Origin of the sequence: Winogradskyella pulchriflava (genome assembly GCF_042434315.1) — a bacterium.
GTDB classification, from domain to species: Bacteria; Bacteroidota; Bacteroidia; order Flavobacteriales; family Flavobacteriaceae; genus Winogradskyella; species Winogradskyella pulchriflava.
This window is the reverse complement of sequence record NZ_JBHLTQ010000001.1, coordinates 115,343-230,685: the sequence shown is the minus strand read 5'-3', so window position 1 is coordinate 230,685 and position 115,343 is coordinate 115,343. Positions and strand designations below refer to the sequence as shown.

Here is a 115,343-nt window from a genome sequence, read left to right as displayed (position 1 = left end):
ATTAGAATCTGGAGATTATAATTTTAATTCTGTTAAGAATAAGCTTGGCAAATCATATGATTTAACCAAAAAACTTGGTGATGATATTTTAAGAATGAATGTAGCATTACATACTTCTAAATTATATTTTAAGGCCAATCAAATAGACTCAGTATCTAAATATGCCAATGAAGCTTTAGATATTTCTTCTAGTGTTTTTGCAAATGAAGTGAAACTAGAAGCTCTTATGATTTTGTCTCAAATTACAGAAGGTGAAAAAGGAAAAAAATATTTAAGAGAGCATATAAGAATTACCGATAGTTTGATAACTGAAGAGAGAGGTATTAGAAACAAGTATGCCAGGATTGAATTTGAAACAGATCAGTTAGAGGCAGAAAACGAAAAAATTGAAGCAGAAAACAAACAAATCTCCAAAGAAAATCTATATCTCGTCATTTTGTCTATTGGATTACTGTTAACAGCTATTCTTATATATGTTTTGATATCGCAACGTGCAAAAAACAGAAAGCTTAAACTAATTCAGGTACAACAAAAAGCCAATGAGGATATTTATAACCTTATGCTTAGCCAACAAGACAAAGTAGAAGAAGCAAGAGCTAAGGAGAAAATAAGAGTATCAAAGGAATTGCACGATGGTGTACTTGGGAGGCTTTTTGGCACACGCCTAAGTTTGGATAGCATAAATTTTAAAGAAGGCAAGGAGGCTATGATGAATAGAGCAAATTATATAGCTCAGCTAAAAACTATTGAAGAAGACATTCGTAAAATTTCTCATGAACTAAATACTGATTTTGTTTCTGGAGCTGGTTTTATGAACATTGTGTCAGAACTTATTGAAAACCAAACACAAGCTTATGGCTTAAAATATAATTTCGATTATACAGATGATATAAACTGGGACACTTTATCCAATAAAACCAAGATTAATATCTACAGAATCATTCAAGAGTCTATGCAAAATATTTATAAACATGCTAATGCTAATGCTATAAAAATTAGTATTTCATTAGAAAAAAATGTAATTTGCTTGGATATCATTGATGATGGAGAGGGATTTGATACCTCTAAAAGTAAAAAGGGTATTGGGTTAAAAAACATGATGTCTCGTGTAGATGAGATTAATGGAAAAATCACCTTTACCTCTCAATCTGGAAATGGTACAGTAGTTAATGTTAAGATTCCCTATACAAACCAATCGACATGAAATGAGCCATAATAAATCTTTATATCAAATGAGATAATTTTTGGCGAATTCCATCTGATCAAAAAAAATAAAAGAGACAGATGAAACATATTAACATACTCATGGTAGATGATCATCCAATAATCATTGAAGGCTACCAAAATGTGTTAATGGCAACAAAAGATGATGATCAAACCTTGCTAATTGATACAGCCAATAATTGCGACACTGCTCAATTAATGATTAACAGAGCTTCTAAAGGAACTCCCTATGATGTTTGTTTTTTTGATATAAGTTTACCTCCTTCTGAAGATGGTAGGTATGCTTCCGGTGAAGACCTTGCACTTTTGGCTAAAAAAGTGCTTCCAGATGCTAAGATTATTATTCTAACGATGTTTAATGAGTCGTTTAGGATTCATAATATTATAAAAGAAATTAATCCTGATGGATTTCTTATAAAAAGTGATTTAACATCCATGGAATTGGCAGACGCTTTTCAGCAAATTCTTAAGTACCCACCATATTACAGTAGTACGGTTAATAATTATGTAAAAAAGACCATTACTAGTGAAATTTATGTGGATGATGTTAACCGAAAAATACTTCACTTATTATCCCAAGGCATAAAAACTAAAAGCCTCAGTGAATACATACCACTTTCTACAAGTGCAATAGAAAAGCGTAAAAAACAGCTTAAATTATTGTTTTCTGTAACCGACGGAAAAGATGAAACGTTATTACAAGAAGCTAGAGAAAAGGGCTATTTGTAAAAAAAGTACATTTTTATTCGATGAAATGCATGTGAAAAAATGCGCTTAGGGCTTGTTAATGCTACAAACTACGGTTTTCACGTAAAAAGTTTGTGGTTTTACCTCAGCAAAAAGTTATAATAGCAACATATATTTGCTAGAGTCAACAAGAATTAATTAATCCCTTTAAGTAATTGTTGAGTTAATAGCAAGAAAACTAAACCTAGTTACATTTCTTTGTAACTAGGTTTTTTTCTTGCTTAAATTTTAATACCAAGGGGCATTATGTTCTGAGAGTTTTAGGATAAAGAATCCTAAAAATATAATAGCTACGATAAACTTTAAGAATGTTGAAGCTATAAAGCCTAAAAACGATCCAAAAGCAGCTTTTAAAGCTTTTTCTATATCGTTTCTATGAATCATTTCTCCTATAAGAGCACCAACAAAGGGCCCAATAATAATTCCAAACGGAATAGGAGATAGTATACCAATAATTAATCCTAGTGTAGTGCCAATCATCCCAGCTTTACTACCACCAAAACGTTTAGTTCCTATAGCAGGAATAATATAATCGAGCACATAAATAAAAATTGCTATTAGTAAGGTGCTGATTAAAAAAGTTTGACTCAATTGTACACCTTCAGTAAAATGCAATACCAAAAGTCCTGCCCAACTGGTAAGTGGTCCAGGTAACACAGGTAAGAAGCTTCCTATAATACCTAGTATCATTAAAAGTAGTGCTATTAGCACCAAAAAAATTTCCATATAAATAATTTAAATTCATTTATATGACGCAATAAGCAAGCCAAAGTTACAAGTTTTTAACTAAAAACTTAGTTGAAACTAATTTTTTAGTTATATTAGCAAAGTGATTTAGAAAAAATCACATTGCGTATCCTGAATTTATTTCAAGATCTCGTTATAATTTAAGTATAGAATCTCATTAAAATCTATGAGATTCCGAATCAAGTTTAGAACAAATGAAACAGTTAACAAAAGCAGAAGAGGAGATAATGCAAACCTTATGGCAACTAAAAAAAGCCAATGTAAAATCGGTTATAAAAGTACTGCCAGAACCCAAACCAGCATATAATACGGTTTCTACAATCATTAGAATTTTAGAGTCCAAAGGCTTTGTGGATTATGAAAAGCAAGGCAAAGGACATGTTTATTTTCCTATTGTTGCGAAAGAAGCCTATAGCAATCAATCTATAAATAAATTGGTGGATAATTATTTTCAAGGCTCATTTAAAAGTATGGTGTCTTTTTTTGTTCAGAAGAATGATGTCGATGTAAAAGATATAGAAACACTATTGAATGAAATTAACAAAAACAAGAAATAATGCTTTACACTATAGTTCAAATTATTGCTTTTCAAGCTTTGTTTTTATTGGTTTACGATTTGTTTTTAAAAAGAGAAACCTTTTTCAATTACAATAGAGCTTATTTGCTGCTAACCTCAGTATTGTCATTAGCATTGCCATTTATCAAGTTTCCTGAACTGAAAAAAATAGCGGCAAAAGAATTCGTTATTCAATTGCCAGAAGTATTTATAGGCACAAAACCTCCTACAGAATATGAAATATTAGTGGCAGAACAAGCAGGTATTGTTATACAGCAACCACAAACACCACTATGGTTGGTAATTTTATATTGTGGTATTGTAGTTGCGACTATAATTTTTCTTATCAAAATGTCTAAACTGTTTTGGTTAAAGTACAATAATCCAAAGCGTTGGTATGGCAATGTTCTTATTGTAGCACTGGTTAAAAGTAGTGCAGCATTCTCTTTTTTTAATACGATTTTTTTAGGAGAACGTATTCCAGAATCCGAGAAGACAACAGTATATAAACACGAATTGATTCATGTAAAAGAAAAGCACAGTATTGACTTATTGTTTTTTGAAATTTTAAAAATCCTATTCTGGTTCAATCCATTAGCATATATGTACCAAAACAGAATAAAGGAACTACATGAGTTTATAGCAGACGCAAAAGCCGTTAAGCAAAATGGAAAGGCAGACTACTATCAAAGTTTACTTAATCAGGTTTTTGATGTCTACAATGTGTCCTTTACCAATACATTTTTTAAAAAATCATTAATCAAAAAACGAATCGCTATGTTACAAAAATCTAAATCAAAACAACAGCATTTAATGAAATATGCTTTATTGATTCCATTAGTTTTTGGGATGTTAATCTATACGTCAACCGAAATTAAGGCACAAGAAAAAACTGAAACTCAGCAAGAAGTTAGTCAAGAATTAACCGATGAAGAATTGATAGAAAAGTATTATCAAGAACTTATGAAACTGAAAAAGGATGGAGTGCCTTTTCTTGAAATAGCTAAATATTCTGGGATTACTGAGAGACCATATGATAAGTATATTGTATCTAGAGAAGAGTATTTAAAGACTAAAGCCTATTTAAAATATCTGGCCAACGATATGATTGCAAGAAAATCAGACAACGGAACACTGACACAAAAAGACATGGAAACGGCAGAACTCATGAGATTAGAGCCACATAGGAGTTATGAAGAATATCGTGAATGGGCAAAAACAAAAGAAGCCAAAGAATTATGGGAATCAAATATTAGAGATGGTGAATTAAAACTTTTTGTTGAAGATATACTTAATAAAACAGCTGACGAAGAAAGGAGATATAACGCCATGTTAGATCAATTAGAGAATGATAAAACCGTTGAGAAAGTAATTATTACAGATGGCAAAAGCACATTGATTTTAGATGATTATAAGTCTAATAAGACTGATAAAAACCAGATACAGTCCGTAGAAGTCCCATTCTCAGTAATTGAAGAAGTGCCAACATTAGTTGAGTGTAAAGACTTACCAACAAATGAGGATCGCAAATATTGTCTAAGCAATTATATACAAAAACACGTCAGCAAAAATTTTAATAAAGCTATAGCAGATACTCTAAATTTGGAAGGCAGACAACGTATTTTCGTTTCCTTTAAAATAGATAAAATGGGGGATATATCTTCTGTTCAAGCCAGAGCAGCACATCCAGCTCTGGAGGATGAAGCCAAACGTGTTATAAAAAGCCTACCAAGATTTATTCCAGGAAAACAAAAGGGTAAAGCTGTTGTTGTACCGTATTCTTTACCAATTGTGTTTCAGGCTACAAATGGAAGTCCCAAAACACAATCTATAAAAAAGGACTCTATTGAAAACACACCAAAATACAAAGCATTTATTGAGAGACTTAAAGAAACTAATGCATTGCCAGATGATAGAGATGAACAGTTTGAGATGTATAAGATGTATATTATTGATAGTTTAATACAAGTTGAACAAGAATATTTAAAATCAAACCGTCATAAATTGAATAAAAATGATAATGTGCCATACAGTGTCATTGAAGTTGCACCTATTCATCCACAATGCAAAACCATTTCAAGCGAAGAAGAACGTAAAAAGTGTACGTCTGCAGAAGTTCAAAAGTTTGTAAGTAAAAATTTCAACACAAAATTGCCAGACAAATTAGGGCTTTCAAAAGGTCAAAAAAGAATTTTCATACAATTTGTAATCAATGAAATCGGACAAATTGTAAATGTAGGAGCACGAGGACCTCATCCTGATTTAGAAGCTGAAGCAATTCGTGTAATTAACTTGTTGCCACAATTTACTCCGGGAAAACAAAAAGGTGAAAACATAAAAGTAGCCTTCAGTTTACCTATTACATTTCAAGTCAATGATTAATTAAATTAAAGCATGAAGTTAATTTTTGCCCTTATCTGCATTTCTATAAGTCTAAACACTTATGCTCAAAATTCCAAAAACACAGCAGATATGCTCTTTGCCAAAGGAAATTTTACAAAAGCTATTGAAGCTTATAAGTCTATTAAGAATTTAGATGAAGTGTACGACAAAATTGCAAAAGCCTACATAGCCATTGGTAACTATGGTAAAGGATTGGAATATTATAAAAAGGCACTAACAGCGCACCCAGAAGATGCACTTTTAAAGTACGAATACGCACAACTCTTAACCAAAACTAAAAATTATGAAGTTTCAAATCAACTTTTTAGAGATTTGATAAAAACAGACATTCTCAATCCCAATTACCATTATGAGTTAGGCTTAGTTCTAGAAAAACAGAGAGATACAACGTCATTAGATGCGTATAAAACCACTTATAATTTAGATTCAACGCACCAAAAAGCAATTTTTAAAATTGCTAAGCACAGTCTCCAAAAACGAAAGTTTGAAGATGCTCATAAATTAATTGACAAAGGTTTAGAAAGCTATGATCAAAATATTGAACTTATAAGCCTAAAAGCCCAAGCTTATTATCATCAAGAGTATTACACACATTCGGTTGTGTGGTTTAAGAAATTGCTAGAATTAGGCGAAGCTTCAGAGTTTATACATGAAAAATTGAGTTTGAGTTATGCGGAGAATTCAGATTATGAAGATGCTATTTATCATAGAAAGGAAGCTTTAAAGTATAATCCTTACGATGCTAATGCTATCTTTGTTATTGGCACCTACTATGAGCGTTTGAATAATTTTGAAATGGCTGAGGAGTATGTTTCAAACGCATTAAAAATTAAAGATGTATCCTTGTCTCATGAGTATCAACGTTTGGGGACAATTTTGAATCGTCAGAAGAAATATGAAAAAGCCATTAAGGCCTTTCAGAAATCTTTAAAAGAAGATCCAAGTAATATAATGTCCGAGTTCTTTTTAATTAGAACAAAAGACGAATTTTATGCAGATATAGATTCTAAAATAAAGTTGTACGAAGACTATCTTAAAAAGAAAGAAAAAAGCCCTTTTAAAACCTATGCGGAAACGCGACTCAAGGAACTTAAACAAGAAAAATTTATAGAACAAGACTAAAATCGCAAAAAATCGTACATTTCGGTATCAAAATGTGCTAATGAACCGAATAGCTTTTCTTTTATTGATTGTTCTTTTTACCTCTTGCGATTACTTTGAAAAGCAAAAAGTAAATTCTGAAGATTTACTGGAGGAAGAACTACAAACCTTCAATTGGAACGATGTTGACACTTACCCAACCTTTACCAGTTGCGATTCTATTACGGTTAAGGAAAAAAGTAAGGCTTGTTTTCAAAACACACTTTTATCTCATGTAAACAGCTATTTGCAATCACAAAACATAGTAGTTGCAGATGATGTAAATGACACCATAAGATTAAAACTTATTATTGATAATAAAGGATTTTTGGAGGTTAGCACTATAAAAATAAAACCCGAAACACAACTTTTAATTCCAGAGATTGACAGTTTACTTCGTCAGAGTTTAAAAGGAATTCCAAAAATTTATCCAGCAATTAAACGAGGCCAGCAAGTCACCACAGCTTTTGAATTACCGGTAATTGTAAAGATTGATTAGTTTGACACTAAACACTAGTTACTAGGTATTTCTTTGCGTCTTAGCAAGAACACATTTCAAAACCGTATTGCCAATTTTTGCATCAATCTTAGCACTTCTATGTACAACCAAATAAGTGTTGCCAAAAGTCCCCAAGTTGCAACCCATTCTTTATACTTTGGTGCTTTATTTTTGTAGCGTTCTATATAATCAAAGTCTAGTAGTAGCGCAAAAGATGCCACGATAGCTGCCAAAACATTAAAGCCAATTGCAAACCAAGAGGTTCCCCAGATATACGTTTTTATATCAAAAAAACTTAATATCCAAGAGATGAGATAGACTACCATTATACTAACTGTAGTAGTTATAATAACGCTGCGTAATTTTTTGGTAACCACAATAATACGTAGTTGGTATAGTATAAGCATTACAAAAAATGTAACTATGGTTACACCAATAGCTTGGTAAGGTAGCTCTGGAAAATTACGATGTGCATAAGAAGAAAATCCACCTAAAAAGAAGCCTTTTGCAACCATATAAAGCGGAACTAATATATGTGCCCAATTCTGTCTAACAGAAATTAAAACACTTATAACCACAGCTCCCAACATGCCACCTAATGTAAACCATCTCATAGGCATACCTTCTTCATTAAGTTTCCATAAGTAAGCTGTTATTGCTGCAATAATTAAAATTCCGAAAATGGATTTAAAAAAAATGCCTGCTACAGACATGGTTTTAGTGGACGATTTGCCATCATCCCAAAAATAGCCATTAAAAACAGGGTTAGATGTTTTAAAATTTCTTAAGCTCATGACTATAAATTAAATTTATAACCCAAGGCAATATCTGTAGAGAAGTTACCTTGATTATCTAACAATAAGGCAAATAATTCTCCATAAATGATAGTAATATAACTGTTGGCACCAACTTTAATATCAGACCCAATTCCAAAAATAAAAGGAATATCAAAAGAGGTGTTACTTTGGTCAACTTCCATATCGTCTTCATCAATAAATGTGACGCTAGAAAAATTAATAGTCGCCATTTTCATTTGACCATAAATAGAAAAAGTCTCTTTATTTATAAACCTAAAGCGATAACCCAATGAAAACTCTGTAGTGCTATACGGAAAGTCATCACTGTCAAAGGTATGTCTGGCTTGTAAAAAACCAGAATGTCTAGGTAGCGCATTGGCCTCAAAAATTTCCAATTCAGCACCAATCATTGGTACTTTTTTATTGTCTGGATTTCCAACAAAAGGGTTGTTGGTTAGTCCGCCAGAAAAGCCTAATCTAAATTGTACGTTACTTTCAGTTGGGCTAGAGGTGTAGTTAGAATCTACAGTTGCATTGTATGCGTCAATATAGTTTCTTAGGCTATAAAGTGTTAATTTTAATTTATCAGTTGCCTTGCCATTGGTCAACTCACTCAGCGTTGTTTTGTATTCTTCCTGGTACTTGTTATCAGTATTTTTTGTGTTTTTTAGTTCTGTAATTGTACCATTTTCAGTTCTTACAAAATAACGGTATTGTCCATCAATTGTGTTCCAGAGTAAATCTAATTTACCATCGATTTCGGTTTTAAGTTCAAGAGTTTCACCATTTATGGTATAGCTTTCTTGACTATAGTTGAATTGGAAAGTAAAGCAAAGCAAAGCAATTAAAATGAGTTTTTTCATCTCTTGTAAGGATTTGGTTTTAGTAAAGCTACCAAAAATATTCAATATGCTATTATTTTTTAAATGTTCTTCCTTTCCATTGATAGGATTTTATAAAGGATAATAGAACAATATAAACACTAAAAAAAGGATACAATACACCCGAAAATATGTAAGAAAGCAATAATGTTTCCTGTTTAAAAAAGCGTGAAGCTTTAAACAATAGCAGAAAATCAATAGCGAATTTAATCACTAGTAATGCTAATGCGATTCTCATGGGTAATACGTTTAAAAATACCATAGGTATAACAACAACACAAAAGAGATTAGCCACAAAAACGGTTAAGCCAATACATTTTGAAAACACATTAGGATTTTGACTTGTTTTTGATGCCCAACGTAAGCGTTGCTGTATTAACTGTAGAAAATTACCAACAGGATTTGTGGTTACAATCGCTTGGGCAGTTTTTAAGTAAACAACCTTTTTTTTGTCGAGTTTTTTAAACTTTTCCATTAAGAAAATATCATCACCACTTGCAATATTTGTATTGCCTTCAAAACCGTTTAAGGCCTTAAAAACCGATTTCTGATAACCAAAATTAGCACCATTACAAAGAAAGGGTTTGCCAATACCAAAACTGCCTATTGTTGCACCTTGCAAGCTTAAAATATCTAAAGTCTGAAAGCGATTAAAAAAAGCGTTTATACTATTTAATTTAACAGGGCCAACAATACAGTTTGGGTTTTTAGTTTGAATCATTTCGTCAAAAGCATCTAACCAGTATTTTGGTAAAATACAATCAGCGTCAGTAGTAATTATCCAATTGTATTTTGAAACTTGAATAGCTGAGGTAATAGCATCCTTTTTTGGTGCATTTGAAACTCTTTTATTATTTAAAATTGATATGTCGCCTTGAGCAAGGTCGATAGGTTTTGTGGTAATAAAAGAATGAATGATTTTTACTGAATCATCACTTGATTCATCATCGACCAAAATGACTTCAAACAAGTTTTTAGGATAATTTAATTGAGAGATTGACTCTAATAATTTCGGTAGATTTTTAGCTTCATCTCGAAACGGAATGATAACCGTAAATTTTGTTCTGGGTTCTAAATCCTGAAGCTTAAAATCTTCAACCTTATCAAAACCATAGATAAGACTTCCAATTAAAAAAAGGTAGAGAATGATAACTGCTATGCTGACTGATGTTACTATCATTCTTCAATTTTTGGGAGTTTAAAATTTAGGACAAAATAGCTTCCAAATAAGCTAGGAAGTGCAAAATTTAATAACCACATTATAGTTATAATTGATAAAATAGTAAGTTCGTTAACTTCAACAAAACCAAACAAAAAAACCGCAACACTTCCTTTTATAACCACATCAAAAATTGAAATAGATGGCACTATAGAAGCTAAAAAGTACATACTGGTGATTAAAACCATAGCTCTAGAATAATCTACATCAACACCAAAAATTGTAAGCAGATAATAAAACTGAAATGAAAAAATTAAATAGCGAATTAGTGAAAGCGATAGGTTAGTTAAATGGGTTTGAGAAGGCATACGTTTTATATATTCCAAAATACGATTAATAGAATACCCTTTAATACTGAAACGCTTATATTTTATTCCAAAAACTGCAAAAAGGCTTAGCATAATTAATAAAAACCCAAATCTTACAACCTTGTAATAATCAACATCTATTTGGTAACGATTCACAAATATGATAAAGCCAACAACACCAAATAGCGTTGTGATGGTCATTTGTGCCATATTGCCTAAAAGATTTAGTAATACAATACGCTTTCTAAATTGCTTAGCATAATAAGCAGCCTTTGCGCCATAGTCTCCTATGCGGTTCGGAGTAATTAGTGATGCGGTTAGACCTCCTAAACTCTGCTCTAAAGCATCTTTAAAGGAGATATTTTTAATAGTTTTTACTAAATGCTTCCATTTAAGAATTTCAAAAACCCAATTAAAAATGCTTAAAAAGAATAAAAAAAGGATGTTTTTTGTCGAAAAAGTATCATTTTCTTTTAAAAATGCCATAAACTCACCGAATTGTAAATTTTCATTTTCAGCAAGTTTTGAATAAATAAAATAAAATGCACCAACAACAATGCTTATCTTAATAAGTACAAAGAAGAATTGCTTAGTTTTGTATGGCACATCATAATGCATGCTACAAATTAAACTAAAAAGTAACAGATGCAGCAATATTTAAAACAATACATTTTTTTTACGTTTATTGTGTTATTCACGTTAAACAGTAATGCACAATTTAAGGACACAAGCAAGTGGAAAGCATTATTTGCAGTAGGACTAAACTACCCAACAACCGATGGTTTTGTGGATGGTGCCTATGCACAATCGTTAAATTTTCCTACCGTTAACATAGGTGTTCAGCACATGTTTAAGAGTACTTATGGAGTTAAATTGGATTTTGGCTTTAACCGTTTCAAAAACGATGACGATGCGCCCGAATTTAAGGTAAATTATTCCCGTATTAATGCACAATTTGTTTTTGACCCTTCAACACATTTAGGGTTTTTACCACCAAGATTAAGAACCATTTTGCATGCAGGTCCTGGTTTTAGTTTTGTAAAACCACTAGGTAATTTGGGAGATAATAAACAGTCGTATTTAAATTTATTAGGTGGTTTAGAAGTGCATTATGCCATTAGCGAAAAGGTTTCGGTTTATGTAGATACAGCTTATATTTATGGTTTAACCTCTTTAGATGAGTACGATCCTGTTTTGAGTGGATTAGGAGCATTTAATGGCAGTGTATTTAACCTTACCTTTGGTGTAGCAGTTTCATTAAGTGGCTGCCAGTTTTGTGATTAGTGGAATGGGTAAAGAAAAAATAATATTAGGTATAGATCCAGGAACAACTATAATGGGCTTTGGACTCATAAAGATTGTTGGTAAGCAAATGCAGTTTATGCAACTTAATGAACTACAGCTTAAAAAATATGATGACCATTACCTAAAACTTAAACTCATTTTTGAACGCACTATAGAACTAATTGACACCTATCATCCAGATGAAATAGCCATTGAAGCTCCTTTTTTTGGTAAGAACGTACAAAGTATGCTAAAGTTAGGAAGAGCACAAGGTGTGGCTATGGCAGCAGGCTTATCTAGGGAAATACCCATAACGGAGTACTCGCCAAAAAAGATAAAAATGGCAATAACTGGTAATGGAAATGCCAGCAAAGAGCAAGTGGCTAAGATGTTACAAAGCTTATTACAATTAAAGGAATTGCCAAAAAATCTAGATTCTACAGACGGTTTGGCAGCAGCAGTTTGTCATTTTTATAACCAAGGAAAGGTTGAGGTTGGTAAGAGTTATACTGGTTGGGCAGCGTTTGTAAAGCAGAATGAGAGCCGTGTAAAAAAGCCCCTTAATCCCCAGAGGGGAAAGTAAAGTGTGATGTGTAACGAAAATTTTTCAGTTAGGAGTGAGAATTCTTCCCTTCAAGGGAAGCTAGAAGGGGCTGGAGGCATCTACATCCACATACCATTCTGCAAGCAAGCTTGTCATTATTGCGATTTTCATTTTTCAACCTCGTTAAAAAAGAAGGACGACCTTGTTAGTGCATTAACAAGAGAATTGGAACTTAGAAAAAACGAATTCAAAAACACTACAGTTGAGACGATATATTTTGGAGGAGGAACACCAAGCTTATTGTCTAATGATGAATTACAAGTGCTAATTGATTCGGTTTACAAGAATTATAAAGTTGCTGAGCACCCAGAAATTACTTTAGAAGCCAATCCAGATGACTTGTCTTCTCAACGCATAAAAGACTTTGTAAATACACCAATCAACAGACTTAGTATTGGTATTCAATCCTTTTTTGAAGCCGATTTAAATTTGATGAACAGAGCACACAACGCCAACGAAGCAAAAGCCTGTTTAGAAGCGGCTACAAAACATTTCGATAATATTTCACTCGATTTAATTTACGGAATTCCTGGTGCATCAAATGAGCAATGGATGGAAAATATTGAGATAGCGCTTGGCTTTAACGTACCTCACATTTCAAGTTATGCGTTAACGGTTGAGCCAAAAACAGCTTTAGCTGCATTTATAGAAAAAGGAACAATTGAAGACGTTGATGATGAGCAAGCACATGAGCAATTTCATATTCTAAAAGCCAAATTGGAAGCTTCAGGTTTTGTGCATTATGAATTATCAAATTTTGGAAAGGAGAACTATTTTAGTAAAAATAATTCGGCCTATTGGCAAGGAAAATCCTATTTAGGTATTGGGCCTTCCGCTCACTCATTTAATGGCAAACAACGTGGCTGGAACGTGAGAAACAATTCAAAATATATTAAAGCGATTCAACAAAACAATTTGCCTATAGAAATTGAAACATTAACCCTTACGGATCAGTACAACGAGTATATAATGACGGGTTTGCGAACCATTTGGGGAGTTTCATTACCAAAAGTTGAAAAGGATTTTGGTATAACATTTAAGAATTACCTAATTGAGCAGTCAGATGTTTTTATAAATCAACATTTATTGTATATTGATATTGATGATGAGCATTTACGCGTCACCAAAGAAGGACAATTTTTGAGTGATGGCATTGCTTCTGAACTGTTTAAAATAAACTAAACGTGCTTACAACAATACAATACAATTCTAGAAAATTAAAAATAGATTTATCTCAACCTTTAGATATTTCAATACCAATTAAAGGAGGTGCGTCTAATGTTAATGCATGGTATATTGGACCACCAAAGATAGAGCCAGAAGTTTTTGATGGAGACACCATAAGTGTGGCAGAAGGTGCTGCAGTTAATTTTAATACCATAACATTCAATCCACATTCACACGGTACACATACCGAAACGGTTGGCCATATTACAAAGAAGGCTTATTCTATTAATAAATATTTAAAGCAATTTTTCTTTTTGGCCGAAGTCGTTACTGTAGCTCCAGAAAAACAAGGAGAAGATTATGTTATATCTGCAAAACAGCTTCAGTTTGCTCTAGGAAATAAAAAAAGAGATGCATTGGTAGTGCGCACCATTCCTAATACAAGAGATAAAAACTCAAAGCAGTATTCAAATACCAATTGGACTTATTTTCAGGAAGATGCCATTAAACTATTGGTAAAAAAAGGCATAAAACATCTTTTAATCGATTTACCAAGTGTTGACAGAGAAGAGGATGGAGGCGAATTAAAAGGACATAATGCTTTTTGGAACACCAAAGGTAAATTACGACTAGACGCAACAATTACGGAGTTTATTTACGTGTCTAATAAAATTGAAGATGGTTGTTACATGCTCAACCTACAAATTGCACCTTTTGAAAATGATGCTTCGCCAAGCAAACCAATATTGTATAAAGTAATTGAATAGTGCTAGTGACAAAAAGCACTTTTAAAGTGTCTTAACAGTAGATATGGAAACATTTTTTATAATCATAGTTAGTATTTTGGTGACCCTTGGTTTAGTTACCATTTATAAAACATGGAAAACTAAACAAGCCACAAATGCGCAGTCTATTATACTTTTAGACAAAATAAAACGCGTTTGTAAATTTATAACTGTAGAAGGCGACTTTGCTGAGATTTACCATTATGAAGATGTTAAGGAAAAGTTCTTAAAACTTATTTCCAGCAGAAAAAAAGCGTTAGTCGTTATAAATGCCAAAGCACACGTTGGGTTTGATTTGAGTAAAATACAAATGAATTCCAACCCAAAAAGTAAAACCGTTGTACTGTCCCATTTTCCGCAACCAGAAGTATTATCTATTGAAAGTGATATTAACTACTACGATAAACAAGACGGTATGTTTAATAAGTTTGAAGCTTCAGACCTAACGGAATTACATACTAAGGCCAAAGAACATATTTTAGATAAGATTCCGGAAAGTGGTTTGTATAATGTGGCTAAATTAGAAGCTTTAGAAGCTATTCAACTTATCGAAAATTTAGTTGAAACTATTGGTTGGACGTTGGATTATTCGGCTTTACAGATAGAAGGTGGAGACGATAAAAAGTTGTTGAAATAATTATTTAAATAGATTCTGAAACTAGTTCAGAATGACAAAAAAAAGTTTTTGTTTAGTGAAGATTTAGATTGATATATGAATATAGAAGACTACAGAAATTATTGCATGAAAAAAAAGGAGGTTACAGAACATTTTCCTTTTGATAATGATACCCTGGTTTTTAAGGTCTGCAATAAAATGTTTGCCTTAGCCTCTTTAAAACGATGGGAAAATGGTGAAGCTTTTATCAATTTAAAATGCGACCCAGAATATGCGCAAGAACTTAGGGCAGAATATGAAAGCATAAAGCCTGGTTATCACATGCACAAACAACAATGGAATAGTGTTTATGTTCATACAGGAGAGCTTTCTCCACAACTTATTACTGAGTTAATAGACCATTCTTACGATATGGTAGTGAAAGGTTTACCAAAAAAGATAAGGGAAACATTGAAATAATTTTATTTTTGTTGCAAATTATAAACTATGTCTTTAGAAAAAGAACTTCAACAACGTAGTGGCTCTAAATGTGAGCTTTGTGGCAATGACGAAAACTTATCTGTTTACATTGTACCAGACATAAAAGAAAACGCTTTAAACACAGCATTATATGCTTGCAATGTTTGTGTAGAACAGATGAACGATTCTGAAAAAATTGACGCTAACCATTGGAGATGCCTTAACGATAGCATGTGGAGTGAGTATGATGCTGTAAAAATTATGGCTTGGCGAATGCTTAATAGAATTGAAGCTGACTGGACTCAAGATTTACTTGGAATGATGTATATGGAAGAGGATGTTCTGGAATTAGCTAAAGCATCTGGAGACGGAGAAGATGATGAAAACAAGTTAATCCATAGAGATGTTAATGGTGTTATTTTAGAGCATGGAGACTCTGTAGTTTTGATAAAAGATTTGAAAGTAAAAGGTTCTAGTATGGTTGCTAAACAAGGAACAGCAGTTAGAAATATTAGACTAGACCATGAAAATGCTGAATATATTGAGGGCAAAGTAGATGGTCAACAGATTGTTATCATTACGCAATACGTTAAGAAGACATAAACTGGCATTTAAAGTATTGTGATTTTAAAACTAAGATGCTACAAATAAGACCAACCTGCGAAAACTGTAATAAAGCCTTGCCATATAATTCTGATGAAGCAATGATATGTACCTTTGAATGTACGTTTTGTGTAGATTGTGTTTTGCTTTTAAAAGAAGTTTGCCCTAATTGCGGAGGTGGTTTTGAAAAGCGACCAATAAGACCTGAAAGTCTGTTAGAAAAATATCCTATTTCTAAAAATGCTGTGCATAAACCAGTAGATTTAGAAAAACACCTTAAGAGCCTTAAATCCTAGTAAATTTCAGATTAATTTTCCTACATTCTATCTGTTTGTAAACGTGTTGTTTATCGAAAAAATAAACAGCCTCCTCCTTATAATCTAGTCAAAATTACCCTTTATCGATTTTATATATGATGACTCAAAATTAGTCGGATATTTAGGTCATCCCTCTAATTAATAGCACCAAGTTTACTGATTAATAGCCCTAAATTAGTATGAACGCTTTTAACATTATTTATTATGGATTTACAGATTACAAACTACAACAATCGTTTTCAGATTAAAGGAACTTTAAACAAGTTAAATCTAAAAACTTTCAATGCGCACTTTTCAAATATTTTTGACAAGCTTGACGACATTCTATTAGACATAGAAAGTGTAGAAAGTATTGATAGGGCAGGTGTAATGGCATTAGCAAGGTTACACAACGAATCTATTACAAAATCAAAACGACTTTCTATTGTCGGTTTAGGTTGTAAAGACTTATATGACCATTTTAAAACTCAAGAAAATACAATAGTAGCTGCATAATAGCAGATTATATAAGATTTAAAATAAAGTGTTTCTGACCAGTACTCTTCGTGACAGATTAGTACTCTCGGAAACACTTTTCTTTTTTTGAAGTTTCAACTTAACTTCGATTTCAACAAGACATATCAGCAACAATTTTCCATTCTCCATGTATCTTTTTAAAGATAATAATGAAGACTCCATTAGCGTCTCCAACCGCTCTTTTTAAGTGATATTCTCCCATAACCCAATAGTTGTCACCTTCAATTTTTGAAACATCATTAATAACAAATTTTAGCGTACCACTTTCTGCTTTTGTTGGATACCCTTTTTTGTAATTATTGAGTGTATTTTGCCAACCTTTGGTAAGACCATTGCTACCATAAAACTTAAGTGAGTCACTCTTCCAATAGCCCTGCATAAAACCTTCTAAGTCGTGATTGTTCCAAGCTTTCTCTTGGTCGTTCATTATCTTTAGAATGGCAGCTTTGTCGGTTTCAAAAGTATGTTTATTAGATTTTGCTTGTGAACCACAACTTAAAAGAATTACTATAAGTAAGAGATAAAGAGTTTTCATTACAATTAGGTTTTTGTTTTTCTAAAAGTAATGATTTTGTCACTTCGAGTGATTTTGAGGTACGAAAAATTATATCGAGAAGTTCTTAAATATTGTTCTCGATACGATGCTTATAAAATCGCATCACTCGAACAGATGAAAGGGATAGATTAGATTTTACAGCACACCTTTCTGCTTGTTCAAAAACGCATCTGCCTGATGTTGCATAAGTTCTCTTGCTTTTTTACGCTTGTAGTTCATCACCTCTTCTTCATCAGCAATTTCAGTGTACACTTTGTTGTTAATGTCATTGTCGGTTTTAACTAAGAGTTGGCGTTCTGCAACTTGTTGATCTACCCAAGATTTCACAACCGTTTCCTGGTCATCTAACTTAAAATCGTATTCTCCTTTTGGTGACAACAATTTCGCAATAATTGGTGAGGTTTCTATGGCTAAAAACAGTAAGAAAATAAAGAAAGATGGCAACCAAGGTAAAGCACCTAAAGCTGTAACTCTAGCCATTAAACCATCAAAATTATCAATAACAGGTTGTGATTCGGCAACGTTGGTGGTATAATCGGATTGTAAAGTTACTATTTGATTTTCAATAGCTTCAATTTTAGCTTTATTATCCGTTTTTAGTTGTTGAAGTTCTGCTAAAGCAGCATCATGTTTTTCGCGTTTTTCTTTATAAACAGGACCTTTACCCAATTTCATAGTGCCAGATGTGCCTTCAGCTTCTGTAATGTAAGTATCGTATAGTGCATTGACTTCGGTTTCTCTTGTGTCTATTTCGGACTGTAGCCTTGTTATTTGATTTTCTAAATCAGCAATTTTAGGATTGTACTGCTGCGCAATTTGGTTTTGATTGGCTAGGGTTAAATCATTCTTTTGTTCTAATAGGACCTGGTTGATTTCTTTTTCAAAAATCTTAAGTTCTAAAGGTTTTGAAATGACAACAGCAATAATCACAGCTAGGATGATTCTTGGAGTGGCTTGCAGTAATTCGTCTAAAACATTATTGCGTTTTTTTATGGTTGAAACAATGTAACGATCTAGATTAAAAATAAGTAATCCCCAAACGAGTCCAAAAAACAGAGATGCATAGAGGTTGTCAAAAACAGTGTAAAGTGCATAGCTGGCAGCAATTGTAGCCATTAAAGCTGTAAAAAAAACGGTAGCTCCAATACCAGCATATTTGTTTTGTTCGCCATTGGAACAGTTTTCTAAAATATCAGTATCTGCTCCTGAACATAGGATAAAGAATTGTTTTAACATGATTGATTGTTTTTGATTGACAGTATATTAGAACGCTAAAACTTATGTTTTGTTACATTTTTGGACAAAAAAAGCCTCGAAAATCGAGGCTTACATAGATTTGTTTTAGACACTTATTCGATTAATTCAATAATCAGAGGAGCAATATTAGATTCTTTTTCGTCTTTAATATCAAATACTGCAATCATCTTACTATGATTTATTTTATCGAGATTTGATATGGTAGTTTTTGTAATCGTATTACCTTGAACGAATTCAGTTGCAACTCCTGGAATTTTAATTTTAAAGCCAGTGACCTTTGCTACTTCAGTTGAAAGTTCAAGTTTTTTAAACTCACTTATGGTCATCTTTAATTTTCCAATTTTAATGGTTTTACCATTAACTTTAGGTAGGATACTTTGTTGAGGTTTAGAAATAGCTTCACCCACTTTGTCATTTGAGCCAATTTGTATTGGTTCTTTTGTAATATATACTAATGGTTGTTCGGTATCGGTTTTTTGGGCATTGATGTTTAATTTATCATTTTTCTTAATTAAAGCAATGGCTTCATCTGATGAAATTACTTTTCCTTCGTTAAAGAATTTTGCATTGGCTTTCGCCATTCTAATTACAAAATCTAAAGTAGATTCAGGTGCAGGAGGAGGTGGCGGAGGTGGTGGCGGAATGACCTCACTTCCTTTTTTAACCTTCGGTGTTTCTGGCGCTGGTGGTGGTGGAGGAGGTGGAGGCGGAATATTTGGCCATGGCTCGGCATTTTCTCGCTGCTTTTCAGACATTAGAGTTCTATAAATTTTATAGAATTTGTCATATTCATTTTTCTTAATTATCGGATAAGAGCTTTTGTTGTTAGTGGCTTCAGCTTTTTTTATTGCAGCATTCATTTTTTTAGCCCAAGCGTTGTACTCTGCAATCTGTTTTTTTGTGGCTTTTTGTTGGCTAGCTATTACATCAAGCTCTGGAAAAGGAAATTCAACTGCTTTGTTTTTTTGTTGCGACGACATTCTTTTATAAATCTCAGAGTATTTTATTAAGTCCTCTTCGTCAATAGGTGGGTAGAATGTAGTATCACCCGAAAGAGCTTTACTTTCTGTATGTATTTTTTTAGCCCAAGTATTATATTCAGCAATTTCCTTGGCTGTTGGCTTTTGTCCGTCTAAAATATCCTCAATTTTTTGCCATTCATTTTCTTTTGCCGAAATTGGAGTAGGAGGAATTAGTTGATTCTGTTTAATAATTTCTGGTGTAAACTTTTTGAAATTGTAATATAGAAACTCATAGGTTCTTACTAATTCTTTAATATCTATTTTCCTTTTGATATCAGATGATTTTATTTCATTCTCATAGTCTTCTAATGTTTGCCTATAATTATCTATCATTAATCTAACAAATAAATTATAGGCTTCAGGTGTCACAAGGTTTAGAACAGATTGTTCTTTCATTTTTGCTAATTCAGAAATTGGAGTGTAAGAAAATGTGATAAAATCTGAAGCTTTATATTTATTTAATTCCTCATCAGATGTATAATTACCATTAACTTTTATGATATAGTTTTTTGAATTTTTAGCTTCTTCAAAATGTAATTCAGTAACATCGATTCTATGATAAGGTATTTCATTGGTATATACCCATTTGATTTTATTATCATAATCCAATTCAAAAAATTTCTTCTTAACGTTTCGACCTTGCTCATCTTTTACTACAAAAGATTGATTTTTATAATAATTTTCTTCTGCTCTCTTCTGTAAGTCAACACTAATTTGCTCCAGATTAGGAACTGTTTCATTTGTCATGCCTAACTGATTAATAGCCTGATTTTTATTTTTTGGCAATGAAAATGCAAGGTTTACCCAAGCAGTGCCTTTTAAACCATTTAGATTTACTCCATTTTCATTTGGTCGAATTGAAAATGCAAACTTATCAGACTCTAATGTTTTACCCTTAGAAAAACCAAAATCGTTTATAATATAAGTTTCTGAACTTGGTTCTAATATTAAATGAGACCAACGACATCCGCTTTCACATTTAAGTTCTAAAGTGTTTCCGTTTTTCTCTACTGTAACTAAAAATTCACTAGACTCAGTTGCTTCGTCAACATAAATTAAATTGAGGTTATTGGCTTCATTTAATTCATTTTTAATAGCATTAACAATTTCTGAGTTCTCTTTCTCAACATACTCCCTTTCAGCAAAACTGTAAAAAAGAATAGCAATAATTGGTAATAGCAACAAGCTACTTAACCAAATTCTGGTTTTTGATGTTTGTGTTTTCATAACTGTAAATCGTTTTTTGATGGATGAATAATTGATGGCACTCGTTAATTGAAAATCGTGAGTGCTTGATGAAAATTGTAATAAGATATTTTGATAAGCTTTGGTATCTGAGCCTTTTTGTATTACCGCTTCGTCTGCCAAAAATTCGTGATTAAGCTTTATGTGGTGTTTAAGAATATAAACTAACGGATGAAACCAAAAAACTATCTGAAGAAACTCTACCAAGAGTATATCTAAACTATGCAATTGCTTAGCATGTGTTTCTTCGTGCAGTATTACTTCCTGAGGAATACGTTGTTCTTCAAACCGTTGTTGGTTTACAAAAATGTATTTAAAAAATGAATGTGGAATACGACATTCAGTCAACAACACATAAATAAAATTTTGCTTTTTATACTTAGGGTTTTTAGAAATACGTCTCGAGAGACGGTATAAATTTACCGCAAACCGAATAGAAAATAACAGTACACCAATGATATAGACAAACCAAAGCACTGTTTCGGTAGTTAACCAAGGAGTCGTTTCTGCTGGCAGTTCTATTAATTCTGCTTCCATAGGTGTATAGGAAGGCAAAACTTCAAAACCATAAACTACAGGTTCAATATATTTGGTTATTGTTAGTGCCGGAATTGCCAATGATAAAGCAAAAGAGGCTAAAAGATAAAACCGTTTAAAACGATGAATGGACAAACGCTCTAAAACCAAAACATAAACAAGCCAAAAAACGGCTAAACATGCTGTAAATTTTAAGATATAAGTTTCCATAGATTATTTCTTTTCAATTTCCTTATCAATAATTGTTTTTAACGCTTCCAATTCAGACTTAGTTAAATCTGTTTTTCTAGTAAAGAAGGATGCGAACTGCGTGGCGCTATCATTAAAAAATGTTTTAATAATGCCATTAACATGTTTAGAGAAATAGTCCTCTTTCTTTACCAACGGAAAATATTCTCTGGATTTACCAAAGGTTTTATAATCTACAAAACCCTTGCCAATCATGCGCTTTAATAATGTTGCTATGGTTGTTGTTGCAGGTTTTGGTTCTGGGTAAGCCTCAAGCAAATCTTTCATAAATGCTTTTTCGAGTTTCCAGAGGTGTTGCATAAGTTGTTCTTCGGTTTTAGAAAGTTCCATTGCTCTACAAAATTAGAATTAACTCTACAAATGTAGAATTAAAAATTGAAAATCAAAATTTTTCTTGAATAATTTTATCCATAGGGTCTAAATATTAAGCTGTCATTTTGAATAAATTTCAGCACATAAATAGCGTGGAAATATTAATTATCTTTGTCTAAATGAACCTAAACCCTAAAATGATAAAAAAGTTTGTACATATTATAGCCACAGTAATTGTTGTTACCAACTTCTCTTTTTCTCAGTCTATTGAGGATTTAATTAATCAGGTAAGTTCTGCTAACCTTCAAACCAATGTTTCAATTTTATCTGGAGAACAATCGGCAACAATTAATGGCAGTAATCAGACCATAGCATCCCGTTTTCATAGCAATAATGACCTAGCTGCTGATTTTATAAGAGAGCAGTTTGAAGGATTACCAAATCTAACGGTTGAGGTTCAGAATTTTAATACCACTGGAAAAAATATCATAGCTACCCAATTAGGTCAAACCAGTCCTGACGATGTTTATATTGTCTGTGCGCATTACGATTCTGTAAATATTTACTGTGCAGATGATAATGCAACTGGTGTTGCTGCAGTTATTGAAATGGCAAGAATTTTATCTGGTCAGTGTACAGATAACACAATTGTTTATGCACTATGGGACGAAGAAGAAATAGGTTTACGAGGAGCCAACTATTATGCGCAACAAGCTGCTGATGACACCAACGGAAATACTAGAGATAACATACTTGCGGTTGTAAATATGGATATGATTGGTTACGATGGTGATGCTCCGGGAACAGCTGGAGATAATGATTTTGATATTGATGTTCGTAATGTGGCTAATTCATTGGCCATTGTGAGTGATTTACAACAAATTCTGACAGATTATACCTTTAATTTAAACCCAATTATTGTCAATCCAGGTACTGATGCAAGTGATCATGCACGCTTTTGGAATGAAGGATATTCAGCGGTTTTAGTAGGTGAATCTTGGGAAACAAATGATAGAACACCAGATTACCACACAGCTGATGATCGTGTGGATGATTTAGATTTTCAGTATATGACTGAAATAACCAAGCTGGTCTTGACATACATGGCAACAAAGGCTGATTTAGTAGACCTTGATAATTCTGTTACCCAATCTTCAACATCATTAACGGCAAATCAAGCTTCGGCAAGCTATCAGTGGTATAATTGCGATACTAATACGATAATTCCAGGAGCTACAAACCAAACCTTTGTTCCTACTGTAAATGGTAATTATAGAGTTAGTATTTCTAACGGTTCTTGCGAAGAGATAAGTGCGTGTTACAATTTTACAACGCTTTCTGCTGAGGAATTTACTAAGGAAGACATTCAAATTTACCCAAATCCAGTAAACAATATTTTGAATATTTCCAATAATACTAATACCAAACTGCACATTTCAGTTGTTGATATAACCGGTAAGGAAATTAAAAAATTAAAGTCCAAAAAGGAAAGTATCCAAATTAATTTAAAAAATAATGCTTCAGGTGTTTACTTTATAAAGCTCACATCTAAAGCAAAATCTTCAACTTACAGATTTGTAAAAGACTAATTAGCCTTTCAATTCCGTAAAATATTTGTAAAACCAAGGAATGGTCTCAATGCCTTTAAGGTAATTCCAAACTCCAAAATGCTCGTTTGGCGAATGAATTGCATCACTATCTAAGCCAAAGCCCATAAGAATAGTTTTGCTTTTTAATTCTTTTTCAAAAAGTGATACAATAGGTATGCTCCCACCACTACGTTGCGGAATTGGTGTTTTTCCAAAGGTTTGTGCATACGCTTTTGAAGCTGCTTGATAACCTATGCTATCAATTGGTGTTACGTAACCTTGCCCTCCATGATGTGGTTTAACTTTTACCTTTACAGCATCAGGAGCTATACTTTCAAAATGTGTTTTAAAAAGTTGTGTTATTTCTTCCCAATCTTGGTTTGGTACTAAACGCATAGAGATTTTAGCATACGCTTTGCTAGCAATAACGGTTTTAGCTCCTTCACCTATATAACCTCCCCAAATTCCGTTAACATCCAGTGTAGGACGAATAGAATTGCGCTCGTTTGTAGTGTAACCTTCTTCACCATAAACAGCATCTATGTCGAGTGCTTTTTTATAATTTTCAAGAGAAAAAGGTGCCTTTGCCATCTCGGCACGTTCTGCCTTACTAAGTTCTTCCACTTTATCATAGAACCCAGGAATGGTAATATGATTGTTCTCATCATGAAGCGATGCTATCATTTTTGTCAATACATTAATAGGGTTTGCCACAGCTCCACCATACAAACCAGAATGTAAATCTCGGTTTGGTCCAGTAACTTCAACTTCAACATAACTTAGGCCACGAAGACCTGTTGTAATAGAAGGTACGTCTTTGGCAATCATTCCTGTATCTGAAATTAGAATCACGTCGTTTTCTAATTTTTCACGATTTGCAGCCACAAATTTACCGAGGTTAGCACTACCTACTTCTTCTTCTCCTTCAATCATAAACTTTACGTTACAAGGCAACTCGTTGTTAGTTGTCATGTATTCCAAAGCCTTAACATGCATATACATTTGACCTTTGTCATCACAAGCTCCACGAGCAAAAATAGCACCTTCAGGATGTAGTTCTGTATTCTGAATTATAGGTTCAAAAGGTGGTGAATTCCAAAGATCTAAAGGATCTGGTGGTTGCACATCATAGTGTCCGTAAACTAATACTGTTGGTAAGTTTTTATCTATTATTTTTTCGCCATAAACAATAGGATAACCTTCGGTCTGGCAAATTTCAACCTTGTCGCAACCTGCTTTTTCTAAACTTATTTTTATAGCATCTGCAGTATTAAGCACATCTTTTTTATATGCTGAATCCGCACTAATTGAAGGAATTTTTAATAACTCAATGAGTTCGTCTATAAAGCGCTGCTTGTGTTCTTTTATGTATGAATTTATGTTTTGCATAATAATATTTGATTTCTAACAAAAATAAGAAAAAGTAACGCGAATAATTCTTGTTTAATTGCTATTTGAATATTGAAACTATTGTTTATATTTGCAGTCCTTTTGCAGGCGTGGTGGAATTGGTAGACACGCTAGACTTAGGATCTAGTGCCGCGAGGTGTGCGAGTTCGAGTCTCGCCGCCTGTACTAAATAATTAAAAGCTGACTTTAACGAGTTGGCTTTTTTTGTTTTGGATATACTCATTTATCACCTTTATGTTTTATATTAACCCTGTGAGAGTGTATTGTCACAATACGAGTTAATATACCATATATAGTTACCAAGTTAGTTGTGTTTACTCTGATGTTTTCTTAGGAAATTTGTATTACGAAATAATTGATATTTCTAACAGATTAATAAAAAAGAAGACATTGAAAAATAAAATTTTTTACCCAAAGCTATGGCAAACTCTTCCTTATTCTATCTCTCTAATAGATAAAATAGATGAAAGGAATATTACGCCTATTAAAGACTTAGCCTTAAATAGTAATTATGTTTTTGAAAAAGGGATTTCAGAAATGAAATTGAATGTTCAAAGCTTTTTTGCTATTGACAAGGACGGAAATGAACATAAAGTTGAAGACTTTAGAGCTCAAACTTTAAACCTAAAAGGAGATTATACAGGACTTTACATTGAACCAAAGAATGGTTTAAAGTTAAACCCTGGGATGTACACACACTTCAAGTTTTATTTAAACGCTGAAGGCGGAAATAAAGCTATACTGACAGATAGAAGTGAGGTGAACCTTGTAAATGCGGATTATGTAGATTTTGTAATCGAAAATGGTCTTGTTGTCAAAGAGGACAAAGCGATTAAAATAAGAATGAGTTTTAACTTTTCACCTTTTACATACCCTAACTTTAGCAAGCTAAAAAAGGATATATTAAATAACTACAGACTTTTTACCAATAAAAAGGTAAATAGTTTTCAAAGCTAATTAGGTATAATTTTTTTGTGAAAGAAGGTGCTTTTTAGCACCTTCTTTTTTTTTGTAATGATTAATTTTTAGGGTATTACAAAATAGATTTTATCAAGACTTCTCCTTTTTCAAGATGGTCTCCAGTGACGATTAATGTTATATCACCAGCTTCTTCAGTAGACTGAACTAAAACAACCAATTTACCACTGAACAATTGCATTGTAGGCAAATGAAATGGTTCTAGTGATGTTGCATCTCCGTTGCACGCAGCTCTAAATGTACCATTTCCTTCAACTTTAAAGTTAAGTTGATTTGTTGCTGTTGGGCATGGAATTCCATTTTTATCTACAACCGAAACGGTAACAAAGGCTAAATCTTCGCCATTAGCTTTTATGGTTTTTACATCAGATTCTAGTACAAGTTTATAAGGTTTACCTGCGGTTTTAACTTCTTTTTCCGCTACTGGATTTCCTTTCTCATCAAGTGCAACAACTTTTAATGTGCCAGGCTCGTATTCAACATCCATCCACATTAAGCGATAGCGGTTCTGTTTTGTCTTTTTGCTTTTCTTCTGAATGCCTAAACTCTTTCCGTTTAAGAATAATTCGGCACTATTGTAACTTGTATAGACAAAAACAGGAGTGGTTTCACCTTCGCGACCTTCCCAATTCCAATGTGGTAGAATATGAAGTGTTTCGTCTTCGGTATTCCAACGGCTTCGGTATAAATAATAACGGTCTTTAGGCAAACCTGCTAAGTCATTAATTCCAAAATACGAACTACGAGATGGCCAAGCTTCGTCATAGGGTGTTGGTTCTCCCAAATAATCAAAACCTGTCCAAACAAACTCACCAATAACCCAAGGCTTATCATCTTGCAATACAAAATCATCATCAGGAAGATTGGACCAACTGCAGTATTCTAAATCGTACGACGAGGATTGAAAATCTGGATAGGTTTTCATACTAGCAATTTCAACTGGGAATTTATAAATGCCACGAGAACTCACTGTTGAAGCCGTTTCGGAACCTAAAAGAAACCCTTGCGGAAAATGTTGATAAGCTTCCTCGTACAAATGCACTCTGTAATTGAGTCCAGGAACATCCATAACAGCACCAAAGCCAGATTCCATAACCGCTTTAACCTGATCCATACCAACGGTTACAGGTCGTGTTGGGTCTTCTCTATGAAAAATGTCTTGTAGCCATTTGGCGCGTTTTACTCCTTCGCTTCCCCATTGATCTGGTACTTCGTTTCCGGAACTCCACATTACAATAGATGGATGATTTCTCGTTGCCCTTACCAAATTCACAATATCTTTTTCGGCATAAGCATCGAAAAAACGATTGTAACCATTTTCAACTTTTGGTTTTTTCCATTCATCAAAACTTTCAGCTAAGAACATAAAACCCATTTCATCACAGAGTTCTAATTGTTCTAGAGAAGGCATATTGTGTGCACTTCTAATCGCATCGCAACCCATATCTTTTAAGATTTTGAGCTGACGTCTTAAAGCAGATGTGTTTACCGCTGTGCCTATTGGACCTAAATCGTGATGCAAGCAAACGCCTTTAAATTTTCGGGTTTTACCGTTAAGACTAAAGCCAGTATCTGGACTATAATCTATAGATCTTATCCCAAAGCGTTGCGTTATTTCATCTTTTAGAACATTACCATGATATAGTTTTAAGATTGCTGTATATAAGTAAGGTGATTCTGGACTCCAAAGTTGAGGTTTGCTTACTTCAATATGTTGTTCAAATGCATTGTTTGTATGCGCTTTTGTTTCGTTGGAAGTAACTTTATTACCATCAACATCATAAATTTCAGTGACTAACTTTAGATTTTTTTCTGAAGCCTTTGTTTTAATATTGACTTCAGCTTTATCTAAAGTTATTGAAGGTGTTGTAATAAAAGTGGACCATTGCTCAAAACTTTCTTTATTTTTTACAATGACGCTAACATTTCGGTATAAACCAGCACCTGGATACCATCTCGAAGATTTCCCTACGTTGGTGAGTTTAACCGCTAGTGTATTTTTGGCTTTGCCATTTATATATGCTGAAACATCAAAGTAAAAATAACTGTAGCCATATTTCCATTCACCTACTTTTTCACCATTTAAGAATACTTCTGGTTCGCTCATAGCACCTTCAAAAAGAAGCAGTACTTTTTTGTTGTCATCAAAATTCTCAATTGTAAATTCATTTCTATACCAACCTTCACCAATGTATGGCAAAGCACCTGTTCTACCTGTTTTTTCGGTAGCAATGTTTTCACCATTTTGAGTAATGGCAACAATTTGCTTATCAATTTCTTTGTCAAAAGGACCATAAATTGCCCAATCGTGAGGTACGGTTACGTCTTCCCATTTAGAATCGTCAAACGCTATTTTGGTAGCATTAGGATGCTGTCCTTTATTGAATTTCCACCCTTTTTTTAGAGTAATCACCTCTCTGGTGAAATCAGGCTCTGGTGTAGCACATTGTAAGCTTATAAAGGCTAGGAGGACTGTTGTAAGACAACTTTTTAACTTCATTGATAAGAATTAATCATTAAAGGAATTATTATAAAATTGCATACCTAAAGTCACTTTGCCTGTGTGGTCAAAAAGTGTGGCATTATCCCAGTGAGAGCCTTGAGCCCAAAGTGTGGAACAGCCTGTAGAAACCCAAGCAGGCTCCCAATAAATTAATCCTTCACCCCCAGCATTTTCTATAATTTGCTTTAGTTGGTTTAGATAATCCAGTTGCCCTTGTTGACTTACAGGAAACCCACCAGTTAAGGCATCAGCACCTAAAATATTGTTGGCGCTATCTGCATTATCCAATGTGAATGGATAAGCGGTTTCAACAATCATCAGTTTTTTGTTATATGTGTTTTTTAGCGTCGTTAATGGTGTTTGTACTTCATCTAAATCGTAGTCGGACCAAATTGGGTAATACGAAAGTCCAATCCAGTCAAAATCGGTGACACCATTTGCTGTAGCTTGCTCAAACCACCAAAGTCCATTTTCGGGTTGCGCAATATGCAGCATAACTTCTATGTCTTTATTTTTAGCATCAGCGATATCTCTTACGGCTTGAATACCTTTGTTTATTAAAGCAGAATTTCTAGCCCAATCTATCGGCCAAACGAGTTCGCCTTGTTGTAGAATCATACCGTTGATTTCATTGCCAACTTGCACCATTTCTGGTAGTAAATTGAGATTAGATAATTCGTTTAGGGTATTGTAGGTGTAATTGTAAAGTAAATCGCCTAATGCATTAGTATTGTTGATTTCAGAAGCCCAAGCAGCAGGAATTTCTTGTTTAGATGGATCTGCCCAAGTATCGCTATAATGAAAATCTAAAAGTACTTTCAAACCTTTGGATTTTGCACGTTGAATAGTCTCTTTTACATCATTAAAGTTTGAATAATTAGTCCAATCCGGATTATGCCAAAGGCGTACTCTTACTAAATTGGTACCTTCGTCTTTAAATAACTGATAAACATCTGTCGTAGTTCCGTTAGCATCTTTATATATGGCACCACAATCTTCCATTTCATTTACATAAGATAAGTCTGCTCCATAATAAAATGAGATAGGAGTTTCAGAGATATCATCGTCATTATTACTATCAGAATTATTTTCAGAACACGAGTTGGTGCTTAAAAGAAAAGGTAGCACCATTATTAGAGTGATAATATAACGTGTTTTTAATTTTGAATTTGCCATAGTTTTGTATGATTTTCTGCTAATTTAATAAAATATTTTTCAAACACCTACCAGTACCTACCAGTTTTTATTTATATTTGCTTTATGAGTATCATTTATGTCGATCATAAGGCTGGAATTCCCAAGTACCAGCAGATTATTAAATCTGTTGAGGTTGGATTGCAGGAAGGTCATCTTAAAAAAGGAGATAAATTACCTTCGGTAAACAGTATAAAGAATAGATTTTCGTTGTCCAGAGATACGGTTTTTATGGCGTTTGGTGAGTTGAAAAAACGTGGCATTATAGAAGCCATATCTGGTAAAGGGTACTACATAAAGAGTGAGGATGTTAATGTGGTTAAAAAGGTCTTTTTACTTTTTGACGAACTAAATATTTTCAAAGAAGATCTATATAATTCGCTTATTAGTGCTCTAGGTGAAAATGTTCAGGTTGATATATTTTTTCATCATTTTAATCAAGAGGTGTTTGATAAGCATATCAATGATAACGTTGGTAATTATAACTATTATGCGGTTATGCCTGCAAGCTTAGAGAATGCATCACAAACCTTAGAGTGTTTACCTACAGATAAAGTTTTTTTATTAGACCAAACCAATGACAGTTTAAAACACTATGCTGGTGTATTTCAAAATTTTGAAAAGAATGTTTTTGAAGGTCTTATGAGTCTTAAGTCTAAAATCGATCAATATGATAAGCTAGTATTGATCAATCCAAAGTCTAACCAACCTATAGGTATTTCTTTGGGTTATGATAAATTTATCTCCGAAGGAATTATTGAAGGATTAAAATTTGAAGGTGTAGCTTCTGTTACACCCAAAGAAAGAGAGATTTATTTCGTTTTAGACGATAGAAGCTTAATTGAGTTGATAAAGAAAATTAATGAAACTTCATTAAAAATAGGTGTTGACGTAGGCATTATTGCATACAACGATTCTCTATTAAAAGAAATTGTTGAAGGTGGTATTACAACCATATCAACCAATTTTAAAGACATGGGAGAACACATGGCAAGTATGATTCTTAACGAAACGTTTAGTCAAATAGAAAACCCTAATAATATTCTCATTAGAAAGTCGCTTTAGATGTATGCAATCGAAAAAGTAAACCGTAAAGATGCTCAAAGTCTTATAATAAGTAATCGAGATGCTTCAATTAGATTGGTGATTCATCTCAATGAAGGAGGAAGGATTACGCTATACCAGCATCAAGGAAATACAATTATATCTGATTTAAAAAACTCTTCCTATAGCAAAAACTTTGCTGGTGCAATTCTATTTCCTTTTACTAACAGGATAGAAGGTGGAATATATAAATACAATGCTAAGTGTTATAAGCTACCATGTAATGAAACCCTAAATAATAATGCTATTCATGGATTGGTCTATAACAAGACTTTTAAATTGATAAGCGAAGTCGTAGAACAAGATTCAGCCTCTGTAGAATTACAATATGTTGAAGTGCAAGGTTGTGAAGGGTTTCCTTTTAAATATTCGGTTTTGCTACGTTATACTGTAACTAAAGAAGGTCTAAAACTAAAGCTGTCTGCTAAAAATACAGACCAAACCACTTTTCCTTTCACGCTAGGTTGGCATCCATATTTTATAAGTTCAGATTTAAATCAAAGCCAAATATTTTTTAACGCTAAGGAAAAATTTATAATAAATAAAAGAGGAATTGTAACTGGTAGGGAACCATTTAAAGATACTGCACATATAAAATTAGGACAAGTAGAATTGGATGATGCCTTTGCTGTCAATCCTGATATGGTAGAGTTAACGACGCCAGATTATAGGTTTAAAATAAAATCATCCTTACAAGACAACCATTTACAAATCTATACACCTCCAAATTCCAATGGTGTTGCATTAGAGCCAATGATTGGTGTATCCAATAGTTTTAATAATAACATAGGCAAAATGGAATTAGAACCCAATCAAAATTTTGAAGTAGAGTGGGAGCTTATTACCTCTAAATTGTAGGATATATAACTAATGAATAAAAAATTAATACAACAAGTACATCATAGCTTTAAGGATCAATTCAACACAGAACCTATGCTTATTTTTTCACCTGGAAGAATAAATCTTATCGGAGAACATACAGATTATAATAATGGATTTGTATTTCCGGCAGCGATTGACAAAGGTATTGTTATGGCTATTGGAAAAAGTGATGCAAACTACACGAGAGCGGTCTCTTTAGATATGAACGAGGATGTTATAATTAATCTCGATAATCTACAGAGAATAGAAGATAATACTTGGAAAAATTATGTTATTGGAGTTACTGCCGAAATACTTAAAGCAGGAAAAAAAATCACGAATTATAACTGTGTTTTTGCAGGTGATATACCAGTCGGTTCAGGCTTGTCTTCTTCTGCAGCATTAGAAAATAGCTTAGCACTAGGTTGTAATGAACTCTTTGGTTTAGGTTTAAGTAAAAATGAACTCATTCATATTTCTCAAAAAGCAGAACACAATTATGTAGGAGTAAATTGTGGTATTATGGATCAATTTGCCAGTATGTTTGGTGAAGAAAATCATGCCTTGTTTTTGGATTGTAAAACATTAGAATCAGAGTCAATACCAGTTCGTCTCCACGATTATGAAATTGTACTTGTAAACAGTAATGTAAAACATGCGCTCGCAGACAGTGGCTATAACGACAGGTATGCCGTTTGTCAAAACATCATTAAGCTTCTCAATAAACCTTCTCTAAGAGAGGTTTCTTTTGAAGATTTAAATGTTACAAAGTCTAAAATTTCAGAAGCAGATTATAACAAGGGTCTGTATATTCTTCAGGAAAATGAACGCGTAGTGAACTGTAAAAATGCGTTGAAAGAAAACAACCTGGAGAAAGTGGGTGAAATCCTTTTTCAATCACATAATGGACAGAGTAAAATGTATGAAATAAGCTGTGAAGAACTGGATTTTTTGGTAGATGAAGCAAAGAAAGATGCTTCTGTTATAGGTGCAAGAATGATGGGAGGAGGCTTTGGAGGCTGTACAATTAACTTGGTTTTAAAAAGTGATTCAGAAAAATTCAAACATAAAATTTCAGAATCCTATAGAAAGAAATTTAACAGAGCGTGTAGCATTTATAGTGTAAAGCTCAATGATGGAACAAGAGTTATTAAATAAGATGTTATGGAAGATTATTTGCAAAACTTATCACACAAGCGTTTTAATATTTTAACAGAAGAATGGGTTTTGGTTTCTCCACATAGAACCAAAAGACCATGGCAAGGACAGGAAGAAGAAATATCAAGCGAAGAAAGGGTTTCTCATGACCCAAATTGCTATCTCTGTTCTGGTAATACTAGAGCAAATGGAGATGTTAACCCAAATTATGAAGACGTCTTTATTTTTAAAAATGATTTCGCAGCTTTGACTCAAAATAATTCTAGCTTTAGTACTGATGAAGGCTTGTTGAAATCAGAAACCGAAAGTGGTATCTGTAAGGTTATATGTTTTAGTCCTGATCACTCCAAGAGCTTGGCTCAAATGTCTATTAAAGAAATTGAAAAAGTCATTCTTGCTTGGCAGTCGGAATATGCTAGCTTAGGTAGAGAAAAATCGATAAACTATGTACAGATTTTTGAAAATAAGGGCGAGGTAATGGGTTGTAGTAATCCTCATCCACATGGACAGATTTGGAGTCAAAGTTCATTACCCAATGAGGTGGTTAAAAAAGATAAAAGCCAATTAAAGTATTATGAAGCTAATAATAGTTCATTATTAGGTGACTATTTAAAACAAGAATTAAAACATAAAGAGCGCATCATTTTTGAAAATAGAGCTTATGTAGCCTTGGTGCCGTTTTGGGCAGTTTGGCCATACGAAGTTATGATTATACCAAAGTCGCATCAAAACGATATTTATCAAATTCCATCTTCTGAGACCATACTTTTTGCGGAAGTAATTTCTGTGGTAACTAAGGTGTATGATCGATTGTTTAATTGCTCTTTTCCATATTCTAGCGGAATTCATCAGGCACCAACAAACAAAGCCAATAATAAACATTGGCATTGGCACATGAGTTTTTATCCTCCACTTTTAAGGAGTGCTACAGTTAAAAAATTTATGGTAGGCTACGAAATGTTTGCAAGTCCGCAACGCGATATTACTGCCGAAACTGCTGCCGAAACTTTAAGATCTTTGATGTAAAATAAAAAAAGGCTTCTCAAACGAGAAGCCTTTTTTAAGCTCAACTAACACTTAATAATAATTAGAGCTTAATTAACTTGGTTGTCATGGTTTGTTTATTGTTGTTTTCAACTTTAACAATGTATATGCCAGTGTTTAAAGTTGAAATATCGAAAGTGTCTTCTTTTGTAAAATCTCCATAAAAAGCTTTTACTTTTTTCCCTGTTAGGTCGTAAACTTCAATATTTGAAACATTTAAATTGACACTAAATGATGTGTGGGAAGGATTAGGATAAATATTAAATCCTAATAACTCATGATCATCTATGCTTAATGCAGCAGCAGGTTTATTACCTAATATTCTAAACTGACCAGCAGCAATAGATAAAGAAGTTGTAGAATTAGCTACTGTTGTATTACCTGTTGGATCCATTAAATCGTACCATGTGGTAGTAACACCAGCTGGGAAATTAGTATTAACATTTTGTGTGTTAACATCAAAATTGGCTAAAATAATTACATTTCTCAACTCGGTAGAAGGTATATTGGTGTCAAAGATGTCAATTCTAGGTGTATAATCTCCTGAAGTCATTGTGTATTCACCTTCAAAAACTGGCTCATTTATTTTGAGCGCATGTAATCTTGACCAATCGCTATAAATTTGACCTCTAAGTGCATCAGAAATCCAATTATTAGCCCATTGCGGTTGAGGTTTTGTATCTAATTTACAATCTCCATCACTTCCACCTGGTAAATTTACCGTACCGTTGTTACATGTAAAAATTGAATTTTCCATACCCAATTCTCCAAAATGCCAAATCATTTTAGGACCAGGAACCATAACAGAAACTGCGGCTAAAGCTGACATTCTAGATAAAGCCGTGTTTAGGTCTTGTACGTTATGGCTGCCATTAGTTGTGTTTCCATAAGCTAAATTTTTGAACATTAAGCGTTCTTCATCATGACTCTCTGGATAACCAACAACTCTAGGTCCATTGAATGAAGTTCTGGAGTTATGCCCTATACCATTAATGTTTTTGTTCCCATTTTGTCCCATGGTTAACTCATTGTATGGATCAGTCATTTTTCCCCACATCATAACACCCTTGCCTTCGTCATATCTGTAATTTGCCCATTCTTTTTCTTCATTTTCACTTCCTAAATGTTCGAAAATAACATAATGATCAGGGTCTAATGACCATGAATAATCAGCATATTCTTTAAGAACATCCACACGATCTTGTTGGTATTGATTGGTGCAACCTTCGTTGTTTTCACAACTTTGAGTAAACCCTTTAGTTAAGTCCCAACGAAATCCATCAATGTTAAATTCTTCTATCCAGTGCTTTACAACACGTTTTACATAATCTTTGGTTCTTGGATTAGAGTGGTCAAAATCGCTACCAACACTATAACTATGCTGTGCAACTTGATTGAAGTATGGGTTATCGCTACTTGGCTCTCCCCAGCCATCACCATCCGGATCATCCATCCACATTCTAACCATTGGGCTTCTACCAAAAGCATGGTTTAAAGCAACATCTAAGATTACTGCAATACCATTTTGATGGCACACATCCACAAATTCTTTTAATTTATCTTCTGTTCCATAGAACTTATCTAAAGCCATGTGGAAAGAGGTGTTATAGCCCCAACTTTCGTTGCCTTCATACTCCATAACGGGCATTAATTCAATGGCATTAATATTTAAGTTTTTAAAATAATCTATTCGATCAATTAAGTCTTGATAATTTCTGTCTGCATCAAAATCTCTTATAAGCACCTCATAAATGATAAGGTCTTCTTTCTTTGGTTTGTTAAAGTTTGTAACCTGCCAGTTGTAAGGTGTCTGTCCTGTTTGTAAAACTGTAACCTCTCTTTCCTGACCTGTAGGATATGCAGGTAAGTTAGGATATGTAGTTGCAGGAATATAAGGATCATCAAATGGTGACAATACTAAAGTAGAATATGGATCTGCTGTTTTAACCAAAGTAGGTGAGTTAGCAATAGGTGTTTTATCAGCAACCCAATATTGATACGTTTCAATTTGTCCAGGAGTTAACCCTGTTAATTCAATCCAGAACTTATTGTTTCTGGTTGGATCTTTTTTCATAGCATAAGAAGCGTCAGGTTGCCAGTTGTTAAAACTACCTGCCAAATACACAAAATCTTTACCTGTAGCATAAAGCACTAAAACTGCTGTATTGTCGTCTATGTAAGTTATTCCGTCTTGATAAGTAGTTGGCATTATGCCAATATTAGAACCAGGATCTATTAAAACACTAAAAGTTCTAGTAATGGTTGTACCGTCTAATGTTGCAACCAACTCGTAGTTTTTATTTTCTGTTACGTTTGTGTCTGTAAACGAGTAATTACTTGTAAATAATTGAGAGTCTATTACATTTCCATTTGCGCTAAGTGTATAATTAGCACTACCTCCTATGTTAGTAGCGGTTATAGATAAATCACTTCCGGATGTTAAAATGGTAGTTTCATCTGTAGGTGAAGTTAAACTCACTTGAAATGTACCAACATCAAAAAAGAAATCTTGGCAACCACTAGCCTTAAGTTCTTGTGAGCCATCAGCACTTCTAAAAACCATACCCATTCTAACGACATTAGCGGCTTGCGACGCGTTTAGCCCATAATAAGTTTGAGGCACAAAGGTTATAGTCCATATGCCACCTCCTTGGTTTGTCATTTCTCCAACTCCATCATCTTGTCCCCAATTTCCCACTACATGAATCCATGGGTTTGAAGCATCTCCAACACCTGAGTGTATATATACTTTGGAAGGATTATTAAAACCATTACAGTCTGTTGCTGTACTATTGATATTTAAAGTAATAGTAATACTTTCATCTACTTCAAATGGATTTGGGTTAATTGTAACTTGGCAAAAAGCTGTTATTGATAAAAAAAATAAAAGTATAAGTAAGTAGATCTTTTTCATAATTAAATGTGTTTTTAAAAAAAGGGCTGATTGTATCAGCCCTTTTAAGATTTTTAAGGTGATAAACTTTACTATTGAATTTTATTCAATTCGTAAGTGCCATTAGCAACATCCATCTTAACTCTATAAGAGCCTGCCGTTACAGTTATGTCATCTCCACCAGCATCAAGAGTTCCGTCAGCTCCAGTATCTCCAAAATCAGCTGCCCAATCATTATTTGCTCTAAACTTCATAGCACCATCTATAAGGGTAACAATGTCACCAACATATACGTCTGGTTGTACCTGTGTAAGAGCAAAATCAGGACCATCACTGCCCCAATTGTTATAAGCACTACCTACTATACCCCAAACATCACCGGCTTCAATTGTATAAACACCATTATTAAAGTCTAGAGTAATATTGTAATGCCCAGCTGTTACAGCGATATCATCTCCACCAGCATCGAGAGTTCCATCAGCGCCAACATCTCCAAAATCAGTTACCCATTCATTGTTTTGTCTGAATTTAATAAGACCATCAATAAGCCTTACACCAACTTTAAATGTATCTGTTGTGTAATCATAATAGAATTTTGCATCTGGACCTGCATTTCCCCAATCATTATAACCAGAACCAACAACACCCCAAGTAAAATCTTCGATTGTGTATGTATTAGCACCTAAATCTAATGTTATTTTATAGTCACCAGCTGTTACGTTAATGTCAGTACCACCTGCGTCTAAAGTTCCATCAGCACCTGTATCACCAAAGTCATTAACCCACTCATTATTTTCTCTAAACTTAATTGCTCCATCAATTAAAGTAACATAAGCAACGTAAACATCTGCTTGATCTGTTGTGTAGAATTGTCCATCAGCACCAGCATTTCCCCAATCATTATAGCCAGAACCAACAACACCCCAAGTTGAAGGCATAATTCCACTACTACCAGTTCCTGAACCTTCTAATAATTCAACATTTATTACTAAAGTATTTGAAAAAGCATCATTTGCTCCACCTGTATCACCAGCATACGCTCTAACTCTTACAGAGAAAGAACCTGTGTTTGGTGCAGGAGAATCTGGGTCATTGTCTAAACCTGCTTCTGTAGCAACAGCCATCATTTCACCAATTGTCATTGCAATTTCATTACCTGTAGTTGAAGATACCACACTAGCATCAGTGAAATCACCAGATACCGAACTTTGTAATTCATAAGTTGTATTGGTTGGTACACCAAAATCAGCACTTCCCCAAGTAAAACGCTCACCAAGGTTACTAGATGTGCCTTGAGAAAGTATATAATTGTCTATTGTAGAATTTGTGAATACAAATCCTTCAGGGTCTTGAGTTGTGAAAACAACGTCATCTTCAGTTTCACAACTATTAAAACTTATTAAGGCAAAGATGAAAAGGCCTAAAATTGATAATTTTTTCATGTTAATTCTTTAAAATGTTAATTAGTATCCTGTATTTTGATCTAAATTGGTGTTAATACCTAAATCTGTTGCTGGTAATGGCATTACATCTCTGTAAGATTCGCTAGTTGCACCTTGTTGAACTCCACCTTTCCATTGCCATATACCATTGTCTGAGAATTGGTCAAAACGTATTAAGTCTGTTCTTCTATGACATTCCCAGTATAATTCTCTTGAACGTTCATCTAGGATGAAGTCTAAGTCTAAGTCAACTTGAGAAATATTTCCACTAGTATTACCATAAGCACGAACTCTTAATTCATTAATGTAATCAACAGCTGTAGCCATAGATCCACCACCACCTTGTATAACAGCTTCGGCATACATTAAGTAAGCATCTGCTAGTCTAAACATAGGGAAATCTATATCAGTGTGATCACCAGAGGTGTCAGAACCAGCAATTCCATTTACATCTACATTACGATATTTTGTTAAAGCGTATCCATCTGTAAAAGTTGCCAGGTTATTGATGTCTTTAGTCTGCCCATCCGTATAAATTAAAGCACGTCCGTCTGCAGAATTTTCTTCACCAGGAAAACGCTCAACAAAAGAAGGCGTGGTTCTTACACCAAACCATCCACCATTAATTCCAAAGTCTGAAGGATTCATTGATCCACCAACAGGTGCATGAGTCATAAATGTCATACCTCCAAAAGCTTGTGTATTTAATCCATCGAAAGGAATTGTAAATATCACTTCTTCTTGTGCGCCATTTGAATCATTATCTGCTAAAAAAGAATAATAATATGGTGTGTCAGGAATAGTATAGCCAGCTGTAATGATATTGTTAGTGTAAGTAATTACATCGGCATAACGAGGCGTGCCAGTATATACTTCAGCATTAAGGTAAATTTTAGCTAATACCATCCATGCAGCAGCTCTGTCAGCTCTACCGTATTCATTTCCACGTGGAGCTTCTAAATCGTCTATAATGTCTAATAGCTCAGCTTCTATATAATCAAATAAATCTGCTCTCTGTATTTGAGGAGGTAAAAATGCTCCAACAGGATCGTCCTCTGTTATAAAAGGAGGATTAGCAAATAAATCCATAGCATGCCAATAAGTTAAAGCTCTTAAAAAGCGAGCTTCAGCTCTAAAGACTTGAATGTCTGCTCTTAATTCCGAACTTACACCTCTACTGTCTAATTTAGAACTAGTAGTTTGGCGAAGATACTCATTAGTTAATGCTACTTGATACATTAATCTGCTGTACATTGTTCTAATGAACTCATTTCCAGAGGTCCATACTTGACCGTGTAAATCTTGAATTGTACCATCGTTCCATGCAATTACTGCTTCATCAGTAGTAAGCTCTTGCATTTTCCAATACAATCTAAGATAGTTGGAGAATCCTTCATCTAATCCAGCTAAATCAGGTGCGCCAGCTGGACCTTCTTGTCCACTTAAAGAAATACCTGCATATAATTTAGCTAAAAACTGCTTATAAGCAGCTGGGTCTTCAAAAGCAGCATCAGCCGTAAGACGTGCGTCTTCTGGATGTAAGTTAAGTCTATCTTCACACGATTGCATAAATATTGCAAGAGTGAAGACAAGCAAAATACTTTTAATTGTTCTTAACATCATAGCTTTGTTGTTTATATAATTATTTTTCATTTTTTTTAAAAAGAAACGTTAATACCTAATACTATATCCCTTGTTCTTGGATAGAAATTGTTTTCAATACCGTTAGATATTTCTGGATCTAAACCATCATATTCTGTTATAACAAATAGGTTAGTTGCAGTTAATGATGTTCTTAATGTTATTTTTTCGAAAGGAATAGTATATCCTAGGGAGATATTATCTAATCTCACAAAATCAGCACGTTGTATATACAAGTCAGAGAATAATTCTTGATTTGTAAAACCTGTATCCAAATAACTTGCATGCGCATTTGCTTGGTAACCTGGTTGGTTAACTACAGCATTTAAGTTACCTCTATCTGATGCACTATTATTATAAACATAATTACCAAAACTACCTCTAAAAGTAAAGTTTAAGTCTAAGTTTTTATATCTAAGGTTATTAGTAAATCCTATAAAAGCATCAGGAGTAGCTTTTTTGTATGCTTGTCTGTCTGCTTCAGTGATTTGATTGTCTCCATTAACATCTACATAAGCTCCTTCAATAGGATCGCCATTATTATCGTATACTTGGCGGAATACAAAGAAAGTTGATGGGTCATAACCAGGTTTCCATAACTGAATTGTATTACCTACACCTCCAGAGATACCTCCAGTTGGTATAAAGTAATCTGCATCATCCGAAAGGTTTAATTTTGTGATTTCTCTTTCTTGGAAAGTTACATTAAAATTAGTGTCCCAATCAAAATCTTCTTTCTGAATAATAACACCATTTAAACCTATCTCTAGACCACGACTTGTCATTTCACCAACGTTGGTAGTAAGTAAATCTGTAAGGTTTGCACCAGCAGGTACTGGTACTCTAGACAATAAATCTTTTGTATCTCTGTAATATGCATCAATTGTACCTGTAAGTCTATTGTTAAAGAAACCAAAGTCCAAACCTACGTTATACTGAGTCGTTTCTTCCCACTTTAATTCTTCATCAAATCCTTCAGGTCTTAAAGTTTCAATAAAAATTGGGTCACCATTTGGTTGTGTTCCAAATTGAATGCTTGCAGCATTGTTTCTTGAAGGAGTATAAATACCTAAATAACCATAGTTAGGTCCAATTTCTTGTTGCCCTGTTACACCCCAACCAGCTCTTAGTTTTAAATTAGAGAAGAAGGAATTTTCCATAAAACTCTCATTCATTAATTTCCAACCTAGAGAAACACCTGGGAAATAACCAATTCTATTCTTTTCGCTAAATCTAGAAGAACCATCACGTCTAAAACTTGCAGAGATTAAATACTTATCTGAGATATCAAATCTAGCTCTAGCAAAATAAGACTCAAGTGCATTTCTATTGATATCAGTATTACTTATATTGGTATTAGTTGTTCTGTCAAAAAAACTGCGAATAAAAAATTCTTGAAATGCATGTCCAGCAGTAATATCCACATTAGTATTAATAGATTCAATATCTGTAGTATAGTTCAAATAGAAATCTAAAGATGTGTTACGGTTCATACCATTAGAAACCTCATTTGTAGCAAATGCATCTGGATTATTAGGATTAGGACCACTATACAAGTGACCATCATTTTCAGCATAATCCAAACCTGCATTTAAATTGAAGCGTAACCCTTCTAAAAATGGTATTTTATAGTCCACATTAAAGTTTGATATAACTCTTTTAATAGTCTGTCTGCTTTCGTACTCATCTAATAAATATAATGGGTTAGCAGGTGCTAAATTAGCACTAGAACCGTATTGGGTATAGTTTCCGTTTTCATCATACACTGGCTGTGTAGGGTCAAAAGAGATAGCTGCACCAATGGCACCTTCGTTAGCATAAGAAAATTCATCTTGAACCACTTTAGCAACTAAAGTTAATTTAAGATCGTTATCCAATAAGCGTTGAACAAAAGATGTATTAAAACCAGTTCTTTCATATAAATCATCTAAAGGACCTTCTTGTGAAACATGATTAAAGTTAACTCTAAAGTTGAAGTTTTCATAACCTTTAGATACAGTTAAATTGTGAATAGCACCAGTTCCTGTAGTGTAGATTTTGTCTTGCCAATTTGTACTTGCATTTCCTAAAGTAGCTGAGTCAAAATTTGGATCAGAAGCTAAACTTCTATATTCTGAAGCAGATAATACATCAACGGTGTTTGTTACTTTTCTTGTCGTAGCTTGTACTCCATACTCAACTTTAAAAGGTTGGTTAGCAGATCCTTTTTTAGTTGTAATTAAAATTACACCATTAGAAGCTCTAGAACCATAAATAGCTGTGGCAGAAGCATCTTTTAAAACAACAAAGTCTTCAATATCCGCAGGGTTAATAGCATTTAATGCACTACGACTTCCTTGTGCACCACCTCGTTGGTCAATTGGTAATCCGTCTATTACAATTAAAGGATCATTTGTAGCTGATAATGAAGCACCACCTCTAATTCTAATTTCCCCACCTTCACCAGCAGCACCACCTCCAGAGGTAATACGTACACCGGCAGCTTTACCAGCAATAAGTTGCTGAGGAGCAACAATAGCTCCGCGGTTAAAATCTTCGTCGCCAACTTTATCAACTGAGCCTGTGGCATCTTGCTTAGTGGTAGAACCATAACCAATTAAGACAATTTCGTCTAACTGGGCAGCATCTTCCTGAAGCGTTACATTAATTGTAGATTGACCATTATATACTATCTCTTGTGAGGTATAACCCAAATAAGAAATTACTATAGTCTCTCCTTGATTAACTTCTAAGGAAAATTTACCGTCAAAATCAGTAGCAGTTCCTCGAGAAGTTCCTTTAATAATAACATTTACGCCAGGTAATGGCATTGCGTCTGCTTTGTCTGTAACCGTACCAGTCACTGTTGTTTGAGCCAACAATGTTGCGGGTACCATAATTAAACAGATAAGTAAAGCATTTAAGAATGTTTTCATAAAATGTTTTTAAATTATTTCTTAGTTTATTGATTTATATTTTCACTTCTTGGGTTAAATCTAAGTAAAATTTATGTGTTTTAATTGTTAAAACCCTTTACTACAGGTACGAAAACGTTTTCGTGTTAAAAACTTTTTGGAAATTATGGAATAATGAGTTAAAATAATGAAAAAATAAGGTTTTGTCAATTATTAGCTGTTAAAAATTATAATAGTAAAATGCAATCCATTTTATTTGACTTATCTTCGTTTTGTAATGCAATTGTTTTTTATAATTTTTACTATTGCAATAAATGAAAGTAGTTTTCCCTAAGTAATACCCATTTATGAAAAGAAAAATAACCCTTAAACAAATAGCTAAAGAATTAGATGTGTCTATTTCAACGGTTTCAAAAGCCCTACGAAATAGTGTAGAAATTAGTGAGGATACAAAACAGAAGGTTCAGGCCTTTGCTAAACTATATAATTACAGGCCAAATAATATTGCCTTAAGTCTTAAGAACAGAAAAACCAATACTATTGGAATTATCATACCAGAGATTGTACACCATTTTTTTTCCAAGGTAATAAGAGGTGTTGAGTTGGTTGCCAACAAAAGAGGTTATAATGTTATTATTGGTTTGTCAAATGAATCTTTTTCCAAGGAGGTTATAAATATGGAAATGCTTGCTAATGGAAGTATTGATGGGTTTATTCTCTCTATTTCTAAGGAGACACTACGACAGCAAGATTATCATCATTTTAACGAAACTATGAGCCAAGGGATGCCTATTGTAATGTTTGATAGAGTTGTGTCTGATATTAAGTGTGATAAGGTTATTGTTGATGATTTTAATGGTGCAAAAAATGCTGTTGAAAAATTAATTTCCAATAAGTGCAAATCAATTGCTTTAATAACAACTAAGGACTATGTAAGCGTAGGGAAGTTAAGAACTCAAGGATATCTTGAAGCTTTACAAGAAAACAAAATAACACCAGAAGCTGATTTGATTCTAAAAATGGATGATACGTTAGACTATGAAGTTCATTTGGAAGCATTAGAAAGTGAAATAGAGCAACTTTTTAAGTCTAATAAAAAAATTGATGGTGTATTTGCAGTTAATGAATTATATGCTTTATCAGCAATGAAAGTTGCTAGAAAATTAGGCTTGAATGTCCCAGAGGATATACAGGTCATTGGGTTTACGGATGGTGTGCTGTCAAAACACTCAACCCCTAGTTTAACAACGGTTAGCCAGCATGCGCAACAAATGGGAGAAAAAGCAGCACATCTATTAATTGATAAAATTGAAACGGAGTTTGATACCGAAGAAGAACAATTTCAAACAGTGGTTATTGCTACAGAATTAATAGAACGAGAATCCACCAAATAGAAATTTAACTTTGCCAAGTTAAAATAATACTTATCTTTACCTCATAATCAAAACTTATATTTTCACTTCTACAAATAAGTTTTGATAAGCTAGGCTTGTCAGAATAGTATAAATTTAATGGTACTATTTTATGAAAAAGCGTATTCTCGGATTTTGGGAAATTTGGAACATGAGTTTCGGTTTCTTGGGTATTCAATTTGGTTTTGCTTTACAAGGTGGCTTTATGTCACGAATTTTTCAAACACTTGGTGCGGATAAACATGATATCCCACTATTATGGATTGCGGCACCACTAACAGGTTTGTTGGTTCAGCCCATAATAGGTTACATGAGTGACAGAACTTGGCATTCACGTTTTGGTCGAAGACGACCATACTTTCTTATTGGAGCCATTTTAAGTTCCATTGCTTTATTTTTTGTGCCTTATTCACCAACCTTATGGGTAGCTGCAGGTTTTCTGTGGATTTTAGATGCATCAATTAATATTTCTATGGAGCCTTTTAGAGCTCTAGTAGCGGATAAGTTAGATGAATCTCAACGAACTTACGGTTTTGTAATGCAAACTCTAATTATTGGTATTGGTACTTGGGTTGCAAGTAATTTACCATGGTTAGTTTCTAACATGGGTGTGAGTGATTCTGCGGACTTAGGTGTAGTGCCAGATTCTGTGAAAATTGCATTTGCAATTGGAGCGTTCGTTTTCTTAGTCAGTATTTTATATACAGTGTTTACTACTACAGAATATCCTCCAGAAGACATGGAAGAATTTGAAAGAGAAAAAGCTCAAAAAAGTAGTTTTGTTTCAGATATTGTAAATAACATTGGTAACATGCCTTCTACAATGAAGAAATTGGGTGTTATTCAGTTTTTTAGTTGGTTTGCTTTCTTTACTATGTGGAGTATGGCTAATCCAGCGTTGACCGAACATGTTTATAATACACCAGCTCCGATTGAAGCTAATTTTGATATGACTACTATTGAAGGAGAGGAAGCTTACGCTATTGAGAATACAGCGTTTCAAAAAGCATCAAATTCAGTTGGTTCTGCAATGGGAGTTTATGGATTGTCGTCAATGGCATTTGCATTACTATTTGTGTTTTACACTTCAAAACGAAATGTCAATAGAAAATATGTTCACATGCTGTCTTTATTTTTAGGTGGTGCAGGATTTTTATTAATGATGGTGGTTTCACCAGAACAACTCAAATATTGTTTCATATTAATTGGTATTGCTTGGGGAAGTATCCTCTCCATGCCTTATGCTATGTTATCTAGTTCAGTTGATCCTAAAAAAATGGGAATGTTTATGGGTATTTTCAATATGTTTATTGTAATACCTCAAATTATTGCAGCGCTTGGTGGTATCAACTTTATTTCAGGACTTTTAGGCGAAGAGGCTATCCACGCAATGACAATTGCAGGCATAAGTTTATTGATAGCGGGTTTAAGTAATTTATTGATTACAGACAAAGCAGCAATATCATATCAACCTACAGAATAAAAAATAAAAATGAACAAAAAAGGATTCATATTCGATTTAGATGGTGTCATTGTAGATACCGCAAAATATCACTTTTTAGCTTGGAGAAAACTCGCTAATAGTGTTGGAGTAGATTTTACAGAAACTCAAAATGAGCAACTTAAAGGTGTTAGCCGAAAAAGATCATTAGAAAAAATATTGGAATGGGGTAATAAATCCCTTTCAGGTGATGAGTTCAATAGGCTTATGGCTTTAAAAAACGAAGATTACTTAAGTCATGTCAATACTATGGACGAAAGTGAAATTCTTCCAGATGTCCCTAAAATATTGAATTATCTAATTAAAGAAAAGCAACCTATAGCTTTAGGCTCTGCAAGTAAAAATGCACAAACGATTTTAGAGAGGGTAAATCTGCTTTCTAAATTCAATACCATAGTAGATGGTAATGGAGTAACAAAGGGTAAACCAAATCCAGAAGTATTTCTAAATGCAGCAAAAAATTTAGGAGTAGAAGCAGATCAATGTATTGTTTTTGAAGATGCTCAAGCAGGAATTGAAGCTGCAAATGCTGCCAATATGGTTTCAATAGGTATTGGAGAAAAAGATGTGCTGCAAAATGCAGATTACGTTTTTAAGGACTTTACCGAAATCTCAGAAGATTTTATAAATACACTAATCAATAATTAAAAAACAAATGCTTTAAAATTATAGAGCATATACAATAAAAACACACATGAATCTAGATTATATCATACCAAACCCTTGGTCAATCTTAGAAGAAGGATTCGATCCAGATCAAGTAAAAGCATCAGAAAGTTTATTTAGCATAGGTAATGGTGCTATGGGACAACGTGCCAATTTTGAAGAAAAATACTCTGGACCAACGTTTCAAGGAAGTTATATAGCTGGTGTTTACTATCCAGATAAAACCAGAGTAGGTTGGTGGAAAAATGGTTATCCAGAATATTTCGCTAAAGTGTTGAATGCACCAAACTGGATAGGTATCAACGTTTCCGTTAACGGAGAAGCTCTAGATCTTCATACCTGTAAAAAAGTAGACAACTTTAAAAGGGAACTCAATATGAAAGAAGGTTGGCTCTCTAGAAGTTTTACAGCAACACTTCAAAATGATATAGAAATTGAAGTTACCACAAAACGTTTCTTAAGCTTGGATATGGACGAATTAGGTGCGATTAACTATTCGGTTAAGTCATTAAATTCTGATGCTACCATAACCTATCAACCTTATTTAGATAGTGGTATTACCAATGAGGATACTAATTGGGATGATAAATTTTGGGATACGCTAAGTGTTTCACAAGATAATGAGAAGGCATTCATTACTGCTAAAACTATGAAAACAGGTTTTCACACCTGTACATTTATGGCATCTCAATTATTTATCAATGATAATGAAGTTAAGATTCAGCCTAAAGTAGATAAATCGGAAACCTATATTTCGTTTTCTTATGCTCAAAAAGTAAATAAAGGCGACACATGTTCTATTCATAAATTCGGTGGTTATACGGTTGACAGAAATCATCAAAAAGACGAATTGATAGCTGCTGCCAAAACCGTTTTAGACAAAGCAATAAGTGCTGGATTTTCTAACCTTTTGGAAACCCAAAAGCAAGCTTGGACTAAAATTTGGGATATGGCAGATATCACCATTGAAGGTGATATAAAAGCCCAACAAGGAATTAGATTTAATATTTTTCACTTAAACCAAACCTATTTAGGTACAGATGCCACCTTAAATATTGGACCAAAAGGGTTTACAGGCGAAAAATATGGTGGAAGTACCTATTGGGATACGGAAGCTTATTGTATTCCGTTTTATATGGCTACTAAAGACCAAAGTGTAGCTAGAAATCTATTGACTTACAGATATAAGCACTTAGAAAAAGCAATTGAAAATGCTGAAAAATTGGGCTTTTCAAATGGAGCGGCTTTATATCCAATGGTAACCATGAATGGCGAAGAATGCCATAATGAATGGGAAATTACCTTTGAAGAAATCCATAGAAATGGAGCTATAGCTTTCGCAATTTTTAACTACTACAGATACACAGGAGATTTTAGTTATATACCAGAAATGGGACTAGAAGTTTTAATTGGTATAGCGCGTTTTTGGCATCAAAGAGCAACATTTTCAGCGGATAAGAATAAGTATGTGATTTTAGGAGTTACAGGCCCTAACGAATACGAAAACAATGTTAATAACAATTGGTACACAAATTACATTGCGCAATGGTGTATTAATTATGCTCTAGATAATATTGAAAAGGTTAAAGAAGGGTACGAAGATGATTATATGCGTATTGTAGGTAAAACCAGGATTACCCATACAGAATTAGCATCATGGAAAAAAATTGCTGACAATATGTTTTTTCCTTACGATGAAGAGCGCAACATCTACTTACAACAAGATGGCTTCCTAGATAAAGAATTAATTACAGTAGCAGATTTAGACCAATCACAACGCCCAATTAACCAAAAATGGTCTTGGGACCGCATTTTGCGTTCACCTTACATAAAGCAAGCAGATACACTCCAAGGTATGTATTTCTTTGAAGATCAATTTACCACCGAAGAATTAGAGCGTCATTTCGATTTTTACGAACCATTTACAGTACATGAGAGTTCACTATCTCCATGTGTTCATAGTATTCAAGCAGCGAAGTTAGATCGCATGGAACAGGCCTATACCTTCTATTTAAGAACATCGCGTTTAGATTTAGATGACTATAATCACGAAGTACACGAAGGTTTACATATCACTTCAATGGCAGGTACTTGGATGAGTATTGTTGAAGGTTTTGGAGGCATGCGAGTTAAAAATGATACGTTAACTTTTGAACCTAAAATCCCAGAACAATGGGAAGCCTATTCATTTAAAGTTAATTTTAGAAACCAGATTCTAAAAGTAAATGTCAGTCAAAATGAAACACAATTTGAATTGGAAGGAGATGCTGAACTTCAAATTATGGTTAATGGAAAAACAGTGACTATTTCACCAAACAATTTGGTAACGGTATAAAATAATTGATTGCTCTAAATCAAGAACATTAAAAATTAAAAGTATGAAAAACACATTAAAAATGCTTTCAATATGCGTGCTTGTTTTAATGGCATCTTGTAAAGAGAGTACTTCAAAAGAAAGCGAAGTCCATATTGATAATCCGGTTGAAGAAGCTAGTGATATAGACCGAATAGAGCCACCACATTGGTGGACTGGGTTCAAAAATTCTAAGCTTCAACTTTTAGTAAAACATCCTAATATTGGTAGTGCAACTCCAGAAATTTCGCATTCGGGAGTTACGCTTGTTAAATTTCATAAAGCGGATAGTCCTAACTATTTGTTTTTGGATTTAGAAATTTCTGAAACTGCAAATGCAGAGAAGTTCAATATTAGATTTAAACTTGATGACGATTCAGAATTAATTCAAACTTACGAATTAAAATCGCGCGAGATATCAGCAGAAGATTATGTTGGTTTCGACAGTTCTGATGCTATTTATCTTATTACGCCAGACCGTTTCGCCAATGCAAACCCAGAAAATGATGAGGTAGAAGGTTTGTTGCAACAAGGCATCGATAGAACTCATGGCTATGCACGTCATGGTGGAGATTTACAAGGTATTACAGAGCATTTGGACTATATTGATGATTTAGGGTTTACCGCTGTTTGGCCGTGCCCTGTACTCATTAACGATATGCCAAGTGGTTCTTATCATGGTTATGCTATGACAGATTTTTACAAGGTGGATCCAAGATTCGGGACTTTAGATGAGTATAAAAAACTCGCTGATGAACTAAGAAACAGAGACATGAAACTTATCATGGATCAGGTGGCTAATCATTGTGGGTTAGAACATTGGTGGATGAAAGATTTACCATTTAAAGATTGGGTAAATTATCAAGATTATTATCTCGAAAATATTGATAATTGGAACAGGGAAACAACTAAAATGTCTAACCATAGACGAACCACAAATCAAGATCCTTATGCAGCAAAAATGGATAATGATGGTATGTCTCAAGGTTGGTTTGTGCCAGATATGCCAGATTTAAATCAACGTAACCCGTTCATGGCTAATTACATTATTCAAAATAGTATTTGGTGGGTAGAAACCTTAGGCTTAGGTGGCATCCGTCAAGACACCTATCCATATCCAGATAAAGCATTTATGAGCGATTGGGCAGGTGCAATAATGACTGAGTATCCTAATTTTAGTATTGTTGGTGAAGAGTGGAGTTACAATCCGCTTTTAATTGCATATTGGCAAGAAGGTCATGAAAATAAGGATGGCTACGATTCTAATTTAAAATCATCAATGGATTTTGCCATGCAAAAACATATTATTGATGCTTTAAACGAAGAAGAATCTTGGGATAAAGGTCTCGTTAAAATGTACGAAGGATTAGCTAACGATTTTGCTTATACCTCACCAAAAGATATCATGGCATTTTTAGATAATCATGATAAAAGTCGTGTTTATACTGAATTAAAAGGTGATGCAGTTAACACCAAAATAGCATTGAGTTACTTGTTAATGTTGCCAAGAATACCGCAGATTTATTATGGTACAGAAATCTTAATGGACGATTTTGATAATCCAGGAGATCACGGATTGATTAGAACGGATTTCCCTGGAGGTTGGGAAGGAGATAAGGTGAATGCATTTACAGGAGAAGGATTGTCTGCTGAACAAAAAGACATGCAATCTTATCTCAAAAAAATATTGAATTACAGAAAAACAAGTGAAGCCATTCACGAAGGTGAAACTAAACATTTTGCACCTTTTATGGGCACTTATTTTTTATATCGCACTAAAGGAGATGAAACAGTTGTGCATATCATCAATAAGAATAATAAACCTATTGAAATAGATTTAAAATATCACGAGGAAATGGGTTTAAAAGGTAAGACGCTTAAAAATATAATTTCTGGAGAAACGATGACTTGGGGAGACAGCATTAAGTTGAATGAAAAAGGGAGTTTAATATTAACAACAAAATTATAATCCATGAAAAATGTTTGCTATGCACTAATTCTATTGGTTTTGCTATCCTGTAAAAATAAAACGAAGGAGGTTGAAGTTAACGAGGCTGAAACTACAATTAGTTTACCAAAGGTAAGGTTTCAACATCTAAAAGACATCACGCTTTATAAAGGTGAAATACATCGAGTTGCTAATTTTCCATCAAAATATATTCAATCGAGACCAGTTGATGTATGGTTACCAGAAAGTTATGTTGAAAATAAGGATTATGCGGTGTTGTACATGCATGATGGGCAAATGTTATTTGATAGCACGACCACATGGAATAAACAAGAATGGAAAGTAGATGAATGGGCTAGTAAACTAATGGATGATGATAGAGTTAAAGATTTTGTAGTAGTAGCTATTCATAATATCCCAGAAAACCGTTGGCAAGATTTATTCCCTCAAAAAGCCTTTTATCTTTTAGATAAATCAAGCCAAGAAGATCTTTTGAGTCAAGCGACAAATACTAATGCTGATTCTAAGTTTAATAGTGATAATTATTTAAAATTTATAATCGAAGAATTAAAACCAACTATAGATGAAGCTTATTCTGTTCATACTAATAGAGAAAACACATTTGTAATGGGAGCTAGTATGGGTGGCTTAATGTCAATGTATGCAATTTCAGAATATCCAGAAATATTTGGAGGTGCTGCATGTGTTTCGACACATTGGCCAGGTGCTGGATTAGAAGAAAACAATCCTTTACCAGATGCTATTTTTAAATATATGGAAGCTAATTTACCAAAAGCAGGTGTGCATAAATTGTATTTCGATTATGGTAACAAAACGTTAGACGAACATTATCCGCAATACGCACCAAGAGTTAACGAAATTTTAAAATCAAAAGGCTATACAGAAACGGATTCTAAAAATTTATTTTTTGAAGGTGCAGACCATTCAGAAAACTCTTGGAACGCAAGATTAGATCAGCCTTTAATATTTTTGTTGGGAAACTAATTTTATCGTTAACAGACCTGTCAGGTTTTCAAAACCTGACAGGTCTAGAAGAGCCCAATTGAAACAAATCCTGCAAGGTTTTAAAACCTTGTAGGTATAAAAACATAAAATGAAATACTTAATTTTCTTTATAACACTCCTACTTTATACAGTTTCAATAACTGCTCAAAACGTTGAGCGTATTTTTATTGAACCTGAGAATATAAATAATGGAGCACAGGTTGCAATAAGAGTGTATGATGGCTATTATTTAATTAGACCATTTTCTTCTAATATTATAGAGACCACATTTGTGCCAAGAGGCGAAATGCTAAATCCAGAATCTCATACAGTAACCACTGAGCCTAATACTTCTAAATTTGAAATTTTACAAAGAGGTCAAGATATTCTGCTAACTACTAAATCAGGTTTAAAAGTAATAATCACAAAAAGCCCATTCCAAATCTCTTACTACTACAAAGATAAATTAATCACATCCGAAAAGCGAGGCTACTACAAAAGCAAGCACGAACCCATGGATATGGTCAAAGGCAACATCGTTGCTGATTCCACTGAAAAAATAGAATTCAACCTCACAAAAGATGAGGTTCTTTATGGTGGAGGAGCAAGAGCCTTGGGAATGAATCGCAGAGGTTATCGTTTACCATTGTACAATAGAGCGCACTATGGCTACGAAACCGAATCACAATTGATGAATTTTACATTGCCAATAGTCTTGTCTTCAAACAAATACATGATTCATTTCGATAACGCACCCATTGGCTATTTAGATTTAGATAGTAAAAGTGATAACACCTTAACCTACGAAACTATTTCTGGTCGTAAAACCTATCAAATTATAGTAGGTGACACTTGGTACGACATCATGGATAATTATACTTATTTAACAGGAAAACAGCCCATGCTACCACGTTGGGCATTAGGTAATTTTTCAAGCAGATTTGGTTACCATTCTCAGGAAGAAGTAGAAATGACGATTGATAAATTCAAAGAAGAAGAAATTCCGGTAGATGCCATCATTCTAGATTTATATTGGTTCGGAAAAGACATTAAAGGCACTATGGGAAATTTGGAAGTCTTTAGAGATTCATTTCCGGATTTTGAAGGCATGGTAAAACGTCTCAATGATAAAGGCGTAAAAACGATTACTATAACAGAGCCTTTTATTTTAACGACCTCGAAAAGATGGGAAGAAGCTGTTGCGAAAGATGTTTTAGCAAAAGATTCTATCGGTAATCCTGCTAAATACGATTTCTATTTTGGCAACACAGGACTAATAGACATTTACAAACCCGAAGGAGAACAATGGTTTTGGAACATCTACAAAGATTTAGCCAATAAAGGAGTGGCTGGAGTTTGGGGAGACTTGGGAGAACCCGAAGTGCATCCCAATTGGGTGCAACATCATACAGGAAACGCAGATGAAGTGCATAATATTTATGGACACGATTGGGCGAGACTAATTTACGAAGGATACCAACGCGATTTTCCAGATACAAGACCATTCATTTTAATGCGAGCAGGTTATTCTGGTTCACAACGTTACGGAATGATTCCATGGTCGGGAGATGTCAATAGAACTTGGGGAGGATTGCAATCTCAACCCGAAATTGCACTACAAATGGGAATGCAAGGCATGGCTTACATGCATAGTGATTTAGGCGGATTTGCAGGAGCTAATTTGGATGATGAACTCTATGTGCGTTGGTTACAATATGGAGTTTTCAATCCCATATTTAGACCACATGCACAAGAGGATGTACCAAGTGAGCCTGTTTTTAGAAGTGAAAAAGCTAAACGACTAGCGAGTTTTGCCATTGCGATGCGTTATAGATTATTACCATATAACTATAATTTGGTGTACGAAAATCATAAATATGGAAAGCCGTTAATGCGTCCTCTGTTGTTCGAAGAACCAAGCAATCCAGAATTATTCAATTATTCAAAAACCTATTTATGGGGAAATGATATTTTGGTCTCGCCAGTTTTGGAAGCTGGTAAAAAAGAGCAAGAAATTTACTTCCCAAAAGGTTCAAAGTGGTTTGATATTGAAACCGATAAGATTACTGAAGGAGGCACAGCAAAAACCGTTCAGTTAAGAGAAGATTTTATTCCGGTTTATGTGAGAGCAGGTGCTTTTATTCCATTAACTGATTTGGTTCAAACTACCGAAAATTATGATGATAGTACATTTCAATTACAATACTACCACGATGATTCCGTAAAGCAATCTAAACGAGAATTGTATTTTGATGATGGAAAAACTGCTAACCCAATAGGGAACGAAGCCTTTCAGATTTTAAAGTTTGAAGTTGAGCAAAAAGGCAATTGGCTAGAAATTGAGTTTGAAGCTAAAACAGGAAAAAACTATGCAGCCACAACAAAAAAGATTGTTTTAACAATTCATAATATTCTGAACAAGCCGAAGAAAATTAAAGTTGGAAATAAAAAGGTAGAAGGTTCATATAATGCTAAATATAAAACCTTAACAATTGATGTGTTTTGGGATACTTCAATAGAAAAAGAAATCAAAATAAAACTTAAAAAATAAGCCTAATGAACACTAAATTTCTAACTTGTTTAATACTCGTTTTCGCCATGTTCTTAGGATGCAAAAACGAAGTAAAAGAAACGGTCACTGAGCGTAGTCGAAGTGAAGAAATAAAAACGAATATGAAGAAAAAGGAAGTCGTTTATCAAGTATTTACAAGATTATTCGGTAACACAAATACTACCAACAAACCTTGGGGAACTTTAGAAGATAACGGAGTTGGGAAATTCAATGATTTTACGGATAAAGCACTTTCAGAAATCAAAGATTTAGGAGTGACGCATATTTGGTACACAGGAGTTCCGCATCATGATGTGATTACAGATTATTCCAAATTCGGCATTTCTAACGATGATCCAGATATCGTAAAAGGTCGTGCTGGTTCTCCTTATGCAGTTAAGGATTATTATAATGTAAATCCAGATTTAGCTGTAAATGTTGAAAACAGACTACAAGAATTTGAAGCTTTGATTGAGCGTTCGCACAAAGCAGGCTTAAAAGTCATCATTGATATTGTACCAAATCACGTTGCACGTAACTACCAGAGTTTATCAAATCCAGAAGGAGCATCAGATTTTGGCGCAGAAGACGATAAAACAAAAACATACGACGTTAATAATAATTTTTATTACAATCCAGGTGAATCATTTAAAGTGCCAGAATGGAAACACGGTTACCAACCTTTAGGTGGTGAAAAACATCCCTTGGCAGATAGTAAGTTTGAAGAAGTGCCAGCAAAATGGACAGGAAATGGCTCTCGTGCATCACAACCAGATATGAATGATTGGTACGAAACCGTAAAAGTAAATTACGGAGTGTCGCCAGATGGTAGAAAGGATTTTGATGAATTACCAGAAGGTTTTGATAATGAAGATTACAAAAAACACTTTAACTTTTGGAAAGATAAGACTGTACCTAGTTCGTGGAAGAAATTTAAAGATATTGCATTGTATTGGACAGCAAAAGGCGTTGATGGTTTCCGTTACGATATGGCAGAAATGGTGCCAGTAGAATTTTGGAGCTATATGAATTCGCATATAAAAATGAAAAACCCAGATGCGTTTTTATTAGCTGAAGTTTACAACCCAAGTCTTTACAGAGATTACATTCGTAAAGGAAAAATGGATTATTTGTATGATAAAGTGCAATTGTATGATACGCTAAAACATGTGATGCAAGGCCATGGAAGTACAGATAACATTCCACCAATTTTAAATGAGTTGAGTGATATTGAGCACCACATGCTTCATTTTCTAGAAAACCATGATGAGCAACGAATTGCAAGTCCAGATTTTGCTGGTAGCGCCGAAAAAGGAAAACCAGCAATGGTCGTTTCTGCAACATCCTCTACTGCTCCAACCATGATTTATTTCGGACAAGAATTTGGTGAACCAGGAGCGGAAGATTTAGGATTTGGTGATCCGACAAGAACTTCGATTTTCGATTATGGTTCTGTGCCAAGTATGGTGCGTTGGGTAAACAATAAAAAGTTTGATGGTGGCCAATCCACAGAAGCAGAAAAAGAGCTTCGAGATTTTTATAAACGTTTATTGAATTTCACGATTAATAGTTCGGCATTAATGGGCAATTATCAAGATATTCAACATTACAATCATCAAAATACAGAATGGTATAATGATAAGGTGTTGTCGTTTGTTCGTTGGAGTGATGATGAGCAATTGATTATCATTTCAAATTTCAACGCTGAGCATACATATGGATTCGAATTGCAATTGCCAGAAGATTTAGTTCAAAAATTAAAACTTCAAGATGGTGAATACGAAGTAAAAGATCAATTATACAACACCTATACTTCGACGTTAAAAGTTGACAATGGCAAAGCCGAAGTGAGAATCGACATAAAGCCACTAGAATCATTTATACTTAAAATTAAGTAATCATGAAAAAACTATTATTAGTAATTTTTACAATTTCAATATTAATTTCCTGTAAAGAGAATATGAAGGAGGTTGAAGTTATTGAAGAAATAATTTCAGAATTTAAGCCTATTTCTAACGACATCTTAGAAAGTGCAGTTATCTATGAAGCAAATATTCGTCAGTATTCGCCTGAAGGTACTTTTGATGAATTCACGAAGGATATTCCGCAGTTAAAAGAATTAGGAGTAAAAGTGATTTGGTTAATGCCAGTGTTTCCAATTTCAGAAACAAAAAGAAAGGCAGAAGGCACCAAGTTTGCTTCTGAATTTCCAGAAGAGGAGCAAGCCAAGTACTTAGGAAGTTACTACGCAGTTACTGACTTTACTGAAATCAATCCAGAATTCGGCACAAAAGAAGATTTTAGAGAATTGGTAAAAACAGCACATGATAATGGAATTTATGTCATTTTAGATTGGGTGCCAAATCACACAGGTTGGGATCATGAATGGTTAAAAAACCATCCAGAATATTATACCAAAAATGAAGCAGGAGAAATTATACATCCAAAAGATACGGATTGGACAGATGTAGCAGACTTAAACTACGACAATCTAGACATGAGAAAAGAAATGATTGAAGACATGAGTTATTGGGTGACAGAAGAAGGTGTTGATGGTTTTAGATGTGATGTTGCAGGTTCTGTTCCATTGGATTTTTGGGAAACTGCCATTGCAGAATTACGAAATAAGAAAGATGTATTTATGTTGGCTGAGGCTTGGGAACCAGAATTGTTAGATGGTAATTTGTTTGATATGGCTTACGCATGGAATGGTCATCATTTAATGAATGGTTTAGCAAAAGGCGAGAAATCCGTTGTCGAGTTTGATGCCTACATGGAAAAAATCAAAACCGATTATGATGCAGATGACATCTTGATGAATTTCATTACCAACCACGATGAAAACTCTTGGAATGGTACCATTAAAGAGCGTATGGGAGATAAAAAGGAATTATTCACGGCTTTAACGTACACAATGCCTGGCATGCCTTTGATTTATAGCGGACAAGAATACGATATGGAGCATCGTCTCAAATTCTTCGAAAAGGATTCTATACCAAAGAAAAAAGGAGACTATTTTGAATTTTTGAAAAAACTAGGGGAACTCAAAAATGCTAATCCAGCTCTGAATGGAGGTAAGGACGCTGCAACTTATAAACGCCTGGATTCTGAAAAAGATATTTTAATGTTTGAGCGCTCAAAAAATGGACAAGCATTACTTTTTATTGGTAATTTTTCTGATGAAGGGAATAAAATTAACGTACCTCAAGGTAAATATATTGATTATTTAACGAATGAAAAAGTTGATTTGACAGGTGATGCTTTCGAAATTGGAGCTTGGGACTATAGAATATTAATAAAATAAAACGATGCAAAAATCAATATATATCTTACTTGTTACACTGATGATTATAAGTTGTAAAAATAAGACCAATTCAAATATCAAAGAGGATAATAAAAGTAAAGAGCAAGCTCAAAAAACACCCTTTATTTGGGAGGGCGCAAACCTCTATTTCTTGCTAACAGACCGTTTCAATAACGGAGATACATCTAATGATATCAATTTTGATAGAACAAAAGAAACCGGAAAGCTTCGTGGTTTTGAAGGAGGCGACATAAAAGGCATCACTGAAAAAGTAAAAGAAGGCTATTTTACAGATCTAGGCATCAATGCTATTTGGATGACTCCTATTGTGGAGCAAATTCACGGTGGAACAGACGAAGGCACTGGAGTCACCTACGGTTTTCACGGCTATTGGGCTAAAGATTGGACTAAAATAGATCCTAATTTTGGAACCAAAGAAGATTTACATGAATTAGTAAAAGAAGCTCATGCTAGAGGAATACGTATTGTATTAGACGCAGTAATAAACCACACAGGTCCTGTAACTGAAAAAGATCCGGTTTGGCCTGATGAATGGGTACGTACAAATCCACAATGTACATATGATAGTTATGAAAATACGATTAGTTGTACTTTGGTTGCCAATTTACCAGATATTAGAACTGAAAGTAACGATGATGTAGAATTACCTCCACAATTGGTAGAAAAATGGAAAGCTGAAGGTCGTTATGACCAAGAAGTGAAAGAGCTTGATGAATTCTTTGAACGCACTGGTCACCCAAGAGCACCACGCTTTTATATTATGAAATGGTTAACCGATTATATTACAGAATTTGGAGTAGATGGTTATAGAGCAGACACCGTAAAACATACTGAAGAATATGTTTGGGAAGAATTCAAAAAAGAATGTGATTATGCGTTTTCAGAATTTAAAAAGAATAACCCTGAGCAAGTTTTAGACGATAATGATTTTTACATTGTGGGAGAAGTTTATAACTATGGAGTAAGTGGAGGTCAATTATTCGATTTTGGGGATAGAAAAGTAAATTATTTCGATCCTGCGAGTTTTCATAGTTTAATCAATTTTGAATTTAAGTGGAATTCTAAAGAAATGGGTTACGAAGACTTATTCAAACGCTATTCTGATGTATTAAATGGAGACTTAAAAGATTTTGGAACATTAAATTATTTAAGCTCTCACGATGATGGTAGTCCGTTTGATGCTGTACGTAAAAAGCCATTTGAAACAGCAAATAAACTCTTGTTATCACCTGGAACATCACAAGTGTATTATGGTGATGAATCCTCACGTTCACTTGTTGTGCCCGGAACAGAAGGTGATGCTACATTGCGTTCCTTTATGAATTGGGATTCCATTGCAAAGAGACCAAGAACAAAAGAAGTCTTAAGTCATTGGCAAAAATTAGGTAAATTTAGAGCAAATCACCCAGCTGTTGGAGCAGGAGTTCATCAAATGATAACTGAGCAACCATACTATTTTTATAGAAGTTACCAAAAGGGTGATTTTAAAGATTTAGTTATTGTTGGTTTAGACTTGGAAAAAGGAGAAAAAATTATAGATGTGTCTAAAATTTTTGAAGAAAGAGTAATGTTAAGAGATGCATATTCTGGTAAAACAGCAACTGTAGAAAATGGAAAAATAACAATCGATTCAGATTTTAATATTGTACTAATTGAAAAAGATAAATCATGAAAATTAAGTTCATATCTCTACTTATAATTGCTGTGTTGTATTCTTGTTCTAAGGAGAATGCAAAAATTTTAGACGTGTCATCACCTAATAAGGCAGTTGAAGTCAACTTCAACCTCAATGGAGAAGGAAAGCCTTTTTATACTGTAAGATTCAATAATAAAACGGTTGTAGATACCTCGTATTTAGGCTTCGATTTTAAGGATGTGGATGATTTCGAGAAAAACTTCAAAATAAATAATACATCAACATCATCTTTTAATGAAACATGGCAAATGCCTTGGGGAGAGCAATTAGATGTCGTGAATAACTACAACGAATTAAAAATAGAACTTCAAGAAAATAATGAAACCGCACGTTTAATGACTGTTGTTTTTAAAGTGTATGATGATGGTATTGGCTTTAGATATGAATTCCCTGAACAAGCTAATTTTAAGGGTGATATTTATATCAATGATGAACATACAGAGTTCAATCTTACCGAAGACTACAAAACCTTTTGGATTCCTGGAGATTGGGATATTTACGAGCATTTGTATAATACAACTAAGCTTTCAGAAATAGATGCTTTACAATTTGCTAATCATAAGAATTTAGCGCAAACCTATATTCCAGAAAATGCGGTGAATACACCAGTAACGATGGTTGGAAGTGACGGCACATATTTAAGTTTTCATGAAGCCGCTCTAATCGATTATTCTGGTATGACCTTAAAAGTGGATACTGAAAATCTCAATTTAAAAAGCAACTTGGTTGGTTCTGAAAACACAGATTACAAGGTGAAGAAAACCGTTCCTTTTAATACACCATGGAGAACCATTCAAATTTCAGATAATGCACCAGATTTAATCGAGTCTAAGCTTATAGTTAATCTTAACGAGCCAAATAAGTTGGGTGATGTTTCTTGGTTTAAACCTATGAAATACACAGGAGTTTGGTGGGAAATGCATCTTGGAAAATCCTCTTGGGATTACGGAATGACACAAGATATGAGCACATGGACAGATGGAGGAAAATCACATGGAAGACACGGAGCAACTACTGAAAACGTTAAGAGCTTTATTGATTTCTCTGCAAAAAATAATATTGGAGGTGTTTTAGTAGAAGGTTGGAATACAGGTTGGGAACATTGGATTGGTTTTGAAGATCGCGAAGGTGTATTCGATTTTGTAACTCCATATCCAGATTACGATATCGATGAAGTGACACGTTATGCCAAAGAAAAAGGAGTAGAAATCATTATGCATCACGAAACCTCTGCCGCTACAGAGACTTACGAAAAACAACAAGATACCGCTTATGCGTTAATGCAGAAGTATGGCATGCATGCCGTAAAATCGGGTTATGTTGGTAAAATTTTACCTAAAGGTGAATACCATCATGGGCAATATATGGTTAATCAGTATAATAATGCAGCGATTAAAGCTGCTAAATATGAAGTGGCTGTTAATGCACATGAGCCGATAAAAGCCACAGGATTACGAAGAACATATCCAAATATTATTTCACGAGAAGGCCTTAGAGGACAAGAGTTTAATGCTTGGGCAAGCGATGGTGGTAATCCGCCAGAACATTTACCAATTGTAGCTTTTACACGAATGTTATCTGGTCCTATTGATTATACTCCTGGTATTTTCAATATAAAATTCGATGAGTATAAAAAAGATAATCAGGTTAATACAACAATAGCTCAGCAATTGGCACTTTACGTAGTAATTTATAGTCCAGTGCAAATGGCAGCTGATCTGGTAGAGCATTATGAAGCTAATCCAGAGCCATTGCAGTTCATTAGAGATGTAGGAGTGGATTGGCAACAAACAAAAGTATTGAATGGTGAGGTTGGAGATTATGTTACCATTGCTAGACAAGAACGCGGAACAGGCAATTGGTTTGTTGGAGGAATTACTGATGAAAACGCAAGAACTATAGACTTAACTTTTGATTTCCTAGATGACAATCAAGATTACGAAGTTATCATTTATAAAGATGGTAAAAATGCGCATTGGGATAATAATCCCTTAGATATTACCATTGAAAAGATAGATATAACTAAGGATTCTAAATTGTCAGTTAATTTAGCTGAAGGTGGTGGTTTTGCGATGAGCTTAAAAAAAATCTAAAACTGTTTTTTTAGCATTTTTAGTAGTTTTTTTAGTAACATTTTCAATGTAAGGTCGTCCTTATAATAACGACTATATATAATATTCATAACTTTGCTTATTCGAAAAAACTACGACGTTGGACATTAATGATAACATAGAATCACCTTTTATCTTAAAGGTGAGTTTTAATAAATTATTGAATCAGTACGAAGAACTAATCCGTGCAGATAACGATTTTATTGCAGCCAACGCACGTCGTGTTTTAAAAATCGCAGAGGATAATCCTATATTAAGAGAAGGGTTTAGTGATGTGTCCTTATTCCAAACTTACGAAAAGGAAATTGCTGGAATTCTTCAAGATTCATTTAGTCCTATACTTAGCAAAAATGAAATAAAAACTGCTTCAATACCCTTTCATAATGTTGTTTTTAATGCGTCAGAGCGTTTTAAGTCCATCATAAAAACAGCAGGTGAGGATTTTAAGTTAGAGATTAAAAATATTCCAGAGGATCAAACATATATCATAGCATGTACAATAATTTTGGGTTTTTGCTATGGCTATGATCTTAATTTTAAGCGCCCATTTTTTTACGAAATACCAGATGCTAAAGGTGTAAAACGTTATTATAAGATTTTATATAATGCCGATTTTACTGAGATTGTGCCAAGTGCAGACGCACCTAAAATTACAGATAAGGATTATGAAGAATTACTAGATAATTTTGAAAATATAGAACTTTGGAAAGAAAAGTTTCCACCTCATAGTTACAATTTTAAAGGTTTTGTAATATCAAATATGTTTGATGTTACAGATGACCAATCGATATCTAATATTAAGTCGAGTTTAATAGGTGAAGCCAAACGGAAGGATGAGAGTTTTATGAAAAACTTTCAAAATATTTTTCGCTCACTCTTAGGCTTAAACGATATACAGGTAGGTTTTTCTATTTACAATAAAAGAGATGATACTTTTGAGCGCGTATATGGTGCAGGTATGAATAGCTTTTTGCTTAATAATTTAGAAACGACTCAGTGTTCTGATGCACTTTGTAAATGGTCTTACAATCGCTTGCTTAAAGAAAAAAAGTATTTTTCAGTATCAGATGTTAATAAAATGTTTGAGAAATCGGAAGGGCAAGCACCACATGTAAAAATTTTAATGGACCAAGGGATACAAAGCGCAATCTTTGCACCAATTGCAAATGATTACCAGTTGTTAGGTGTTTTAGAATTGGTATCTGCAAAACCCAAAGTTTTAAATAGTATCAATGCCAATAAGTTAGAAGATGTAATGCCTTTTATAGTTTCTGCAGTTGAGCGCTCTAAAAAAGATGAAGAAAACTTAATAGAAGCTATAATTCAGAAGGAATGTACTTCCATTCACTCGAGTGTACATTGGAAATTTGCTGAAGAAGCAAGAAGATACATTAAAGCTGAAATGAATACTGGTGTAACGCCTACATTTAAAAAAATAGCATTTGATAATGTGTATCCATTGTTTGGTCAAATTGATGTTAAAGGATCTTCTAATGCAAGAAACTCAGCTACTCAAAAGGATTTAGCATTGCAACTTTCGTTGGTTGAAAAAATATTAGATCAAACTATTGAGGATAAAAGTCTGCCTATTTATGAACAGATAAAGTATCAGGTTTTAGAGTTCTCCTCTGGGTTAAATGAAAATTTTAAAGTAGATAGCGAACATGACATCACTACGTTTTTAAAAGAAGAAGTTAAGCCTGTACTTCAATTAATTAAAGATACCCAGCCATTCATAAAAGAGGATATAGAAGATTATTTCAGTAAAGTTGATACTGATTTGGAGGTGATTTATTTCTACAGAAAACATTATGATGATACAGTTAAGCTAATTAACTCAAATATGTCTTCAATAATAGATGAGAAGCAAATAGAAGCTCAGAAAATGTATCCTCATTTTTTTGAACGTTTTAAAACTGATGGCGTCGAACATAATATGTATATAGGTGAGTCTATTACAAAGCAAGATAGCTTTAATATGATTTACCTTTATAATTTAAGATTATGGCAGTTGCAGGTAATGTGCGAGATGGAGAATGAATACTATCAAAATCAGAATGAATATCCAATAGCCTTAGATGTTGCATCTATGATTTTAGTTTTTAATCAGCCTTTATCAATACGATTTAGAATGGATGAAAAACGTTTTGATGTCGATGGCACCTACAATGCTCGTTATGAAGTTGTAAAAAAACGTGTAGATAAAGCGTTTATAAAAGGTACTGAAGAACGTATTACTCAAAAAGGAAAGCTTACTATAGTTTATTCCCAAAAAGATGATGAAGAGGAATACGTTAGATATATAAGATTCTTGCAATCTAAGAAAGTTTTAAATACAGATTTAGAGTATTTAGAGCTAGAGGATTTACAGGCAATAACAGGCTTAAAGGCTCTACGTGTTAGTATTCTGTATCATGAAAATAACGATGATAAAGTTTTCTATACCTACGATGATTTAATGGAGACTATTAAATCTTAAAACTTTCATTAAGACTTTGATAATCTATGATGTAAGTTGTTTCATTGGTATCAGGCAGTACGTCTTCAATGTCAATTCCAGGGTTATTTTTAACGGCAACACCAAAGGCAATTAAAGACACAATAATACCAATCATAAATACCGTATATGTAATACGTAGCAATCTGTATTTTCGCTCTAAAACTTTTCCTAAAAAATATAAATCCTTAGTAAGCGCTTTATAGATGTAATCTTTGTCTTGTACCATTTCTTTAATGGCCCATTCAAATTCTTCTAGCTTCATTTTATGGAAGTTACCAAAGAAACTTAAATTCACTTTTTGGTTTTTCACATCTTCTTTTGTGAATTCACCACTGGTTACATTAGGACGAGTTGCAATAATCGAAAGAATCATTGAAACAACACAAAACAATGTAAAAATTATTGTTGGCCACGTTAAATATGGGTTGGTATCTAGTTTAGAAATTAAGTTAGCCAAAACCACCGAAATAATAATAGCATTAACAGACAATAATATGTTTGCTTTTGTGTCCGCAATGTCACTTAGTTTAATGTGGTTTCTTAAGGCTGTCCTATAAAAGGTTTGCACACCACGCTCTGGACTGTCATTTTTATACTGTGCTTTATATTTAGCTTTTAGCTTCTCAACATCGAGTTTCTTTTTCTTCTTTTTCTTTTTGCCCATTAACTTAGCCAAGTTTTTCTCTTTTCTTGGTTGCCAATTTTTTAGTGCGTAATCTGTATAAAATTGATGCTTTTGAGTTAAAACTTCTATATTTTCGTTTCTCCATTCAGAAGGTGAAAATGCTTTTCTTCCTTGTAACTCTAATTCTTTTCTCAAAAATTCACTTGCCTCACTAAAGTATTTTTTACCAAAGTGAGAAGCATCAGCATCTCTAATGATTTTTTCAAGTTCGTTCGTTGGCTTTGCATTAAACTTAGTAGCCATTATACAATCCGAAACAGATTGTATAATCTCTTTATCTACTTTTTTTTCTTCTAAGAAAGCAGTTGCTATTTTTACACTTTCGGCTTCATGGTTATCACATCCTTTTGTGTAACCTACGTCATGTAATAAAGCTGTTAACTCTAGTATTTCAGCATCTTTTTTTGACACATCAGAATTTTCAATAATTTCTCTAGTACTTCTTAATACACGTTCAGTATGTGTGTAATTATGATAAATAAAATTATTTGGAAGCTCTTCTTTAAAGAGGTTGAAAACAAATTCTTGGGTGTCTTTAATTAGAGACTTTGACATAGGGTTTTTTATTTTAGAATTAGGTCTAAATTACGAAAAATACAAGACTTAACATTCTATTATAAGAAATACAAAGATTGAAGTTGTATTTTTATAAAGTTGACACATTGTAATATTTGTAAGCGCTTGTCGACAAAACCTAAAAAATATTTCAAACAAAAGAACTTCTTTTTTCATTATATGAAATTACAAATATCAGATACATTTAATAACGAACTGCCTTCTGATTCTAATACGGCTAATACCAGACGTCAGGTAACAAAGGCAACGCATAGTTATGTTGAGCCTGTAAAACCATCAAAACCAAAATTGATTCATGCTTCAAAAGAAATGGCTAAAGCTATTGGTATCAGTGAAAATGATATTAGCTCAAAAGATTTTTTAGAAATATTTTCAGGTACAGAAACATACCCAAAAACAAAACCTTATGCCATGGCTTATGCAGGTCATCAATTTGGAAACTGGGCAGGACAATTAGGCGATGGAAGAGCTATCAATTTATTTGAAGTTTTAGAAAACGATAAGAGATGGGCAATACAACTCAAAGGTTCGGGTGAAACACCTTATTCTAGACAAGGTGATGGTTTAGCTGTTTTACGCTCATCAATTAGAGAATATCTGTGTAGTGAAGCCATGTTTCACTTGGGTGTGCCAACAACAAGAGCGTTGAGTTTAATGTTGTCTGGTGACGATGTGTTAAGAGATATGCTTTACGATGGCAATGCGGATTACGAAAAAGGTGCCATTGTAGCTCGTGTGGCACCAACCTTTATAAGATTTGGAAATTTTGAATTGTTTGCCGCAAGACAAGATAATGAGAACTTAAAAAAACTTGCAGACTATACCATAAAATACTTTTATTCAGAACTTGGAAAACCATCAAAAGAAACCTACATCGCATTTTTTAGGGAGGTAACTAACCGAACATTAGATATGATTATCCATTGGCAACGCGTGGGTTTTGTTCATGGTGTTATGAATACAGATAACATGTCTATTCTTGGTCTAACAATAGATTATGGGCCTTACGGTTGGTTAGAAGATTTCGATTTTGGTTGGACGCCAAACACAACCGATAAACAAAATAAACGCTATAGATATGGCAACCAACCCAATATTGGTCTTTGGAATTTGTTACAACTTGCTAATGCCTTATTTCCTTTAGTGGAAGAAGTAGAACCTTTTGAAGAAATTCTAAATCAATACCAAATGGATTTTGAATTGAAATCACTTCAAATGATGCGTTCTAAATTAGGTTTAGAACTTGAAGAAGAAAACGATACTAAACTTATACAAGATTTAGAAGATTGTTTGTTGCTCACAGAAACAGATATGACTATTTTTTTTAGGAATTTATCCAATTTCAAAAAAGGAAATCCTGAAAATGGAATAGAAATCATTGCTGACGCATTTTATAAACCAGAAGAAATTAAGGACTCAATTTCTGAGCAATGGGAAGCTTGGTTCATAGCCTATAATCAAAGATTAGATAAAGAGATTTTATCAGATAACAAAAGGCAGGGAAAAATGAATGCAGTAAATCCGAAATACGTGTTAAGAAATTATATGGCTCAGTTAGCAATAGACAAAGCTAATGATGGAGATTACAGTTTAATAGATGAGTTGTTTACACTTCTTAAAAACCCTTACGATGAACAGCCAGAATATAATAATTGGTTTACTAAAAGACCTGATTGGGCTAGACATAAAGTAGGTTGTTCCATGCTATCATGTAGCTCTTAACCAATTAAAAAAATGAAACTATGAATTTTTCAAAACTTAAAGTGTTATATATCAATTGTACACTAAAAAAATCGCCAGCAGTAAGTCACACAGAAACACTTATGAAAGTATCACAAAATATTTTGAAAAAGGAAAATGTTTCGTTTGAAACGATTCGACTTATAGACCACGATGTTGCAGCTGGCGTTTATCCAGATATGACAGAAAAGGGATGGGATAAAGACGAATGGCCAAATATTTATAAGAAAGTTGAAGAAGCAGATGTTTTAATCGTTGGCACACCAATATGGTTAGGGGAAAAATCTTCTGAAGCCCAGAAATTAATCGAGCGTTTATATGCAATGAGTGGAGAAACTAACGATAAAGGGCAATACATATATTACGGTAAAGTCGGTGGATGCATGGTAACAGGCAATGAAGATGGCGTAAAACACTGTGCAATGGGCATTTTATATGCTTTACAACATGTAGGCTATTCTATTCCTCCGCAAGCAGATTGTGGATGGATTGGTGAGGTTGGCCCAGGACCAAGCTATGGAGATACAGAATGGAAAGATAAATCTATTGAGCCACCAGTTGGTTTCGATTCAGAATTTACAAATAGAAATACCACTTTTATGACCTATAACCTGTTGCATTTGGCAAAATTATTAAAAGATAATAATGGTTATAGTAATTATGGTAATTCTCGTGAGGCGTGGGATAGCGGTACACATTGGTCTTTTGAAAACCCAGAATACAGATAGAGGATAAAATTTAAACTCAACGGTTATTGAGAGGTTTTAATTTAAGTGATAATGAAAAATACAAAACTAAAAATAAAGAATAGAAAAGGATTAATTCTAAATGCAAGCTTAGAGTTGCCTGCAAACCAAAAACCAAATTACTATGCCATTTTTGCACATTGTTTTACTTGTAGCAGTAGCCTCAGTGCCGTAAGAAATGTGAGTAGGCAATTAACACAAGATGGGTTTGCTGTAGTACGATTCGATTTTACTGGTTTAGGGAGAAGTGAAGGTGAATTTGCAGACAGTCATTTTTCTGCTAACGTAGAAGATTTATTAGATGTACATAGTTATATAGCTGAGCACTACGATGCTCCTGGATTATTGGTAGGGCATTCATTGGGAGGAGCTGCTGTATTGGTCGCGGCTTCAAAATTAGATGAAGTAAAGGCAGTTGCGACCATTGGAGCACCTGCAACTGTAAATCATGTAATGCATTTATTTTCTCATCAGGTTAATGAGGTTAAAGATAAAAGGGCTATTGAAGTAAATATTGGAGGACGACCATTTGTAATTAACCAAGATTTTGTAAAAGAATTTAGTAAAACCGATTTGCCTGAAATAGTTAAGAACTTAAGGAAGCCACTTCTCATTATGCATTCTCCTTTCGATAAAATCGTTGGGATAGAAAATGCGCAGCAACTCTATGTTAACGCTCATCACCCAAAGAGTTTTGTGACTTTAGACAATGCGGATCATTTGCTATCAGTTGAAAAAGATAGTCAATATGCAGGGGAAATTATAGGTACATGGGCTAAGCGCTATTTTCCTAAGGAAGAAAATGTTATGTTAGATACCGAAGGTGAGCAATTAGTAGGACATTTAAATATCGTTGAAGATAATTTTACCACTTCTATTCAAACTAAAAATCACACCTTTATTGCAGACGAACCAGCAAGTATTGGAGGTAGTGATTTTGGGCCTTCTCCTTACGAATACCTCAATGCTGCATTAGCAGCTTGTACTGTTATGACACTAAAACTTTACGCAGAGCGAAAAAAATGGGATTTACAAGAAGTTTTTGTTTATATCTCACACTCTAGAAAGCATAGTGACGACTTACAGATTGAAATTGAAAAGCCAAAATATTTAGACCATATCAGCAAAAAATTAAAGTTTACAGGAAATTTAGATGAGACTCAAAAGGAACGTTTAAAGGAAATAGCATCGCGTTGTCCTGTTCACAAAACGTTAGCAAGTGAAGTGATTTTTGAAACTCAAATTTTAAATAATTAACGTTTGAAGAGTATAGCAACACATAGAATTACCAAAGATCGATTTTTAGAGATAAGACATCACACAGAGCTTATCTGTAAGTCGTTAAAACCTGAAGATGTTTCAATACAACCCGTAGAATTTGTATCGCCACCCAAATGGCATTTGGCTCATTCCACTTGGTTTTTTGAACAGTTTGTTTTAACTAAATATAAAGCAAATTATAAGGTGTTTAACGAGGATTATGCTTACTATTTTAATAGTTATTATAATAATGTAGGTGAGCGGGTAATGAGAGCAAATCGAGGCACTATGACAAGACCTGCTTTAATAGATGTGCTTAATTATAGAACTTATGTTAATAACGAACTTGCAGAATTTATTTCAAAAGGAATTTCAGAAGACATTGCAGAGGTTATAGAAATAGGATTACAGCACGAGCAACAACACCAAGAACTTTTAATTTACGATATAAAATACATTTTTGGAAACCAACCTACATTTCCTGTTTTAGATTATAAAGTAGAATTAAAACCAGAAGATTGGAAACAAGAATTCATTAAAATAGAAGAAGGAGTTTATGAAATAGGCCATAAAGGTGAGGACTTTTGCTTCGATAATGAGTTAGGAAGACACAAGGTCTATCTTCATGATTATGAAATATCAAATCGTTTAGTTACCAATTCAGAATACATAGAATTCATTAATGCAGGTGGTTATAAGGATTTTAATTTGTGGCATGCTGAGGGTTGGGATTTTATAGAGAAAAACCAGTTAGAATCACCACTATATTGGCATAAAGTTAATCAGAAATGGATGCAATATACACTTCAAGGTTTAGTGGAAATTAAAGGCCACTTACCTGTTTGCCATATTAGTTTATACGAGGCTTTTGCTTTTGCACAATGGAAAGGTATGCGATTACCTACAGAGTTTGAATGGGAAATAGCATCTAACCAATTGAATTATGGGCAGCTTTGGGAATGGACCAATAGTGCATATTTACCATACCCTAATTACAAAAAAGTTGAAGGAGCACTTGGTGAGTACAACGGTAAATTTATGGTTAATCAAATGGTGCTCAGAGGAGGCTCCATTGCCACCTCCAAAAATCATTGCAGACCTACTTACAGAAATTTTTTTCAAGCTGAAATGCGTTGGCATTTTTCAGGAATAAGACTAGCAAAATAACATGAATAAAACCTTTGCACAAGATGTGCTAAAAGGCTTAACCGCCAAGAATAAATATCTGTCATCTAAATATTTTTATGATGATAATGGAAGTCGCATATTTCAAGAAATAATGAATATGCCAGAGTACTATCCAACAAATGCTGAGTTTGAGATTCTTTCAATGCAAACTAAACAAATTATTGAAGCGCTCAATTTTAATGGGCCATTTAATATTGTAGAATTGGGTGCAGGTGATGGTTTTAAAACTTTTAAGCCATTAGAGTTTTTAGTTAATAACAAGATAGATTTTCATTATATACCAATTGATATTTCGCAAGAGGCAATCGATATTCTTGTCAATCGTTTAAAAGAAAAACTACCAGACTTAAAAATTCATCCAAAAGTTGGTGATTATTTTGAGATATTAAAGGATAACAGAAAAAGCAATTATCCAAGTTTGTTGCTGTTTTTAGGCGGAAATATTGGAAATTATGTTGAAGATAAAGCTCAGGAATTATTAAACCTGTTCAATGCAAATATGAAAGTTGGTGATAAGCTTTTAATTGGTATAGATTTAAAAAAAAATCCTATTATAATACATAATGCCTATTACGACAAACATGGAATTACTAAACGGTTTAATCTCAACTTATTGCTTAGAATAAATAGAGAATTAGGGGCGGATTTTAAGATGGATGATTTCGATTTTTATTGTCATTACAATCCCATTACAGGTAATGTTAATAGCTATATTGTTAGTTTAACAAAACAAACGGTTTATATTAAAGCAATAGATAAAACCATTAATTTCGATTATAACGAATTAATATCTACAGAACTCTCTAAAAAATACAGTATGGATGAAATTAGTAACTTAGCTAAAGTTTCAAATTTTAAACTATTAACGAATTTTTTAGATTGTAAACACTATTTTACAGATAGTTTATGGGAAAAATTATAAAAGAACTAAAGACTTTATTATTAGAGTTAAAAACAACATATCTAATCAGAATATTTTACAGCACAGTTACATTATGAAAAACCCTAACCATATAATTACATTCTTATTATTAGCTCTACTAGTTAATGCTTGTGCTACTTCTAAAGCTCTGTATAAAGACGAAGCGGATAAAACTAATCAATTACCAAACAAAGAAATTGATAAAAAATTCTACTTATTGGGTGATGCTGGTAAATCTCCTTATGGAGGAATGTCTAAAGCACTAACAGCTTTTAACAACCACATAGCAAATCTAAATACCAAAGATGATTATGTAATTTTTTTAGGAGACAATATTTATCCGGCTGGTCTGCCAGCTAAAGATCAAAAAGGTAGAAAAGAAGCAGAAAATGCTTTAGATGGTCAAATAAAAGCGGTTGAAGGTTTTGATGGAGAAGTCCTGTTTATACCAGGTAACCACGATTGGTATGCTAATGGACTCAAAGGTTTAAAACGTGAAGAAAAATATATAGAAGATGCACTAGGTAAAGATGCTTATGAACCCGATAATGGTTGTCCTTTAGAAAGCATAGATGTCAGTGAAACCATACAGTTAATTGTTATTGATACACAATGGTATTTAGAAAATTGGAATAATCATCCAACCATCAATGATGAGTGCGAAATAAAAACAAGAGAACGTTTCTTTGAGGAATTAGAGGGTGAGCTTAAAAAAGCACAAAATAAAACCATAGTCTTTGCTATGCATCATCCCATGTACACAAACGGAGTTCATGGTGGACGTTATGCTGCTTCAAAACATTTGTTTCCTGGTCAGAAAAAAGTGCCAGTTCCTATTTTGGCATCACTTGTAACACAGATTAGAACTCAAGGAGGTGTCTCTATTCAAGATCGTTATAATGAGCGTTATAATAACTTAATGAATCGTTTAGAAACAATGACTCTAGATACAGAGAATGTTGTTTTTGTTTCTGGTCATGAGCATACACTTCAATATTTAGAAAAAGGAAAAATTAAACAAATTGTCTCTGGTTCTGGAGCTAAAGAGTCTTTTGCCGATTTAAGTAATACAGGTTTGTTTTCTTATGGAAAACAGGGCTTTGCAGAGCTAACTATTTACAAGGATGGCAGTAGTTGGGTAACTATTTATGGAGAAGAAAACGGAAAGCCAAAAGTGTTATTTGTAAAAGAAGTTTTTTCGCCAACTGAAAATTATGATTTATCACAATTGCCTGAGAGCTTCCCTAATGAAGTTGTTACATCGGTTTATACTGAAGAAGAAACAGACAAATCAAGTTTTTTTAAATCCATTTGGGGAGACCATTATAGAAAAGTGTATAGCACAAAAATCACGGCTAAGGTTGTAACTTTAGATACACTATACGGAGGTTTAGAAGTTGTAAGAGCGGGTGGTGGTCACCAAACACGTTCTTTAAGGTTAAAAACTAAAGACGGAAGAGAGTTAAATATGAGAGCACTAAGAAAAAGTGCAACTCAATATCTACAAGCTGTATTATTTAAAGATACCTACATTCAAGATGAATTTGAAAGAACTGCAGTAGAAAGTCTCATACTAGATTTCTATACAGCTGCACATCCATATGCGTTTATGGTTGTTCCAGATTTGTCTGATGCAGCAAAAATATACCATACCAATCCCAGAATTTTTTATGTTCCTAAGCACAAACATTTAGGAAAGTACAACAAAGATTATGGGAACGAACTTTATATGATAGAGGAGCGACCAGAAGAAAATTATACAGATGAGCGTAATTTTGGCTATGCAGATGATATTGAAAGCACGCATGATATTATTGAAAAAATACGTGAAGACGAAAAATATAAAATAGACGAAAATGCTTATGTAAGAGCACGTTTGTTTGATATGCTTATAGGAGACTGGGATCGTCATCAGGATCAATGGAGGTGGGCACAGTTTAATCAAGAAAATGGTGACAAATGGTACCGACCAATACCAAGGGATAGAGATCAGGTGTTTTCAAATTTTGATGGTGGTTTATTAGACGTCATGAAAGTTATTTCGGGTTCTACAAAACAACTTCAAGTCTATGATGATGAGTTACAAGACATCAAATGGATGAATGCTGCAGGAATAAAATTAGATCGTGTTTTAGTTCAGCAATCTACTAGAGAAAAATGGGTAGAGCACGCTAAGTTTTTGCAAGAAAACATTACTGATGAAGTTATTGAAAAAGCCTTTACCAAAGTACCAAAAGAGGTACAAGACGAAACCTTAGAGGAAATTAAAAATCACCTAAAAGGTAGAAGAGGTAATCTTGTAGATATAGCTAACAGATATTACGAATATTTAAATGAGTTAGTTATTCTTACTGGTACAGATAAGGATGATTATATTGAAGTAACACGAATTGGTGACAATGAAACTCATATTAAAATTTCCAGAATTAAAGATGGTGAAAAAGGAGAAGTCATTGTAGATAAAACGTTTAATAAAGCTACTACAAAAGAAATATGGATTTATGGTCTAGATGATAAAGATGTGTTTGAAGTAAAAGGTAAGGCTAATAATTTAATCTTTACAAGACTAATAGGTGGTCAAGATGAAGATACATATATCATAAATAGTGGTAGGAGAATTAAAGTTTACGATCATCAGAGTAAACCTAACATTGTAAAGGTTAATAAAGGTGGAACAATTAGGTTAACAGATGTTTATAATCATAATTTATTCGATTTTAAAAAGAACATAGTAAGCAATAGTGTTATAACACCAGCAATAGGGTTTAACCCAGATGATGGTGTGTCCTTAGGCTTATCTTTTGCGAAAACAAAAAATGGTTTTCAAAGAAATCCTTTCTCACAAGAACATAGATTTAGAGGAGGTTACTTTTTTGCAACAAAAGGATTTTCCATTAATTACGATGGTGAGTTTGCAAACATAAAAGACGATTGGAACTTACACATTGGTGGACGTATTACTTCAGAAAATTTTACCAATAACTTTTTTGGTTATGGAAATGAAACAAAGAACTTGGATGATGACCTAGACTTAGATTACAATAGGGTCAAGACAAGTATATATATGGCAAAAGCGGGCGTTCTAAAGAAAGGTAATTTTGGTAGTGATTATGGTTTTAGAACTATTTTTGAAGCTATAGAAATTGATAAAACTGACGATAGGTTTATTTCAGAATTTGCAGGTGCATCAGAGGGTTTTTATGATCGTCGCATATTTGGTGCAATTGAAGCTGAGTACACATACGAGAGTTTCGATAAAAAATTAAACCCAACAAGAGGAATGACGTTTTTACTAAACCTTGGTGTAAAAACAGAATTTAAAGACACTGAAAACACATATGGTTATATAAATTCTGATTTAGGATTTTACAACGCAATTTCGCGAAATAGAAAGCTGGTATTGAAAACGGATTTAAGAACCCAATTCAGAATAGGTGATGATTTTATTTTTTACCAAGCCTCGAATATTGGAGGTAGAAATGGTCTTAGAGGTTTTAGGACTGAACGATTTACAGGTAGAAATTCTTTAGTTGGTAGTTCTGATTTAAGATATAGTTTTGATTCGTTTAAAACTAATACTTTACCGCTTCAAATAGGTATTTTTACTGGTTTTGATGTGGGTAGAGTATGGATTGAAAATGACTCTTCAGACAAATGGCATAACGATTACGGAGGTGGTTTTTGGGTCACTGCTGCAGAATCACTTTCGGGCACTTTTAACTTTTTTAATAGTGTAGAAGGCTTAAGATTTTCTTTTGGTTTTGGTCTTAATTTTTAATTGATATCAAAAGTGTAAATATTACCACCTTCAATACCATCACGTTCGTCTGTAAGTATAACTTTAGAATTGGTTTTAAAACATATTCCTTCTTTTTGTGTGTTGTGTTTAAAAGGTAACTCTTCAATCTGTCCAGAGAAGAAATCGTCACTTTCAAACCCAGAAAGTTTCCACAGTTTATCATGGTTTAGTAATACAACAATATTGCCATCGCTACTGATATCTGCTGAGGTAATTTTATTGTTTTTGCCCTTAAGGTTAAAGTCCGAACGCAATACAGCTTCATGTGTTCCAATTTCATTAGGTACCTTAAGGACTATAAATTTTTTGGTCTCTTTGCTAATTATGTAGAAGAAGTTATTATAAAGAAAAAAAGCTTCAAAGTCCTTAGAATGGATGTCTTTTGGAAGTGTGAATTCAATAATTTCGGCAACAGCATTGGTTTTATTTAAGTCGTCATTTTTCACTTTCAAAATTCTAAATGTCTTTCTCTTTTTAGAATTGTTTCCAAAATCACCAATGTAGATGTTGCCTAATTTGTCACTGGTTAAATCTTCCCAATCTATGTTTTTTACATTGCTAATATCAACATTACGTTCTATATGACCTTTAAGATTTAGTCCAAAAAGGTTGTTGCTATTTCCAGCATCTTGTATTACCCAAACAATATCAGTGTTTAAATCTAATTCTGCCGCAGAAACTTCAGTTAAACTATTGGTTATGGACCCTTCGATTGTTAATAATCCTGGAGTTTGACATGCATTGAGAATAAGTATAATAATTATTAGTCTTTTGAAGTATATCATTGTAATTTTATCCTTTTAACCATTCACATTGAGTCAACGTAAAGATATTATAATTATTGGAGGCGGAGCAGCAGGTTTTTTTGCAGCCATTAATATTGCAGAACAAAATCCTGAACTTTCTGTTGCTATTTTAGAGCGTGGTAAAGAAGGTTTGCAAAAAGTAAAAATTTCTGGAGGTGGACGTTGTAATGTTACACATGCAGAGTTTATACCTTCAGAGTTGGTGTTGAATTACCCAAGGGGAGAAAAGGAGCTGCTAGGACCTTTTCATAGTTTTATGACAGGTGATACCATTGCGTGGTTTGAAGAGCGAGGAGTGGAGTTGAAAATTGAAGAAGATGGTAGAATGTTTCCGGTGTCTAACACATCTCAGACCATTATAGACTGCTTTTTATATGAAGCCCAAAAACATAATGTTGAGGTGCTTTATAACCATTCTGTAAAATCTATAGAATTATGTCATGCTGAGCTAGCTTGTACTGAGCGTAGTCGAAGTGAAGCATCTCAATTTAAAATAGAAACAAATCAAGGTACTTTAGGATGCAATAAAGTAGTTGTTGCAACAGGAAGCAACTCTAAAATTTGGAAACTTCTGGAAGACTTAGGTCATACCATTATACAGCCAGTTCCTTCCTTGTTTACCTTTGATATCAAAGACAAGCGAATTAAGGATATACCTGGAGTTGTGGCAAAAGATGTTGAGGTAAAAGTATTAGGAACTAATTTAGTTTCAGAAGGACCTTTGCTAATAACACATGTAGGTATGAGTGCGCCAGCCATATTAAAACTCTCAGCTTTTGGTGCAATAGAGTTGGCGGATTTTAATTATAATTTTAAAATCGAAGTCAATTTTATTAGCAAAGAATTTGAAGACTGTTTAGGGATGCTGAAAGATTTCAAACAAGAACTCGCTAGGAAAACTGTTGTAAATTCTACACAATTTGATTTACCAAAACGTCTTTGGAAACAATTGGTTTTAGCTTCAGATATCAATGACTCAGAACGTTGGGCAGATATTAATAAACAGCAATTAGAAAATTTGTCCGAGCAATTAACCAAAGCTGTTTTTCAAGTTACAGGGAAAAGTACATTTAAAGAAGAGTTTGTTACTGCAGGTGGTGTAGATTTAAAAGAGGTAAACTTTAAAACCTTTGAAAGTAAGCGCATCCCTAACCTGTATTTTGCAGGCGAAGTTATTAATGTAGATGCCGTTACAGGTGGCTTTAATTTTCAGAATGCTTGGACAGGAGCTTACATTGTATCACAATCTATTGCGTAATTATGAATACTTACATCGCACTTCTCAGAGGAATTAACGTTGGAGGTCACAAAAAAGTACCAATGGCAGAACTAAGAGAGTTATTAGCAAATTCTGGATTGAAAAATGTGCAAACCTATATCCAAAGCGGTAATGTTATCTTTCAATCTATGGTTGATGATGTAAACGCGTTAGAAAAAAGCATCAAGCAATCCATTTTTGACCATTTTGGATTTGATGTGTCTGTTTTAGTTAGAACCAGAATACAATTAAAAGCAATATTTGATACCTGTCCTTTTACAGAAGAGAAAAAAGTAAACAGTTATTTTGCTATGTTAACCGAAATTCCGAATAAGGATTTAGTTAAAGAAGCTTCAGAGAAAACCTATGAAAATGAAGAATATGCAATAGTCAATGATTGCATATATTTCTATTGTGATAAAGGTTATGGCAATGCAAAATTTAACCTCAATTTTTTTGAAAGAAAATTAAAGGTTGGTGCAACTTCAAGAAACTATAAAACAATGGTAAAACTATTATCTTTGTCCCAGACAAATGATTGAAATGACAGAACAAGACTTTATCCTCAAATCATACAATTCTAATATTGAAAATGGCTCTGTAAAATGGTCATCGCCAAGCAACATCGCTTTAGTGAAATATTGGGGAAAGAAGGAACATCAAATCCCTGAAAACCCATCGATAAGTTTTACGCTTTCTAATTGTAAAACAATAACAGAAGTAACCTACTCTAAAAAAGCAGGAAACGATTTTAGTTTCGATGTCTATTTTGAAGGGGAGAAAAATGAAGCCTTTAAACCAAAGATTCAAATCTTTTTTGAACGCATTGAAACGTATATGCCTTTTTTAAGGGATTATCATTTTAAAATAGAAACATCCAATACATTTCCGCACAGTTCTGGTATTGCATCATCTGCTTCAGGCATGAGTGCCATCGCCTTGTGTCTTATGAGTATTGAACAAAAATTGAAGGAAGATGTCACCTTGAGCGCAGTCGAAAGGTCATTTGATAAGAATTATTTCAACCAAAAAGCATCGTTCCTAGCACGTTTAGGTTCAGGTAGTGCTTGTCGTAGCATAGAAGGAGAACTTGTTGTTTGGGGAAAAAACGAAAGTACAGAAAGTTCTGATTTATACGGAGTAAAATTTGATGGCGAAGTGCATTCAAACTTTAAAAACTATCAAGACACCATTTTGTTAGTAGATAAAGGTGAAAAACAGGTGAGTAGTACAGTAGGTCATAAGCTCATGTTTGGTCATCCATTTGCGAAAGAACGTTTTGCACAAGCACATGATAATTTAGCTACGCTGAAAGCTATTTTGGCGTTTGGTGATTTAAAAGCATTTGTAAAAGTTGTTGAGAGCGAAGCCTTAACGCTTCATGCTATGATGATGACAAGCATGCCGTATTTTATTTTAATGAAACCTAATACGCTAGAAATTATCAATAAAATATGGCAGTACAGAGCAGAAAATGATTCTAATGTCTGTTTCACTTTAGATGCAGGAGCTAATGTTCATGTGTTATATCCAGAAAGAGAAAAGCAAAATATTTTAGAATTCATTAAAAGTGAATTGGTTAGCTATTGTCAAAACGGTCATTATATTTGCGACCAAATTGGCTTAGGAGCAAACCAAATAGGATTTTAATACGTATATTTGTTAAAGGAAACCACTTTAAATACATGAAAGGACCACTATTTTACTCTAAGATTCTTTTATTCGGTGAATACGGAATCATTAAAGACTCTAAAGGTTTATCCATTCCTTATAATTTTTACAATGGCGCTTTAAAAGTAGATGAGAATCCTACCCAAGAAGCCATAAAATCTAATAATAGCTTACAAGCCTTTGTAGATTATCTAAGAAATTTAGATAAGGAATTAGTCACCTTTGATATTGACACCTTACAAAAGGATGTTGATGCTGGTATGTATTTTGATTCTTCTATACCACAAGGTTATGGTGTTGGGAGTAGTGGAGCTTTAGTTGCTGCTATTTATGATAAGTATGCTTCTGATAAGATTACGGTTTTAGAGAATTTAACTCGAGAAAAACTGTTGAAATTGAAAGCAATTTTTTCTGAAATGGAATCGTTCTTTCATGGAAAATCTTCTGGTTTAGATCCTTTAAATAGTTATTTGAGCCTTCCTATTTTAATTAATTCTAAAGATAATATTGAAGCTACCGGAATTCCATCACAAAAAACAGAAGGAAAAGGAGCTGTATTTTTATTAGACAGTGGAATTGTTGGAGAAACTGCACCAATGGTAAGTATTTTCATGGAAAACATGAAGAATGAAGGTTTCCGTAGTATGCTTAAAGATCAGTTTATAAAACACACTGATGCTTGTGTAGATGATTTCTTAAAAGGAGATATAAAATCGTTATTTAAAAATACAAAGCAATTATCTAAAGTGGTATTAAATAACTTTAAGCCAATGATACCAAAGCAATTTCATGAACTTTGGAAAAAAGGTATTGAAACCAATGACTACTACTTAAAACTTTGTGGTTCTGGAGGTGGAGGTTATATATTAGGCTTTACTGAAAATATAGATAGAGCAAAAGAAGCTTTAAAAGCGCACAAGTTAGAAGTGGTTTATAATTTCTAGTTATTTATTCTGTCATACTGAGCACAGTCGAAGTGCTTGTATAGAATTTATCAAACTTTTATTCATGTTATCAAGACGGCAGAAACACATTCTTCTCAAATTTTTCAGCCTGTTTTCAGTAGTTAGAGGATATAATATACTTGTTATTGTCATTGCGCAGTATTTAGCATCTGTTTACATTTTTGCTCACGATAAACCTGTTAAGTCCGTACTATTAGATCTCAATCTTTTAATGTTAGTTTTGGCGTCTTCCGCAACAATTGCAGCAGGATATATTATCAATAATTTCTACGATTCGGAAAAAGATTTAATCAACAGACCACGAAAAACAATGCTCGATCGATTGGTAAGTCAAAACACCAAACTTTCGTTTTACTTTGTGTTGAACTTTTTGGCAGTTGTATTTGCCAGTTACGTGTCGTTTAAGGCTGTAATATTCTTTTCAATTTACATTTTCGCTATTTGGTTTTATTCGCATCGATTAAAGAAACAGCCAATGGTTGGTAACCTTATGTCTGCGGTACTGACAGTAACACCATTTTTTGCCATATTTATCTACTATCAAAATTTTGAGAAAGTCATATTTGCCCATGGACTTTTCTTATTCTTGTTAATATCGATACGAGAGTTAACAAAGGATTTAGAGAATATCAAAGGAGATTTGGCACTAAATTACAGAACAGTACCTGTTGTTTATGGTGAGAAAGTTTCAAAAGTAATACTTACCATAATTACGCTTGTGACGCTTATTGTGGCTGTTATTATTACACGCTTTTTTGAGATTGGGCACATGTATCTTTACTTTTATTTTAGTATTATATTACTTTTAATTTTTCAATACATTCTATGGAAATCAAATAAAAAGAACCACTACTTAATACTTCATAATATATTGAAGTTTATCATTGTGGCTGGAGTCTTTTCCATTTTGTTAATAGATGTTTCTATTGTTTTAAATCGCATATAATTAGATGTATTTTAAAAACTTTCGCTCCAGTTTACAAACTCAATGGCATAATAGGTTATGAGTTAAGGTTAAGGTATATTTGCAAAAAAAAAAGAAAGAAACATGAGCAGACATCAAGATAGCAAGGGAAAAGGAAAAGCTTCAGGAAGAGGAAATGCTAATAGTAAAACAAAAAGTTTTGCTAGAGGAAATGCTCCATTCAAGAAAAAAGCAGCACCAAAGAAAGCATCAAACCCAGATGAGATTCGTTTAAACAAATATATTGCCAACTCTGGTATATGCTCTCGTAGAGAAGCTGATGAGAATATAGCTATAGGTTTGGTTACAGTAAATGGTACTGTTGTTACCGAAATGGGTTATAAAGTTAAACTTAACGACGAAGTAAAGTTTGATGGCAGACGTATAAATCCAGAGCCTAAGGTCTATGTTTTGTTAAATAAGCCAAAAGGTTTTGCAACAACAACAGCAGAAGGAAAAGGTAGAACTGTTATGGATTTAGTGGCTAATGCAACCAATGCAAACATTAAGCCAATAGGGCGTTTAGGTAGGAATTCAGTAGGATTGTTATTGTTTACTAATGACGATAAAGTAGCACAAAAATTCACAAATTCTAAAAGTGGAGTAGCACGACTATTTCAAATAGAATTAGATAAAAACTTAAAATTTGAAGATCTTAAAAAGATTCAAGAAGGTTTTAAGGTTGATGGGAAATTAATCACTGTTGAAGAGATAAGTTATATTGAAGGTGAGTCTAAGAATAAGGTGGGTATAAAAATCAAGAATACAGGTAATACCATTTTAAGAACCATTTTTGACCATCTTAAATACAATCTTGTAAAAATTGACTGTGTAGCTATTGCGCATCTTACCAAAAAGGACATTCCTCGTGGCCATTGGAAGCATTTAACGCAACAAGAGATTAACACTTTGAAGATGCTTTAGTCCTTCTAAGGTTTTTAGAAAACTATACCGTTTGTCGAATAAATAGTGCATTTAATCGACTATCTCGTTTTTTTTTCTATATTGCCCTCCCAAATTAAAATAACCTACTTATGAAACATGTAAAACACTTACTTGTGCTTTTGCTATTAATAAACTGTACAACAGACTCTGCTGAAACAGAAAATACTCCAGAGCTTTCAATTGTGAGTAATGCAACGCAAAACTGCATAGACGATTTGCCAAAAGTAAGGCTAACCAATAATGGTACGCATAGTTTTGAGTTCTTAATTTATGGAGAGGATTATACCCTTTTACATTCACAAAATATTTCAACAGCTACAAATAGTGGTTGGGTAGAGCTTTCAGAAAATGATGTTTTGGTTGTTGCCAGCAATAATCTTGTATATGGGCAAAAAAGACCATTAAATCTTGATCTTTGTGATAATCTTGAGTTAGAAATTGACGCTAACAATATCTTATTGATTTCAGGAGAATAGCCTAAAGATTACATTACTTTGTAACTTCAATTGTATAGGTGGAGATTAAGTCTTCACCTATATAAAAATGAACATCATAAAACCCAGTTTTGTCAAATTGGTGTTCAATGGTCAATAATTGCGCGTTGACTACTTTTGATGTTGGTTGTACTTTCTTTTGATTATAACCATTATCAATTAAGAAGTGAATTTTAGCATCTTCAACAGACGTTTTAATTTCATATTGAAACATTATTTTTTCAAATGTTTTAAGCTGATGATGAAATTGCTTAGGTAATTTATGCGCTTCAAGATTTTTATAGGCTTTGCCATATATAATAGGAGCATCAAGAAAATCATTAAAACTTGGAACTGTATCTTCTAAAAGCCACCATTTGCTTTCATTTGGAAAATGGTTAATAGCAAACAATTTTGGGTTGGTTAAAAAAAAGCCATCGTTGTACTGAAATGTAAACCTATTACTTTTAGGATCTGGTATGCCACTTGCCCAAGTTGGGTCGCTTAAATACCACTTATTGTTGAGTTTAATGGCATTCCATGAATGGTTAGGAAGCGTTAATCCTTCAATATCGGTTGTGCTTACTCTACCATAGCCTTGTATTATCTCACATTCTAAGTTGGCAAATTCAGTTAATTTTTTCACTAAGTAGGCATAGCCAGTGCATATAGTGCGTTTGTGTTTTGTTAGCTTTTTGAAAAGCCTTTTTCTAAAGGCACTGTTCCATGCTTTAAACTTTACACTGTCGTTTATAAAACGCTCTCGCTTGTATTTGTTTTTAAGGTATAAGCCATAATCATTCTTAATGTTTGCGCAAACCCATCTGTAAATAGATCTGTAGCGTTCAACATCTGTGGTTAAGTGATTGGTAAGTTTATAAGAAAGCTCAGGCAGATTGCTTAAATCTTCATTGCCATAAGACAAGGCAATACTATCTGCTTTTTTAAAATCGATATGATCAAAGTCTGAAATTTGTGCATGCAATTGGCAAGCCAAAAAGAGAAGTAGTATATATTGAAACGATTTCAAACTTTAATATTAGGGCAATCTGTTGCTTTGAGCACAATAAACTTGGTCTATTGCGCTCAAAATAACAGCTTAGGTTTTAGTTCTTCTTGCGTTTAGACTTATAGGGTTTACCAGAATCCAAGGCGCCAATCATCTCAATTAAATCTTCGGTAAGTACAATTTCTATAAAGGTTGTGCCTTCTTCAATTTTTACTTTTTGAGTTTCAAAACCTAAATAACTGATTAGTAATACGTCGCCAGTTTTTAGCTTAACAGGAAAAGTAAACTCACCTTTTTCATTGGTAACGGTGCCATTTCTTGAGGCTTCATGTACAACGTTAACGCCATCAAGAGGTCCTTTTTCATCACTAATAACACCTTTTACAGTGCGCTCATTTAGAGTGGTTTCTGTGGTTTTGGTTTGCCCATAAGCAGAATTAAATGTAAATAAAACAACCATTAAAACACCTATAAATGCTAAGGGTTTAAAAGACTGTCTTTGTGTAAATAATTGTGTTTTCATAATGTTTGTGTTTTGTTTACATCTAAGCTATGCGCTTTTGCTAAAGATATAAAATTGACTTGAGTTATCTTAATACTTGGGTGAGTAAAGTGTTGGTTTTAATTAGTGATGGGTAAAAGCCTTTGCATAAACAGCAATTGCTAAAAGCGGATTACTGTATGATGCAAACGTTGTTTTTAAATTAGCTTAAAATTGCTTGTTTTTTAACTCAGTTCTTTGTTGGCTGTAGTTTTTATTTTATTCTGATTATTTCGTCCACAGTTCTACACCAATCAATAATTTCTCCAGTTTTATTAAATTCAAAATGATAGTTTACGGTTTTTTCTGAATGCTTTTCATAGATATTCACGAAAATTCGTTCAGTTCCGTTTTCTTCTTTATTTGGTGGTGTAATGAATAACTTAGGGTAATTTCCTTTTCCATTTTTCTTTACTTTAAACTTCGTCTTGTCCAAATTTGAAAAATCAAGTTCAAATAGGTTTGAATCAACTTGCATTTGATTCTCAATATATGATTCAATCACTTTAAATTGGTCGTTGCTTATCCAAGTAATGTTATTCAAACAATTAGGCGTAGTGAATGTGTTATGTAAAGAGAAAACACCTGTGTGAAATTCAGTTGCGTATTTATATACTTTTACTTTCTTTTTTGTTGGAAAAGAATCAATAAGTGTTGACTCATAGAAGTCAAACGCAATTTGTTCATAAAATGGAAATTCAGTTTGAGATATTCCAATTCCGCATTTGAGTATTAAAATCAGAAGTATAATTTTCTTCAAAAATCAATAGTTTTATTCAGTTAATGACGTTTCTTTTATTACAGTCAACTAGTTATATCCCTAACAAATATATGGTTTTACACCTAAATTTCAGATGATACAACAAGGCTTAGGCTATTTATTGATCTTTAATTTTTGTAAACCTTTAAGCCCTTCAATATTACGTTTCAATACTTTCTGTACGTCTTCGGTTTCTATATGTCCTAAAATTCCCCATGGACCATGATATCCTTCATCAAGTAAATGTTTCATCATTTTATATTCAAAATCTCCATCGCCAATAGTAAGAATTTGTGGCCCATCTTTTTTAACTCCGTTTAAGTTAACATGCGTTAAATAAGGTGTCATCTTTTTAGCAATCTCAGGAAATTCATCTAAATAATCATGAGCATGATGAAAGTTATACACTATCTTTAGAGAATTATCTTCCATGGTTTCAATAATCTCTATTTGGTTGTATGGGTTGCCAAACCAACCATGGTGGTTATAAAGCGCAATATTACAGCCTATTTCTTCAGCTTTGGCTTTTATAAACTTAATGTATTCAATAGCTAGGTTTAAAGATTGCTCTTGCGATAACCCTTCAAAATAATTATCGCTAAAACTAAGCCATATTTCGGGTTTGTATTCAACCTCTTTAAGTGTGCTGAGCATTTTTTGATTGAGCGGACTTAATTTGCCTATACTATCCCTTTTGGCATTGAGCCATAGAAATATGGAGGTAATTTCAATATTGTTTTCCTTAGCAAGTTTGAATTCCTCACTCATTTCCTGTAAATGCTTTTCGCGCCAATTATAACCATATTTGGTAAAACCCATTTCTTTGAGCATAGCCATACGCTCTCTAGGTGAGCGTTCTAAAGCATCAAATGGCACAATACACCAAGGAGTAATGTCTGCAGTATTTATAGTGTTTTTTGCCTCGTTTGAACACGAGTAATAGATTGTGAAGAGCAAAAGTATAATTGTAAACGTACTTAGGTTTTTCATTTTTTTAATCACTTTGTATTAAAATTAATCAAACTCGCTATTTAATTTACTGTATAAATAGGTTTGTTTTAATTGAATTTAAAAGAATGAAAACAAAACATTATAATTAATGAATTTTAACAAGTTGGTAATGAGTGCTTTACTGTTGTAATTGATAATTGAAAAAAAAATAAAAAAAAGTTTTACGAATTAAAAAATAAATTACATTTGCTATGCTTTTTAGCTGAACATATTGAAAACTGTTTTTACGTTCGGGCTTTTGAAAATTAGGAAGTCATATTCAAAAGCTGCTTATAAGATGAGTAACCGAATTTTAGAGCTAACTTCCGCTTCTGCAATTGCTGCTAGCCAGCACATTTATGGTTTTGTGCCTACTACACAGAGTCAAATTCAGGTATGATATAACGTAAACTTAACTTTATAATACGCTTATATTTTATTAATTTATACTGAATTTTTACTCATAAATAATGAATACTAAATACATTGATCTTATAGATCAATCCTTTCACTTTCCTCAAGACGAATTTAATCTAGAGGACAAAAACTTGCAATTTCATGGTGTGGATCTTATGGAACTTGTTGAAGAATATGGTGCACCTTTAAAATTCACCTATTTGCCACAAATTTCTAACAATATACAACGCGCTAAAACTTGGTTTGCAGAAGCATTTGAAAAATATAATTACAAAGGCAACTATAACTATTGCTACTGTACTAAGAGTTCTCATTTTAAGCATGTCTTAGATGAAGCGTTAACCAATGATATCCATATCGAAACGTCTTCGGCATTTGATATTGATATTGTAAAAAACCTAAAGAAAGAAGGTAAAATTACGGACAAAACCTATGTGTTAAGCAACGGTTTTAAACGTGAGCAGTACATTACTAATATTGCTGAGTTGATTAATAGTGGACATAAAAACTGCATTCCTATCATAGATAACTATGAGGAGATCGACTTACTTTCTGAAGAGATTAAAGGAAAGTTTAAAGTAGGTATTAGAATTGCTTCTGAAGAAGAACCAAAATTTGAATTCTATACATCTCGATTAGGTATTGGCTACAAGAATATTGTGCCATTTTATAAAAACCAGATTCAGAACAATAAAAAAGTAGAACTAAAAATGCTTCACTTTTTTATTAATACTGGGATTAGAGATAATGCTTATTACTGGAACGAGTTAACGAAGTGTTTAAAGGTTTATACCGCTTTAAAGAAAATATGTCCAACTTTAGATAGCTTAAACATTGGAGGTGGATTTCCAATAAAAAACTCATTGGCTTTCGATTTTGATTATGCCTATATGGTAGATGAAATCGTTAACCAAATTAAAACAGTTTGTGAAGAAGAGGAAGTAGATACTCCTCATATTTTTACTGAGTTTGGAAGTTTTACCGTTGGTGAAAGTGGAGGTGCTATCTATAAGGTGCTTTATCAAAAGCAGCAAAATGATAGAGAAAAATGGAATATGATTAATTCCTCTTTCATTACAACCTTGCCAGATACTTGGGCAATAAACAAGCGATTTGTAATGTTGCCAATTAACCGTTGGTATGATAGTTACGAGCGTGTTTTACTTGGAGGTTTAACCTGTGATAGTGATGATTACTATAATAGCGAGCAACATGTTAATGCTATCTATTTACCAAAATACAATAAAGAAAAACCATTGTACATAGGCTTTTTTAATACTGGTGCATATCAAGAAACCATTGGAGGTTTCGGAGGATTGCAACACTGTTTAATTCCTTCGCCTAAGCATATATTAATTCAAAGAGATGAAGAAGGTAACATCTCTAAACAAATATTTAGTGAACAACAAAAAAGTGAAGACTTACTTAAAATTTTAGGTTATGCAAACTAAAACTTATGCTGGTATTCCAGAAGAAAACGCAAAATTAGAAGCGTCTAAGATTGTTTTAATTCCAGTACCTTATGATGGTACAAGTACATGGCAAAAGGGTGCTGATAAAGGGCCAGATGCTTTTTTAAATGCTTCAGAAAATATGGAGCTTTATGATATAGAAACAGATACCGAAGTGTATAAACAAGGTATCTATTTAGCTGATGCTGTAACTGAAAGTAGTTCGCCAGAAGCTATGGTTGAAGCGGTTCATCAAGCAACAAAAAAGTACATTAAAAAAAATAAGTTTGTAACTATTTTTGGAGGTGAACACTCTATTTCTATAGGCACTATAAGAGCGTTTAACGAAATGTACGACGACATTACGGTACTTCAATTAGATGCGCATGCTGATTTACGTGAGTCTTACGAAGGATCAAAATGCAACCATGCTTGTGCAGTTTATGAAGCGAGCCAAACCACTAACTTAATTCAAGTAGGTATTCGTTCTATGGATGCCATTGAAAAAACGGTGATGGATGAGGATAAAACTTATTTTGCTCACGAAATGGCACAAGACGATTCTTGGGTAGATTCTGCTATAGACCAAATGACGGATAACGTATTTATTACTATAGATTTAGATGCCTTTGATCCATCGATTATGCCTAGTACTGGCACACCAGAACCAGGAGGTTTATTTTGGTATGAGACTTTAGATTTCTTAAAACAAGTATTTGAAGAAAAGAATGTTGTTGGCTTTGATATTGTAGAATTATGTCCAAACCCTAATGAAAAATCTTCAGACTTTTTAGCAGCTAAGTTGTATTATAAGATGTTAAGTTATAAGTTTCAAGGAGAGGATATTGATGATGATTTTGAAAGTAATTTTAATGATTCTTCAAATGGTGTAAATAAATTTTCTAAATTTAATGACCAAGATGACTACTAAAGGCAATATATCACAGTTTATAGAGAAGTATTATTTGCACTTTAATGCAGCAGCATTAGTTGATGCAGCAAAAGGCTATGAAGATCAATTAAACTCTGGTGCTAAAATGTTAGTATCTCTTGCTGGAGCAATGAGTACTGCAGAGTTAGGAAAGATTTTTGCCGAAATGATTCGTCAAGATAAAGTTCAGATTATATCTTGTACAGGTGCAAACCTTGAAGAGGATATTATGAATTTGGTAGCACATAGTCATTACAAGCGTGTGCCAAATTATCGCGATTTAACTCCTCAAGATGAATGGGATTTGTTAGAAAAAGGTTTAAACCGTGTTACGGATACTTGTATTCCAGAGGAAGAAGCTTTTAGACGTATTCAAGAGCATATTGTTAAAATATGGAAAGATGCCGAAGCTAAAGGGGAACGTTATTTGCCACATGAGTATATGTATAAGTTGTTACTTTCTGGTGTTTTAGAAGAGCATTACGAAATAGATTTAAAAGACTCTTGGATGTATGCAGCGGCAGAAAAAAACCTTCCAATTGTTTGTCCTGGATGGGAAGACAGTACTATGGGTAATATTTTTGCAAGCTACGTGTTAAAAGGTGAATTGCAGGCAAGTACCATGAAATCTGGTATTGAGTATATGACCTTTTTAGCAGATTGGTACACAGACAATTCAGAAAATGGTATTGGATTTTTTCAAATTGGTGGAGGAATAGCAGGAGATTTTCCAATTTGTGTCGTACCTATGCTGTATCAAGATATGGAGCGCACAGATACACCATTTTGGAGCTATTTCTGTCAGATTAGTGATAGCACAACGAGCTACGGATCCTATTCAGGTGCAGTGCCAAATGAAAAAATTACTTGGGGAAAATTAGATATTAATACACCTAAATTTATCATTGAAAGTGATGCTACTATCGTGGCACCTTTAATTTTTGCTTATCTTTTAGATATGTAATGGAAGAACTTAAAATTGAAAATATAGAATTAAGTTACCTAACGGTTGATGATTTTGAAGAATTAAAATCAGCAACCTTAGAAGCTTATGGTGGAGTTCTAAATTCCTACTGGAAAAAGGAACACATTGCGCGTTTAACATCTATTTTTTCTGAAGGTCAAGTAGTAATTAGAATAGATGGTCAGCTGGCTGGTTGCGCCTTATCTTTAATTGTAGATTATGATAAGATAGATGATAACCATACGTATGCAGACATAATTGAGGGCGATAAATTTAAAAATCATGATCCTGAGGGCGATGTGCTCTATGGAATCGATGTGTTTATTAAACCAGAATTTAGAGGCTTACGTTTGGGTCGTCGATTATATGATTACCGCAAAGAATTATGCGAAAACTTAAATTTAAAAGGAATAGTATTTGGTGGTAGAATGCCAAATTATCATAAATATAAAGATCAGTATTCTCCAAAAGAGTATATACAAAAGGTTAAGCATAAAGAAATTCATGATCCGGTTTTAAACTTTCAAACGTCTAATGATTTTCACCCAATTAGAATTATAAAAGGGTATTTAGAAGGTGATTCGGCTTCTAGTGAATATGCTGTTTTAATGGAATGGGATAATATTTATTATACCAAACCTAATAAAAAAGCAAGTAGCGTAAAAACAATAGTGCGTCTAGGTTTAATTCAATGGCAAATGCGACCATATAGTGGATTAGATGATTTAATGCAACAAGTTGAATATTTTGTAGATAGTGTTTCTGCGTATCGCTCTGATTTTGCTGTGTTTCCAGAATTTTTTAATGCTCCTTTAATGGCAAAGTTTAATCACATGCACGAGCCTCAAGCCATTAGAGAATTAGCAGGTTATACACAAACTATAGTAGAAAAGTTGCAACAGTTGTCAATCTCGTATAACATTAATATAATATCTGGAAGTATGCCAGAAGTTGTAGACGATGTACTTTATAACGTAGGTTATTTATGCAGAAGAGATGGAAGCCTAGAACGATATGAGAAAATTCACGTTACGCCAGATGAAGCTAAAGTTTGGGGCATGCAAAAAGGAAGTCAATTAAAAACCTTTGAAACTGATTGCGGAAAAATAGGTATACTAATTTGTTACGATTCAGAATTTCCGGAGTTGTCTAGATTATTATCAGATGAAGGTATGGATATTTTATTTGTACCTTTCTTAACTGATACTCAAAATGGCTATTCTCGCGTGAGATTATGTGCACAAGCACGTGCAATAGAAAATGAATGTTATGTGGCTATTGCAGGTAGTGTAGGTAATCTGCCAAATGTAAATAACATGGATATTCAATATGCACAGTCTGCTGTATTTACTCCATGCGACTTTTCATTTCCAAGTAATGGTATAAAGGCAGAGGCAACAACAAATACGGAAATGATATTAGTTGCTGATGTAGATTTAAGCCTTTTAAGAGAATTACACTCCTTTGGAGCTGTAAAAAATTTAAAGGACAGAAGAAAAGATTTTTATAATGTTATACGTGTAAAACAATAAATAGTATATTTAAAAAAAATTGCTCCAATAGTTTTTAAAAAATGAATAAAAAAGACGCACACCTAAAACGAGTAATCGTTGATTTTAAAAAATTAACACCAGAAATTTTGGCACTTTTGGTTGAAAAGTATCCAGATGGCTACGATGATGACCAAATTATTTCTTTTAGAAATGCTAAGAACGAACTAGTTGAAGCTGTAGAAGTAACCACAGAAGACACTAAGTACTTAGTTAAGGTAAGTACGAAATTGGCTGTTACTATGGAAAATTATGATGAAGATGATTATGAAGATTTTGATGATGATGATCCAGATGCAGTACAAGATCCAGATCTTCAGGCAGATGAAGATGTGGATGATTTAGACTAATTTTTTTAATGCAATATTCAATAATATTTTGTAATTTACTGTATACTAAAAAGTTGTAAATCTTTAATGATTATATTATGGAAACATCATTTCATATGTCATTACCTTGTTTAAGTATAAAAGAAACGCAAGACTTTTACATAAACAATATTGGTGCTTCCTTAGGAAGAACTGCAGAAAATTGGGTAGATATTAATTTGTTTGGTCATCAACTAACTTTTATTAAAGCCGAAAAATTTAATTTCAATAGCCCTAACTATGTTTTTGAAGGTAAAATATTGCCATCATTTCATTTTGGTGTCATTGTGGATATTGATAATTGGGGAGACATCTATACAAAGCTTAGCAAACAAAACCTAGAAGTCGTTACACAAACCACTTTTTTACAAGATAAAACAGGAGAACATTTGTCATTTTTCATTAACGATCCTAATGATTATATGCTAGAGTTTAAGAGTTTTAAAGAATCTAAAGACATGTTTAAGATATAATGTTTGCTGTTGTTGCTTACCAAGTAGCAAACACTATCAACATAAAATCTAGCAAACAACAACTACAATATGAGTTGCTGTTTCAAGATAGTGACGAACTTTTTTACGCTATTTTACAAGATAAATACATCTATATATTTCATTATGGTATGGTTAGCTTTTTTAATATGGCTAATGATGAAATAGAAAAAGCCATAGAACTTTTAAAACCGTTTTGTGATAGCTATTTAACTGAGAGAAACTCTGAGGAAGTTACAGTAAAAGTGCAACCTAATACGCTGGAGGTTAATTTTGAAAGTGTAGTACTTCCGGATTTAAACAGCGAAATGATTAGGTTGGTGATGTTAAATGCATCGCAATCCGTTGCGCTAAACAGATATTCTGAAATTACCGAAGAGCTCTTAATAGAAACCAATGAGCATACGAAGTATCTTGAGAATAAAGGAAAGTTAGATATTTCAGGAAATAAACTTAAACGTTTTATAGGTAAGATTTTAAATATAAAAAACAAGATTTCTGAGAATTTATACATTTTTGATTCTCCAGAAATAACATGGGAAGACGAACAATTAAATAAACTCAATCAAGAACTCAAAAAGACCTTCGATTTAAAAGATCGATATCACTTAATTCATGATAGAATTGAAATTATAAAAGAGAATTTAGAACTCTTCAAAGACATCATGGATCATAGAGAAAGCAGCCGATTAGAATGGATTATCATTATTTTAATCTTAGTAGAAGTTGTAGATATGTTTCTTCTAAAACTATTTTAGGCAAAAAGTAAATACTTCAAAATAAACCACAGTAATTATAACCAGAGGTTATAATCTAAAAGAATTTGGGCTTGAGGTGGCAAAATCCCAAAACAAATACAAATTCAATACGTTTTAAAAATTTAAATAAAATGAAAACAAAGCAGTTCATTTCTGTATTTGTGCTTTCAATTGTAGTATTTAGCGCAAATGCATTATTAGGTAATAAAGAAAAACTACAAGATAAAGATATCGTAACAGTTGTTGGTGTTTTTGATGGCTATGATGCAGATGATGGGTATTCTTTTTTAATTAAGAGCGATGATGACGAAGAAGATGGTGAAGAGACTATATATTTTTCTGAAATATCTGATGCAGCATTAAAATCAGTAAACCTTCAATCTGATGAATTCATTGGAAAAAAATTCGAAATCACTTACGAAGTTACCGAATTCGAAGAAGAAGATGAGGACGGTTATGTAGATACTTTTGAAAAGTTAAAGATAATTAAGATTAAGAAATTATAATCAAAGTTAAATCAAGACCGTCAATTTATTGATGGTCTTTTTTTTTGAAATAGTTCCCAGAAAAATACAGAATATACGATACCATATTCTAAAATAATCAACCATGGATTTTCACTGTTAGAAGCATTAGAATATGCTAAATAGCTAAGAACCACAACTAAGCTCCAAACCAAAGGAAACCTATAATTTGTAAATATGCATAGCATCACCAAAGTAGCAATGTACCATGGGTGAACCGTTGTGCTCAGAAACAAATAGCATGAAAACGCTAATAGGATGGAAGTTGTTAGTTCTGGAATAGTCGTATTCTTTTTTAAGAACGAAAACCCTAAAATAATGAGTAATGAAATTACAGGAAGTATTTTCCCAATAACGGCAATTTCATTAAACCCAGTAATGGCATAGCCAATAGCTCTGGCGAGATAGTAAATGCTTGCGTTAAATTCAAAATTACCAAACCAAAGTCCAACAGTTTCCGAATAATTAGTAACAAATTCCATAGAGAAAAATGGAAGGAAAAGCAATATGGTGATAATGCCAACAATTATGTAAAATTTGAATAAAGTTGTCATGCTGAGCTCAGTAGAAGCATCTTTTCTTTCCGTAGTAAACCACCAAAAAAACAATGGCAAGAACATCAAAGGAATAAGCTTCACTGAAATAGAGCAAGCCAACACAACAGCAGCCCATTTCCATTTGCCAGAATGTAATAAATAGAGACTCCAAACTAGAAAGAAAATCATAACACCTTCAAAATGGATATTGCCTGTCAATTCTATAATAATAAACGGATTTAAAATGTACCAAAAGATTCTATTTGAAGGCAATTTAAGACGCTCTAAAAGCTTTTTACCAAAATAAAGCGTTCCTATATCAGCTGCTATAATTAGTAAGCGCATGCCTATTACAGAGCTTAAAATGCTTTTACCAGGAAACAGATTGGCCAACACAAAACACAATTGATTTAGAGGTGGGTAATTGGTATAGTGAGATGCACTTAGCGCTCCCATGCCTTCATACAATTCTACTTGATTTGGAAAGTTGGAAAGCATACCCATTTCCATTTGAAAATCTGGTGTGGTTAAGTATGGGTTAAAACCGGCTAAAATCATTTGCCCATCCCAAATGAAGCGGTAAAAATCCTGTGATAAATTAGGAATAGCAAACAAAAACAACAATCGAAATAGAATAGCAGCAATCACCAACAGTCTAAAACTTGTGCTGCGTGTAGTCGAAGTATAAAAACCAGTCGTTTTTATAATTTGAAATGCAAAAACAAAAAGCCCAGCGTAAAGTAATAAGAGTTTTGTAACATCTGTTCGCACTAAATCATAGGCAAACGACAAATAAAAAATACTGCTCAATACAATGAATAGTAGCGGTGTTTTATGGTATTTTATGAAGTTGGTTAGTCCAAGCATAAAGCCAAAGATAGAATGTTTAAATAAAAAATATGTGTTAAATAATTTTATTAGTAAGGAATCCTAACTATATTTGTATTGCAATAATGCAGTAACTTAAAATTTAGTACAATGAGCAAATCAATTTTTTATCATGCAGGATGTTCTGTTTGTGTAAGCGCAGAACATGATATCGTTAATTTAGTTGGCAAAGACAATGTTGAAGTGGTTAATATTGGTGAAGCTACCAATAGAATACCTGAAGCAGAACAAGCAGGAGTTAAATCTGTTCCAGCTTTGGTTGCGCCAAACGGAAATGTACTTCACATTAATTTCGGTGCTTCAATGGAAGATGTGAAAGGTTAATTTTTTTAATTTAAAAAGTTAGGAATCCTAATAGTAATAAATAATAGAGAACAATGAAAGTTTCAGTTTGGGATACGTATGTATCTAGGGAAGATGGTAAACAAATGCATTTTGACATTTTAGTACCAAGTGATTTAAAAGACGAAAACACCATTTTTAATTTCGGTAAGTCTTATTTAAAAAGTAAACCTTTTGCAACTAAAGGTTTAACCTCAAAAGAGTGTAGATTTTGTCATGTGGAACAGGCTTCAGAGTCTATTGAGGAAGCCATTAGATCTAAGGGCTATTATATAATTGAAATGGAAAATTGTAATTAATATAATTAGGATTGCTAACTTTGCCTGTCGCTCTATAGTAGTGACAGGCATTTTTTTGAAATATGAGCGACTTTAACCCAAAACAACAAATCAATAGTGTATCTAGCAAGATAGTGGCTGGCTTAGAACGTATTTCTGAAGCTTATAAAGTGCTATTATGGGAAAAAGCGAAACAATTGGGTTTAAGTCCAATTCAAATACAAATTTTAATATTTGTTAATTACCATGCCATAGACTTATGCAATGTAAGTCACTTAGCTAAGGAATTTAACGTTACAAAACCAACCATTAGCGATGCCATTCGTGTTTTGCTAAAAAAAGGTTTTATACTAAAGGCTTATCCTAGTACGGATAGTAGAAGTTATGCTGTTCAACTTACAGAATCAGGCAAAGAGATGGTTAATGAAACCGAACATTTTGCTGCGCCTATTAAACATCAGTTTGAAACCTTAAGCGAATCCAATCAGAATAATTTATATAAATCTATTTATCAGTTAATTTTTAAATTGAACCAAGTTGGAATCTTATCGGTTCAAAGAACTTGTTTTGGTTGCCGTTTTTATGAAAAACAGGGAAGTCAATCTTATTGTAATTTATTAGAACAGCAATTAAAAGAATCTGATATTAGAATCGATTGTAATGAATTTGAATTAAAAGCCGTGTAATTATGAGCCATTCTATTTACTTCAATTTTATAATTAAGAGCGACAAGTTTACTGTTTATAAAGCTGTGTCAGAACCAGAACATTTAGAAAAATGGTGGCCGTTAAAATGTTCGGGAATTCCCAAAGTGGGTGAAACGTATAACTTTAATTTTACGGATAAATACGATTGGTATGCTGAGGTCGTCAGTTGTAAACAAGATGACCATATTCATTTTAAAATGACAAAATCTGATGCCGATTGGGATCCAACAACATTTGGATTTAACCTAAAAGAAAAGGAAAATGGAACTTGTCTTAACTTCTTCCACAAAGATTGGCCAGAATGTAATAACCATTACAAACATTCATCTTTTTGTTGGGCTATGCTGCTCAATGGATTAAAGGATTATCTAGAAAAGGGTGTTGTTATTCCGTTTGAAGAAAGAAGCTAAACTTTAGAGCTTAACGATTTAAAAAACACATAACCAAAGCCTATAAATAACATTAGGTGAAAAGGGAACAACCCAAAGTCACCACCTTGGTCACCAACTATAAATGCACTGTATAAACCAAAACCAAAATAGAGCATTAAAATACCTTCAAAAATTACATTTGTTGAAAGTTTCTTTCTAAGATATTTATTGCCTTTCCAAGAGTCTCTAATGGTGCTAATATTAAATTTTGGTGTACGTACAAATTCACTGCGTTTGCCAATATGGCCTTCAATTACAGCTATAGAGTTATGAAGCGAAAAGCCCATTGCTATTGAGAAAAACGTAACGAACATGCCAATATAGCCAAAGAACTTTTTAAAGCCACTACCATAGATGTTACGATACATAAACCAGTAACAAACAAAAAATATAATGGTACTCATTACAAAGAAACTCATGACGTAAAAATAATTACGTAAATGGGCATATTCATTCTTTATATAAAGCATCGGAATACTTAACACAGCAACAATAAAAATGTTTAAAAACATTGTGCTATTTAATAAATGAAGTAAGCCATGCACTTTGGTTTTGGTAGAAATATTATCAGACTTTACAACGCGCCAAAGCATTTTTCTAAAGTTCTCTGCTCCACCTTTATTCCAACGAAATTGTTGTGAACGTGCTGCGCTAATAACCACAGGTAATTCGGCCGGAGTTTCTACATCTTCAAGATATTTGAATTCCCAATTCTTGAGTTGTGCTCTATAACTTAAATCCAGATCTTCAGTAAGTGTGTCTCCTTCCCAATTTCCAGCATCAATAATGCATTTTTTTCTCCAAACACCAGCTGTACCATTAAAATTAATAAAGTGACCTTTACTGTTTCTTCCGACTTGTTCTAATGTAAAGTGTGCATCTAAAGCAAATGCCTGAATTTTGGTAAGTAGAGAGTAATTTCTGTTGATGTGTCCCCAACGTGTTTGAACAACTCCTATTTTTTCATTTTTAAAATAAGGAATCGTACGTTTTAGCCAATTGGGTTTTGGTAAAAAATCGGCATCAAAAATGGCAATAAATTCGCCTTTAGCAATTTTTAAACCTTCTTTTAATGCACCAGCTTTAAAACCGCTTCGGTCTGTTCTTGTAATATGTGAAATATCTAAACCAGTAGCTGCAAGTTTTTCAATCTGTGCTTTTGTAGTATCTACAGTTTCATCTGTAGAATCATCTAAAACCTGGATTTCTAATTTGTCTTTTGGATATTCTAAAAGCGCAATATTTTCAAGCAAACGTTCCATAACATACATTTCATTGTAAACAGGTAGTTGTATGGTAACGTATGGAATTTCATCAGGATTAGAAAAATCGAATTTTACACATTTTTCTCTCTTCTTTTTTGAAGATAAATAATTGTAAAGCAAGTTCAGTTGTGCCAATGCGTACATAAATATGAGCACAATGGCAATGGTGTAAATTACAATAATTGTATACTGAAGGTAAATCACTTAAAACTATATTTAAAAATCCATGTCAAGATTTTTACGCCTGCAAAGATAGCACCTTTTATCGTTCCTGAAACTTTTGAGACACCTATTCTGTTTCTATATCTAACAGGAATTTCATTATAGCTTAATTTTTGCTTTAATGCTTTAAGCTGCATCTCTACGGTCCAACCATAAGTTTTGTCTTCCATTTTTAGGTCTAAAAGCTTTTGATACTTTATAGCTCTAAAAGGCCCTAAGTCTGTAAATGTTGAGCGAAAAAACAACTTCATTAATCTGGTAGCTAGCCAATTACCAAAAATTTGAGGTGTGGTCATAGAGCTATCTTCACGTAGCTCTTTTACACGTGCGCCAACCACAAAGTCAATATTGTCTTCTAGTATTGGTTCAACTATTTTTGTTAATTCTTCAGGGTAATCGCTATAATCTCCATCTAAAAAAACGACTATGTCTGGTTTGTTTTTTTGTTCGGCAAGATATGTCATGCCTTTTAAACAAGCATATCCATATCCTTTTTGTTTTTCAACTAAAACGGTTGCGCCAGCATTCTTAGCATTAATTTCTGTGCTGTCTGTTGAGTTGTTACTTACAACAATAACTTCATCTACAATAGATGGAATGTCTTTTATAACAAGAGGGATAGACTCCGCTTCGTTATAAGCAGGAATAATAACTTTTATGTTGGGCATTTAGTTAGTTTGAAGGTGCAAAAGTAAACTTCTTATTTCTGATTTACCAAATCCATAAGGTCAACATCATTTCCTAATAAGATTTCTGTTGGATTGATACGTCCTTTTTCTGGGCCATTTTCTAATCTTAAAACACCTCTAGGGCACACAGCACTACAAATACCACAACCAACACAACTCGATCGGATAATATTTTCTCCCTTTTGCGCATAAGCTCTTACATCAATACCTTGCTCACAATAGGTGGAACAATTTCCACAAGAAATACACTGTCCACCATTGGTTGTAATTCTAAATCTAGATTTAAAACGTTGTACAAATCCTAAATATGCGGCAAGTGGACAGCCAAAACGACACCAAACACGATTTCCAAAAATAGGGTAGAAGCCAGTGCCAATTACGCCTGCGAAAATAGAACCGATTATGAGGCTATAAATATTTTGCACGGTTGAAGTTTGAATGCCTAAAACAGTTCCACATTCTGTAAAGAAACTATATAAGGTCATACCAGTCATTACAACGACAAATACTAAAACAGCATGGATTAAATAGCGTTCTACCTTCCAAGCAAATAAAGATTTGTCTGAATGCTGTCTGTAAGGATCACCAAGAGTTTCTGCCAAGCCACCACAGCCACAAACCCACGAGCAATACCAGCGTTTACCAAAGAAATACACCATAACAGGTACAATGATTAGGGTCAAAACAATGCCCCAAACCAAAATAAAAATTCCGATACCTCCATTGTTGATCAGGTCTTTTAAATTCCACTGAAAAAAGAAATCGTAATCTAAAGGAAAGGCATTTTTAAAGTCGTAATACGGCATTTGCAGTCTTACCATTATTTCTGGAATTAGAAACGCAAACACAATCTGAAAAAATAAAACCGAAGTAGTTCTAAAAATCTGATAGATATTATGGCGGTATTTTATATACATACGCACAGCCATAACCGTCATCACCACACAATACATAAAACCATAAACAAACCAATGACCTGCAGGATTTCCACTTAGCGCTTCGCTAATCGGATCGACTAAAAGTGTCCAATTGGTAGCATATTCTGAAGCAAAATAAAGCACCAAATAAAACGACACCAAAAAGATGAAAACCATCCAGCCAATCCAACCACGATTTGTGGCACTTTCATGATAAATACCATCATTTTTTATGCCTTTTGGTCCAAGTAAAATAACGTTAGGTAGTATAAACATCAAGGCGCCAATGATGCCCAACCCAAACGTTAAAAACCACATGAGTCCTTTATTATTGGCAATAAAGCCATTGGCAGATGTTTTACCAATCATTGCTGCCATATCACTAGACTTGGTGTATATTTTTTTATCCCATTCCTTGTTTTTAGTATGTGCTTCATTAGCCTTAGAAATGGCATTAGAAATTTTTGGAGATAAGCTTTGCATTCCATTAAAATCCTTGCCAACAACTTCAGATTTTAGTTCATTAATAAAAACCTCGCTTTTAATATTCTGATTGCTTACAATGGAATTAAAATCAGCTTCGTTTAGGTTAAAGGTTCCTAAAAGCGGTAAGGCCGTGAAAATGGCTAACCCAATTAAGAAAATAACCAATCCTATATGTTTAATTGCTTTCATAAATCTATTTCAATTAGGCTTTGCTAAAAATGCGTTTCCAGCTTTTTTTATGTGTTGTAAGATTGGTGTTAAATTCTGTGTTGAATTGTTTTATAATATCGCTTTCATAGGCTTTATAAAATTCAGGGTCAAAATTGGCGTCTTTGAGATAGCTCATTACGTGGTTAACATCTCTTTTTTCAGATAGCCAGCGGTCAAAAATTTCGTGACGCATTCGTATTCCGAAGGTATTTATGCCTAAAAATTCATTGGTGTCTTTATGAAAAGCGACTGTAATACAAATGTCTTCTTTGGGATGTCTCCAATGAAAATGTTGCTCGTAGTCTGGTCGTCCTTTACTGCCATGAACCCAACCGTAAGTTTGATATTCTATATCTAAAAACTTAGCAGAATTAAACCAATGTCCTGGTTTGTATGCAATTCGGTTGCCGCATATGGTTTGTGCTAAAGTTTCACCCATCATACGACCTGTGTACCAAACTGCTTCAATTGGTCTTCGGTTTCCAATTGGTTCGTGTTGCTCTGCACAATCACCAATAGCATAAACATCTGGTATGTTAGTTTCAAGAAAACGATTCACTTTTACTCCTTTATCAGTTTCGATTTCAGAATCTTTTAAAAAGTCAATATTTGGTGATACTCCAGCCGTTAAGCCTACCACGTTACAAGCGAGTTCTTCGCCAGTTTCTTCAATAATTACAGATTTAACGTTGCCGTTATCGTCCGATTTTATTTCTTTTAAATTGGTAGAAAGTCTTAAATCTATATGATGATTTTTAATATGCTCATTAATCATTTGGCTTTCGCCTTCTGGTAGAACACCATTCCAAAAACTAGATTCACGCACTAAAAACGTCACAGGAATCTTTCTAGAATTTAGCATTTCAGCAAGTTCAATTCCTATTAAACCACCGCCTACAATCACAGCACGTTTGCATACCTTATTATTAGGCGCAGTCTTCTCTAGTAAATCTAAATCTTGTTTGCTGTAAAGTCCCTGAGCACCATTTAAATCTTGTCCTGGCCAACCAAATTTGTTGGGTTTGCTACCAGTTGCAATCACTAACTTGTCATATTGCATAGTGTCGCCTTCAGCAAAATGCACGGTTTTAGATTTGGTTTCAACGGTTTTTACATAGCCTTTTTTCAGTTCTATTCTATTCTTTTTCCAGAACCAGTTTTCGTAAGGTTGGGTGTGCTCAAACTTCATGTGTCCCATATAAATATACATCAAGGCTGTTCGCGAGAAGAAGTAATCGGTTTCGGCAGAAACAATGGTAATTTTTTTATCAGATAATTTTCGGATATGCCTAGCGAGTGTAACGCCAGAAATTCCATTACCAATAATAACAATATGCTCCATAAATTTTAGTTAGTTACCCTTAAGTCGAAGGTTTTTTAAAAACCTTAACAGCGATAAATGAATTTCCTTTAAATTTAGGCATAAATTTATAGTATGAGATATTTTTGCTATGCTCTTTTAGTTTTCATTTTGGTAGGTTGTGCTGCGACTAAGTACGTGCCTTCAAAAATTAATGGAGTAAGTTTTGTAGCAGCTGGTAATGCCGTAGATAGCACGCATACGCAACCTGTAGCAAATATTTATGCTAATGCTGCTGCAGTAATGCCCTTTGGGTTTATTAGAGATAAGAGTCATCCTGAAATTATACATAGCACAAATCGTCAATGGTTTGGAGAAACCAGAGAAGGGGTAAAACAATATGTTGAAGCGTTGAGAAAGCACGATATGTCTATTATGATTAAACCGCAATTGTGGTTAAGACATGGTGAGTTTACAGGTTTTTTAAAAATGGAAACTGAAGCTAATTGGAAAATTTTAGAAGAGACGTACTCTAGTTTTATTTTAAAATTTGCTGAAGTAGCTCAAGAAACTAATGCAGAAGTATTTTGTATTGGCACTGAACTTGAGGAATTTATTAAAAACAGACCAGAGTATTGGCACAATCTAATTAAAGAAATTAGAACCATTTACAACGGCAAATTAACTTACGCTGCCAACTGGGATGAGTTTTGGCGCACACCATTTTGGGCAGAACTAGATTATATTGGTATAGATGCCTATTTTCCGGTGAGTGACATGCAAACTCCAACGGTAGAAGACTGTATAAAAGGTTGGGAAAAGCACAAACCAGGTTTAAAGGAATTTTCAGAAACGTTAGATAGACCAATTCTGTTTACAGAATTCGGTTACCGAAGTGTGGATTATACAGGTAAAGAACCTTGGAGATACGACCGTTCTATGACTTCTGTAAATTTGGAAGCTCAGAATAATGCCACACAGGCTTTATTCGATGCCGTTTGGAAAGAAGATTGGTTTGCTGGTGGTTACTTATGGAAATGGTTTATCGATCATGATAGGGTTGGTGGTTTAGAGAATAATCAGTTTACACCTCAGAATAAGCCAGTAGAAAAGATAATTAGAGATTTTTATAAAACGAATTAAAAGATATGCGAACATTAGCCATAGGCGATATTCATGGTGGATTACAAGCTTTAATACAAATTGTGGAACGTGCAAAAATAACACCTGAAGACCAACTCATTTTTGTAGGAGATTATGTAGATGGTTGGAGTGAATCAGCACAAGTTATTCAGTACTTAATAGAATTATCTAAAACCAACGAATGTATTTTTATAAAAGGGAATCACGATGTGTGGTGCGAGCAATGGTTGGCGTTTGGAGATATAAATGATGTATGGTATCAACATGGTGGTAAAGAAACCATAGAGAGTTATAATAGTTTGTCAAAAGACGACAAACAAAAGCATCTCGATTTTTTTGAAGCTATGCCTTTATATCATCTTGATGAGAAGAATAGATTGTTTTTACACGCAGGTTTTACGTCGATGCATGGAGTGGAAAAAGAAATAAATAAACAAACATTTTATTACGACAGAACTCTTTGGGAAATGGCTTTAACCATGGATAAACGTATTGATAAAGATTCTTTAATTTATCCTAATCGATTAAAACACTATTCAGAAATTTATATTGGTCATACTCCAACTCTAAATTTTGGTAAAATGGAACCAATGAATGCTATAAACGTTTGGAATGTAGATACAGGTGCTGCATTTACTGGACCGCTGTCAGCTATGGATATTGAGACTAAAGAAGTTTTTCAAAGTGACGAATTGCCAATTTTATATCCTAACGAAATGGGAAGGAATAAGAGTTAATGGCTAACAAACATGCTTCCTATAATAAGCACATAAATCATCTGCAGAAGCACCAAACCATCTTTGTACATAAATGCTCCAATAATGGTATTGTACTTTCCAAACTCCATTTTTTTCATAAACACGTGCAGACGTTGTGAGTTTATCGTTAATAACTACAAATTCATTCCGAGTGTAAAGCTCATTGATTAAAACATTGTCTTCATATATAGTATAACTTTCATCGTAGCCACCAATTTCATCAAATAGAGCACGAGTTATAAACTGACTTTGGTCACCACCTCTACAAGCACGCCAGGAGAATTGTGTTAACCAACTTGCTAAACGTAACCACCAATGATTACTATCAAACTGCATTCTAAAACAGCCAGCATTGTTTCCTTTTTTAACTTCAGTTATAATTGAGGCATCATAACGTTGCGGTGGAAAAGAATCGGCATGAAGAAAATACAAAATCTCTCCTTTAGCATGTTTTGCACCAAGATTCATTTGTTTGGCTCTTCCTTTTTCTGAAGTTAAAAGAACAATGTTTAGGTCTAAAGCTTCAACGATTTCTATTGTGTTGTCGGTGCTACCTCCATCCACAACTATAATTTCTGAAATAGACGTTAAAGACGCATTGTCAATTAAATGAAAGAGTACATCTTTAATTGTTTTGGCTTCGTTTAAAACAGGAATTATTATGCTTATCATATATCTACTTACGAAATATCTATTGAGTCAGTTTTATTCATTCAAATCCCAATTATAATCTTTATAACTCTTTTTTGCAGAGTCTGAAATTATAACTGTTGAATATTGATTTAAAAAATCGATTAAACTTCCATCTTGTTCAAAATCCTTTTTAAACCATTTAAAGATTTTTGACAACTTAAGGTTGTTTTGAGATATTTCATTTTTTGATTTGTCAGCTAAAAATTCTTTGGTCGCATTAGTAAGCTGTTCTTCTAAATTTGAAGCTGTAAAAGCTTCATTCTGAAGTTTAGGGCAAGAAACAGAAGCGCAAACAATAGCAAAATGAATTCTTGGTTCGTCCATTTTACGTAAAATTTTATGCTCAATATCATTTAGGTTTAACCACTTATCGTCAAATTGCCATAAACGTTGATCCCAAGGGTCCTTGATGTCTTTTATGCTTTTTTTTGGATAATTTCTTAGAATTAAATCTATGGTTAAGGCATTGTAGGCGTTAATCCAATATGCTAATTTTTCCTTTTTAGACCAATCATCAGTTGGTAGATTTTTTTTCAGACTCTCAATATATTCAAGTAATTTATTTCTATTTCGTTTAAAAGCTAGGTAATCAACCCTTCCTCCTTTGTACACATATTTTAGAAGCAGATTATCCCAATTTTTATGGTTAAGAGTTTCTTCTATTTCGATATCCTCAACAATGTCATTTTCCTTGGGTTCTATAGGTGTTTCTTCTATTTCAATCCAGACTTCTATTTCAGAATCAATGTCATGTTTGATATCAATCACATCAGGAACTTCAGTTACAATAGCAATTTCTTTTGTTGATTCTGGTTGCGATTCAACTGTTTTTTTTGTGCCGCAACACGATGAAATAAATAGAATTAGAAATAAAACAAAAGAGTATTTCATGGTTATGATTTCGATTTATCAGACGCCTGCTTTTTTGAGAATGCAGGATACAATTCCTGACTCACAAAATCCTTAGGAAATGTTTCATCACCTTCAAAACCTAATTCAATATCTCTACCATCGTATGGCACAAAATTGGTTTTAAAAATGTAATCCCAAAGACTTAATGTTAGTCCAAAATTAACACCATACCTTACATGTTCTGGCAAACCCTTAGCGTGATGCCAAATATGCATCTTCGGATTATTGAAAATGTATTTCAAAAACCCATAATCCCAACCTAAGTTAGCATGATTCAAATGACCAATAGCAATACTAAAGAAATAAACAATAGCTACATCTTGTGCATCAAAACCACCAATAATTGCAATAGGAATATATAAGAGTGATTTATAAACTACTGGTTCCATCCAGTGGTAACGTAGATGTGCAGCAAAGCCCATTTCTTTTACTGAGTGGTGTACTTTATGGAAATTCCATAGCCAATCCACACGATGCAATAAGCGATGTGTATTCCACTGCACAAAATCTGAAACAATGAAGAAGATTAGTAAACCTAGCCATTTTGGTAAATCGTCTACATCAAACAACTGAAAACTTGAAACCGACAAGCCAACAACTCCCAACATGTCATTAAATAATTCTGAAACAGTATTAGATAATGCTATCAGCACAATAAGGTTGAGCAGAAAGAAATTAAAGAACATATAAAAGGTGTCTAGCCAAAAATCCTTTCTAAAAATAGCTTGACCTTTGCGCCAAGGGAAAGCAATTTCTAACATCCAAACCGCAAGTGAAATAATTATAAGACCATAAAAAAAGTTGTCCCAATGATTAATGTCAATGAGTTCATATTTCAGATAATTCCAATAATCTGAATAGGATTTTTTTATGATGTCTATGTATTTTTCCATATACATTTCTGCGAAGGCAGGAATCTACTATTAATTAACTATCAGGTTGAGCACTGTCGAAACCTAAATAACCTATTTATTTTAATAAAGATAACATATCAATTTTATTTGATGAGATTCCTGCCTTCGCAGGAATTTAACAACAACCTCCACCATCATAATGATACGTAGATTCTGAGAAATAAATATCATCTCTGCCTAAAGCTTGTAACGCTCCAGCTGTTTTATCACAAATTGCCAAAGGTTGATTTTTTAATAAAACATGTCCAGCTTTATCATCAAAATAATCTTCGTCTCCATAATAAATGGCTGCTTTACCAGTAAAAACACAAGGTCCATCTGCTGGCATTGGGTCTTTAATAGCTGCAACTTCTATCGATTCGATATAGATTAATTCGTCTGTTGGATAATTTTTAGGATCTAATATTCGGTATGGTTTACGTGCTCTAATTTCAATAGTCCCAAAACCAGCATCTGTTAATGCTTTTACGTATTCTGCAATTGGTAAACTACCACTTAAACAAAGCGCACGAAGTCTATCATCATTACGCAATGTGTCATTCATTGGTTGCTCACACGTTGGATCACTCATTACTAGTCGTCCATGAGGTTTTAATACACGATACATTTCGGCAATAGCTTTCTTTAAATCGTCTGCTTTAAAAATATTGAATAAGCAATTTTGAGCCGCCACATCAATACTATTATCCTCAACAGGAAGATTCATGGCATCACCTTTTTTAAGCTCTACAAATTCAGACTTAAACCAGTCGTTTTGTTCTTCGGCTTCTTTAAAATTTTTTCGAGACGCTTCAAGCATTTCATCGACCACATCTACACCAATAACACCACCTTTTTGTCTGTTGAAATATGAGAATTGTAACAATTCCATGCCTCCGCCAACACCAACATATAGCATTTTTGGATTGTTGGTTAAATCGCGTGCATGTACTGTAGAACCACAACCGTAGTTCATTTCTTGCATGATTTTTGGAATCTTTAATCCTGGTAATTCCCAAATCGGATTTGTGGTGCAGCATAGCCCAACATCTGGCGTTAGTGCTGCTTCTTTGTATAACGTGTTTGTGGCTTCTAAGTAACTCATTTTTTCTAGTGTTCAGTCTCAGTCTCAGTTTACAGCAACAGTAGAACTGAATACTGCGACTGCGACTGAAAACTTTTTAAATTGTTTTAATCAATTCTTTAAATAACGTAATCATATCAGGCTCAGCCTTACCAGCCATAGCAATAATTTCAGCAATGTCAACTGGCTTTAAATTATCCGGATCGCATTCATCAGTTAAAACCGAAACAGCTGCTGCTTTTAATCCTAAATGGTTTGCAACAATAATCTCTGGTACTGTGCTCATACCAACAGCATCTGCACCAATGGTTTTAAGCATTCGGTATTCTGCTCTGGTTTCAAGTTGAGGTCCAACAACAGAAGCGTAAACACCTTCGTGTAGTGTAATGTTGTTTTCTTTAGCGATACTTTTGAATTTAGAATTGATTTCTAAATCATAAGGTGCACTCATATCTGCAAATCGTTCGCCTAATTCCGAAACTCCTTTAAATGCTAAAGGTGAACCTCCTTGAAGATTAATATGGTCATCAATGAGCATTAATTCTCCTTTTTTGAAATCTAAGTTAACAGCACCTGCTGCATTAGAAACCAGTAAGGTTTTAATTCCTAATTTTTCCATAATGCGGACAGGAAATGTTACATCTTGAAGCGTATAACCTTCATAAACATGAAAACGCCCTTGCATAACCACCACTTTTTTTCCTTCTAAAACTCCATAAATTAATTTGCCTTTATGAAACTCAACCGTTGCCGTTGGAAAATTTGGTATGTGGTTATAACTTGCTTCGGCAATGATTTCAATTTCATTAATAAGTTGCCCTAATCCAGTGCCAAGTATGATACCAACCTCTGGGTTTTCAAAGCCTTTGCTTTGTAAATATTCTGTGCTTTCAATAATATATTTAATCATTAAGCTGTTGTATTTTTTCTTGTAATTTTTTATTCGATTTATAGAAATCTGAAGCAATTAAATCTTCATACGTATCAATATCATTTAACGTCTCTAAGGTACTCACTGTAACGTTATTATTGTGTAACTCTTGTAACGTTTGTTCTAATAAATTAGACTGACTCCACGGTTTATTAGTGAAAATTGCCGTGTTCATTTTAGATAAACCAACTAAATAATAACCACCATCTTCGGCAGGTCCGAAAACCACATCGCTAGTGGCTAAAGCTTCAATGCTTTTTTAATATGGGTTGAATTTATATCAGGTAAATCAGATCCAATTAATACAATTCGTTTGTAACCAGCTTCAAATCCATCTTTAAAAGCATTCAGCATGCGTTCGCCTAAATCGGCACCATTTTGAACGGTTTTAAATTCATTCTGCCATTTCGTATCTACAACAGCATTTGAAAAATAAATGCGTTTGTCAATGTCTAATCCTTCAGTTGCTATTTCGGTTATTTTCACTAGTTCCGAATACACTTCAAACGCACCAAAATCTCCAATAGTTTTGGCTAATCTGGTTTTTACAGTTCCTAATTTTATGTTTTTTACAAACACAATTACAAGTGCATCAGTCATAGATTTTATTTCCTTTTAAAAGCCATTGGCTCCATTCTTTTGAGAAGGCATGAACATCATTAGTTTCGCCTTTATCATTGTAAATTTTGAAGTCGTTATTCTTCCATTCAAAAATACCACCAAATAAATTAAAAACCTTGGTGTAGCCAGCTTTTTCAAGTTGTTCGGCAATGTCTTCCGAGCGAATGCCTAAAGAACAATACACGACTATAGTTGTTGATTTGTCTGTAATTTGATTGGTAACGGTTTCAATTTTAAAATCATCATAACCAACATGAATTGCATTCTGAATATGACTCGTTTCAAATTCTGTCAGTTCTCTAGAATCTAACAGAATTGCTTCCGTTTTTGGCATTGCTAATTCGTGCACAGAGATGTAAGGCACACTTTCAGTATTGAATTTTTTCAACAGTTCTGAAATAGAACTTTGAGCGAAACTGATGCTCGATAGAAATATGAATATGTATAGAATTTTGTTTTTCATTATAATAAGATTCCTGCTTTCGCTGGAATGGGTTAAGCGACACTTCCTTGGCAACTACTACCTGCACCTGCTGTACAACCATAACAATGTTGAGAAATGACAATATTTCTACCTTCAAGTAAATCCTCGTTGTACTCAGAAATGTGTTTTACTTTACTGTTTACAGGCAATTCTAACATTTGGTTAAAATCGCAATCAAACAAATAACCATCCCAACTTACTGAAAGCGTATTGGTACACATAACGTTTTCTACTGCTGCTGGATTATAGGCTTCAACAAGTGAATACATATAATCTTCATAATTTTCAGATGCAATTAAATAGTCTAAAAATCGTGAAATCGGTAAATTAGTAATCGCGAATAGGTTATGAAATTGAATATTAAAATCATCAAGCAATGCTTTTTTGAAATCCTTTTCCATAGATGCTTGGTCACTAGGTAAAAAAGCGCCTGAAGGATTATAAACCAAATCCAAACGTAAATCAGAATCTGGCATGCCGTAACCCACAGCATTTAATTCTTGCAAAGCCTTAATGGATTTATCAAAAACACCATCACCACGTTGTTTATCTGTTTTTCCACGTGTCCAGTGTGGCATTGAGCTTACGACATGCACATTATGTTTTTTAAAGAATTCTGGTAGGTCGTGATATTTTTTGTTGGCACGAATAATGGTTAAATTAGAACGTACAATAAAATCTTTGATACCTGCCTTGGCAGCTTCTTCCACAAACCATCTAAAATCTGGATTCATTTCTGGTGCACCACCTGTTAAGTCGAGTGTATGTGCTCCAGTGTTTTTTATCACTTCAAGACATTGACGCATCGTATCGCGAGTCATAATCTCTTTTCTGTCTGGACCAGCATCGACATGGCAGTGGTCACAAACTTGGTTACACATATAACCAACATTAATTTGAAGTATTTCTAACTTTTTAGCCTTAAGCGGAAACTGATTCGTTTCGGAAATCTTGTTTTTAAACGTGGGCAATTCACCATTTTGAAAAATTCCATTAGATAAAATCTCAAGTTGTCTATTACTTTGTGCTAAATCGCTTCCTTGTTTTTTTAATGATTTTGTTACCATATTTTGATTTATGAATTACGAATTACGATTGACGAATTGAAAAAATCTAAATTCGTAAATCAACAATCGTAAATCGAATTACCCATCTAACTTGTTCACCTTATTCATCATTTGCACACCATGTACCAGTGTAGCTCCACTTTTAATTGCTGCGCCAACATGTATGGCTTCCATCATTTCTTCTTTAGTGACACCACGTTGTAGCGTATCTTTAGTGTAGGCATCTATGCAATAAGGACATTGTTCAGTATGCGCTACGGCTAATGCAATTAATGATTTCTCACGAGCAGTTAATGCTCCTTCTTCGAATACTTTTCCGTAATAATCAAAGAATTTATTACCGAGTTCTTCACCCCATTCAGTAATGTTTCCAAATTTTCTTAAATCAGCCGGATCGTAATATGTTTTAGACATAATTGAGTTGTTTCAGTTTGTTATATTACCTACGTAAAAAATAGGCGTTGAGTTTTAAGTCGAAAAATAAACTCAAACTTAACAGAAATATTAGGAGAAAGCTAATTTTTTTAAGATGACTATGGAAATGGATATTACACTAAAAAAACCTTACTTTTAATTCCTCTTTTCAATTTAAAATGAAGAACTGGATAGAAATTTTATCTGAATTTAAAGAAAAACAGCAACCTGTTGCGCTTGTCACTGTTACAAAGTGTTATGGGTCAACTCCATGTGTTTTGGGTTCGCGAATGATAATTACAGAAGAGAAAGAACTTTTTGGAACTATTGGAGGAGGGAAGTTAGAATTTTTAGCCATTGACCAAGCTATTAAGGCACTTCATGACAATAAAATTATTGAATCTGGTTACACATTAGGACCAGAGTTTGAACAATGTTGTGGAGGAAAAGTTGAATTTATAATAGAACCCATGAACCAATCACCAGAATTATTCTTATTTGGAGCAGGACATATAGGCCAAGAAATTGCCAGTTTGTTAGTAGGTACACCATTTAAAGTCAACCTTATAGATTCTAGAACCGATTGGTTTTCAGAAAAAGAATTAGATCCTAGTATTAATCCATGTCAGGTAAGTGAGATAGATTTTAAAACCTTTAGAGATGCTGTAAAATGGGGAAGAAACTGTTATGTTATTGCGTTGACTCATAATCATGCCATTGATTTCGATATTATTTCTATGGCTTTGCAAAACGAAACCAAATTTTTAGGTTTAATAGGCAGTAAAACCAAGAAAGCACGATTCCATAATATGCTGATTAAAGAAATGGGAATAGAAGATGGAATGAAAAATGTGGTTTGCCCAATAGGGTTGCCAATAGGTGGAGATACACCTAAAGAAATTGCGATTAGTGTTGTTGCTCAGCTGTTGCAGGTGCATTATCAAGGTTTGAAGAACTAGTTGTCACACTGAGCGCAGTCGAAGTGCATATGAAAAATAAAGTAGAATAAACCTTAAAGAGATTCCTGCCTTCGCAGGAAGTGGTATGAAAAACAACAAATCCATCATAGACAAATTAACCGCGCTTTGGGCACTGAACGAATCTGGTTTAGGTGGATTTCTACACGTCTTTAATACACCATTTACAGGATTAATTGTTGGTGGTATTGCGATATTATTAATTAGTTTAATCGCTTATTATGCCGAAAATAAATGGCAAGCCATATTAAAAGCACTCGTTATTGTATTGATTATAAAAATGGCAGTAAGTCCATATTCCCCTTTTGGAGCTTATGTTGCCGTTAGTTTTCAAGCCCTATTTGGTGCGTTTTTGTTTTCGAATTTTTCTTGGAAAGGTTTGACGTTAATGATTTTTGGTATGGTGACGTTTTTAGAATCTGCACTTCAAAAATTATTGATTCTCACCATTGTCTATGGTACAGAATTATGGGAAGCTGTCAATATTTATGGTGCTTGGGTTCAGAAAAAATTAGATTTTGTTTCAGAAACATCGACCACGTCATTTTTAGTATCCTTATATCTTTTAGTGTATGGTGTTTGTGGCATTTTAGCCGGATTTTTTATCAGAAATGTCATTAAGATTATTGCTGGTAAAAAAGAAGAAGATTTCTATTTAGAGCCTCAAGCTATAGAATCTAAAAATCAGAAGAAAAAAGTGGCATTCAGAACCAAAGTTATTTGGGTTTGGCTAATCACAGTTGCTGTAATTGTATTAGCATTTTCATTGTTTGGTGGTGATTTATTTGGGTGGCAAAAGGCAGTGTATATTTTGTTACGAAGCTTTTTAATTTTAATGCTTTGGTATTTAGTAATTGGTCCATTTTTATTAAAAGTAGTTCGGAAATATTTGAATAAAAAAGAATCACAATACAAAGAAGAGATTACCAATGCCATGGATTTGTTTCCCTATTTCCGACAGATTTTAGCCTATACTTGGAAAGCAACAGCCGATTTAAAAGGGTATAATAGATTCAAATATTTTATAGCAAATAGCATTTCTAATTGTATTCATTTTAAACTGCCTTCGGAATGATTTATATTCTCACAGGCGATATTAGAAATGGAAAAACAACCGCTTTGTTAGAGTGGGTAAGTGGTAGAACAGATGTTGATGGATTATTGTGTCCTGATGGCGACAATGGAAAACGCTATTTTTTGAAAATTGAATCAAAGAAAGAATTTGAACTTGAAGTTGAATCTGAATCTGAAAAAACGATCTCCATTGGCCCTTTTAAGTTTTTGAAGTCTGCTTTTGAGGAAGCAAATAAATACTTATTAGATTCCAATGAGAGAAGAGATTTTAAATATTTAATTATTGATGAGCTTGGGAAACTAGAATTGAAAAATGAGGGTTTCCATGAAGCAACTAAAAAGTTGATTCCTAATTTTATGTTTGATGCGAATAAACACTTAATTCTTGTGGTTAGGAAGTCATTACTTGAAGCGGTTATAAATCATTATAAAATAAAGGTGTATAAATTACTTACAAAGGAGAATTTAAAAAACCTATAAAGAATTCTTGTTATATATCACAAAATCATATTTGAAATTGTATTTAATGAGTTGACATTCGTATATAAGATAAAAAGTATAATTAAAACCTAAAGACTAGTTCAATTGGTCTATTTACATCATAAGGAACTGGACTAGAATTACCATTATAATAAGCAGCTTGATATCCTATTAAAGAAATTCCAATCTGACTCTCTTGAATTGAAGTAAATATTCCTTGGTCAAAATCCCAAACCCTAGGATTACTAGTAGTGCATTTCCAAAAGGCATTAGCATAATAAATTCCTTGAAATAAATTTACTGAAATAGTCATAAATTCTTTATTGTCTTCATCTGGCCAACCGTAACTTTCACCAGCGTCACAAGAAATTTCTGTATTAATATAATAAGTTCTTAATGCACTACAGTTTGGGTTAGTAGTTATGTTTACTTGGTTACTAAATCTCAAAACTTCACCAGTATCTAAAAATCTAATATAACTCTTAAGTGGTTCCTCTAATTCATCACAAGAAAACGCACCAGAAACATAGCCTCTTCCTAAAGTGTCATCATTAGGACATACACGTTGTTTGAAGGTTTTCACAATCCAATTTATAAACTTACCTACATTCCTGACAGTAGTTCTACCACTGTTATTCTCCCAATCATTTCCGTATTGCTCATAAATGTTTCCATCTGCACATATATTAAAAGAATTATTTTCTGGTAAGATTTCCTCTGAACAGTCTTCATTATTCACACTATTCTGTCTGCCTTCGGAATGGGGAAATCCGCTAAGTGTTATCAACTCAACAAAGTTAAGAGTGCCATCGGAATTTTGTTCCTCCACAGTAATTTCTGTTATGTTTTCATTATAATAAACACTATAAATTATTCTATTTTGTTCGCTTCCTTCTTCTGACTCAAATCTGATAGGTATAAAATTGGCATCAACTTCAATTTCAATGCTACTACCATCATCAGGATTAAATTGAACCACTTTACTTAAAACCTTAGGTACGTTTTTATTCGCAATAGCAGAAAACATGGAATCACCATAGCCGAAATAATTAAAAGTATCATCACTGCCCTCAAGAACTTTATCAAAACCCAAATTTGGATTACTAAAGATTTTAAACTCAAGAAGCCCAAATTCGTTTAAGGGTTCAATTGGAATATTATTACCACCTGAATCATCTTTTGAACAGTTGAAAAAAAGAATTAACGAAGAGATAAGGATGGCTTTGTTAAGAAGCGATTTCATAAGAATCAATGGTTTTAATAGTTAGTTTGATAAAGTATATAGACTTATCTTATACCTCTTAACAAATCTATACTTCGTTGCCTAAGTATTCAATGTCGTAAATAATGTATTGAAAGATACATAAAAACTTTCTGTTTAGGTTAGTAAGACGATAGTTTTAAAATTAAAAACATCTATTATTAGTACAAACATTATATACGCTAGGATCACCTTTTTTACACTACTAATTCCTCTATAGGTGTTGAACGAAAAATACCTAACAGTTTATTAGATGGTATTTTACCGACGTTTCTATCAATTTTTCTGACAATTGTTTTTGTGAAAAATTCTACCATCTTGCGGAATCTACTTCAACGATTCTTAAGATTTCTGCCTTTGTAGGAATGCGTTATCCAAAAAAAGTCTCACTCAAAGCATAATAAATAGCCATTAAAGCAGAAAAAATAGCCGATCCTAGAAAACGCCATTTTAATTTAAAGCGGTTTTGAATGATGTAATTCGCAATAAACGAAATCAAAATATTGGCTAAAAACGACCAGAAAGCAATCTCTAATAAGTTCCACCCAATAGCTTCAAACTGACCTGAAAATAGTTTAATAAATAATAAGTGTCTTGCAATCCACAACGGATTAAAATAGGCTATAGCTAAACCTGTTTTTACTAGTGTGGCTTTAATACCATTTAGAAATTGGGTCTTTTTTACAATCCAGTCGAAGTAATTCGGGATTTCAAAAGCGTAAAACGTTGCGCCAACTAATATCATTCCCAATAAACGAGTTAATGAAAATTCATCTAACAAAAGTGCAGCAATAGTATCACCAGCACTGTAAATTAGTGCGCCTTTGAGAATGTTTTGTTTTTTGTAGTGCAATGGTTTAATTAAATTCGTCAATTCGAGTGAATTTTACGATTTAAAATGAGTAAAATTTATATCGAGAATAAGAATTTAGTTTCAATAGGTTCTCGATACAATTTTCGTTCCTCAAATCACTCGAACTGACAGTTACTTTTATTTTTTATTTCCATACAAACCCATCAAAACCTTCTCAGGTGTCATTGGTGCATGAAATTTTAAATCATAATTCGGATTAAACGCCTTTATCGCATTCTGAATTGCAAAATAAGCTCCAATACCATACATTAAAGGTGGTTCACCTACAGCTTTAGATTTTAAAATTGCTAATTCGTGACCTTGAGTTTCTACAGGAATTACTTCCACGTCTTTTGGTACCGAAAATATATCAGGAATCTTATAGGTTGATAAGGCATTCGACAATAAGCGACCATCTTCATTATAAGCAATCTCTTCCATCGTCATCCAACCAATGCCTTGTGCCAGAGCACCTTCAACTTGACCTAAATCAATGCCTTCACTCATACTTTTTCCGTAATCGTGAACAATCTTTACACTATCAAATTCATACGTGCCACGCGTGCAATCTACAGTAACCGTTGTGATTGCTGTTCCGTAAACATGATAAGCAAAAGGGTGACCTTTTTCTTTGGTTTTATCAAAGTGAATTTCTGGTGTTGCGTAGTGTGCATTTTCAGTCAAAGCCACACGTTTTAGCATTGCTTTACTGATAAGTTCTGTCCAAGTTAAATCTGTTTTTTTGTCATTAACATAAATAACTTCATTTTTAAAAGTGATATCTTTTTCAGAGACATTTAAGTCTTCTGAAGCTACTAATTTTAAACGTTCTACCAAAGCATTACA

The 115,343-nt window shown here is 33.5% G+C and carries 101 protein-coding genes, 1 tRNA gene and 1 pseudogene (2 of these 103 running past the window's edge); 64 read left to right on the top strand and 39 right to left on the bottom strand.

All coding sequences use genetic code 11. From position 1 onward, the window contains the following. Positions 1–1,204 carry the 3' portion of an ATP-binding protein gene (locus ACFFGA_RS01005; RefSeq protein WP_386058370.1) on the top strand. The gene continues 851 nt to the left of window position 1, outside the view, so only the last 1,204 of its 2,055 coding nucleotides appear in the window; its start codon lies off the left edge, out of view; its stop codon occupies positions 1,202–1,204. Between the two features lie 80 nt (positions 1,205–1,284). Then, on the top strand, positions 1,285–1,953 hold the full coding sequence (locus ACFFGA_RS01000) for a response regulator (RefSeq protein WP_386058367.1): 669 nt from the start codon (positions 1,285–1,287) through the stop codon (positions 1,951–1,953). A 246-nt stretch (positions 1,954–2,199) separates the two neighbouring features. Here ACFFGA_RS01000 and ACFFGA_RS00995 read toward each other — a convergent pair whose 3' ends face one another. Next, on the bottom strand, positions 2,200–2,697 hold the full coding sequence (locus ACFFGA_RS00995) for a DUF456 domain-containing protein (protein WP_386058365.1): 498 nt from the start codon (positions 2,695–2,697) through the stop codon (positions 2,200–2,202). Positions 2,698–2,912: 215 nt separating this feature from the next. Here ACFFGA_RS00995 and ACFFGA_RS00990 point away from each other — a divergent pair, with 215 nt between their 5' ends. The 4 genes from ACFFGA_RS00990 to ACFFGA_RS00975 are packed head-to-tail and all read left to right on the top strand — an operon-like array spanning position 2,913 to position 7,316. Continuing rightward, complete coding sequence (locus ACFFGA_RS00990; protein ID WP_386058362.1) at positions 2,913–3,275, top strand: BlaI/MecI/CopY family transcriptional regulator; 363 nt, start codon at positions 2,913–2,915, stop codon at positions 3,273–3,275. Continuing rightward, the gene (locus ACFFGA_RS00985; protein WP_386058359.1) at positions 3,275–5,656 is read left to right on the top strand and encodes an energy transducer TonB; all 2,382 of its coding nucleotides are present in this window, start codon (positions 3,275–3,277) and stop codon (positions 5,654–5,656) included. The genes ACFFGA_RS00990 and ACFFGA_RS00985 overlap by 1 nt, the downstream gene beginning before the upstream one ends. 12 nt (positions 5,657–5,668) lie before the next feature. Continuing rightward, positions 5,669–6,799 (top strand): tetratricopeptide repeat protein, encoded by a 1,131-nt coding sequence (locus ACFFGA_RS00980; RefSeq protein WP_386058356.1) that lies wholly within the window; start codon positions 5,669–5,671, stop codon positions 6,797–6,799. 40 nt (positions 6,800–6,839) lie between these two features. After that, positions 6,840–7,316, top strand: coding sequence for a hypothetical protein (locus tag ACFFGA_RS00975; protein WP_386058353.1), 477 nt, complete (start codon positions 6,840–6,842; stop codon positions 7,314–7,316). Positions 7,317–7,372: 56 nt separating this feature from the next. Here ACFFGA_RS00975 and ACFFGA_RS00970 read toward each other — a convergent pair whose 3' ends face one another. The 4 genes from ACFFGA_RS00970 to ACFFGA_RS00955 are packed head-to-tail and all read right to left on the bottom strand — an operon-like array spanning position 7,373 to position 11,139. Next, the gene (locus ACFFGA_RS00970; RefSeq protein WP_386058350.1) at positions 7,373–8,110 is read right to left on the bottom strand and encodes a Bax inhibitor-1/YccA family protein; all 738 of its coding nucleotides are present in this window, start codon (positions 8,108–8,110) and stop codon (positions 7,373–7,375) included. Between the two features lie 2 nt (positions 8,111–8,112). Continuing rightward, on the bottom strand, positions 8,113–8,976 hold the full coding sequence (locus ACFFGA_RS00965; RefSeq protein WP_386058347.1) for a hypothetical protein: 864 nt from the start codon (positions 8,974–8,976) through the stop codon (positions 8,113–8,115). A gap of 52 nt (positions 8,977–9,028) precedes the next feature. Beyond that, positions 9,029–10,174, bottom strand: coding sequence for a glycosyltransferase (locus ACFFGA_RS00960; RefSeq protein ID WP_386058344.1), 1,146 nt, complete (start codon positions 10,172–10,174; stop codon positions 9,029–9,031). Beyond that, positions 10,171–11,139, bottom strand: a complete 969-nt coding sequence (locus ACFFGA_RS00955; protein ID WP_386058341.1) for a lysylphosphatidylglycerol synthase domain-containing protein — start codon at positions 11,137–11,139, stop codon at positions 10,171–10,173. The genes ACFFGA_RS00960 and ACFFGA_RS00955 overlap by 4 nt, the downstream gene beginning before the upstream one ends. A 27-nt stretch (positions 11,140–11,166) precedes the next feature. Between ACFFGA_RS00955 and ACFFGA_RS00950 the strand changes: the two genes are divergently transcribed. From ACFFGA_RS00950 to ACFFGA_RS00910, 9 genes are all read left to right on the top strand, one after another. Continuing rightward, a complete protein-coding gene (locus tag ACFFGA_RS00950; protein WP_386058338.1) occupies positions 11,167–11,805 on the top strand; it encodes a cell envelope biogenesis protein OmpA in 639 nt (212 codons plus the stop codon). A gap of 4 nt (positions 11,806–11,809) precedes the next feature. Next, complete coding sequence (ruvC, locus tag ACFFGA_RS00945; protein WP_386058335.1) at positions 11,810–12,388, top strand: crossover junction endodeoxyribonuclease RuvC; 579 nt, start codon at positions 11,810–11,812, stop codon at positions 12,386–12,388. Between the two features lie 6 nt (positions 12,389–12,394). Next, positions 12,395–13,591: a radical SAM family heme chaperone HemW gene (gene hemW / locus ACFFGA_RS00940; protein WP_386058333.1), complete on the top strand. Its 1,197-nt coding sequence runs from the start codon at positions 12,395–12,397 to the stop codon at positions 13,589–13,591. A 2-nt stretch (positions 13,592–13,593) separates the two neighbouring features. Continuing rightward, the gene (locus tag ACFFGA_RS00935) at positions 13,594–14,343 is read left to right on the top strand and encodes a cyclase family protein (protein WP_386058330.1); all 750 of its coding nucleotides are present in this window, start codon (positions 13,594–13,596) and stop codon (positions 14,341–14,343) included. A 43-nt stretch (positions 14,344–14,386) separates the two neighbouring features. Further along, a complete protein-coding gene (locus tag ACFFGA_RS00930; protein WP_386058327.1) occupies positions 14,387–14,998 on the top strand; it encodes a DUF4230 domain-containing protein in 612 nt (203 codons plus the stop codon). 75 nt (positions 14,999–15,073) lie between these two features. Further along, positions 15,074–15,436 (top strand): MmcQ/YjbR family DNA-binding protein, encoded by a 363-nt coding sequence (locus ACFFGA_RS00925; protein WP_386058325.1) that lies wholly within the window; start codon positions 15,074–15,076, stop codon positions 15,434–15,436. Positions 15,437–15,463: 27 nt separating this feature from the next. Next, positions 15,464–16,039, top strand: a complete 576-nt coding sequence (locus tag ACFFGA_RS00920) for a PhnA domain-containing protein (RefSeq protein ID WP_386058323.1) — start codon at positions 15,464–15,466, stop codon at positions 16,037–16,039. 35 nt (positions 16,040–16,074) lie between these two features. Next, the gene (locus ACFFGA_RS00915; protein ID WP_386058321.1) at positions 16,075–16,335 is read left to right on the top strand and encodes a DUF1272 domain-containing protein; all 261 of its coding nucleotides are present in this window, start codon (positions 16,075–16,077) and stop codon (positions 16,333–16,335) included. Between the two features lie 225 nt (positions 16,336–16,560). After that, positions 16,561–16,851: an STAS domain-containing protein gene (locus tag ACFFGA_RS00910; protein ID WP_386058318.1), complete on the top strand. Its 291-nt coding sequence runs from the start codon at positions 16,561–16,563 to the stop codon at positions 16,849–16,851. Positions 16,852–16,963: 112 nt separating this feature from the next. Here the strand turns inward: ACFFGA_RS00910 and ACFFGA_RS00905 are convergent, their stop codons facing one another. The 4 genes from ACFFGA_RS00905 to ACFFGA_RS00890 form a co-directional block, all read right to left on the bottom strand. After that, positions 16,964–17,407: a YybH family protein gene (locus ACFFGA_RS00905; RefSeq protein ID WP_386058315.1), complete on the bottom strand. Its 444-nt coding sequence runs from the start codon at positions 17,405–17,407 to the stop codon at positions 16,964–16,966. Between the two features lie 156 nt (positions 17,408–17,563). Continuing rightward, a complete protein-coding gene (locus ACFFGA_RS00900) occupies positions 17,564–18,664 on the bottom strand; it encodes a DUF4407 domain-containing protein (protein ID WP_386058311.1) in 1,101 nt (366 codons plus the stop codon). Between the two features lie 113 nt (positions 18,665–18,777). Continuing rightward, the gene (locus ACFFGA_RS00895) at positions 18,778–21,699 is read right to left on the bottom strand and encodes a M56 family metallopeptidase (protein WP_386058308.1); all 2,922 of its coding nucleotides are present in this window, start codon (positions 21,697–21,699) and stop codon (positions 18,778–18,780) included. A gap of 3 nt (positions 21,700–21,702) precedes the next feature. Beyond that, positions 21,703–22,068, bottom strand: a complete 366-nt coding sequence (locus tag ACFFGA_RS00890) for a BlaI/MecI/CopY family transcriptional regulator (RefSeq protein ID WP_386058305.1) — start codon at positions 22,066–22,068, stop codon at positions 21,703–21,705. A gap of 179 nt (positions 22,069–22,247) precedes the next feature. Between ACFFGA_RS00890 and ACFFGA_RS00885 the strand changes: the two genes are divergently transcribed. Then, the gene (locus tag ACFFGA_RS00885; protein ID WP_386058303.1) at positions 22,248–23,639 is read left to right on the top strand and encodes a M28 family peptidase; all 1,392 of its coding nucleotides are present in this window, start codon (positions 22,248–22,250) and stop codon (positions 23,637–23,639) included. On the opposite strand, the gene ACFFGA_RS00880 is transcribed toward ACFFGA_RS00885, so the two are convergent. Further along, the gene (locus ACFFGA_RS00880; protein WP_386058300.1) at positions 23,640–25,028 is read right to left on the bottom strand and encodes a dipeptidase; all 1,389 of its coding nucleotides are present in this window, start codon (positions 25,026–25,028) and stop codon (positions 23,640–23,642) included. A gap of 104 nt (positions 25,029–25,132) precedes the next feature. On the opposite strand from ACFFGA_RS00880, the gene ACFFGA_RS00875 reads away from it, so the two are divergent. Together ACFFGA_RS00875 and ACFFGA_RS00870 are read left to right on the top strand one after the other, a co-directional pair. Continuing rightward, a tRNA-Leu gene (locus ACFFGA_RS00875) sits at positions 25,133–25,214 on the top strand. Positions 25,215–25,439: 225 nt separating this feature from the next. Beyond that, positions 25,440–26,006, top strand: coding sequence for a hypothetical protein (locus ACFFGA_RS00870; RefSeq protein WP_386058297.1), 567 nt, complete (start codon positions 25,440–25,442; stop codon positions 26,004–26,006). 76 nt (positions 26,007–26,082) lie between these two features. On the opposite strand, the gene ACFFGA_RS00865 is transcribed toward ACFFGA_RS00870, so the two are convergent. After that, positions 26,083–28,527 carry a DUF4982 domain-containing protein gene (locus tag ACFFGA_RS00865; protein ID WP_386058294.1) on the bottom strand — a complete coding sequence of 815 codons (2,445 nt, stop codon included), beginning with the start codon at positions 28,525–28,527 and terminating at the stop codon, positions 26,083–26,085. A gap of 9 nt (positions 28,528–28,536) precedes the next feature. Further along, positions 28,537–29,706: a glycoside hydrolase family 53 protein gene (locus ACFFGA_RS00860; RefSeq protein ID WP_386058291.1), complete on the bottom strand. Its 1,170-nt coding sequence runs from the start codon at positions 29,704–29,706 to the stop codon at positions 28,537–28,539. A gap of 84 nt (positions 29,707–29,790) precedes the next feature. Between ACFFGA_RS00860 and ACFFGA_RS00855 the strand changes: the two genes are divergently transcribed. The 4 genes from ACFFGA_RS00855 to ACFFGA_RS00840 are packed head-to-tail and all read left to right on the top strand — an operon-like array spanning position 29,791 to position 33,873. Next, positions 29,791–30,789 (top strand): GntR family transcriptional regulator, encoded by a 999-nt coding sequence (locus tag ACFFGA_RS00855; RefSeq protein WP_386058288.1) that lies wholly within the window; start codon positions 29,791–29,793, stop codon positions 30,787–30,789. Then, the gene (locus ACFFGA_RS00850) at positions 30,790–31,686 is read left to right on the top strand and encodes an aldose 1-epimerase (protein ID WP_386058285.1); all 897 of its coding nucleotides are present in this window, start codon (positions 30,790–30,792) and stop codon (positions 31,684–31,686) included. It begins immediately after the preceding gene. 12 nt (positions 31,687–31,698) lie between these two features. Further along, positions 31,699–32,847, top strand: coding sequence for a galactokinase (galK, locus tag ACFFGA_RS00845; protein WP_386058282.1), 1,149 nt, complete (start codon positions 31,699–31,701; stop codon positions 32,845–32,847). Between the two features lie 6 nt (positions 32,848–32,853). Next, on the top strand, positions 32,854–33,873 hold the full coding sequence (locus tag ACFFGA_RS00840) for a UDP-glucose--hexose-1-phosphate uridylyltransferase (RefSeq protein ID WP_386058279.1): 1,020 nt from the start codon (positions 32,854–32,856) through the stop codon (positions 33,871–33,873). Positions 33,874–33,934: 61 nt separating this feature from the next. Here ACFFGA_RS00840 and ACFFGA_RS00835 read toward each other — a convergent pair whose 3' ends face one another. From ACFFGA_RS00835 to ACFFGA_RS00820, 4 genes are all read right to left on the bottom strand, one after another. Continuing rightward, entirely contained in the window at positions 33,935–36,805 is a 2,871-nt protein-coding gene (locus tag ACFFGA_RS00835; protein WP_386058276.1) for an alpha-amylase family glycosyl hydrolase, read from the bottom strand. Positions 36,806–36,876: 71 nt separating this feature from the next. Continuing rightward, positions 36,877–38,226 (bottom strand): SusE domain-containing protein, encoded by a 1,350-nt coding sequence (locus ACFFGA_RS00830; protein ID WP_386058273.1) that lies wholly within the window; start codon positions 38,224–38,226, stop codon positions 36,877–36,879. Between the two features lie 21 nt (positions 38,227–38,247). Next, positions 38,248–39,879 carry a RagB/SusD family nutrient uptake outer membrane protein gene (locus tag ACFFGA_RS00825; protein WP_386058270.1) on the bottom strand — a complete coding sequence of 544 codons (1,632 nt, stop codon included), beginning with the start codon at positions 39,877–39,879 and terminating at the stop codon, positions 38,248–38,250. Positions 39,880–39,884: 5 nt separating this feature from the next. Then, positions 39,885–42,782: a SusC/RagA family TonB-linked outer membrane protein gene (locus ACFFGA_RS00820; RefSeq protein WP_386058267.1), complete on the bottom strand. Its 2,898-nt coding sequence runs from the start codon at positions 42,780–42,782 to the stop codon at positions 39,885–39,887. A 326-nt stretch (positions 42,783–43,108) separates the two neighbouring features. Between ACFFGA_RS00820 and ACFFGA_RS00815 the strand changes: the two genes are divergently transcribed. The 12 genes from ACFFGA_RS00815 to ACFFGA_RS00760 all read left to right on the top strand — a co-directional run bounded on the left by ACFFGA_RS00815 (position 43,109) and on the right by ACFFGA_RS00760 (position 63,808). After that, entirely contained in the window at positions 43,109–44,155 is a 1,047-nt protein-coding gene (locus tag ACFFGA_RS00815; RefSeq protein WP_386058264.1) for a LacI family DNA-binding transcriptional regulator, read from the top strand. A gap of 130 nt (positions 44,156–44,285) precedes the next feature. Further along, complete coding sequence (locus ACFFGA_RS00810; RefSeq protein ID WP_386058262.1) at positions 44,286–45,656, top strand: MFS transporter; 1,371 nt, start codon at positions 44,286–44,288, stop codon at positions 45,654–45,656. A 9-nt stretch (positions 45,657–45,665) separates the two neighbouring features. Then, positions 45,666–46,322 (top strand): beta-phosphoglucomutase, encoded by a 657-nt coding sequence (gene pgmB / locus ACFFGA_RS00805; protein ID WP_386058259.1) that lies wholly within the window; start codon positions 45,666–45,668, stop codon positions 46,320–46,322. Between the two features lie 46 nt (positions 46,323–46,368). After that, positions 46,369–48,675 (top strand): maltose phosphorylase MdxK, encoded by a 2,307-nt coding sequence (mdxK, locus tag ACFFGA_RS00800; protein WP_386058256.1) that lies wholly within the window; start codon positions 46,369–46,371, stop codon positions 48,673–48,675. Positions 48,676–48,718: 43 nt separating this feature from the next. Continuing rightward, positions 48,719–50,662 (top strand): glycoside hydrolase family 13 protein, encoded by a 1,944-nt coding sequence (locus tag ACFFGA_RS00795; protein ID WP_386058253.1) that lies wholly within the window; start codon positions 48,719–48,721, stop codon positions 50,660–50,662. A gap of 3 nt (positions 50,663–50,665) precedes the next feature. Continuing rightward, entirely contained in the window at positions 50,666–51,646 is a 981-nt protein-coding gene (locus ACFFGA_RS00790) for an alpha/beta hydrolase (protein ID WP_386058251.1), read from the top strand. A gap of 109 nt (positions 51,647–51,755) precedes the next feature. Next, positions 51,756–54,197, top strand: a complete 2,442-nt coding sequence (locus ACFFGA_RS00785) for a TIM-barrel domain-containing protein (protein ID WP_386058249.1) — start codon at positions 51,756–51,758, stop codon at positions 54,195–54,197. A gap of 5 nt (positions 54,198–54,202) precedes the next feature. Further along, complete coding sequence (locus ACFFGA_RS00780) at positions 54,203–56,095, top strand: alpha-amylase family glycosyl hydrolase (RefSeq protein ID WP_386058246.1); 1,893 nt, start codon at positions 54,203–54,205, stop codon at positions 56,093–56,095. A 2-nt stretch (positions 56,096–56,097) separates the two neighbouring features. Beyond that, positions 56,098–57,501 carry an alpha-amylase family glycosyl hydrolase gene (locus ACFFGA_RS00775; protein WP_386058243.1) on the top strand — a complete coding sequence of 468 codons (1,404 nt, stop codon included), beginning with the start codon at positions 56,098–56,100 and terminating at the stop codon, positions 57,499–57,501. A gap of 4 nt (positions 57,502–57,505) precedes the next feature. Then, the gene (locus ACFFGA_RS00770; RefSeq protein WP_386058240.1) at positions 57,506–59,194 is read left to right on the top strand and encodes an alpha-amylase family glycosyl hydrolase; all 1,689 of its coding nucleotides are present in this window, start codon (positions 57,506–57,508) and stop codon (positions 59,192–59,194) included. Then, positions 59,191–61,311, top strand: a complete 2,121-nt coding sequence (locus tag ACFFGA_RS00765; RefSeq protein ID WP_386058237.1) for a glycoside hydrolase family 97 protein — start codon at positions 59,191–59,193, stop codon at positions 61,309–61,311. The genes ACFFGA_RS00770 and ACFFGA_RS00765 overlap by 4 nt, the downstream gene beginning before the upstream one ends. A 118-nt stretch (positions 61,312–61,429) precedes the next feature. Further along, complete coding sequence (locus tag ACFFGA_RS00760) at positions 61,430–63,808, top strand: GAF domain-containing protein (protein ID WP_386058234.1); 2,379 nt, start codon at positions 61,430–61,432, stop codon at positions 63,806–63,808. Here ACFFGA_RS00760 and ACFFGA_RS00755 read toward each other — a convergent pair. Beyond that, positions 63,798–65,069 (bottom strand): Pycsar system effector family protein, encoded by a 1,272-nt coding sequence (locus tag ACFFGA_RS00755; protein ID WP_386058231.1) that lies wholly within the window; start codon positions 65,067–65,069, stop codon positions 63,798–63,800. The genes ACFFGA_RS00760 and ACFFGA_RS00755 overlap by 11 nt on opposite strands. Before the next feature lie 180 nt (positions 65,070–65,249). Here ACFFGA_RS00755 and ACFFGA_RS00750 point away from each other — a divergent pair, with 180 nt between their 5' ends. The 6 genes from ACFFGA_RS00750 to ACFFGA_RS00725 all read left to right on the top strand — a co-directional run bounded on the left by ACFFGA_RS00750 (position 65,250) and on the right by ACFFGA_RS00725 (position 74,724). Then, a complete protein-coding gene (locus ACFFGA_RS00750) occupies positions 65,250–66,812 on the top strand; it encodes a protein adenylyltransferase SelO (RefSeq protein ID WP_386058228.1) in 1,563 nt (520 codons plus the stop codon). A gap of 20 nt (positions 66,813–66,832) precedes the next feature. Further along, positions 66,833–67,558 (top strand): flavodoxin family protein, encoded by a 726-nt coding sequence (locus ACFFGA_RS00745; protein WP_386058225.1) that lies wholly within the window; start codon positions 66,833–66,835, stop codon positions 67,556–67,558. 51 nt (positions 67,559–67,609) lie between these two features. Continuing rightward, positions 67,610–68,833: a bifunctional alpha/beta hydrolase/OsmC family protein gene (locus ACFFGA_RS00740; RefSeq protein WP_386058222.1), complete on the top strand. Its 1,224-nt coding sequence runs from the start codon at positions 67,610–67,612 to the stop codon at positions 68,831–68,833. Between the two features lie 3 nt (positions 68,834–68,836). Beyond that, entirely contained in the window at positions 68,837–70,003 is a 1,167-nt protein-coding gene (egtB, locus tag ACFFGA_RS00735; protein WP_386058219.1) for an ergothioneine biosynthesis protein EgtB, read from the top strand. A gap of 1 nt (position 70,004) precedes the next feature. Beyond that, entirely contained in the window at positions 70,005–70,946 is a 942-nt protein-coding gene (locus tag ACFFGA_RS00730) for an L-histidine N(alpha)-methyltransferase (protein ID WP_386058216.1), read from the top strand. Positions 70,947–71,019: 73 nt separating this feature from the next. Then, positions 71,020–74,724 carry a metallophosphoesterase gene (locus tag ACFFGA_RS00725; RefSeq protein WP_386058213.1) on the top strand — a complete coding sequence of 1,235 codons (3,705 nt, stop codon included), beginning with the start codon at positions 71,020–71,022 and terminating at the stop codon, positions 74,722–74,724. On the opposite strand, the gene ACFFGA_RS00720 is transcribed toward ACFFGA_RS00725, so the two are convergent. Next, the gene (locus tag ACFFGA_RS00720) at positions 74,721–75,530 is read right to left on the bottom strand and encodes a hypothetical protein (protein ID WP_386058210.1); all 810 of its coding nucleotides are present in this window, start codon (positions 75,528–75,530) and stop codon (positions 74,721–74,723) included. The two genes, ACFFGA_RS00725 and ACFFGA_RS00720, sit on opposite strands and share 4 nt — an antisense overlap. Positions 75,531–75,558: 28 nt before the next feature. On the opposite strand from ACFFGA_RS00720, the gene ACFFGA_RS00715 reads away from it, so the two are divergent. The 7 genes from ACFFGA_RS00715 to ACFFGA_RS00685 all read left to right on the top strand — a co-directional run bounded on the left by ACFFGA_RS00715 (position 75,559) and on the right by ACFFGA_RS00685 (position 81,830). Continuing rightward, positions 75,559–76,809 (top strand): BaiN/RdsA family NAD(P)/FAD-dependent oxidoreductase, encoded by a 1,251-nt coding sequence (locus ACFFGA_RS00715; protein ID WP_386058207.1) that lies wholly within the window; start codon positions 75,559–75,561, stop codon positions 76,807–76,809. 2 nt (positions 76,810–76,811) lie between these two features. Beyond that, the gene (locus ACFFGA_RS00710; RefSeq protein WP_386058204.1) at positions 76,812–77,351 is read left to right on the top strand and encodes a DUF1697 domain-containing protein; all 540 of its coding nucleotides are present in this window, start codon (positions 76,812–76,814) and stop codon (positions 77,349–77,351) included. A gap of 1 nt (position 77,352) precedes the next feature. Continuing rightward, on the top strand, positions 77,353–78,459 hold the full coding sequence (locus ACFFGA_RS00705; RefSeq protein WP_386058201.1) for a diphosphomevalonate decarboxylase: 1,107 nt from the start codon (positions 77,353–77,355) through the stop codon (positions 78,457–78,459). 35 nt (positions 78,460–78,494) lie between these two features. Next, the gene (locus ACFFGA_RS00700; RefSeq protein WP_386058199.1) at positions 78,495–79,424 is read left to right on the top strand and encodes a mevalonate kinase family protein; all 930 of its coding nucleotides are present in this window, start codon (positions 78,495–78,497) and stop codon (positions 79,422–79,424) included. Positions 79,425–79,488: 64 nt separating this feature from the next. Then, the gene (locus tag ACFFGA_RS00695; RefSeq protein ID WP_386058196.1) at positions 79,489–80,391 is read left to right on the top strand and encodes a geranylgeranylglycerol-phosphate geranylgeranyltransferase; all 903 of its coding nucleotides are present in this window, start codon (positions 79,489–79,491) and stop codon (positions 80,389–80,391) included. 102 nt (positions 80,392–80,493) lie between these two features. Continuing rightward, complete coding sequence (locus ACFFGA_RS00690; RefSeq protein WP_386058193.1) at positions 80,494–81,333, top strand: pseudouridine synthase; 840 nt, start codon at positions 80,494–80,496, stop codon at positions 81,331–81,333. A 110-nt stretch (positions 81,334–81,443) separates the two neighbouring features. Continuing rightward, a complete protein-coding gene (locus ACFFGA_RS00685) occupies positions 81,444–81,830 on the top strand; it encodes a hypothetical protein (RefSeq protein WP_386058190.1) in 387 nt (128 codons plus the stop codon). Positions 81,831–81,843: 13 nt separating this feature from the next. Here ACFFGA_RS00685 and ACFFGA_RS00680 read toward each other — a convergent pair whose 3' ends face one another. The 4 genes from ACFFGA_RS00680 to ACFFGA_RS00665 all read right to left on the bottom strand — a co-directional run bounded on the left by ACFFGA_RS00680 (position 81,844) and on the right by ACFFGA_RS00665 (position 85,127). Beyond that, complete coding sequence (locus ACFFGA_RS00680) at positions 81,844–82,857, bottom strand: transglutaminase domain-containing protein (protein ID WP_386058187.1); 1,014 nt, start codon at positions 82,855–82,857, stop codon at positions 81,844–81,846. A gap of 76 nt (positions 82,858–82,933) precedes the next feature. Then, positions 82,934–83,359 carry a carboxypeptidase-like regulatory domain-containing protein gene (locus ACFFGA_RS00675; protein WP_386058185.1) on the bottom strand — a complete coding sequence of 142 codons (426 nt, stop codon included), beginning with the start codon at positions 83,357–83,359 and terminating at the stop codon, positions 82,934–82,936. A gap of 232 nt (positions 83,360–83,591) precedes the next feature. After that, a complete protein-coding gene (locus ACFFGA_RS00670; protein ID WP_386058182.1) occupies positions 83,592–84,137 on the bottom strand; it encodes a hypothetical protein in 546 nt (181 codons plus the stop codon). A 114-nt stretch (positions 84,138–84,251) separates the two neighbouring features. Continuing rightward, positions 84,252–85,127, bottom strand: coding sequence for a sugar phosphate isomerase/epimerase family protein (locus ACFFGA_RS00665; protein WP_386058180.1), 876 nt, complete (start codon positions 85,125–85,127; stop codon positions 84,252–84,254). 470 nt (positions 85,128–85,597) lie between these two features. Between ACFFGA_RS00665 and ACFFGA_RS00660 the strand changes: the two genes are divergently transcribed. The 8 genes from ACFFGA_RS00660 to ACFFGA_RS00625 all read left to right on the top strand — a co-directional run bounded on the left by ACFFGA_RS00660 (position 85,598) and on the right by ACFFGA_RS00625 (position 92,563). Then, on the top strand, positions 85,598–86,995 hold the full coding sequence (locus ACFFGA_RS00660) for a type III PLP-dependent enzyme domain-containing protein (RefSeq protein WP_386058177.1): 1,398 nt from the start codon (positions 85,598–85,600) through the stop codon (positions 86,993–86,995). Then, positions 86,985–87,926, top strand: a complete 942-nt coding sequence (gene speB, locus ACFFGA_RS00655; RefSeq protein ID WP_386058175.1) for an agmatinase — start codon at positions 86,985–86,987, stop codon at positions 87,924–87,926. The genes ACFFGA_RS00660 and speB overlap by 11 nt, the downstream gene beginning before the upstream one ends. Beyond that, entirely contained in the window at positions 87,916–88,890 is a 975-nt protein-coding gene (locus ACFFGA_RS00650; protein ID WP_386058172.1) for a deoxyhypusine synthase family protein, read from the top strand. Before speB ends, ACFFGA_RS00650 begins: the two co-directional genes overlap by 11 nt. Further along, the gene (locus tag ACFFGA_RS00645; RefSeq protein WP_386058169.1) at positions 88,890–90,422 is read left to right on the top strand and encodes a carbon-nitrogen hydrolase family protein; all 1,533 of its coding nucleotides are present in this window, start codon (positions 88,890–88,892) and stop codon (positions 90,420–90,422) included. Before ACFFGA_RS00650 ends, ACFFGA_RS00645 begins: the two co-directional genes overlap by 1 nt. Before the next feature lie 41 nt (positions 90,423–90,463). After that, positions 90,464–90,790 carry a hypothetical protein gene (locus ACFFGA_RS00640; RefSeq protein ID WP_386058167.1) on the top strand — a complete coding sequence of 109 codons (327 nt, stop codon included), beginning with the start codon at positions 90,464–90,466 and terminating at the stop codon, positions 90,788–90,790. A gap of 77 nt (positions 90,791–90,867) precedes the next feature. Beyond that, the gene (locus tag ACFFGA_RS00635; protein WP_386058164.1) at positions 90,868–91,281 is read left to right on the top strand and encodes a VOC family protein; all 414 of its coding nucleotides are present in this window, start codon (positions 90,868–90,870) and stop codon (positions 91,279–91,281) included. After that, the gene (locus tag ACFFGA_RS00630) at positions 91,281–92,057 is read left to right on the top strand and encodes an RMD1 family protein (RefSeq protein WP_386058161.1); all 777 of its coding nucleotides are present in this window, start codon (positions 91,281–91,283) and stop codon (positions 92,055–92,057) included. The genes ACFFGA_RS00635 and ACFFGA_RS00630 overlap by 1 nt, the downstream gene beginning before the upstream one ends. Before the next feature lie 131 nt (positions 92,058–92,188). Beyond that, a complete protein-coding gene (locus ACFFGA_RS00625) occupies positions 92,189–92,563 on the top strand; it encodes a hypothetical protein (RefSeq protein ID WP_386058158.1) in 375 nt (124 codons plus the stop codon). 20 nt (positions 92,564–92,583) lie between these two features. Here ACFFGA_RS00625 and ACFFGA_RS00620 read toward each other — a convergent pair whose 3' ends face one another. Next, positions 92,584–93,984 carry an MptA/MptB family glycosyltransferase gene (locus ACFFGA_RS00620; RefSeq protein ID WP_386058151.1) on the bottom strand — a complete coding sequence of 467 codons (1,401 nt, stop codon included), beginning with the start codon at positions 93,982–93,984 and terminating at the stop codon, positions 92,584–92,586. A 111-nt stretch (positions 93,985–94,095) separates the two neighbouring features. Here ACFFGA_RS00620 and ACFFGA_RS00615 point away from each other — a divergent pair, with 111 nt between their 5' ends. The 4 genes from ACFFGA_RS00615 to ACFFGA_RS00600 all read left to right on the top strand — a co-directional run bounded on the left by ACFFGA_RS00615 (position 94,096) and on the right by ACFFGA_RS00600 (position 95,742). Then, positions 94,096–94,329 (top strand): thioredoxin family protein, encoded by a 234-nt coding sequence (locus tag ACFFGA_RS00615; RefSeq protein WP_386058149.1) that lies wholly within the window; start codon positions 94,096–94,098, stop codon positions 94,327–94,329. A gap of 53 nt (positions 94,330–94,382) precedes the next feature. Next, positions 94,383–94,646, top strand: a complete 264-nt coding sequence (locus ACFFGA_RS00610) for a DUF2024 family protein (protein ID WP_386058146.1) — start codon at positions 94,383–94,385, stop codon at positions 94,644–94,646. Between the two features lie 62 nt (positions 94,647–94,708). Further along, positions 94,709–95,311 (top strand): MarR family winged helix-turn-helix transcriptional regulator, encoded by a 603-nt coding sequence (locus tag ACFFGA_RS00605; RefSeq protein ID WP_386058143.1) that lies wholly within the window; start codon positions 94,709–94,711, stop codon positions 95,309–95,311. A gap of 2 nt (positions 95,312–95,313) precedes the next feature. Next, the gene (locus ACFFGA_RS00600) at positions 95,314–95,742 is read left to right on the top strand and encodes an SRPBCC family protein (protein ID WP_386058140.1); all 429 of its coding nucleotides are present in this window, start codon (positions 95,314–95,316) and stop codon (positions 95,740–95,742) included. Here the strand turns inward: ACFFGA_RS00600 and ACFFGA_RS00595 are convergent. The 4 genes from ACFFGA_RS00595 to ACFFGA_RS00580 are packed head-to-tail and all read right to left on the bottom strand — an operon-like array spanning position 95,739 to position 100,894. Beyond that, positions 95,739–97,172: a cellulose synthase family protein gene (locus ACFFGA_RS00595; RefSeq protein WP_386060592.1), complete on the bottom strand. Its 1,434-nt coding sequence runs from the start codon at positions 97,170–97,172 to the stop codon at positions 95,739–95,741. The genes ACFFGA_RS00600 and ACFFGA_RS00595 overlap by 4 nt on opposite strands. A 56-nt stretch (positions 97,173–97,228) precedes the next feature. Beyond that, on the bottom strand, positions 97,229–97,918 hold the full coding sequence (locus tag ACFFGA_RS00590; protein WP_386058137.1) for a glycosyltransferase family 2 protein: 690 nt from the start codon (positions 97,916–97,918) through the stop codon (positions 97,229–97,231). 32 nt (positions 97,919–97,950) lie between these two features. After that, a complete protein-coding gene (locus ACFFGA_RS00585) occupies positions 97,951–99,531 on the bottom strand; it encodes a 4Fe-4S binding protein (protein WP_386058134.1) in 1,581 nt (526 codons plus the stop codon). A gap of 13 nt (positions 99,532–99,544) precedes the next feature. Continuing rightward, entirely contained in the window at positions 99,545–100,894 is a 1,350-nt protein-coding gene (locus ACFFGA_RS00580; protein ID WP_386058131.1) for an NAD(P)/FAD-dependent oxidoreductase, read from the bottom strand. Positions 100,895–100,987: 93 nt separating this feature from the next. On the opposite strand from ACFFGA_RS00580, the gene ACFFGA_RS00575 reads away from it, so the two are divergent. Together ACFFGA_RS00575 and ACFFGA_RS00570 are read left to right on the top strand one after the other, a co-directional pair. Continuing rightward, positions 100,988–101,995, top strand: a complete 1,008-nt coding sequence (locus tag ACFFGA_RS00575) for a glycoside hydrolase family 113 (protein WP_386058129.1) — start codon at positions 100,988–100,990, stop codon at positions 101,993–101,995. Between the two features lie 5 nt (positions 101,996–102,000). After that, the gene (locus ACFFGA_RS00570; RefSeq protein WP_386058126.1) at positions 102,001–102,732 is read left to right on the top strand and encodes a metallophosphoesterase family protein; all 732 of its coding nucleotides are present in this window, start codon (positions 102,001–102,003) and stop codon (positions 102,730–102,732) included. A gap of 3 nt (positions 102,733–102,735) precedes the next feature. On the opposite strand, the gene ACFFGA_RS00565 is transcribed toward ACFFGA_RS00570, so the two are convergent. The 9 genes and pseudogenes from ACFFGA_RS00565 to ACFFGA_RS00525 form a co-directional block, all read right to left on the bottom strand. Next, positions 102,736–103,425: a TIGR04283 family arsenosugar biosynthesis glycosyltransferase gene (locus tag ACFFGA_RS00565; RefSeq protein WP_386058123.1), complete on the bottom strand. Its 690-nt coding sequence runs from the start codon at positions 103,423–103,425 to the stop codon at positions 102,736–102,738. 33 nt (positions 103,426–103,458) lie between these two features. Then, positions 103,459–104,337, bottom strand: coding sequence for a DUF547 domain-containing protein (locus ACFFGA_RS00560; RefSeq protein WP_386058121.1), 879 nt, complete (start codon positions 104,335–104,337; stop codon positions 103,459–103,461). Between the two features lie 2 nt (positions 104,338–104,339). Next, positions 104,340–105,251, bottom strand: coding sequence for a sterol desaturase family protein (locus tag ACFFGA_RS00555; RefSeq protein ID WP_386058118.1), 912 nt, complete (start codon positions 105,249–105,251; stop codon positions 104,340–104,342). A 136-nt stretch (positions 105,252–105,387) separates the two neighbouring features. Further along, positions 105,388–106,356: an arsenosugar biosynthesis arsenite methyltransferase ArsM gene (gene arsM / locus ACFFGA_RS00550; protein WP_386058116.1), complete on the bottom strand. Its 969-nt coding sequence runs from the start codon at positions 106,354–106,356 to the stop codon at positions 105,388–105,390. Positions 106,357–106,432: 76 nt separating this feature from the next. Continuing rightward, positions 106,433–107,245, bottom strand: coding sequence for a purine-nucleoside phosphorylase (locus ACFFGA_RS00545; protein ID WP_386058113.1), 813 nt, complete (start codon positions 107,243–107,245; stop codon positions 106,433–106,435). Beyond that, a pseudogene (locus tag ACFFGA_RS00540) lies at positions 107,238–107,620 on the bottom strand (TIGR04282 family arsenosugar biosynthesis glycosyltransferase). Before ACFFGA_RS00540 ends, ACFFGA_RS00545 begins: the two are co-directional and overlap by 8 nt. 238 nt (positions 107,621–107,858) lie before the next feature. After that, a complete protein-coding gene (locus ACFFGA_RS00535) occupies positions 107,859–108,350 on the bottom strand; it encodes a rhodanese-like domain-containing protein (RefSeq protein ID WP_386058110.1) in 492 nt (163 codons plus the stop codon). 32 nt (positions 108,351–108,382) lie between these two features. After that, a complete protein-coding gene (gene arsS, locus ACFFGA_RS00530; RefSeq protein ID WP_386058107.1) occupies positions 108,383–109,438 on the bottom strand; it encodes an arsenosugar biosynthesis radical SAM (seleno)protein ArsS in 1,056 nt (351 codons plus the stop codon). Positions 109,439–109,516: 78 nt separating this feature from the next. Next, positions 109,517–109,852, bottom strand: coding sequence for an arsenosugar biosynthesis-associated peroxidase-like protein (locus ACFFGA_RS00525; RefSeq protein WP_386058104.1), 336 nt, complete (start codon positions 109,850–109,852; stop codon positions 109,517–109,519). A gap of 179 nt (positions 109,853–110,031) precedes the next feature. On the opposite strand from ACFFGA_RS00525, the gene xdhC reads away from it, so the two are divergent. The 3 genes from xdhC (at position 110,032) to ACFFGA_RS00510 (ending at position 112,383) form a co-directional block, all read left to right on the top strand. Then, positions 110,032–110,811, top strand: a complete 780-nt coding sequence (xdhC, locus tag ACFFGA_RS00520) for a xanthine dehydrogenase accessory protein XdhC (RefSeq protein ID WP_386058102.1) — start codon at positions 110,032–110,034, stop codon at positions 110,809–110,811. An 85-nt stretch (positions 110,812–110,896) separates the two neighbouring features. Beyond that, on the top strand, positions 110,897–111,904 hold the full coding sequence (locus tag ACFFGA_RS00515; protein WP_386058099.1) for a hypothetical protein: 1,008 nt from the start codon (positions 110,897–110,899) through the stop codon (positions 111,902–111,904). Next, positions 111,901–112,383, top strand: coding sequence for a nucleoside-triphosphatase (locus tag ACFFGA_RS00510; RefSeq protein WP_386058096.1), 483 nt, complete (start codon positions 111,901–111,903; stop codon positions 112,381–112,383). Before ACFFGA_RS00515 ends, ACFFGA_RS00510 begins: the two co-directional genes overlap by 4 nt. 82 nt (positions 112,384–112,465) lie before the next feature. Here ACFFGA_RS00510 and ACFFGA_RS00505 read toward each other — a convergent pair whose 3' ends face one another. The 3 genes from ACFFGA_RS00505 to ACFFGA_RS00495 all read right to left on the bottom strand — a co-directional run. Then, positions 112,466–113,626 carry a hypothetical protein gene (locus tag ACFFGA_RS00505; protein ID WP_386058093.1) on the bottom strand — a complete coding sequence of 387 codons (1,161 nt, stop codon included), beginning with the start codon at positions 113,624–113,626 and terminating at the stop codon, positions 112,466–112,468. A gap of 388 nt (positions 113,627–114,014) precedes the next feature. Then, positions 114,015–114,518, bottom strand: a complete 504-nt coding sequence (locus ACFFGA_RS00500) for a hypothetical protein (protein ID WP_386058090.1) — start codon at positions 114,516–114,518, stop codon at positions 114,015–114,017. A 117-nt stretch (positions 114,519–114,635) separates the two neighbouring features. Then, positions 114,636–115,343: the 3' end of a xanthine dehydrogenase molybdopterin binding subunit gene (locus ACFFGA_RS00495; RefSeq protein WP_386058087.1), read on the bottom strand. The gene runs 1,623 nt beyond the window's last position; 708 of the gene's 2,331 nt are visible here — the last part of the coding sequence; its start codon lies off the right edge, out of view — the gene reads right to left on this strand; its stop codon occupies positions 114,636–114,638.

Bases quoted from the DNA above. Each gene is read 5' to 3' on its own strand.
- ACFFGA_RS01000 (WP_386058367.1), top strand. From the start codon at position 1,285: ATGAAACATATTAACATACTCATGGTAGATGATCATCCAATAATCATT.
- ACFFGA_RS00995 (WP_386058365.1), bottom strand. From the start codon at position 2,697: ATGGAAATTTTTTTGGTGCTAATAGCACTACTTTTAATGATACTAGGT.
- ACFFGA_RS00990 (WP_386058362.1), top strand. From the start codon at position 2,913: ATGAAACAGTTAACAAAAGCAGAAGAGGAGATAATGCAAACCTTATGG.
- ACFFGA_RS00985 (WP_386058359.1), top strand. From the start codon at position 3,275: ATGCTTTACACTATAGTTCAAATTATTGCTTTTCAAGCTTTGTTTTTA.
- ACFFGA_RS00980 (WP_386058356.1), top strand. From the start codon at position 5,669: ATGAAGTTAATTTTTGCCCTTATCTGCATTTCTATAAGTCTAAACACT.
- ACFFGA_RS00975 (WP_386058353.1), top strand. From the start codon at position 6,840: ATGAACCGAATAGCTTTTCTTTTATTGATTGTTCTTTTTACCTCTTGC.
- ACFFGA_RS00970 (WP_386058350.1), bottom strand. From the start codon at position 8,110: ATGAGCTTAAGAAATTTTAAAACATCTAACCCTGTTTTTAATGGCTAT.
- ACFFGA_RS00965 (WP_386058347.1), bottom strand. From the start codon at position 8,976: ATGAAAAAACTCATTTTAATTGCTTTGCTTTGCTTTACTTTCCAATTC.
- ACFFGA_RS00960 (WP_386058344.1), bottom strand. From the start codon at position 10,174: ATGATAGTAACATCAGTCAGCATAGCAGTTATCATTCTCTACCTTTTT.
- ACFFGA_RS00955 (WP_386058341.1), bottom strand. From the start codon at position 11,139: ATGCATTATGATGTGCCATACAAAACTAAGCAATTCTTCTTTGTACTT.
- ACFFGA_RS00950 (WP_386058338.1), top strand. From the start codon at position 11,167: ATGCAGCAATATTTAAAACAATACATTTTTTTTACGTTTATTGTGTTA.
- ruvC (WP_386058335.1), top strand. From the start codon at position 11,810: ATGGGTAAAGAAAAAATAATATTAGGTATAGATCCAGGAACAACTATA.
- hemW (WP_386058333.1), top strand. From the start codon at position 12,395: ATGTGTAACGAAAATTTTTCAGTTAGGAGTGAGAATTCTTCCCTTCAA.
- ACFFGA_RS00930 (WP_386058327.1), top strand. From the start codon at position 14,387: ATGGAAACATTTTTTATAATCATAGTTAGTATTTTGGTGACCCTTGGT.
- ACFFGA_RS00925 (WP_386058325.1), top strand. From the start codon at position 15,074: ATGAATATAGAAGACTACAGAAATTATTGCATGAAAAAAAAGGAGGTT.
- ACFFGA_RS00920 (WP_386058323.1), top strand. From the start codon at position 15,464: ATGTCTTTAGAAAAAGAACTTCAACAACGTAGTGGCTCTAAATGTGAG.
- ACFFGA_RS00915 (WP_386058321.1), top strand. From the start codon at position 16,075: ATGCTACAAATAAGACCAACCTGCGAAAACTGTAATAAAGCCTTGCCA.
- ACFFGA_RS00910 (WP_386058318.1), top strand. From the start codon at position 16,561: ATGGATTTACAGATTACAAACTACAACAATCGTTTTCAGATTAAAGGA.
- ACFFGA_RS00905 (WP_386058315.1), bottom strand. From the start codon at position 17,407: ATGAAAACTCTTTATCTCTTACTTATAGTAATTCTTTTAAGTTGTGGT.
- ACFFGA_RS00900 (WP_386058311.1), bottom strand. From the start codon at position 18,664: ATGTTAAAACAATTCTTTATCCTATGTTCAGGAGCAGATACTGATATT.
- ACFFGA_RS00895 (WP_386058308.1), bottom strand. From the start codon at position 21,699: ATGGAAACTTATATCTTAAAATTTACAGCATGTTTAGCCGTTTTTTGG.
- ACFFGA_RS00890 (WP_386058305.1), bottom strand. From the start codon at position 22,068: ATGGAACTTTCTAAAACCGAAGAACAACTTATGCAACACCTCTGGAAA.
- ACFFGA_RS00885 (WP_386058303.1), top strand. From the start codon at position 22,248: ATGATAAAAAAGTTTGTACATATTATAGCCACAGTAATTGTTGTTACC.
- ACFFGA_RS00880 (WP_386058300.1), bottom strand. From the start codon at position 25,028: ATGCAAAACATAAATTCATACATAAAAGAACACAAGCAGCGCTTTATA.
- ACFFGA_RS00865 (WP_386058294.1), bottom strand. From the start codon at position 28,527: ATGAAGTTAAAAAGTTGTCTTACAACAGTCCTCCTAGCCTTTATAAGC.
- ACFFGA_RS00860 (WP_386058291.1), bottom strand. From the start codon at position 29,706: ATGGCAAATTCAAAATTAAAAACACGTTATATTATCACTCTAATAATG.
- ACFFGA_RS00855 (WP_386058288.1), top strand. From the start codon at position 29,791: ATGAGTATCATTTATGTCGATCATAAGGCTGGAATTCCCAAGTACCAG.
- ACFFGA_RS00850 (WP_386058285.1), top strand. From the start codon at position 30,790: ATGTATGCAATCGAAAAAGTAAACCGTAAAGATGCTCAAAGTCTTATA.
- galK (WP_386058282.1), top strand. From the start codon at position 31,699: ATGAATAAAAAATTAATACAACAAGTACATCATAGCTTTAAGGATCAA.
- ACFFGA_RS00840 (WP_386058279.1), top strand. From the start codon at position 32,854: ATGGAAGATTATTTGCAAAACTTATCACACAAGCGTTTTAATATTTTA.
- ACFFGA_RS00835 (WP_386058276.1), bottom strand. From the start codon at position 36,805: ATGAAAAAGATCTACTTACTTATACTTTTATTTTTTTTATCAATAACA.
- ACFFGA_RS00830 (WP_386058273.1), bottom strand. From the start codon at position 38,226: ATGAAAAAATTATCAATTTTAGGCCTTTTCATCTTTGCCTTAATAAGT.
- ACFFGA_RS00825 (WP_386058270.1), bottom strand. From the start codon at position 39,879: ATGAAAAATAATTATATAAACAACAAAGCTATGATGTTAAGAACAATT.
- ACFFGA_RS00820 (WP_386058267.1), bottom strand. From the start codon at position 42,782: ATGAAAACATTCTTAAATGCTTTACTTATCTGTTTAATTATGGTACCC.
- ACFFGA_RS00815 (WP_386058264.1), top strand. From the start codon at position 43,109: ATGAAAAGAAAAATAACCCTTAAACAAATAGCTAAAGAATTAGATGTG.
- ACFFGA_RS00810 (WP_386058262.1), top strand. From the start codon at position 44,286: ATGAAAAAGCGTATTCTCGGATTTTGGGAAATTTGGAACATGAGTTTC.
- pgmB (WP_386058259.1), top strand. From the start codon at position 45,666: ATGAACAAAAAAGGATTCATATTCGATTTAGATGGTGTCATTGTAGAT.
- mdxK (WP_386058256.1), top strand. From the start codon at position 46,369: ATGAATCTAGATTATATCATACCAAACCCTTGGTCAATCTTAGAAGAA.
- ACFFGA_RS00795 (WP_386058253.1), top strand. From the start codon at position 48,719: ATGAAAAACACATTAAAAATGCTTTCAATATGCGTGCTTGTTTTAATG.
- ACFFGA_RS00790 (WP_386058251.1), top strand. From the start codon at position 50,666: ATGAAAAATGTTTGCTATGCACTAATTCTATTGGTTTTGCTATCCTGT.
- ACFFGA_RS00785 (WP_386058249.1), top strand. From the start codon at position 51,756: ATGAAATACTTAATTTTCTTTATAACACTCCTACTTTATACAGTTTCA.
- ACFFGA_RS00780 (WP_386058246.1), top strand. From the start codon at position 54,203: ATGAACACTAAATTTCTAACTTGTTTAATACTCGTTTTCGCCATGTTC.
- ACFFGA_RS00775 (WP_386058243.1), top strand. From the start codon at position 56,098: ATGAAAAAACTATTATTAGTAATTTTTACAATTTCAATATTAATTTCC.
- ACFFGA_RS00770 (WP_386058240.1), top strand. From the start codon at position 57,506: ATGCAAAAATCAATATATATCTTACTTGTTACACTGATGATTATAAGT.
- ACFFGA_RS00765 (WP_386058237.1), top strand. From the start codon at position 59,191: ATGAAAATTAAGTTCATATCTCTACTTATAATTGCTGTGTTGTATTCT.
- ACFFGA_RS00755 (WP_386058231.1), bottom strand. From the start codon at position 65,069: ATGTCAAAGTCTCTAATTAAAGACACCCAAGAATTTGTTTTCAACCTC.
- ACFFGA_RS00750 (WP_386058228.1), top strand. From the start codon at position 65,250: ATGAAATTACAAATATCAGATACATTTAATAACGAACTGCCTTCTGAT.
- ACFFGA_RS00745 (WP_386058225.1), top strand. From the start codon at position 66,833: ATGAATTTTTCAAAACTTAAAGTGTTATATATCAATTGTACACTAAAA.
- ACFFGA_RS00740 (WP_386058222.1), top strand. From the start codon at position 67,610: ATGAAAAATACAAAACTAAAAATAAAGAATAGAAAAGGATTAATTCTA.
- ACFFGA_RS00730 (WP_386058216.1), top strand. From the start codon at position 70,005: ATGAATAAAACCTTTGCACAAGATGTGCTAAAAGGCTTAACCGCCAAG.
- ACFFGA_RS00725 (WP_386058213.1), top strand. From the start codon at position 71,020: ATGAAAAACCCTAACCATATAATTACATTCTTATTATTAGCTCTACTA.
- ACFFGA_RS00720 (WP_386058210.1), bottom strand. From the start codon at position 75,530: ATGATATACTTCAAAAGACTAATAATTATTATACTTATTCTCAATGCA.
- ACFFGA_RS00710 (WP_386058204.1), top strand. From the start codon at position 76,812: ATGAATACTTACATCGCACTTCTCAGAGGAATTAACGTTGGAGGTCAC.
- ACFFGA_RS00705 (WP_386058201.1), top strand. From the start codon at position 77,353: ATGACAGAACAAGACTTTATCCTCAAATCATACAATTCTAATATTGAA.
- ACFFGA_RS00700 (WP_386058199.1), top strand. From the start codon at position 78,495: ATGAAAGGACCACTATTTTACTCTAAGATTCTTTTATTCGGTGAATAC.
- ACFFGA_RS00695 (WP_386058196.1), top strand. From the start codon at position 79,489: ATGTTATCAAGACGGCAGAAACACATTCTTCTCAAATTTTTCAGCCTG.
- ACFFGA_RS00690 (WP_386058193.1), top strand. From the start codon at position 80,494: ATGAGCAGACATCAAGATAGCAAGGGAAAAGGAAAAGCTTCAGGAAGA.
- ACFFGA_RS00685 (WP_386058190.1), top strand. From the start codon at position 81,444: ATGAAACATGTAAAACACTTACTTGTGCTTTTGCTATTAATAAACTGT.
- ACFFGA_RS00675 (WP_386058185.1), bottom strand. From the start codon at position 83,359: ATGAAAACACAATTATTTACACAAAGACAGTCTTTTAAACCCTTAGCA.
- ACFFGA_RS00665 (WP_386058180.1), bottom strand. From the start codon at position 85,127: ATGAAAAACCTAAGTACGTTTACAATTATACTTTTGCTCTTCACAATC.
- ACFFGA_RS00660 (WP_386058177.1), top strand. From the start codon at position 85,598: ATGAATACTAAATACATTGATCTTATAGATCAATCCTTTCACTTTCCT.
- speB (WP_386058175.1), top strand. From the start codon at position 86,985: ATGCAAACTAAAACTTATGCTGGTATTCCAGAAGAAAACGCAAAATTA.
- ACFFGA_RS00650 (WP_386058172.1), top strand. From the start codon at position 87,916: ATGACTACTAAAGGCAATATATCACAGTTTATAGAGAAGTATTATTTG.
- ACFFGA_RS00645 (WP_386058169.1), top strand. From the start codon at position 88,890: ATGGAAGAACTTAAAATTGAAAATATAGAATTAAGTTACCTAACGGTT.
- ACFFGA_RS00640 (WP_386058167.1), top strand. From the start codon at position 90,464: ATGAATAAAAAAGACGCACACCTAAAACGAGTAATCGTTGATTTTAAA.
- ACFFGA_RS00635 (WP_386058164.1), top strand. From the start codon at position 90,868: ATGGAAACATCATTTCATATGTCATTACCTTGTTTAAGTATAAAAGAA.
- ACFFGA_RS00630 (WP_386058161.1), top strand. From the start codon at position 91,281: ATGTTTGCTGTTGTTGCTTACCAAGTAGCAAACACTATCAACATAAAA.
- ACFFGA_RS00625 (WP_386058158.1), top strand. From the start codon at position 92,189: ATGAAAACAAAGCAGTTCATTTCTGTATTTGTGCTTTCAATTGTAGTA.
- ACFFGA_RS00620 (WP_386058151.1), bottom strand. From the start codon at position 93,984: ATGCTTGGACTAACCAACTTCATAAAATACCATAAAACACCGCTACTA.
- ACFFGA_RS00615 (WP_386058149.1), top strand. From the start codon at position 94,096: ATGAGCAAATCAATTTTTTATCATGCAGGATGTTCTGTTTGTGTAAGC.
- ACFFGA_RS00610 (WP_386058146.1), top strand. From the start codon at position 94,383: ATGAAAGTTTCAGTTTGGGATACGTATGTATCTAGGGAAGATGGTAAA.
- ACFFGA_RS00605 (WP_386058143.1), top strand. From the start codon at position 94,709: ATGAGCGACTTTAACCCAAAACAACAAATCAATAGTGTATCTAGCAAG.
- ACFFGA_RS00600 (WP_386058140.1), top strand. From the start codon at position 95,314: ATGAGCCATTCTATTTACTTCAATTTTATAATTAAGAGCGACAAGTTT.
- ACFFGA_RS00595 (WP_386060592.1), bottom strand. From the start codon at position 97,172: ATGTACGCATTGGCACAACTGAACTTGCTTTACAATTATTTATCTTCA.
- ACFFGA_RS00590 (WP_386058137.1), bottom strand. From the start codon at position 97,918: ATGCCCAACATAAAAGTTATTATTCCTGCTTATAACGAAGCGGAGTCT.
- ACFFGA_RS00585 (WP_386058134.1), bottom strand. From the start codon at position 99,531: ATGAAAGCAATTAAACATATAGGATTGGTTATTTTCTTAATTGGGTTA.
- ACFFGA_RS00580 (WP_386058131.1), bottom strand. From the start codon at position 100,894: ATGGAGCATATTGTTATTATTGGTAATGGAATTTCTGGCGTTACACTC.
- ACFFGA_RS00575 (WP_386058129.1), top strand. From the start codon at position 100,988: ATGAGATATTTTTGCTATGCTCTTTTAGTTTTCATTTTGGTAGGTTGT.
- ACFFGA_RS00570 (WP_386058126.1), top strand. From the start codon at position 102,001: ATGCGAACATTAGCCATAGGCGATATTCATGGTGGATTACAAGCTTTA.
- ACFFGA_RS00565 (WP_386058123.1), bottom strand. From the start codon at position 103,425: ATGATAAGCATAATAATTCCTGTTTTAAACGAAGCCAAAACAATTAAA.
- ACFFGA_RS00560 (WP_386058121.1), bottom strand. From the start codon at position 104,337: ATGAAATACTCTTTTGTTTTATTTCTAATTCTATTTATTTCATCGTGT.
- ACFFGA_RS00555 (WP_386058118.1), bottom strand. From the start codon at position 105,251: ATGGAAAAATACATAGACATCATAAAAAAATCCTATTCAGATTATTGG.
- arsM (WP_386058116.1), bottom strand. From the start codon at position 106,356: ATGAGTTACTTAGAAGCCACAAACACGTTATACAAAGAAGCAGCACTA.
- ACFFGA_RS00545 (WP_386058113.1), bottom strand. From the start codon at position 107,245: ATGATTAAATATATTATTGAAAGCACAGAATATTTACAAAGCAAAGGC.
- ACFFGA_RS00535 (WP_386058110.1), bottom strand. From the start codon at position 108,350: ATGAAAAACAAAATTCTATACATATTCATATTTCTATCGAGCATCAGT.
- arsS (WP_386058107.1), bottom strand. From the start codon at position 109,438: ATGGTAACAAAATCATTAAAAAAACAAGGAAGCGATTTAGCACAAAGT.
- ACFFGA_RS00525 (WP_386058104.1), bottom strand. From the start codon at position 109,852: ATGTCTAAAACATATTACGATCCGGCTGATTTAAGAAAATTTGGAAAC.
- xdhC (WP_386058102.1), top strand. From the start codon at position 110,032: ATGAAGAACTGGATAGAAATTTTATCTGAATTTAAAGAAAAACAGCAA.
- ACFFGA_RS00515 (WP_386058099.1), top strand. From the start codon at position 110,897: ATGAAAAACAACAAATCCATCATAGACAAATTAACCGCGCTTTGGGCA.
- ACFFGA_RS00510 (WP_386058096.1), top strand. From the start codon at position 111,901: ATGATTTATATTCTCACAGGCGATATTAGAAATGGAAAAACAACCGCT.
- ACFFGA_RS00505 (WP_386058093.1), bottom strand. From the start codon at position 113,626: ATGAAATCGCTTCTTAACAAAGCCATCCTTATCTCTTCGTTAATTCTT.